This window comes from Trinickia sp., assembly GCF_057351765.1.
The window spans coordinates 1-87541 of the sequence record NZ_JBMRBK010000042.1 but is presented as its reverse complement, the minus strand read 5'-3'; the positions used below and the strand labels follow the sequence as shown (position 1 = coordinate 87541).

Here is an 87541-nt window from a genome sequence, read left to right as displayed (position 1 = left end):
TACGGCAAGAACATCGCGCCGCGCGTGGCGGCGAAGCTGGACGTGGCGCAGATCAGCGAGATCACCGCGGTGGTGTCGCCCGATACGTTCGAGCGGCCGATCTACGCGGGCAATGCGATTGCGACGGTGCAATCGAGCGATCCGATCAAGGTGCTGACGGTGCGTGCGACGGGCTTCGACGCCGTGGCGGCCGAAGGCGGCAGCGCTGCAATCGAGAAGATCGAGGCGGCGGCGGAGCGCGGCATCTCGCAGTTCGTGAACCGCGAGGTGACCAAGCTGGACCGTCCCGAGCTGACGAGCGCGCAGATCGTGGTGTCGGGTGGCCGGGGTCTGGGCAGTGGGGAGAACTATCAGAGCGTGCTCGTGCCGCTGGCCGACAAGCTCGGCGCGGCGTTGGGCGCGTCGCGCGCCGCGGTGGATGCGGGCTATGTACCCAACGATTATCAGGTGGGCCAAACGGGCAAGATCGTCGCACCGCAACTGTACGTTGCGGTCGGTATCTCGGGTGCGATTCAGCATCTGGCCGGCATGAAGGATTCGAAGGTGATCGTCGCGATCAACAAGGATCCTGAGGCGCCGATCTTCAGCGTGGCCGATTACGGACTCGTCGGCGATCTGTTCACCGCGGTTCCCGAGTTGATCGAAGCGCTCGCTTAGGTGCGGGTGATAGTGAGCGCGAAATCCGCGCGTCTACCGGAGTCACGATATGGATGCGATGCAACGCGCTCGCTTCGATGCGGCCGCAGTAGCCAATGCGGAAGACGCATCGGTCTGGCGATGGTTTTCGGTGCTCCTGGAGGAGCGTCGCATTCGTTGGCGCTATACGTTCGACAACTGGGTAATCAGCGTCGACCGGATGCGAGTGGCCACCGAGCCCACGTTCGACGGTGCGATCCGAGCCGCAAAAGACGAGGCCGAGCTGCGCAGAGTCGGCCAGCCCGGCGAATGGTCGGCGCCGAAACGGCGTCGCGCCGAATCATCCGAATATCTAAGGCAGCAACCATGAACTACGAAACGATAGGCATCGTCGGCGCAGGCCAGATGGGCACGGGGATCGCGCAAGTCTGCGCGGCAGCGGGGCTGACGGTCGTGCTCAGCGACGTCGATGAAAGCGCGCTCGAGCGCGGGCGCGAGCGGCTGTCGGCGGGCTACGACAGCCTGGTCTCGAAGCAGAAGATGACGGCCGGTGACGTTGCCGAAGCAATGGCGCGGGTGAAGACGACGTCTCATTCCGCCGCGCTCGGCACATGCGATGTCGTCATCGAAGCGGCTACGGAAAACGTCGGGATCAAGCACCAGATATTGCGCGAGTTGGACAGAATCGCGAAGCCCGGCGCCATCATCGCAACGAATACGTCGTCCGTGTCGATCACGCGATTGGCGGCTACGCTCGCCGACCCGTCGCGTTTCGTCGGCATGCATTTCTTCAACCCCGTTCCGGCGATGGCGCTCGTGGAAGTCATTCGCGGCATGCAAACGAGCGACGCCACGTTCGAGACGACCGTTGCGCTTGCCGAGCGCCTCGGCAAATCCGCGATACAGGTGAAGAATGCCCCTGGCTTCGTGGTCAACCGCATTCTCGTGCCGATGATCAACGAAGCCGTATTCGCGCTGCAGGAAGGATTGGCGAGCGCGGACGAAATCGACGCGGGCATGAGGCTGGGCGCGCGTCATCCCATGGGGCCGTTGGCGCTCGCGGATCTGATCGGCCTCGACACCGTGCTCGCGATCATGGAGGTGATTCAGCGCGAGATGGGCGACACGAAATACCGGCCCGCGTCGTTGCTCAAAGAGATGGTAGACGCGGGCTATCTCGGTCGTAAGACTAAGCGGGGCTTTTACTCCTACTGACCGTGGCCGTGGCGCGCTCTCGCGCCGCCGCAGCGGGCGCGCGCGTGCTGCCCCGCTGGATCAACGTGGCCGTGGCGATCGAAGCGTAGGGCGCGCGCGCGGCGGCGTTTTGGCGGATCTGGTGCACGAACCAGAGGCCGCACGCCGTGGCCAGATCGTGAACGGGAAGGCCGATGGTCGTGAGACCCGGCCCCCACCAACTGAATCCCATCTCGTCGCCGAAGCCCACCACCGAAAGTTGCTCGGGAACGGCGATACGTTGAGCCATGAGCTCTTCGACGATGCCCTGCGTGATGCGCACCGCACCGGCCACGACGGCCGTCGGCGCTGCGGCCTGCGCCAGCAGGTCTCGCATGGCTTCGCGCCCGAAGTCGATCGAACCCGGCGGGCCGAGCCGGACGAACTCGGCGCTCGGGCGCGCATTGCGCGGCATGGCTTCGATGGCTCTTCGATAACCCAGCAGTCGCGCTTCGCCGGTGGGCAGCTCGTCGGTGCCGCCGATGTAGGCGATGCGTCGGTGGCCGAGCGCAATCAAATGGTTCGTCGCATCGAACAGCGCCTGCGTATCGTCGATGCCGAAGTACTGGTCGCCGATGACGGCTTGCCGGCGAATCAATTGGACGTGCGGCAACAACTTGAGCAGGCGCGTGGCTTCCCGATGCGGCTTCGCCGTGGGAACGATGATGATCCCGGCCACGTTCGCGCTCGTCAGCTCGCGAATGTGATGCAGCTCGACCATCCGGTCGTCTTCGGTTTCCGACAACATCAATTGAAAGCCCGCGCCCTGCACGCACTTCGACAGCGCGTGTGCAATCGTCGAATAGAAGCTGTTGCGAATGTCGGGCAGCACGAGGCCGATGAGATTGCTGGACACGCCGCGCATCATGCGGGCCGCGAGATTGGCCACGTAGCCCATTTCGTTGGCGACTTCCGTGACCTTCTTTTTCGTGGCGGCGCTGATTCTCGGATCGTCGGCGAGCGCGCGGCCAACCGTCGAGGGAGAAACCTCGAGGCGGGCGGCGATGTCTTTGATGGTGATCATGGCGTTCCAATGAGGGCGGATTCGGACAAACGATAGCACACTCACTCGCTGCAAGGCAGTTCCCCCGATCGACCGCCTGGTACGACGGCGAACGAGCAATTCCCCCGTCGGATCATGAGTTTGCACGTGCCTAGTGCATACGTAAGCACGAAATAAGTAGATGTACGCATTTGACAGCGAAAGAGCGGGCATCTAATCTACGCTAACGTTAGCATTGATCGTGTGAAGCGGTAATCGAAAGAACGCCGTCATGGCGTATCGCACGAAGACAACTTAATGGAGACAATTGATGACCGCTTCTCACCATGACATCGGGTACGAGCGCAAAACGCTCGTCCTGCTGGGCCTCGGGTTCGGACTGGTCGGTTTCGACCGGTGGCTGATGGCGCCGATGTTTCCGTACATGATGAAAGACCTTGGCCTCGACTATTCGCAACTGGGTAGCTTGATCGGCGCACTCGGCGTGGCGTGGGGCATCTGGTCGATCGTCATGGGGCCGGTTTCGGATCGCATCGGCCGCAAGAAGATTCTCGTCGCGACGATGATCGTCTTCTCCGTGCTGTCGAGTTTGTCGGGGTTCGCCACGGGCTTCGGCAGTCTCTTGTTGTTGCGTGCCGCGATGGGCGTTGCCGAAGGTGCATTCACGCCCGCAAGCCTCGCGGCAAATAGCGAGGCGTCGCGTCCCGCCCGACGCGGCCTGAACCAGGGCTTGCAGCTGAGCATGATCCCGCTCGTCGGGCTCGGTTTCGCCCCCATCGCCGCCACGCAGCTGCTTCGCGTCGTACCGTCATGGCACTGGGTATTCATGATCTCGGCCGTGCCGGGCTTGATCGTCTCCGCGCTGATCTGGCGCCTGCTGCGCGAGCGCACGCGCAGCAGCGATGTCCCGCTCGGCGTCGAGGGCGCCGCCAAGATGGAATGGACGCAGTTGCTGCGCACGCGCAACGTGCTCGTCGCGACTGCTGCCATTCTGTGCGCGATGGGCGGCATTTTCGTGATCGGTGCGATGGTTCCGATCTACCTCGTCGCCGTCCTTCATCTGGACACGCGGAGCATGGGCTTCGTCGCTTCGGCGATCGGATTCGGCGGGTTTGCGGGCTCGTTCGCGCTGCCCGGTATCTCCGATCGCGTCGGCCGACGCCCGACCGCGCTGTTCGGCTTCGTCGCCGCGACGCTTCTGCTCTATTGCTTCGCGCGCACGGGCCCCCATCCTCAAATGCTCTTCGCGTTGCTCTTCGGCGTATCCCTCTTTTCGATCGGCTTGCTGTCGTTGCTCAGTGGGCCGGTTGCCACCGAGGCGGCTCCGCCCGGTCTCGTCGCGTCGGCCATCGGCTTCGTGTCGGGCGTGGGCGAGACGTTCGGGGGCGGCGTTGCTCCTGTGATCGCCGGCTTCATCGCGCAGCATTTCGGCCTGGCCCGGACCCTCGATTTCGCGTTCTACAGTCTCGTCGCCGGAGCGGGCATTGCCGTGCTGCTCGTCGAAACCGCGCCGCGCCGGCGCACCCTTGCACGCCCGGACGGCGATGCGGTCGAAGTTCATTTCGTCAACGATCTTTGAGCCGGACATGTCTCCTGTACTCGTGAACGTGTCGACAGCCGCCTGCACGCCGTTTCCGGCGCTGCTGTTCGAAGGCCGCGTGATGGCTTTGGCGCAGTGGCGCGCCAGCGGGCTGCGCGGCACATCGTCGGTCGCCGAATTCCTGAATGAGTGGGAGTGCAACGCCGATCGATTGAAGCAGGTCGTTCGATCGGAAGGGACGCAGACGCTCATCGCGGAACAAGGCGTCGAGCTCGCTGCCCTCCGAATCCACGAGCCGATCGCCCCGCGGCAGGTCTACTGCACGATCGGCAATTACAGTGAGCAGGTGGTGCAGGCAGCCCTCGATGCACATGGCGCCGCCGATGCGCCTGTCCGCCGGGAAGCGGTGCTCGCATCGATCGAAACTCGGCGGCGCGTGGGCACGCCCTATATATGCGTGAAGGGAACAGCCGCGGTTTCGGCCCCGTTCGACCCATTGCCGGTCGAAGCCGGCATGTCGACGCTCGATTGGGAGGTGGAGATCGGGGTCGTGATCGGACGGCGCGCTTGCAACGTCGACGTCGCACGCGCGCTCGACTATGTCGCGGGCTATTGCGTCGTCAACGACATCACGTTGCGCGATCGCGTAGTGAGGACCGACGTGCCGGTGCTCGGCACGGATTGGCTTCAGTCGAAATCGAGAGCCGGATGGCTGCCGGCCGGTCCCTGGCTGGTTCCGGCATGGGACATCGAGGCGCCGTCGGCGCTGCGGCCGTGGTTGCGGCTGAACGGCACATTGATGCAGGACGGGCAGGCCGGCGACATGATTTTCAGCATTGCCGAGCAGATCGCCTACCTGTCGGCGCATACGTCGTTGCAGCCGGGCGACTTGATCTGCACGGGTACGCCTGCAGGCATCGGCAGTCACCACGGGCGATATCTGCGTGCCGGCGATGTGCTCGAGGCCGGTGTATCGGCGCTCGGCACGCAACGGATCGTTTGCGTGGATGCGGTCGGAGGCCGTTCGGATGTGGGAGCGGGACGAGGAGAGGAACGATGAGTCAGACGAACAGCGCGGGCAGCCCCACCGAAGAGCGCTTCGAAAGAAGCGCGGGCGAGCACGTGCCTCCGACCGTTCGTGGCCGGGACGCATATACGGCCGCTGCGATCGGGTTGCACTGGATCGTCGCGGCGTTGATCGTCGGCGGGTTTGCGTTGGGCTGGACGATGACGCGCATGCCGGGCATCACGCCCGATAAGCTGCGCTTCTATTCCTGGCACAAGTGGATCGGCGTGACGGTGCTCGCGTTGGCCGTGTTGCGCATCGTCTGGCGGTTGACGCATCGGGCACCGCCGCTGCCCGATTGCATGAGCGCCTGGCAACGCTGCGCGGCGCATGCCGTTCACGTGGCGCTGTACGCGCTCATGATCGCGATTCCCGTTTCGGGCTACCTCTATACCGCGGCGGCGAATGTGCCCGTCGTCTATTTGGGCCTCATACCGATGCCGCAGCTCATCGCACCGGACCCAGTACTCAAGGTGTGGTTCAAGTCCATTCACATTGCGCTCGATTACGGACTGCTCGCGCTCGTTGCAGGGCACGTCGCCGCGGCCGTCAAGCATCAGTGGATCGATCGGGACGGACTGCTCGGGCGGATGCTGCCTTTCCTCAAATGACGAAGGATCTTCGATGAAGTCATCGTTTTACCACTGCATGGCGCCGGTGCTCGTGGCAGCCGTCTTGACTGCGCCCGGCGCGGCGCGCGCCGAAGTCGACCTCGCGAAAAGCTCGATCACCGCGGTATCGAAACAGATGAATGTGCCCATCGAGGGCGTCTTCAAGAAGTTCAATGCGCGCGTGAGCTTCGATCCGGCCAAACCGTCGGCAGGCAGCGCGCTGATCACGGTCGATGTCGGCAGCTATGACCTGGGCGATTCCAGTTACAACAGCCAGGTGGCCGGAAAGGAATGGTTCGACGCGAGGACTTATCCGACGGCAACGTTTGCTTCGAGCGAGATTGCTGCGGCCGGTGGCAATCGGTACCGCGTGACGGGACAGCTGACGATCAAGGGCAAATCCGCGATCGTCACTGTACCCGTCACGCTAACGGAGCGTGACCACGCTCAGACGCTGGACGGCAGCATGTCGATCAAGCGCTCGCAGTTCGATATCGGGACCGGCGAGTGGAAGGATACGTCGATCGTCGCGGACGACGTCACCATCAAATTCCATCTCGTTGCAGCGAAGTTTTAAAGAGAACCCAATTCAACGCATTTGGAGGAGACAATGAACAAAGCAAACCAGCTCGTCACGGCGGGCCTCATCGCCATCGCGGGAGCATCGTGTTCGGCCGCCGCTTCTGCGGCCAGCTATCAACTCGATCCGACGCATACCTATCCCAGCTTTGCCGTCGACCATTTCGGCGGTGTGTCGATCTGGCGAGGCAAGTTTACGAAGTCGAGCGGCACCGTGACGCTCGATCTCGCGAAGAAGACCGGGACCATCGATGTGTCGATCGATCCGTCGTCGATCGATACGGGCAACGCGCAACTCGATCAAAACCTGCGCGGGACGCAAGGGTTCGATACGAAGCAATTCCCGAGCGCGATTTATAAGGGTACCCAAATCCGATTCGATGGCGATCGGCCCAAAGAGGTCATCGGCGCGCTGACGCTGCATGGCGTCACGCGGCCGGTCAATCTGCGGATCGAATCGTTCAAATGCTTCATGAATCCCTACTTCAAGCGCGAGGTGTGCGGTGTGGAGGCAAGCGCACAGTTCAATCGCGCCGACTTCGGCATCGATATCGGGCAGCGGCTTGGGTTCAACATGCTGACGAAGCTTCAGATTCAGGCGGAAGGCATCAAGCAGGAATAGGGCCGCGCCGCAACCGCTAGCCGGCGATCTTCTAAAAGTCCTGTTCTATTGCACAAATGTGCCTTCTCTATTCACGATGAACGTCGAAAAATACAAGCAAACGACGAGACATCTTGAAAGGGGGCACCGTCATGAAAACCCGAGTCGCGATCATCGGCGCCGGACCGTCGGGCCTGCTGCTAGGCCAATTGCTGCAACGAGCAGGCATCGACAACGTGGTGCTCGAGCGGCAGACGGGCGGCTACGTGCTCGGGCGAATCCGGGCGGGCGTGCTCGAGCACGGCACGGCGGATCTCATGCGCGAGGCTGGGGTCGGCGCGCGTATGGATGCGGAAGGACTCGTGCATGAAGGCATCGAACTCGCCTTCGGCGGCCGGCGCGACCGCATCGATCTGAAGGCATTGACGGGCGGCGCCACGGTGCTCGTCTACGGCCAGACCGAGCTCACGCGCGATTTGATGGCGGCGCGCGAGGCCAGTGGCGGTACGACCGTCTATGAAGCCCGCAACGTTCAATTGCACGGGATCGAGGGCAACACGCCCCGTGTCACGTTCGAGAAGGACGGCGAGACGATGACGCTCGAATGCGAATTCATCGCTGGCTGCGACGGCTTTCACGGTGTATCGCGCAAGGCGATACCCGCGGATCGCCTCACCCAGTACGAGCGCATTTTTCCGTTCGGATGGCTTGGACTGCTATCGGATACGCCGCCCGTCAGCCATGAACTGATCTATGCCCACCATGCGCGCGGCTTTGCACTGTGCAGCCAGCGCTCGATGACGCGCAGCCGCTATTACCTGCAAGTGTCGCTGACCGAGAAAGCCGAGGATTGGACGGACGAGCGCTTCTGGGCCGAGCTCCGCGCGCGCTTGCCGCGGGATCTGGCCGAGACGCTCGTGACAGGCGATTCGCTCGAAAAGAGCGTGGCGCCGCTACGCAGTTATGTGGTCGAGCCGATGCAATATGGCCGGCTCTTTCTCGTCGGGGATGCCGCGCACATCGTCCCACCGACGGGTGCGAAGGGGCTCAATCTTGCCGCGAGCGATGTCGGCACGCTGTACCGGATTCTTCGTGGCGTCTATGAGGGCGGGCGCACTGACTGGCTCGAGAAATACTCGTCGATCGCACTACGCCGTGTTTGGAAAGCCGTGCGCTTTTCCTGGTTCATGACGAACCTGCTCCACGAGTTTCCGGACCGCGATGGTTTCGACAAGCAGATGCAGCGCATCGACTACGAGTACTACACCCGTTCCGATGCGGGATTGAGGACGATCGCCGAGAACTACGTAGGGCTGCCTCATGAAGCGATCGAATAGGGTGACCGAACGTTGGAAGCGGCAGGAACTTGGCCGGCAGGGATGACCGTTCAGTGGTGGCCTTTCGGCGCCCCCTGCCTCGCCGTACCGGTCAGCTGTCGGGCGGTGCACCGGTGTACTCGTACGCCACCGTTCCCGGGGGATGCGTGTACCAGCCCGGATCGCGGTAGTCGTTGGGCCCGAGCCCCTGCCTGACCTTGACGACCGTGAACATGCCGCCCATTTCGAGCGCGCCGAAAGGCCCGGTGCCCGTCATCATCGGCAGCGTGTTTTCGGGCAAGGGCATCTCCATTCCGCCCATTGCGCCACCGGTGCTGCCCATCGCCATATAGTCCGGCACCACGTTGCCGATGCGTTCGGCCAGGTCGTCCTGCCGTACCCCGATCATGGTCGGCACGCGGTGCCCCATCGCGTTCATCGTATGGTGCGACTTGTGGCAATGAAACGCCCAGTCGCCCGGCCGGTCCGCGGTGAACTCGATCGCGCGCATCTGGCCGACTGCAACATCGGCGGTCACCTCGGGCCAACGGGCCGCCGGTGGGATCCATCCGCCGTCCGTGCCGGTGACCTCGAAGCGATAGCCGTGCAGATGGATCGGGTGATTCGTCATCGTCAGATTGCCGAACCGGATGCGTACGCGATCCCCGGCGCGCACCGGCAACGGATCGATGCCGGGGAACACGCGCGAGTTGAAGGTCCACATGTTGAAGTCCGTCATTTCGTTGACGCGCGGCGTAAAGCTGCCCGGATCGATGTCGTAGGCGGCCAGCAAAAATACGAAATCGCGGTCGACCGGCATGACGCTACGGTCCTTCGGGTGGACGATGAACATGCCCATCATCCCCATCGCCATTTGCACCATCTCGTCGGAGTGAGGGTGATACATGAACGTGCCGTGCGTCTCGAGCTGGAACTCGTAGACGAATGTCTTGCCGGGCGGAATGTGGGGTTGCGTCAACCCACCGACACCGTCCATGCCGTTCGGCAGCCGCATTCCGTGCCAGTGGATCGTGGTGTGCTCGGGCAGTCTGTTGGTGACGAAGATACGGACCTTGTCGCCTTCGACAGCCTCGATCGTCGGGCCCGGCGACTGACCGTTGTAGCCCCACAGGTTGGCCTTCATACCGGGCGCCATTTCGCGCACCACGGGTTCGGCCGTCAGGTGAAACTCCTTCCAGCCGTTTTTCATCCGCCAGGGCAACGTCCATCCGTTCAGCGTCGCGACCGGTGTATAGGGGCGGCCGTTGGGCGGCATGAGAGGCGGCTGCGTCGCCGCGGCCGCCATGGTCGGCGCTTCCGGCAATGAAGCCGGGCCGGCCTTGCTGACCATTGCGGCACCGAGCAGGGCGGCTCCCGAGCCGCTCAGGAATTGTCGACGGGACACCATGTCACTGCCCTCCCGAATGGCTGGCGGATGCCGGCGGCGGCAAACGTCCGCCCAACGCTTGCCGGATGTCCGTTTCCGCGAGCCAGTAGTCCTCGAGCGAATCGACGTAGCCGCTCATCGCGGCGGCCTGCTCGCGCGCGTCGGCCAACAGCTCGAAAACGCCGGCGAGCATGCCGTTGTAGCGGAGCAGCAGTTCGTCCGAGATCGTTTTGCGAAGCGGCACGATTTCGTCGCGATAGCGCTTTGCTACGTCGTAGCTCGTCATGTACGCCGAGTAGGATTCGCGAACCTCCGATCGAATCTCGAGATGGTTGCGCGAGGCGAATGCGTCGAGGTCGTTCAGTGCGGGACGCGTTTTCGGCAGATCCGGCAACTGATCCGGAAGGGTGTACTGCGTGTGCCCGCCCCGCAGCCCCAGCGTTCGCGTCAATTTCTCCCGCGCCGACAGCGCTTGCTGGCGAGCCTTCGCTGCCTGTACTTGCGCGCTGGCACGGAAGGCTTGCTCGCGCGCCTCATCGAGCTTGCTCAGGTTCCCGGCCTGGCGCATGCGCGAGGCCAATTGTGCGCCGGCGTCCGCGGAGTCCTCGACGTGCCCGGCGTATCGGGCGGCCTGCTCGGCCGCCACCGCTCGGATATAGGCACGGCGCGCATCGGCGGCCACCTTCGACATCGCGTCGGCGGTGCCGGGGTTGTCGTTCTGCAAGGCGAGCCGTGCCGCGTCGTCCATCGAAAGCGGCTTGGAAGCGTATTCCCGGGTGCGCGTGGCCATTGCATCGCGTGCGGTGTTGGTTCTTGCAACGAGCGCTTCATCGTCGAGGGCAGACGATGAAGCGCTCGCGGGAGCCGGGGCGGCCGCGTCCGCGGGGGCGGGAAAGGTGGGGGTGGCGTGCGCGAGCATCGGCAATGAAGCCGCCGCGCCAAGCAGCGCCGCAGAAATTAGTCGCATGGATTTTCTCGTCTTCAATCATCCGGCGAGTCCAAGAGACCGCCGGCACGAATGGAACATCGCGGGCTTTAACCGCGGTGGAAAATTAGACGAGCGTGGAGCGAGGAGGGCGCTCGATGCCGCCGGTCAAAAAAGACGCGGCACCGGCCGAAGGCGGAATAGATGCGACGACGCGCGTAGCGTCCGCGATGACGGCAACGATGGGAACGGCCGGCAAGGCGGTCCCCAGGCAGCACGATGCGCACATCGAACACGAATGCACGTGAAGACTGCCGCGCAGGTCATGATGGTCGCCATCGCCGGCGAGAACCATCCCGTGCATTTCTCGATGGTGCGCGGACATCTCGTGCCCGGCGTGCCGGACGGACGCATCGCCGGCGCGAGCATGGGTGGGCACGCATTTCATCGAGACGGCCGCAAACGACTGAACCGGCAGGCTCAGTGCCAAGAGCACGACGATGAACAATTTGCGCCAATAGGACATGGGTGGGGAGTCTAGCACGCGTGTACTTCGCGGGGTAAGCCACGCGCGCCATGGCGGGCGTGCACCGCCGCTAGAAGTTCCGCGCGAGGCCGACCATGAACATGTCCTGGTCCTTGTCATTGCCAGTCGCGACGCGGTTAAAGCGCAGGCTCGCGGCCCAATTGTTCGTGACCTGGTAGCTCACTTGCGCGCTGAGCAAGGCGTTGATCCGCATGCGATTCGAAGGCTCGTCGCGGTCGCGCGCGAGGTACGGCCCTACACCGGCCGATAAGGCCCATTTGCTCAGGATCGGCGCGACGTACCAGAGTTGTGCCGCCACGCCACGCCGGCCGGCCGTGCCGTTATTGCCTTCGTAGACGAAGCTCGCGGAATACGCCCAAGCATTGCCGAGCGGGCGCTTGAGCTCGACCATGTAACCTTTTTCCATCGGCACTTGAGGATGGTTTGTCTGCGACGTGCCGGCCCAGATGCTCACCTGTGTCTTGCCGTCGGAAAGCGCCGGTGCGGGGTTGCCGCGAAGATCGGAGCCGATGCCGAAGAGCACCGCGTCGGAGTTGAATCCGTTGACCATCTGGATATGGTTGTATTGCAGCTTCAGAAAAAAGCGGTTGGGCACGACATAGAACCGCACTGCGGCCGAGGCGCGCAGGCCCAGTCGCTTTTCGTTACGCGGTTCATTCTCGACATGCGTGGTATCCATGCTGAAATAAGGCCCCGCGGACAACTCGAACGCCACGCGATCGCTGACGGGCCAGCGAAACGAACCCAGCGCCGCAAAGCCATCGCGATGATGATTCGTCGGATGCCCCTCGTTCAGATAGGCGACGTAGACGGAGAGGTAATCGTTGAGGATGTCGCCGAAGCCGATTTCATAGGCGCGCCAATGCATGTTGCCGCCTTCGGTCGCGCGGCCGTTGCCGAACACGGCGTAGCCGTCGATCGTGCGCTGCGGCAATTGCTGCGCGGCCGGCGCGTTCGGTGTGCCGTCTTCGGCATGCGCCAGGCTTGTGCACTGCAGAGCGGCCAAAGCCGCGAGCGTGCCTGCGCACACAATGCGCCAATCGATGCGGTGCGACTTCAAAGGCGTCAAGGCAGGTGACCGGTTAGGTAGAAAAGGCGAACGCACTTCGCCGCTTCGCAACAGCCTACTTATCGTTGACCGATCCCTATGTAGGGCACCGAACGCACAAACGCGGAAAATTGCCTGCGCTCATCCGGTCGGTCCTTCGCGCGCCCGCGCTTGTAACGGACCGAGCGATGGGAAGATGACGGCATTTGCCACTTCTCGCCACTCACCTCATGACAGTGCCGCCGCTTGGGAGATCCGGCTCGATGGGTCCCGAACCCGATCCGTCGACCGAACAGCCGAAGCCCACCGTCGGCTCGGGCCGGGGCCGGCATCGGGCTCACTCGGTGCTCGATGGCCTGCGCGGTCTCGTCTCCGCTGCGCGGGGTAAGGAGACATCGCCCACACCTGCTTCACCGGAGACCGGACAGACACGGCACGACGCGGCAGCCGCGCTAGAGCCTCGCACAGCCCGATATCTATCGGGTCTACTCGACGAGATCGATCGGATCAGCTCGCGCCAGTATGGTGGCGGCATCGAGATGCTGATCGACGAGCACCCGTCACCGGAGCGCGAGCAATTCCTTGCTGCCTTGGCGCGAGGCTGCGAGGTCACGATTGGTCTCGGCGGCGATGACACCGGTGCCCCGGATGCGCTGCTTCAGAAGATCATCGATCTCGTTCGCGTGATGGAGCGCGAGACCAAGGCCAAATCGGTGCTCGACGTCGCGGGGCGGCGCGACCGCGCGCGCCTTGAGGAGCTATGGGCGCAAGCGGGAGGTCTTCGTTATCCCACGCCGCCGTTCCGCGATGAAACGACGAGAGAGGCCGACCGCCCGCCCGGTGACGCTTCGGGGCATTAGCCCCTTGAATGCTACGCGGTGCGCCAGCGAGCGAGCACGGCCGGCAGTTCGGCCATATCGTGAAAGATCGCCGCGACGCCCGTGGATCGCATCGCCTCGGCATGGCTGTGCCCCGCAGCGTCGGGGCAGTAGCCGAACACGGTTGCCCCGGCGGCCAGTCCCGCGGTCGCACCCGTGACCGTATCTTCGACGATCGCGCAGCGCGCGGGATTGACCTCGAGGCCGCCTGCCGCGGCGAGGTAGACATCGGGATGTGGCTTGTTCCGGGGCATTTCATGACCGCTGAAGATGCGTCCTTCGAAATACTCGAAGATACCGACCTTCGCGAGCTGCATTTCGACCTTGTGCCGATCGGCACCGGATGCGACGGCGATGACGCCGCCAAGCGCTTCGTGCAGCGTTTTGACTGCCAGTGGTGCGCCTGTCACGCCGAGGAGCTCGGCTTCGAGCGCCGCATTGCGCCGGGCGCGGAACTGCTCGAGCCACTGCGCCGTGAGGCGAAAGCCGGTGTGCGATTCGATGAGGGCGGCTTCGTCCCTCACCGTTTTGCCGACGAAGTGCCGCATCGTCTCCCGAGTGCTGATGTTCCAGCCGAGCTCGCCGAGCATTTCGGCAAGCACGCGGTTCGTAATGGGCTCGGAATCGACGAGGACGCCGTCGCAATCGAAGATCACGGCGTCGAAGGGGAGGGCGGACATCGTGCGCGAATCATCCAGATAGTGTTCAAACGCGGCCCTTACGTCGATGCGCTTCGGGCCGCAAACCGGATGGCATTGTATCGCGCGCGGGGACGTCCTCGCCGCTCCCTCCCCGGATGCGGCAAAGACCATCCGCCTCAGTCCTCGATGCCGAGTCCCGGCAGTGCGTGCGTCCCTTCTTCCGCTACCGAGTGCAGCCACTCGGGCTTCAGGTCGAGTGCGCGCAGGATCGTCGGCGCCACTTGCGTGGTCAGGACGGGCTTGGCGATCGTGCGGGCGTGACGAATGCCAGGGAACGACACGAGCAGACCGAGGTGGCTGTCGTCAGGCGCATTGCCGCCATGTTCCTCGTCCTTTTTCTTGCTCGACGTATAGATCACGCCTGGATTCGGCTGCACGACGATATCGGGCGTGCGGCCTTGCGCCGGATCGCCAAAGCGCGCGGCGAGTTGCGGGCCGTAGAGGAGATAGGCTCCCGGACCATCGGCGCAGATGCCGGGCGCATTGCAGCCGAGATTGGCCTTGAGCGTCGCGATCACGGCGTCGCGCTGGCTTTGATCGCGCAGCCAAATGAGCCCGACATCGTCCGTTTGCACCATGCCCGTCCCCGCAAGTCCGGTGCCGTCGTTGAGGTTGCCCGATTGCGTCGCGTTCTGGCCGAAGTTGCCGTTCGGATCCAGGTAGTTGTTCGCTTCGAGCAGTTGCGTAAGTGTGTCGCCGTTTTTCACGAGCTTCGTGTGATCGGCCGGCGATTGGCCATGTTTGGCCGTCACGATGATGACGGTCGTGGAGTACAGGTTGCGCTGCTTCAGCTCGGCGACGATGCGGCCGATCGCGTCATCTGCATAGGCGATCGCATTGCCCACGTTCGGGCCCGGGGTGAAGCTCGCGTCGAGGTAGCCGCCGCCGTTGGCGACCGGCGATTTTTGCGCCACGCTCAAGGTCTGGAAGTTCGTGCCGAACAGCGTCGGTACCGGCGCGTTCTTCGTCCCCGTGGAGTCCTTGCCATCGATCTGATTGAGGATTGCTTGCACGTGGTAGTTGTCGAATTTCTCCGTGTGGGTGTAGACGTCCGTATAGTCGGTCTGCGTCGCCGGATCGATCGAGTTGATTTCGGTGCGGGCGAGATCGTCCACGCCATGGCCCGACGGTCCGTTGAGCCAGTCGTAGCCCCACGCGTGCTTATCGGCCCAGGCCGTACGCGCATCGCGCATGTGCTCCTTGATGACTTCGAATATCGTATTCGTCTTGATGTAGTTGTGCGGATAGACGGGGCTGCACACGCCGTTGACCAGCGCGTGCGGGATCGCTTGCGGATTGAACGCGCCACCGCCGTCGAGATGGATCAGCGCGCCGCCGTTTTGCGCATCGATGCCGGTCGTTTCGTCGAACACGACATTCCAGCCGCGCTTGCCTGAGCATGTGTCGTCGGTGGGTGCGAACAGCGTGCGGTCATAGGAGACGTCGTAAAAGAGGCCGGCGGATTTCGGCGAGCCGCCCGTGACGAGCGCGGCGAGACCGGGGAATGAATCGGACAGGCCAGGCGTGCGCGCCTCGGTATAGGTGACGCCGGAGTGCGCCAGCACGGCGAGGTTCGGGCAGGTGTTGGCGCCAGTGCAGCGAGCGAGGTCTTGTTCGTGCAGCCCGTCGATGCTGATGAGTAGCACGCGCTTTGCATCGTGGATTTCATGGGCGGCAGCGTCCGTTGCCGTGCCTGCGAGTGCCATCAGCCCGATGGCGAGCGCCGTGCCCGCGTGGCGCATTGCCTTGCGTCGATTCATGTCTACCTCGGTGTAAGGCGCGGAGAGTTTCCACGCTAAAGGAGCTAATCTGAGGGTCGAATGCGACTGGGCGATGAAGCGGACCTTTCAGTCTGCTATCGATCGGCGCTTGGCGTGCAGGTCACGGTCGATGGCGCCTGAACCGGGTGCGGGGTCGGCGCCGCGCCCGCTTGGCAGCCGATGTGCCAAGAGGCTGTTAATATTGCCGTCTGATTTTCGGGTAGGCGGTTACAGGACGAATATGGGTTTCGAGCAGCTGGCAGAACTGAGAAAGCAACTGGCGAAAGAAGCGCGCGCCGCAAAGGAGCAGGCCCAGGCCGCCGATGCGGGCAAATCGCCTCGACAGGCTCGGCCTGGTCAGCGCGACGCAAAGGGCGAGGCAAAGGGCGACGCCAACGGTCATCGCGATGCGAAGGGGCCGCGCGACGCGAAGGCCCACCACGAGACAAAGGGTCAGCGCGACGCGAAGGGACAGCGCGACGCGAAGGGACAGCGCGGCGATGCCCGAGCCCAGCGCGGGGAGGCGAGAAGCCATCACGCGCCGAAGGCTGAGCCGGTCGATCCCGTGGTACGGGTCATCGGCAAACTGCAAAAGCGCTTTCCGGCCGCATTCCCGAAGAACCCCGCGCCGAAGGTGCCGCTGAAGATCGGCATTCTGGCCGATCTCGTCTCGCACGCCGAGGAGCTCGCGCTGAACGAGGCGCAGATCCGCGATGCGGTCAGCACATGGTGCCGCGGCAGCCGTTACTGGGCCTGTCTCGTCGACGGTGCGCCGCGAGTCGATCTCGACGGCGCGCCGGCCGGCAGCGTCACCGCGCGCGACGCGGCCTTCGCGCGCAGGCAGGCCAAGGGCGGCGGCGCAGCGCGCCGCAAGGGCGATGGCGCACAGCCGGCTGCGAAGGCTGCCGCCGAACGGCCGGCCCAGCCGGGCGCGTCGGAAGGTTCGCCGGCCGCCGAGGCGGCGCAGCCAGCTGGGACTGTTCAGTCGGCTGACGCGGCTCAGGCGCCCGAGCCAAGCTCGACGTCCGATGCGGGGCATGCGTCCGACACCGCGTCTACGCCCGCCGTCGAGCATTCGCCGGATACGGCTCAGTCGCCTGACTGAGCCAAGGCTCGGGCGCGTCCCTGCGCGCCCGAGGGTTAGACTAACGTTCGCTGCGTTGCGCCGCGAGCTGCCTTCCTCCTATCGCGCTTTTTTTCGACGCATGTCGAAATCATGGCAAGCCGTTCGACATTGTCGAGGTAACACGCTGCGTGTTGCCGCAACTCTTCAGGAGCGACAAATGGAATATCTGCTGATGATTTATGGCAATGAAGCCCGGGCTGCGGAAATGACGCCGAGCCAGGCCGCGGAGATGACGGCTGCGTTCGGCGCCTATACGGAGGCGCTCAAGGAAGCCGGCGTCTGGCGTGCCGGTGCCCGACTGCGGCCGGTCGACACGGCCACCACGGTTCGAGCGAAGAACGGCAAAACGGAGGTGCTCAACGGACCGTATGCGGAAACGCGCGAGCAACTGGGCGGCTATTACCTGATCGACGTACCCGATCTGGATCAGGCGCTCGCATGGGCTGCGCGTTGTCCCGCTGCGGACTACGCCGGGCTCGAAGTGCGCCCTATCTGGCCGATGCACGAGTACGCCCCGAATGCCCGATAGCGGGGACACGGCCGCCGCGCGTGCCGCGGAGGCGGCGGCGCGGCTCAGTTACGGCAAGCTCATCGCCTTTCTCGCCGCGCGCAGCCGCGACGTGGCGGGTGCCGAAGACGCGCTCGCGGATGCATTCGCGGCGGCGCTCGCGGATTGGCCGCGCAACGGCGTCCCGCGCACGCCGGATGCGTGGCTGCTCGCGGTGGCCAAGCGCCGTATCGTCGATGCGCTCAGACGTCGTTATCGTGATGCCGATGCAGCCCAGTATCTGGAATGGCTGAGCCAGCTGGCGCCCGAGACGGATGATGCCGCCGCGTCGATTCCCGACGAGCGCCTGCAATTGATGTTCGCCTGCGCGCATCCCGCGCTCGAGCGCAGCGCGCGTGCGCCGCTCGTGTTGCAAGCGGTGCTCGGTTTCGATGCGGCGACGATCGCCTCCGCGTTCCTCGTCGCGCCATCGGCGATGAGCCAGCGGCTCGTGCGGGCCAAGAACAAGATTCGCGAAGCCGGCATTGCACTCGAGATGCCCGAGCCCGGCGAGCTGCCCGCGCGGCTCGAATGTGTGCTCGATTCGATCTACGCGGTCTATGCCGAAGGATGGTCGGATCCCGAGGGAGGGGATCCCCACCGCCGCAATCTCGCCGATGAGGGCATCTGGCTGGGCCGCCTCGTCGTCTCGCTCATGCCGGACGAGCCGGAGGCGCTCGGATTGCTGGCCATGATGCTGCACACGCACGCCCGCCGCGACGCTCGCCGCGCGGCCGACGGGGCCTACATCGCGCTGAGCGAGCAGGATGTGAGGCGATGGGACGGCGGCATGATCGAAGAAGCGGAAGCGTTGCTGGCCCGCGCGAGCCGGGCCGGCCGGATCGGCCGCTATCAGTTGGAAGCCGCGGTGCAATCGGCACACGCGATGCGCAGGTTCGGTCATCGTCCCGACTGGCAGGCGATCGTGCAGCTCTATGACGCGCTGTGCGCGTTGAGCGGCTCGCCGGTTGCCGCGCTCAACCGGGCGGTCGCATTGGCCGAGCGCGATGGCGCAGCGGCCGGCCTCGCCGCGCTCGACGAGGTGGCGGGCGATGCACGGCTTTTGGCTTATCAGCCATTCTGGGCGGCGCGGGCCGAACTGTCGGCGCGCGTCGGCGCGTGGCAAACCTGCCTCGACGCATATCAACGTGCCATCGGCCTTGAATCGGACCCGGCGGTGCGGCGGTTTTTGCTCCAGCGCGCGCAAGCCGCGCGCGCCCGAAGCGGGCAGAGCGCGTCGCCGGCCGAATGATCGCGCTGCCGCTCGTTCCGTCATCCAATACCGCATTCCTTTATTCGAATTCGTGGGGCCTACAAGTTTTTGGAGGTCTTGGTCCACGCCTATCCATTTATTACATGAAAATATGCAAGGTGCGTTGTGGGATCGAATAAAAATTACCGGTCACTACGAAATTTGCATATAGCATACCGTTTGCCAAAACGATTAGAAAAGTAATACAGTGAAAGCGAGTTGACATTGAAAGGAAGTGGAACGTACTCTGCGCTGTCGCTGGTTTTTATGAAAGACATTCGCGCCGCCCCGTTCCTATGGAGTCGACGATGTCAACGATGATTTTTAGTAGTCCATACGTTTAGTACTCCTATTTATTGCAGGTTGGAATCACGGTCTGGGTTTCAGTGAATGCTGGGCCGGGGCGCAGCACGCCCCTTTTCGTCGCGAGCTACGGATTTGCTTGCGTGGCGTCGTATTGCCTGCCGGCGAATGAGAGAGAAGAACAACGAGACGAAACCTGGCATCGGTTAAACACTTTCTCATTCAGGATTTCGTATGCGATTTAATTTTGGATTGAATTGGCATTACGCTTCGATTGCCGCGCTCGCGCTATTGAGCGCATGCGGCGGCGGTGACGGTGGACAGGCGTCGGCGAGCCGTGCGGGCGCAGCCGTTTCGAGTCCCAGCACTCCGGCGCTTATCGCGCCTGCTCCCGCCGTCGCGGCGACTCCGGGCGTGGACAAGACGGTATCGCCGGTGGAAATGCCCGATACGGTCATACCGGTCAATTACCGGCTTTGGTTCCGCCCCAACCCCGAGCTGAATGCGTTCGACGGCCGAGCGGACGTCGAGATCAAGGTGCTCAAGCCGGTCACCGCCATCACCGTGGCCGCGCACCGGCTGCAGTTCGTAAACGGCACCATCGCCTTGCAGCCCGGCAATGTGCAGCTGGTCGCGACGCCCCAGGACCAGGGCGATTACTATCAATTGCGTCCTGCGAGCGGGCAGATTGCAGCGGGCACCTATTCGCTGCACATGGAATGGCGCGGCATCATCAACTTCAAAAGCTATGACGACCCGGTCACGAAGACGGGCGGCAGTTGCGGCAACGATCCTTATCCGGGATGTTCCGCTGCGGAAGGCGTGTTCCGCGTCGATCTGAAGGCGACCGACGGTACGACGAGCGGCGCCATCCTGACACAAGGCGAATCGGATCTCGCGCGGCAATGGTTCCCCGGGTGGGACGAGCCGGCGTTCCGCCCGACCTACGAGGTCAGCGCCGACGTGCCGCAGAACTGGCGAGTCGTCTCGAACGCGGCGGAGAAACCGCCGGTCAACGTGGACAGCGGTTATAAGCGCGTTTCGTTCGAGAAGACGCCGCCGATGCCGTCGTACCTGCTCTTTTTCGGCGGCGGGCAGTTCGATGTGCTCGAAGACGACTTTTCGAGCCCGCTGCCGGACGGCAAGGGTCTGCATTTGCGCATCTTCACGCCGCCGGGCATGCGCGATTGGGCATTGCCGGCCATGCAGCAGACGAAGCAGGCGCTCGATTACTACTATCGCTACACAGGCATTCCGCTGCCCTTGACGAAGTTCGATACAGTCGCGGCGAACGACGCGTTCAAGGCGCAGAAAGATCTGAACTTCGGCGGGATGGAGAACTGGGGGGCCATTCTCGAGTTTGCCGACGACATCTTGCCGCAACCGGGCACCCCGATGTCGAACTATGGCGTGACCGTGCTGACACATGAGGCAGCCCACCAGTGGTTTGGCGATCTCGTCACGCTGGACTGGTGGGACGACGTCTGGCTCAACGAATCGTTCGCAACGTTCTTCGAGAACAAGACGAAGATCGCCTTCTTTCCCGATCGCTTCAACTGGGAAGGCGAGGTCCGCAACAAGTATCGCGTCATCGCGGACGATCTGACGTCCGCATCCTTCCCGGTGCAGCCGAATTTCAACGCATGGGCTTCGAACGACTTCGTCATCAACGCCGGGCGTTTTGTCTATGACAAGGGCGGTCAGGTTCTGAAGATGATCGAGGGCTACCTCGGCGAGGACGTGATGCGCCGTGGGCTGCAGTCGTATCTGGCGGATTACGCGCTCGGCAACGTCACGCCCAAGCGGCTGTGGGACGAGCTCGCGCGAGCAAGCGGGGAGCCGATGACGCAGATCGGCGACAGCTTCGTGCGGCAAACGGGTGTACCGCTCGTCTCGCTGAACACGACGTGCGATCTGACGACGAACCAATCGGTCGTGACGTTGAAGCAGCAGCCGTTCCCGAACCAGAATCCGTATCCCGGAACGCTGTGGACGATTCCGCTGACGTTGGCCTATGGCGACGGTCTGACGAGCCGTAAGACCGTCTCGATGAAGGGCTCGGACATGCAGGTGCGTCTCGAAGGCTGCGGCGCGGTGCTGGCCGATCCGACGGGGCAGGACTATTACGTCGTCAATTATGGCGACAACGCGTGGACGCAGTTGCTCGCGCAATCGAGTGCACTGCTGGAGCCGGCCAGGCTGACGAATCTGAAGCTCGGCACGCACTTGCTGGTCGACCACGGCCTTGCGCCGCAATCGCGCGCGACGGCGATCGATTCGCTCGCCGCGTCACCGGGCGTGGCAGCCCGGCTGATGCGCCAGGAACTGATGCCGGAGCAGCCAGTCGAGCGCCGCATCCCGCACTATCAGGGCCGTTTGAAAGCGAGGCCGCAGGCGCCGAGCAAGCAACAGTAGTTGAGCGATTGATCGGTTAACGGCGCGCGGTTCGCTTCAAAGAAGCGGATCGCGCGTTTCGCACCCGTCTCATTTGCCGAATTCGGAACGCACCCTTAAAAAACTTTCGAAGAATCGAATGCGCTTCACTACAGGTTTGGGGCGGCGAAGTCGTTATCGCAGTCAATATTCATCGAACGGTTATCTGGCTCGTTATGAACAGGAATTTGCTGCAGCTGGTTTTCTGCGTGGTTTTCACGTTTTTCTTGAATGCATGCAGTGGTGGGGCAGTGGCGCCGCAAAGCGGCGGCGTCTATATGGCCAACGTCTCTCAGGCGTCCGTCGCAGTCTATGAAATTGCGGCAGACGGCGCCGTTTCCCCGCTGCCTGCTGCAATGGCGCGTACGGCCGATGACGGCAGTTTCTCGCTAGCGCGGCCTGCGCATTACCCCGTGCTCGTGCGGGCGAGCGGCGGGAGCTATCTCGAGGAAGCGACGGGCGAGCGGGCGTCGCTTTCGGCCGAACTCGATGCCGTCTATCTTTCGGCGCCAACAACCATCGTGGTCTCCCCGTACTCGAATGCGATCGTCATCGATGCCATCGCGGCCGGAGGCTTGAGCGCCGAGAACATCGCCGCGGCGTCCGCACGCGTCAACGCATTCGTCGGCGGCATCGATGTTCAGCAGACGGTGCCGGTCTATCCACCGGCTTCCGATGGCGCAGCCGTGTCCGATAGCGCGAAGATGGCGTTCGCGCTCGGTGCCGAGTCGCAAAGCCGTAGCGATAACGGTCTCGCGATTGCGGCGAGCTCGCAAGCGATCGTCGACCAGGCGGCGAACGGCGATACGCTCGCCCGTTGTCACACGGGTGCGGGCGACGTCTTGAGCGACGGCTCCGTCGCGGCGGCCGATGCCGACCATTGCCTCGTTACCTCGGGCGCCGCCGCGTTTGCCCACAATGCACACAATCGCACCGGCATCACGTCGCTTGCGATGCTCGAGCCTGCGCAGCAAACGGCACCGCAGCTTGCTGCCGCGTCCGCATGCGGGGATCGGGTCGCGCTGCTGACTGACAATCTTGCGCTGTTCGAAGGCCGCAAGAACTCGGTGCAGGCGCTGCTCGCAGGTGGCATGACCGACCAGAATTGGTCGACGTTCCAAACACCTAGCCGCTGGGGGCCGTTCGCGAGAGGATATGGGGCCATCGAGCCGCCGGCGAACTGCACGGACATGGATACGTTCAAGCGCGAACTGGTCATGGCCGCGGAAAATTTCTGGGTCGACCAGAACATCAACTACTGCCACCACCATGTCCCCGGATGGCTGCCGCCCGACGATTCGAATCGCGCCAACCCGAAGTACCGCAATTCCACGCCGGAGAGCACGTCGGGGGAGTCGGCGGGCGGCAATCCGCAGCAGATGACATGCACTGGGCAGCGCAATGCGAACGGCGCCCAAAGCGTGCAGGTGGCGGCAAGCGATACGCCTGCGTCGTTTCCCGCGGCGGCGATCAACTGGAAGGGCGTGGACTGCTCGGACTACACCGCATGGATCTACAACTTCGCCGGCATGACCTCCAACGATCTATCGACGGGCATCGGTACTCAAGCCTGCTCGACGGCCGATCGGGGCGGCTCTGACGCGAATCCGTCGCCGGGCGTATTGCTCGACATCAATCAGGGAAATTTCGACGCGATGCAGAGCTATCTGCGCCCAGGCGATCTGCTCTACATCACACAAGAAAATGCGCTCACCGACAGCGGCGAGTTCACGGGCGACTACAAACTCGCGCATGTGGTGACCTGGACAGGAAAGCATTGGAACGATTTGCAAGCCGGGACCGACGCGGCCCGGTATGACATCGGCCGGATCGGGCAGCCCGACTCGCGGCTCGGCGGCGATTTCAAAGCGCATCTCGATTTCGACGTCAGTCAACTGGGTAAGACGGCGAGGACCGACCCGTGGATGATCATCGACAGCCATTATGCGGGGCCCGCCTACCGGCCGTTCTTGGGCTGGTATCGCACGCATCTCTCGCATGTGAGGCGGATCATCGGTGCCGACGCGGCACGCACCGACCCGGTGCTCGCCGCCTACGTCATCGCGCCGATTTCGCAAAACGCGCAGCATACGCAGGTCGTGCTGGGATCCGCCCACGCGGGCAGCGGCGCCGCGAGCGGCTATCGGATGATCTATGACGACGTTCAGGGCAAGCAGGCGTGTTACCGCGCGGGCACCGCGCAGTAGCGGTCCGGGGAGCAGGGGGGCGTAGCGGCCGGCAACGGCGCCTCGGGCTGCGCCGATTCTTCGCGGGCCGAGCTTTCGACGAAGCGAATGAAACAGTTCAGCCGAAGCCGCTCTTCGCTGCGCAGGTCGCGCTCGGCAATCGCCTCCGATAAATAGCGTTCGCGGCAGGCTTCCAGAACGTATCTGTTTTGCGCCATCAACGTTTTCCATCCCCCCGATGAGGCGAACGCGTCGTTTGCCCAATCGATGAAATCCAACGCGCAGGCGAGATGCCAGCTTCGCGCGCGCCATGGCTGCCGCGCCGCGACGAGATGCTGCTCGAACTTCGAAATCGTCGTCATCGTAAAACTTGCTCCGGTCTGAAACCGCCTCATTCAGGGCTGAGCCGGGGCGCCCGGCGTCGATAGTTCAGAGCTTAGCGATACCGTGCTGCGCTCGAACCGCACTGTGCGAAATGGCGATACGCCGTGCGAAGAAGGGGCTGCCTTCGGGCCGGTGGGGCAATGCCGTGTCGGAGCGCTGCATGCCCCCAGGCCGTCTCACCCGATGTAAGGGATATTTGGTGGGCAAGGCGGCGTGAACTAAGATGCAATCGACCGGTCGTCGATAAGTCGCATCGCGGCCACCCCCCACCACGTTCAGCGAGTCAGACATGGTAAAGGCTTTTGCATCGCAGGCAGATCTGCAGGAAAAGCGCGTCTCGTTCGAGCAGTTGTCCGAAAACGCCTATGCCTACACGACGGAAGGCGATCCGAATTCCGGCGTAGTGATCGGCGACGACAGCGTGCTCATCGTCGATACGACTGCGACGCCCGCCATGGCGCGCGATCTGATCGCCAGGATCCGCAGTGTCACCGACAAACCGATCAAGCACGTCGTGCTGTCGCACTACCATGCCGTGCGCGTGCTCGGCGCGTCGGCCTATGCGAGCGAAGGAGCCCAGGAAATCATCGCGAGCCGCGGCACCTACGAGATGATCGTCGAGCGGGGCGAAGCGGACATGCACTCCGAAATCGAACGCTTTCCGCGGCTCTTCGCAGGCGTGGAGACGGTGCCGGGCCTCACTTGGCCGACGCTCGTCTTCGAGCGGGAGCTCACGCTGTTTCTCGGCAAGCTGGAAGTCAAAATCATGCATCTCGGGGCGGGCCATACGAAAGGCGATACGGTCGTCTGGCTCCCCGGGCAAAAGGTACTGTTCTCGGGCGATCTCGTGGAATACGAGGCGGCCTGCTATTGCGGCGACGCACAACTCGCGCAATGGCCGGCCACCCTCGATGCATTGCGCGCGCTCGGGGCCGAGAAGCTCGTGCCGGGACGCGGCCCCGCACTGACGAATCGCGCGGCCGTGAACGCCGGCATCGACTACACGCTGGATTTCGTCACGACGCTGCTTGCGCAAGCGCGCACGGCCGTCGAGCGCAAGCTCGATCTCAAGGCCGCGATGGCCCTCGCGCGCGAGGCGATGGACCCCAAGTTCGGTAGCGTCTTCATCTACGAGCATTGTCTGCCGTTCGACGTTTCGCGTGCTTACGACGAGGCGAGCGGCATCGTTCATCCTCGCATCTGGACGGCGCAGCGCGACAAAGAAATGTGGGGCGCCCTGCAGGCCTGAGCGCCCGAGGCAACGTATGGAAACGCCGGCCGACTATCGGAACGCGCACTTCGCCTATCGACGCGCGGCGGAAGCTGCGTCCGATCCGCAGGCGGTGGTCCATCCGGTCGTCGTCGTGGGTGCGGGCCCGACGGGACTCGCGACGGCAATCGATCTCGCGCAGCGCGGCATCGAGGTGGTGCTCGTCGATGACGATGACCGCCTCTCTGTCGGATCGCGCGCGATCTGTTTTTCGAAGCGATCGCTCGAGGTATTCGACCGTCTCGGTTGCGGTGAGGTCATGGCGGCGAAGGGCGTGCGCTGGCACGTCGGGAAGGTGTTCGTCCGCGACGAGCTCGTCTATGCGTTCGACCTGCTCGGAGAAAGCGGTTACCGCCGCCCGGCGTTCGTCAATCTGCAACAGTACTACGTCGAAGGATATCTGCTCGAGCGGGCGATGCAGCTCGACAATCTCGACGTGCGCTGGAAAAACAAAGTGGTCGCAATCGAAGCGCCGCGGATGGGCGATGCGGGTACGCGCGGCAACGGCTGCGAGCCGATCGCGTTGACGATCGAGACCCCCGAGGGGCAATACGCGTTGCGCGCGCGTTTCGTCGTGGCCGCCGATGGCGCGCGCAGTCCGCTGCGCAAGCTGCTCGGCTGCGACAGCGCGGGACGCACGTTCAAGGACCGCTTCCTGATCGCCGACGTGAAGATGGAGGCCGATTTTCCGCCTGAACGATGGTTCTGGTTCGATCCGCCATTTCATCCGAATCAGTCGGTGCTGCTGCATCGACAGCCCGACAATGTATGGCGAATCGATTTCCAGCTCGGCTGGGATGCCGATCCGGAGCTCGAGAAGGCGCCCGAGCGTGTGCTTGCGCGCGTGCGTGCACTGTTGGGCCACGATGCGCAATTTTCCCTCGAGTGGGTCAGCGTCTATACGTTTTCATGCGTGCGCATGAAGAGCTTTCGGTGCGGCAATGTCCTTTTCGCGGGCGACAGTGCGCATTGCATGTCGCCGTTCGGTGCTCGCGGCGCGAATAGCGGCTTGCAGGATGCGGATAATCTCGCCTGGAAGCTGGCGCTCGTGCTGCGAGGACTGGCACCGGACGCGCTGCTCGATTCCTATGCGCGGGAACGCGAATATGCAGCCGATGAGAACATCCGCCACTCCACGCGCTCGACCGATTTCATCACGCCAAAGACAGCGACGAGCCGGGTCTTTCGCGACGCGGTGCTCATGCTCGCGCGACATCATGCGTTCGCTCGCCAGCTCGTCAACAGCGGCAGGCTGTCGGTTCCGTCGGTGCTTGCCGACTCCGCGCTCAACACCGCGGATCGCGACACCTTCTCGGGCAGCACGGTGCCCGGTTCCGTCGGCGCCGACGCGCCAGTCAATCGCGACGGTGATGACGACTGGCTGCTCTCGCATCTCGGCGATACTTTCTCGCTGCTCATTTTCGGCGGTACGAATGGACTCGACGCGAATGCGCGGGGATTGCTGGCGGCCTCGACGAGTTGCCGGGTTCCAGTCCGAAACGTCGTCGTATTGCCGGCGGGTGCGCAAGTGAGCGGCACCGATGATGCCGCTGCCGCGACCCTTTTATTCGATCGGGAAGGGCTGGCTGCCGCACGCTACGACGCGAAACCCGGCACCGCATACCTGATCCGGCCGGACCAGCATGTCTGCGCGCGCTGGCGTGCGGCAACTGCCGCCGATCTGGAAGCAGCGCTCGCGCGTGCGCTATGCGCCAACGTGGATTGACGCCGCCAAGCGCGGCGATGCGATCGAGGTGACGATATGCCGTTGAAGACCGAACCGAATCTGACCCGGCCAGACGATTTTTATGAAGCGTTGCTCGAGATGCATCGGGACCTCGACGATGCGCAAAGCCAGTCTGCCAATGCGCAACTGATTCTGTTGCTCGCCAATCATATCGGCGAGCAGGCCGTGCTTGTCGAAGCCATGCGGCTCGCGCGCGAAGGCGTGACGGAGCGTTCGACGCCTCGCGCGAGCGTTACGCGTTGAGCAGCCCGCGGCGCGCGAGGTTGCGGTAAAGCGCGCGCACGCCGAACGTCCACGGTGCAATTTCATTCGACCGTTGCACCGTATTCACGAGCGCGCCGAGCGAAGGCGTCGAAATCGTCACCACATCGCCGAGGTGATGGGTGAATCCGGCGCCGGGCGCATCGCGATCCTTGATCGGCGAAAACATCGTGCCGAGAAACAGCACGAAGCCGTCGGGGTACTGATGATGTGGGCCGAAAGTCTGCGAGACGAGGTCGGCCGGATCGCGGCTGATCTCGCTCATGTGGCTGACGCCCTCGAGCACGAAGCCGTCATCGCCCTCGATGCGCAGCGCGAGACTCGCGAGACGCACCGTATCGAGCGTGAAATGTTCGTCGAAAAGGCGCACGAACGGGCCGATCGCGCACGAGCCGTTGTTGTCCTTCGCCTTGCCGAGCAGCAGCGCCGAGCGGCCTTCGATGTCGCGCAGGTTCACGTCGTTGCCGAGCGTCGCGCCGACGATGCCGCCCGCGCTGTTCACGGCCAGCACGATCTCGGGTTCGGGATTGTTCCATTGCGAGCTCGGGTAAAGACCGACGGCCGCGCCGAGTCCGACCGCCGACATCGGCTGGGACTTGGAGAACACTTCGGCGTCCGGGCCGATGCCGACTTCCATGTATTGCGACCAGGCATTGCGACGCTCGAGCTCGGCCTTCAGCTTCATGGCCGCTTCCGAGCCGGGTTTGATCTTCGCGAGATCCGTGCCGATCAGCTCGACGATGAGCTGCCGCACCTGCTCGGCCTTGCTCGCATCGCCGCCGGCTTGCTCTTCGATCACACGTTCGAGCAGGCTGACGGCGAACGTCACGCCGCAGGCCTTGATGGCTTGCACATCGCACGGCGCCAAGAGCCGCGCGCCGCTTGCGCCGCCACCGTCGAAGCTCGCCTCGATCCAACGCGCGACGGGACCGAGCGACTCGCCGGGTGCGTGCCGGGCGACGTCGACGGCATCGGGGCGATCGAAGAGATCGGCTGTCGTGGGTGCCGAGGCCGTGATATCGAAGACCTCGCCGTTGCGCACGGCGACGACGGACGGCCCATCGACGGGCGCTTCGCGCCAGACGCGCCCGACGAGGAGCGCTCGGTCGAGGTCGGTCGGCAAAACGGAAAGCGATGCTGGCTGCATGAGCGTATTCGGTACGAAAGTTGACGGTTCGACGATCGTAGCCACTGCGCGTCACAGTGTCCACGGTTTCGATGCGTAGCCGGTCGCGCGCGTGGGCGGGCGACCGGCTAAGACCCCACGCAGGGTGGGGGAGGGAGAGTCAATCGTAGAGCTGCGATGCGATCTTCGGATCGTCGATGTTGGACTTGTCGTACCAGTAAAAGCCCGTGTCGATCACCTTCGGAATCTGCTTCGCCTTGCCGTTGATGGCCTCGACGGCCGCCTTGACCGTTTCGTAGCCGATACCGCCCGGGTTCTGCGTGATTGCGCCGGCCTCGATGCCGGAGCGGATCGCTTCTTTTTGCTCCTTGCCCGAGTCGTAGCCGATGATGACGACCTTGCCGGTCATCTTCATTTCCTTGGTGCCGTGGATGACACCGATCACCGAGCCTTCGTTCGCGCCGAAGATGCCCTTGATCTTGGGATGCGCGGCGAGCAGCGCCTTCGTGATCTCGGTCGATTTCAACTGATCGCCGGCGCCGTATTGAATATCGACGATCTTGACCTTCGGATGCTTGGCCTTCATTTCGTCGACGAAACCGTCGCGCCGATCGATACCCGTGCGGCTCGTCTGGTCGTGCACGACGAGCGCGACTTCGCCTTCATCGCCGATGAGCTGGGCCATCTTGTCGGCGGCGAGCGCGGCTGCCTTCTTGTTGTCGGTCGCCGCGGTGGCGAGCGGGATGTTGCTGTCGACGCCCGAGTCGAACGCGATGACGGGGATCTTCTCCTGCTGTGCCTTCTTCAGGAGGGGGATCGCCGCCTTGCTGTCGAGCGCGGCAAAACCGATCGCGGCGGGCCGTTTCGCCAGCGCGGCCGAGAGCATGTCGATCTGCTTGTCGACCATCGCTTCGGTTTCGGGCCCTTCGAACGTGACTCTGACGTGATAGTCCTCGCCAGCCTTTTCAGCGCCTTTTTTCACGGCTTGCCAGAACTGATGCTGAAAGCCCTTGGAGATCAGCGCGACATACGGCTCGTCCGCCGCTTGTGCCCCCGCACCGAATCCCAATGCCAGGGCAAGCCCGACAGCCGCGCCGATCAATCTCGGTTTCATCATTTGCACGTCTCCTCTCTGGTTGAACTCATGGCGCGGGCGAAGCGCGCGCCTGCTGTAAAACAAAGCAAACGTTACCGCTGTTTTCTTCGACGCAGCATGTCCATATAGACGGCCGCGATGATGATTCCGCCCGTCACGACGATCTGCCATTCCTGCGCGACCGACATCACGCGCAGCCCGTTCACGAGCACGCTCATGATGAATGCGCCGATCATCGTACCCGTGATCGTGCCGATGCCGCCCGATAGCGACGTGCCGCCGATGACGACGGCCGCGATCGCATCGAGCTCGTAGCCCTGGCCGAGCGCCGGTTGCGCGGAATTCAGCCGCGAAGCGATCAGCAGACCGGCGATGCCGCAAATGGCGCCGCCGACCGTATAGACGGCGATCTTCCACCGATCGACGGCAACGCCGGACAGGCGCACGGCTTCCTCGTTGCTGCCGAGTGCGAACGTATAGCGGCCGAACAGCGTCTTGTTGAGCGCCACCGCGGCAACGACCGCGAGCAGGAAGAGGATCAGCACCGAGTTCGGAATCGGCAGCGCGGGAATCAAAGTGCCGATCACCGAATCCTGCGAAATGCTCGTGAAGCCCGGCGTGTCGTTGAAATAGATGGGCCGCGTGCCCGAGATCACGAGCGAGAGTCCCTTGAGCAGCATCATCATGCCGAGCGTGGCGATGAACGGCGGAATGCGCAGCTTCGCGATCAGAAAGCCGGAGATCCAGCCGCACAGCGCGCCGAAGAAGATCGCGGCGAGAATGCCCACGAAAAGCGGCATTCCCCAGTTCGTCAGCACCATGCCCGTCATGACGGCGCAAAAGGTCATCAACGTGCCGACGGACAAGTCGATGCCGCCGGTGATGATGACGAACGTGGAAGCGACCGCGAGCACACCGTTCACCGCCGTGGCCTGCAAGATGCTGACCAGGTTGTCGACCTGCAGGAACTGCGGCGACGCAATGCCGAAAAATGCGATGAGCACGATGAGACTGGCGAACGCGAGCAGCTTCTGGCGTGCGCCGGAGTGAAAAATCTTGCCGAGGAGTGCGGCGACGCTGCGCTCGCGCTCCATCGACAGGGCGGGTTCTGCCGGAGGCAGCGGGTTCGGTGTCTGGCTCATGTTCGATTCCGTCGATTCATTCGGTGACGACTGACTCGCGTTGCGTCGCGAGCTGCATGATGTTTTCCTGCGTGGCGGTGCCGGCCGGCAGTTCGCCGGTCACGCACCCCTCGCACATGACGAGCACACGATGGCTCATGCGCAGGATTTCGGGGAGCTCCGACGAGATCATGACGATGGCCTTGCCTTCGGCCGCCAGCGCGTCGATGAGCTTGTAGATTTCCGTCTTCGCGCCGATATCGATGCCGCGCGTCGGTTCGTCGAAAAAGAGGATGTCGCAATCGCGCAGCAGCCACTTGGCGATCACGATTTTCTGCTGATTGCCGCCGGAGAGCAGACGCACCTGCTGATCGACCGAAGGTGTCTTGATGCGCAGCTGCTTCACGTATTTGTCGGCCGCGCGATGAATCGCGCGCTGGTCGAGAAACATGCCGAACGAGGTGAAGCTGTGCATGCTCGGCAGCGCCACGTTGGCTTTCACGTCCATCCCGGTGGCGAGGCCGAAATGCTTGCGGTCTTCGGACAGATAGCCGATGCCGTGGCGCACCGCATCCTTCGGCGATTTGATCGATACGCGCTTGCCGTGCACATGGATCTCGCCGCGCTCGAGCGGATCGGCGCCGAAGATCGCGCGCGCCACTTCCGTGCGGCCCGCGCCCATGAGGCCGGCGAAACCGAGCACCTCGCCGCGACGCAACGTGAAGCTCACGTCGCGGATCGCGGTGCCGCGCGTCAGGCCTTTGACTTCGAGCGCGATCTCGTTATCGGCGGTGTGGCTCGGGTGCCGCGGCGCGCTGTCGAGCTGGCGTCCGACCATCATGCCGATGATGGTCTCGACCGGTGTTGTCGCGGTGGGAACCGTGGCCACGTACTGTCCGTCCCGCATGACCGTCACGCGGCTCGCGATCTGCCGCAGTTCGTCCATTTTGTGGGAGATATAGACGATGCCGACGCCATGCGTCTGCAGTTGCCGAATGATACGAAAGAGGTCCTCGATCTCGACGTTGTTCAACGCCGCGGTGGGCTCGTCCATGATGAGCACGCGCGAATCGAACGAGAGCGCCTTCGCAATCTCGACCATCTGCTGCTTGGCCACCGTGAGCTCGCCGACCGGCGTGCGCGGATCGAGCTTCAGATGCATACGCTTGAAGATCGCCGTGGCCCGGCGATTGAGCTCGCGCTCGTCGATGAAAAGCCCGAGGCGCCCCTTCGGCTCGCGCCCGATGAAGATGTTCTGCGCGGCGCTCAGATGATTCATCAGGTTCAATTCCTGATGCACGATGCCGATGCCGAGTGCCTGGGCGGCGCGCGGGTCGGGAATGTCGACAGGTTGGCCATCGACGAGGATTTCCCCCTCGTCCTTTTGGTAGACACCCGATAGCACCTTCATCAGCGTCGACTTGCCGGCGCCGTTTTCGCCCATCAGGGCATGGACCTCGCCCGGCAGCAACTCGAACTGACAATTGTCGAGCGCACGCACGCCGGGAAACGACTTGCACAAGTTGCGGATGGACACCAGGGGGCGCGGCGCTTGCCCGGCTGGCGGTTGATCTGTCTCACTCATCTGTCTCGTCCTGGACGGGGCCCCGAAGGGAGCCCCGGCGGTTCGCTTGCCGAAACGTTTCGCTAAACGTTTCGGCGTGAGACTAGATGGCGCTAAGGCCGATGTCAACAGGTGAGACGGCACTATCGGGTTAACCATGTTGCCGCGTCCATCGAAACGTTTCGCTAAACGTTTTGCCACAGTTTGGGAATGCGGATATGATCGGGGCTCGTCTTGCCGGCGAGACCATGAGGAGCGGCTCGGCAAAGGCATCGATGGGACCATTCAGAGCGGGAAACAACGTGGCAGCAACGATGAAGGATGTGGCGCGGCTGGCCGAGGTCAGCCTGGCCACTGTCTCGGCAGTACTCTCGGGTTCGACGTACGTGAGCCCCGAGCTGACGAGCCGCGTGCAAAAGGCGGTGGCGGCGCTCGGCTATGCGCCGAATACCGTGGCGCGCAGCCTCAAGAAAGGTGCGACCAAGCTGATCGGTCTCGTGGTGCCCGATATCACGAATCCATTTTTCACGGAGCTCGTCCACGAAGTCCAAAAGCGTGCGCGCACGCTGGGCTATGCCGTGCTGCTTTGCGATAGCGAGCGCGATCTCGAGCAGGAACGCTGGTACTTGCGCATGCTGCGCGCGCATCTGGCGGTCGGCGCGATTCTGTGCGCGACGGGCCCCGACGAAACCTACAAAGACCTCGCCAACGACGTCGGCATCATGCCGATCGTGGCCGTCGATCACATCATCCGGGCGTCGGATTACGACTCTGTCGTGTTGGACAACGTGGCCGCTTCGCGCATCGTCATGCAGCACATCCTCTCGCTCGGCCATACGCGCGTTGCGATCCTTGCGGGTCAGCAACATCTCGTGCCGGGCCGGGATCGCCTGGCCGGATTCGTCGACGGGTTGCGCGCGGCAGGGCTCGATGTGATACCGGAACTCGTGCGGCAGGGCGCTTTCGGCGAGCCCGAGGCATTCAAGGCCGCGCAGGCGCTGATGAAGCTGCCCGAGCCGCCGTCCGCCATCTTCGCGACGAACAACCAGATGTTGATCGGCGCGATGCGCGCGCTGGCCGAATCGGGCATCCGGTGTCCCGATGACATCTCGGTGGTCGGCATCGACGACTTCGCGTGGGCGGCCGCATTCTCACCGGCGCTGACTACGGTGCGGCAACCCGTCGACGAGATGGCCGCCGCCGCGCTCGACATGCTCGTCGAGCGGGTGAACGGACTCGATGTCGCGCCCCGCCATATCGTCTTCGCCCCAGAGCTGGTCGTGCGTCAATCGTGCGTCGCGCCAGCCACCAAGCGCGCCTCGGCCCGTCGGGGCAAGGCGGCGAAATCCGAACGCGCGGCCAAGGCGCCGCAGTTATCCCACGCCTGATACGGGCGCTTCGTTTATGGAGATACGACCGTGACCCACGATCGCTCAGATCGCCACGACCGTGACGAGCGCGGCGCGATCGCCCCCGGCCCAATGGGCTTCGGGGCGGCGCCGCTCGGCAATCTTTTTGCGCGCGTCAGCGACGAGGTGGCGCTGGAGACGGTGTCGGCCGCCTGGGACGCCGGCATTCGCTACTTCGACACGGCGCCGTTTTATGGCGCGGGTCTCTCGGAAACGCGGCTGGGCCGCGCGCTTGCGCGCTATCCGCGCGACGCATTCGCCGTATCGACGAAAGTGGGGCGTCTGCTGGTTCCGGACGCTTCCGTGCCCGAGGTTCATAACGGCTTTGTGGGCGGCCTGCCGTTTCGCGTGGAATACGATTATTCGGGCGACGGTGCGCGCCGCTCGCTCGAGGCGAGTTTGAAACGGCTCGGCACCGATCGCATCGATATCGTCTATATCCACGATGTCGCACAGGACACGCATGGCGACGACTGGCTGCGGCACTACCGGACCGCGGTGGACGGCGCGATGAAGGTGCTGTCTCAATGGCGCGACGAGGGCGTCATCGGCGCGTGGGGGCTTGGCGTGAATCGCGTCGAGCCTTGCCTGAAAACGCTCGACGATGCGGATCCCGACATTTTTCTGCTCGCGGGGCGCTATACGCTGCTCGATACCGGCGCGCTCGATGCGCTGATCCCTGCTTGCGAGGCGCGCGGCGTGCAGTTCGTGATCGGCGGTCCTTACAACTCGGGGCTCCTCGCGGGCGGCAATACGTTCGAGTATGCCGAAGCCCCCGCTTCGATGCTCGACAGACGGGCGCGGCTTCTTGCCTTATGCGAGCGCTTCGGCGTCGATCTGAAGGCCGCCGCGCTGCAGTTTTGCAAGGCGCCGCGACCGGTGGCCTGCGTCATCGCCGGTGCGCGCACGCCCGAGGAAGTCCGGCAGAACTGCGCCGCGATGGCGGCGCCCATTCCGCGCGCGTTCTGGGTGGCGCTCAAAAGCGAGGGGCTCATTCCCGCGAACGCGAGCGAGCCCGGCTGAGGGCTGCCCGGCGCACGATGCCGCCGCCCGCGATGCGGCGGATCGCCAGAAAGACATTTCCTTTGCTTGTTCAGGATTCCTGACGATGGTCATCGACGGACATTTTCATATCTGGTCCTTGGCGCGGGGCGATTACGGGTGGCTCACGCCCGAGTTCGGCGTGCTTTACCGCGATTACGGGCTGGCGCACTGGCGCGACGAATTCGCGCCCCTCGGCGTAAGCGCCGGCATTCTCGTGCAAGCTGCGCCGACCGAGGACGAAACGACGTTTTTGCTCGAGCACGCGTTGGCGCATCCCGGCGAAGTCGCTGGCGTGGTCGGATGGACGGACTTCGAGCGCGACGATGCGCACGCGCGTATCGCGGCGCTGGCGACGCATCCGCATCTCGTCGGCTTGCGGCCGATGCTGCAGGACCTGCCCGATCCGGGGTGGATCGGGCGCCCGTTCGCGCGTCGTGCGCTCGATGCGATGGCCGAATCGCAGCTGACTTTCGACGCGCTCGTTCGCCCCGTGCATCTGCCCTGGATTCTCGAGCTCGTCGAGCGGCATCCGTCGTTGACGGTGGTGATCGACCATGCGGCGAAGCCCGACATCGCCTCCGGAGAGGGGCGCGAGGCCTGGAGCGAGCGGCTCGCCGCGCTCGCCGCCCATCCGTCGGTCTACTGCAAACTGTCAGGTCTATGGACCGAGGCGGCGCCGGGCTCGCCCGTCGAGACGGTCGAGCCGTGGGCTCGGCGTGTGCTGGAGCTGTTCGGCACCGAGCGGACGATTTGGGGCAGCGATTTTCCCGTCGTGCGCTGTGCAGGAGAAGGGCGGGCGTGGCTCGCTCATGCGCTCGAACTGGTCGGCACGTACGGTCCCGACGCGGTGCCGCGCGTCTTCGGTGCCAATGCCCGGCGCGCCTATCGGCTCGGCGATCCCGCCGTGGCGAGCAGCGGCGCGTCCTGACGCGATGACTGCACGCTAACCGTCGGTTTGCGCGACCTTGCCCCGCGCGCCCCGAAGCCGGGCGTCGCGACGCTTTTGCAACCGTTTTTGCAGCGCCAGATAAAGCAGCGCGCAGGCGCTCATCACGAGCGGCCACAGCAGGAACCATCCGGTCGCCACGCATAGCGCCGCGACCGCGATCAATGCGATGCCGGCGCATCGGTGGGCGGCGCTGCCGCGCGGCAGCAGCTTCAGTGCGGCGGCCGTGCCGAGCGCGTAGACCGTGACGAACGAACCCGTCGTCACCAGCACGAGCGGTTTGGGCCCGAGCTGCGCCCATGCAACGACCGCGGTGGCGAGCGCGGCCAGCGCCGCGACCACGCCCAGGCTGCGACGCGGGACGTCGCCCGCGAGCGAGCCTGCTGCCAGCCAGCGCGGCAGGGCCCCGTCGCGACCGAGCGCGGCACCGAGCTTGGCTGCGCCCGCAAAGTAAGCGTTCATCGTGCCAAGCGTGAGCAGGACGGCGGCGAACGCGGCGACGATCCGGACTTTGCCGCCGATACCGATCACCAGCAACTGGGCGAGCGGCGCGTCGGCCTGGCCTGCCGCGGGGCCCAGCACGAGCACGCTGGCCGCGGCGACGGCGAGGTAGAGCACGCCCACGACGACGACCGCGATGCCCGAGGCGAGCGGCAGGTCGCGCGCCGGATGCCGGAATTCGCCTGCCAGGTGGGTGATGGCTTCCCAGCCCGCAAAGCTCCAGACGAGCAACGCTGCCGCGGGTGCGATGGCCGACCAGCCGTGCGGTGCAAACGGGTGCAGATAGGCGAGCCGCGCATGCGGCGCCGAAACGGCGACGGCCGCGAGCAGCAACGCCACGAGCAGCGCCGAGAGCACGACTTGCAAGCGCCCCGAGATCGTGACGCCGAGCGCGTTGGCGGCCGTGACGACAATCACGAGTGCGACGCTCGTCAGCAACACGGTCTGGCTGCCGCCGCCGACGGCCGCAGCCACGTAGGCGCCCGCGAACATGGCCGCGGCCGGCGCGCCGGCGGGCACGGCAAAGTAGAAACACCAGCCGACGATGGCCGAGGCGCGCTCGCCGAACGCGTTGCGCACGTAGGTTGCGACGCCGCCCGCGTCGGGGTAGCGCGCACCGAGCGCGGCGAACGTGGCCGCGAGCGGCGCGGACAGCAGAACGAGTGCGAGCCAGGCCAGCAGCGAAGCCGGCCCGGCAATGTTGGCCGCCAGCGCGGGCAACGCGATGACACCCGTGCCGAGCACGGCGCCGACATAAAGCGCCGCGCCTTGCAACACGGTGAGGCTGCCGTGGGACGGGGCCGGTGGGACGGGCGGCGTGGGCGCCGGCGAGCCGTGCATCGTTGGGTCTCCTGATTATTTGTGGTCATGCCTCGCTATGGCTGCCTACTATAGCGGACCCGTCGGATCGCCGCAGCGAAGTCCACCGTGTGCCTACCGAGCTTGTTTATTATGGAAATCCCGTATACCTACCTTGCATCGGCGAAAGGATCGAGAAGGATTGCGTCCAATAGAATTTCGCCATCAACGCGACAACAGACCGCATCCCGCGGCGCGCGATAACAAAGGAGACGTCACGATGTACCCGACCCTGCGCAACTTGAAGGTCCTCGCTCTCGCTTCGGCACTTTCATTTGGTATCGTCTCGCAGCACGCATCAGCCGCTGATGACGGAAAGGTCACGATCATGGTGGGGGGCATCACCAAGATCATTTATTTGCCTGCGAAGCTCACCGAGCAGCTCGGCTACTTCAAGGACGAAGGTCTCGACGTCGAGCTGCTCTCGCAGCCGGCCGGCGTCGATGCGGAAAACGAGCTCCTCGCTGGCGCCGTGCAAGGCGTGGTCGGCTTTTACGATCACACGATCGACTTGCAGACGAAGGGCAAGGAAACCGAGGCGATCGCCGTGTTCTGTCAGGTGCCGGGCGAAGTCGAGATGGTGTCGACGAAGGCGGCCGATACGCTCAAGTCGTTCGCCGACGTGAAGGGCAAGACGCTCGGCGTGACCGGCCTCGGTTCGTCGACGAGCTTTCTCACGCAGTACCTCGCTGCCCAGCACGGCATCGCGTCCAACCAGTACACGATGCTGCCTGTCGGCGCGGATGCGAGCTTCATTGCCGCGATCAAGCAAAGCCGTATCGATGCGGGGATGACGACGGAGCCGACCGTCTCCAAGCTGCTGAAGACGGGCGACGCGAAGGTGCTCGTCGACATGCGTAACGTCGACGGTACGAAGGCCGCGCTCGGCGGCGTGTATCCGGCGGCGAGCTTTTATGTGCAGCGTGCCTGGGCAGAATCGCACAAGCAGGAGGCCCAAAAGCTCGCGCACGCGTTCGCGAAGACGATGCAGTTCATCAGTACGCACAGCGCCGATGAAATCGCCGCGAAGATGCCGGCCGACTATCAGAAGGACAAGGAACTCTACCTGATGGCGCTGAAGGCTTCGCTGCCGATGTTCACCAAGGACGCGAAGATGCCGAAGGATGGCCCGGAAACGGTGCTCAAGGTATTGGCGGGCTTCAACCCGTCGGTCAAGGGCAAGCACGTCGATCTGTCGAAGACCTACACCAACGCGTTCGTGGAGTCGAAATAATCGGGCACCGTGCGTTCCGGCCGTAGCCGGAGCCCGTGCCTTCACCGGCGCCGCGAGGGGCGGCGCCGGCCACTTCCCTGGATTTGCGATGAACAAAGCTGTCTCCAAAGAATCACCTGTCATCGAGTTCAACTCGGTATCGTGCCGCTTCATTTCGCCCGACGGCAAGGCGACGATCGCATTGCGCGATTTCAGCATGTCGGTCGCCAAGGGCGAGTTCATTGCGATCGTCGGCCCGACGGGCTGCGGCAAATCGACGACGCTCAGCATGATCACCGGCCTGCTCAAGCCGACGACGGGTGAAGTCCGTGTGATGGGCGCGCCCGTGACGGGCATCGATCCACGCATCGGCTTCGTCTTTCAGGCGGACGCTGTGTTTCCGTGGCGCACCGTGCTCGACAACGTCGCGGCCGGCCCCATGTTTCGCGGACGTTCGAAGGCCGTCGCACATGAAGAGGCGCGCGATTGGCTGCGCCGCGTCGGTCTCGAAAAGTTCGAGAATCACTATCCGCACCAGCTCTCGGGCGGTATGCGCAAGCGCGTCTCGCTCGCCCAGACGTTCATCAACAAGCCCGAGATCCTGCTCATGGACGAGCCGTTTTCGGCCCTCGACATGCAAACGCGCACGCTGATGCAAGACGAGCTGCTGCAATTGTGGTCGGCCAATGCGGGCTCCGTCGTTTTCGTCACGCACGATCTCGAGGAAGCGATTGCGCTGGCTGACCGCGTGTTCGTGCTCACGGCGCGTCCGGCCACGCTGAAAAAGGTCTACGAGATCGATTTGCCGCGGCCGCGCATCACCTCGGAAATTCGCTACGAACCGCGCTTCATCGAAATCTCGCGCGACATCTGGCGCGACCTGCGCGAAGAAGTGCAGATCGCTTGATGTCTACCCTCGCGCAAGAACCGAAAGAACGCGGCAAGAACTGGAAGGAAGGTCGGAAAATGTCAACAGTTGAACATGCTCAACGCGCCTTTGGCGAACAATCGCTCGCCGAGGTCGAAAAAGTCGCGCAACGCCGGATCCGGCAGCGCCGTGCGCTCGTCATCGGCTTGCGTATTCTCGTGCTCGTCGTCGTGCTCGGCGGCTGGGAGCTCGGCGGACGATTCAAATGGTTCGATCCGTTCTTTTTCTCGATGCCGTCGCTGATCTTCGATCAGATCGTCGACTGGTTCGTGAACGGAACCTCGCAAGGCCCGCTGCTCGTGCAGGTCTGGGTGACGCTCGAAGAAACGATGCTCGGCTTTCTGATCGGCGCGGTGGGCGGCATCATCTGCGGCGTCATCCTCGGCCGCAACAAGCTGCTGTCCGACGTCTTCAGCCTCTACATCAAGATCGCGAACTCGATTCCGCGTGTGGTGCTCGGCTCCGTATTCGTCATTGCGCTGGGCCTCGGCATGGCATCGAAGGTGGCGCTCGCGGTGGTCATGGTGTTCTTCGTCGTCTTCGGCAATGCGTTCCAAGGCGTGCTCGAAGCGGACCGCTATATGATCGCGAACGCGCAGATCCTCGGCGCGTCGAAGCGTCAGCTGACCACCGCGGTCGTGATTCCGTCGGCGCTCTCCTGGATTCTTGCCAGCTTGCATACGAGCTTCGGTTTCGCGCTCGTCGGTGCGGTCGTCGGCGAATTCCTCGGCTCGAAGCAGGGTATCGGCCTGTTGATCTCGACGGCGCAGGGCGCGTTCAACGCAAGCGGCGTGTTTGCTGCGATGATCGTGCTGGCTGTGGTCGCGTTGACGACAGACTACCTGCTGACGGCACTGGAAAGGCGTTTGCTGAAGTGGAGACCGTCCGCCTTCTGAGGAAGTAGGCGCCGCGGCCGCAACGGAAAAGCGGTAAAAGCGGTAAAAGCGGTTCTTCGCGGGCACGCATCGGAAGATGCGTGCCCGCGCCCCGTTGAGCGTCGGATGAATAGGGGGAGTTCGTGATGCTGCATAGCCTGCGTGCGCGGCTGCTGTTGTGGGTTTTTCTGCCGCTCGGCACGTTCGTCTTCGTCACGGGCTTGATGGCGCACGACGCGTCGCGGCAGACGGCCGATCTCGTGCAGGACAGTGTGCTGCTTGCGTCAGCGCGCACCATAGGCGAAAACATCGAGTGGCGCGATGGGGCGCTGATCGCGAATATCCCGCCCGCGGCGCTCGAAATGTTCGAATCGCCTTACCGCGACCAGGTCTTCTACAAGGTCGTCGCGGGCGAGGACAAGCTGCTCGGCGGGTCGATCGATCTCGCGTTGCCCGGGCACCTGGCAACCTTTCCCGTGTTTTACGACACGGTGCTCGACGGACAAAACCTGCGCGCCGTCGCATTCCAGCGGCAAGTCTACGACTCGGGCTCCGTCACGCCAGTCACCGTGATCGTGGCCAAGACGCAAGCTTCGCGCGAGGCGATGCTCTCGCAGCTTTGGCACCCGCAGGTCCTGCGGCAGGGTTTGATGCTCGCGCTGGCCGCGGTACTTGTCGTGATCGGCCTCACGAGCGAGTTGCGGCCGCTCATGAAGCTCAGCGAAAACGTTGCCGATCGCGACGCCATGGAGCTGGAACCGATCCGCTTCCATCATTTGCCGTCTGAACTGCGTCCCATCGTCGACGCGATCAATCAATGTATCGCGCGTCTGAAACTGCATACGACCACGCAGCGGCAATTCATCGCCGATGCCGCACATCAATTGCGCACGCCGCTGACGCTGCTCGACACGCAGGTCCAATACGCCTGCCAGCACAACGCCGGCGATCCCGTGCTCGTCGATGTGCTGCATGGCGTGAGGCGCACGAGCCTCAAGATGATCGAAATCACGAATCAGCTGTTGCTGCTGGCGCAAGCCGAGTCGACGCGAGCCGCCGCCACGCTTGTGCGCGTCGATATGGCACGTGTGGTTTTCTCCGTGCTCGAGGAGCTCATCATGGCGGCACAGCGGCGTAATATCGACCTGGGGGCCGACCTCGCCGATGACATCGCCGTGATGGGTATCGAGCAATTGCTCGCCGCGCTCGTTGCGAACCTCGTCGACAATGCGATTCGTTATACACAGGAAGGGGGGCACGTGACGGTGATTTGCAGGCGCGAGGGGGACGAGGTGCTGCTGGAAGTGGTGGACAACGGGCCGGGCATTCCCGCGGAGATACGCGCACACGTGTTCGAGCGTTTTTATCGCGGCGCGACCGATGTCGACGGGACCGGTCTCGGACTCGCGATCGTGCAGGGCATCGCGCGCTCGCATGGCGGCGCGGCGTCCGTCGCACCGGGCCCTGGGCGCGTCGGCCTCACGGCCACCGTTCGTCTGCCGGCTGCAAGCCGTGAAGGAATGACGCAATGAAACTGCTTCTGGTCGAGGACAACGCCGAACTGGCGCACTGGATCGTCAATCTGCTGCGAGCCGAGAATTTCGCCGTCGATTGCGCGAGCGACGGCGAATCGGCCGATGCCGTGCTCAGTACGCAAAGCTACGATGTCGTGCTGCTCGACATGCGTTTGCCGCGCATGAGCGGCAAGGAAGTGCTCGCACGATTGCGCAGACGCGGCGATAACGCGCCGGTCTTGATGCTGACGGCCCATGGTTCGATCGACGACAAGGTCGATTGCTTCAGCATCGGTGCGGACGATTACGTCGTCAAGCCGTTCGACGCGCGCGAGCTCGTTGCGCGCATCAAGGCGCTGATCCGCCGTCAGACGAGCGGTAAATCGGGCTCGCTCGTGTGCGGCGACCTGCAGTACAACACGGATACGCGCGAGTTCTCGCACAACGACGCGCCGCTCGCCTTGCGGCGCCGAGAACATGCGATTCTTGAAACGTTGATGCTCAAGCAGGGCAAGACCGTCACGAAGGCCGCGCTGATGGATAGCGTGTTCAGCCTGGAGGATGAGGCGAGCGCCGATGCTATCGACATCTACATTCATCGATTACGTAAGCATCTTTCCGCATCCACGGCGCAAATCATGACGTTGCGCGGGCTTGGCTATATCCTCAAGGAGAAAGAAGCACAATGATGAACTAGTCATCATTGCGTAACTAGTGAAAGCACTTAGTACTACTAAGCGATCACGAAAGCAGCGCGAAGGATTCGGACCACTACGATTGTCTCCATTCCGTTTTGGCGGAAAGCTCGGTGCTCAGATGGGAGTGGCACCGTTCAAACAAGCAGAAGTTCAACGCAGTGAATGAGGAGACGATCTTGAGAAGGACCTATCGGACCTTGGCAATTGCCGCCGGCGCATTGGCCGCGGCGAGCGGCGCGCACGCGCAGTCGAGCGTGCAGCTGTACGGGCTCATGGATTTGAGCTTCCCCACTTACATCACGCATGCCGATGCGAAGGGCAATCACGTGATCGGCATGGGTAACGATGGCGAGCCGTGGTTCAGCGGCAGCCGCTGGGGCTTGAGGGGCGCGGAAGATCTCGGCGGCGGCACCAAGCTGATCTTCACTCTCGAAAGCGAATTCGTGGTTGCCAACGGGAACATGGAAGATCCGGGCCAGATCTTCGATCGCGATGCGTGGGTTGGCATCGAGAACGATACGTACGGTAAATTCACTGCCGGCTTCCAGAACACGATCGCGCGTGACGCCTCGGCGATCTACGGCGATCCGTACGGCAGTGCCAAGCTGCGCTATGAAGAGGGCGGCTGGACGAACTCGAACAACTTCAAGCAGATGATTTTCTATGCTGCCGGCGCAACGGGTACCCGTTACAACAACGGTCTCGCGTGGAAGAAGTTGTTCAGCAACGGCATCTTCGCAAGCGCAGGTTATGCGTTCAGCAACTCGACGTCGTTCGCATCGGGCAGCACCTATCAGGCAGCGCTCGGTTACAACGGCGGCCCGTTCAACGTGTCGGCTTTCTACAACCACGTGAACAACACGGGCTTCGTCGATCAAACGTGGTCGGTGGGCGGTAACTACACGTTCGGTATCGCGCGTATCAACGCGGGCTACTTCCGTTATCTCGGCAATCAAGGCTCGCTGGGCCAGCGCCAGGACAACGCGTGGACGGTGTCGCTCAAGCTTGCGCCGAAGGGACCGTTCGACTATGAGCTCGGTTATCAGCAGATGCGCGTTCACAACGCCGCGTACAACGCCGACGGCGATATTCCGAACGCCAACACGGCCCACGTGTTCGATGCGACGGCCGGCTTGCACAACGGCTTCAAGGAAACGCTCTACGCATCGACGTTCTATCACCTGTCCAAGCGTACCGAGCTGTACCTTGCGGGCGACTACATGCGGCTTCACGGCGGCTACACGGTTGGCAGCACGTTCGGGGCGAAGAACCAGCTCGAGCTGACCACGGGTGTGCGTACCCGCTTCTGATTGTCCTACCTCCTCCAAGACGGTGCTGCCTGATGAGGGCAGCCATTTAAAGGCGGCGGCGAGCCTCATTGCTTGCCGCCTTTTTTTTGGGAAGACAGCATGGTTAGGGTCACTAACGTTCGTGCCGCGCTGAGCGCGACGGTCGCCGGCTACACGGGCGCGTTGATACTCGTGATCGTGGCATCGGTCATCGGACTCAGATCCGCCAATGTGGCGCTAGAGAAGATGCATAGTGCCGAGACCGCGGCGCTGACGCATCTTGCGGAGACCTCCGCGAACCTCTTGCAAGCGCGTGTCGATCTGGGCAGCTACGAGACACTCGTTGCACAAGGCAAGCCGACAGAATCGACGCTGGCGAACATTCATGCGGCGCTGGCCGCCAGCGATCGCGCGCTCGAGGCTTACAGCGCGCTGCCCGTATCGGGCGATGCGGAAGCCTCGCTCGCGAACGCGTTGCGCACCGCTCGCGCCACTCTGATCAAGCAGGTCATCGCGCCGGAAATCGCGGCGCTCGACCAGGACGATTTCGCCTCCTTCCGCACCATCGAGCGGCATGCACCGGAAGCAGTTTTCTCGGACTACAAAGAGGCGGCGCAGCGGCTCATGGATTTTCAGGTGCGCGCGCAAAAGATGCATTTCGATGCTGCGCAGGACCGCTTTCACCGCTTGCTGGCGCTTTTTGCCTGCGTCGGGGCCGCGTCTGTCGTTCTCGCAGTGCTCGCTCGGCGAGTCCTGAGCGCGTCGATCGTCAAGCCGATCGGCACCGTGATCGATCACTTCGAGCGAATCGCTTCAGGCGACCTGACCTCGACGATCGATACGTCGCGCGGTGCGGAGATGGGCCGGCTGCTGGATGCGCTCGCGCGCATGCAGGCAAGCCTGGCGGCGACCGTCACACGTGTGCGCGACGGCACCGGCGAAATTCGTCACGGTGTGCACGATATCGCGAGCGGCAATGCCGATTTGTCCGCGCGCACCGAACAACAAGCAGCAGCGCTCCAAGAGACAGCGGCGAGCTTGAAAGAGCTCACCACAACCGTCGCGCAAAACGCGCAGCACGCCCGGCAGGCGAGTGTGCAGGCGCAAACGGCCTCAGCGACCGCGGTGCGCGGCGGCGAGGTGGTAGGGGAGATCGTTCATGCAATCGCGGACATGTCGGCCGACTCGGATCATATCGTCAACATCATCGGAGCAATCGAAGGCATTGCTTTCCAGACGAACATACTGGCGCTCAATGCGGCGGTCGAAGCCGCGCGGGCTGGCGAAGAGGGACGCGGATTCGCTGTCGTGGCCGGCGAGGTTCGCGCGCTTGCTGGCCGGTCCGCCGCCGCGGCCAAGGAAATCCGTGCACTGATGACGGCGTCGGTCGCCAAGGTGCAAGGCGGGACCGAATTGGCCGAGCGCGCTCGCGCGACGATGGGCGACATCGTCAAGGCGGCGCACGAGGTCAATGCGATCGTCGCGGAGATTAGTACGGCGTCGGACTTCCAGTCCCAGGGAATCGAAGAGATCGAGCGCGCCGTATCGCACATGGACCGCTCGACGCAACAAAACGCCGCGCTCGTCGAACAGGCAGCGTCGGCTGCGGCATCGCTGGAGGAGCAGGCGCGCCTGCTCGACGAAACGGTGGCCGTCTTCCGGCTTCGCGCCGACGCGCTCGCAAGCACGACGCGCGAGCGCCCCGCACCGGTTGGCATGCTGCCGGCCCATTCACTCGCTCACGAATGACCCACCACGTTCATCCTTCGCGCCGTCATCGCACCCATCTGATCGTGGGTCTCACACACGGCGGGAAAACGTTTCGGCCCGGCGACTGGGCCGAGCGTCTTGCCGGTGTCATCGCGCTGTTCGTCAAAGAGAAGCGGCCGGGCAGGAATTCGGCATCGACATGGCTTGCGGTGCCGTTTGTCGATGAGGGCATCAAGTGTCTCACCGTGTCGGGCGAGCTGGCCGAAATCTGCCCGGAGGCGTTCGAGTTCGTGATGCGATTCGCCGCGGACAACGAGTTGCCGGTCGAAGAGGGCCTGCGCATCCTGCGTGCAGGTTGAACATCAACGTATGGCCCGGCACTTGATGTCGGGCGCGGTGTACGGCGTGGGGTAATCGGACCAGGGGCCCGTCTCGAGGAAGAGACGATGCATGGCCAGGACCTCAGCCTGGCGCTCCTCGCTGGTACTGAGCGGTGCGGCCGGCCCACTCCGGCCGGCAAGCGGCTCGTTGACCGCGCATTCGACGGTCTTGCCGTCGGGAATCGCCACGGTCGTCGTATAGGCGTAGTCGGGCCGGCCCTGTTCGGCACAGCCGGCGCCGCAGGAGACGATGGCGCCCATCAAAACCGAGGCTGCTACGGATCGCATCTTCATGGCGGCTCACTCCGGCGAGGCGCGCTCGGCGCCCGGGTTCAGGGCGGCTGATGATTATCAGTATGGGCTTCGGAACCGGCATTGGGGCGAAGACCCTACGGTTCGCGCGTGTCGCGTCCTTGTTCGCATTTGCGCTTTTTGTTCAGGCGAATAACGAGGCGACCGGGCGGCTGATAGAGTGGCGTTTTCACCCTCTGACCAAGCGAGGCATCAATGCAACTGATTGGCATGCTGGATTCGCCGTTCGTACGCCGTGTGGCCGTTTCGATGGCCGTGCTCGATATCGGCTTCGAGCACCGTCCGCTCTCCGTGTTTCGTCATTTCGATGCATTTTCCGCGGTCAACCCCGTCGTCAAGGCGCCGACGCTGATCGACGACGACGGCACGCTGTTCATCGATTCCAGCCTGATTCTCGACTATCTCGATCAGAAGGTGCCGCCGGAGCGCCGGCTGATGCCTCAGGAGCTGGCGCAACGCCGGCGCGCGCTTCATCTGATCGGTTTTGCGCTTGCCGCCAGCGAAAAGACAGTGCAGATCATCTATGAGCGTAACCTCCGGCCGGCGGAGAAGCAGCACGAACCTTGGGTCGACCGCGTGTCGGGCCAACTGTCCTCCGCCTACGCGCTGCTCGAGCGCGAAGTCGGTTCGGCCGGCGGCGCGGGCTGGCTCACCGGTGAGCGTCTGATGCAAGCCGATATCACCGTGGCGGTGGCTTGGCGCTTCACGCAACACATCCTGCCCGGTGCGGTCGATCCCGCGCTTCACCCGGCGCTGGCCGCCTTCTCCGAGTGTGCTGAAGCGCTGGCCGAGTTCGCGGCTGCGCCGCTCGATTGATCGGCTCGTTGTTCCTATTGTTCGGGAAGGCCGACAAGTGACTTTTCGTTTTGCGGATTTATCGCGCCTCGCGGTCTGCCTAGAATGGCTTCATGTCGAAGTCGTCATAGCAGGTCGCGGGTCGAGCCGCACCGAGCAAGGGGAAAGCCACCATGAAAGCCCTCATCGAACGTCAGCTTTACAGCCCGTCGGTTGTCTTGCCGATGGTCGCTTTCATGGAACTGCTCGTATCGCACGATTTCAATCTCGGGCAGGTCGGAGCGGTCGTGGCCACCCGTGGGGCGCGCGCCGCGCTGACCCGTTCGCGCGGGCTGCTTTTCCCGCCGCGCAGCCATGCCGGCCTGGCTGCCTGAAACCCGTGGTTCCGATCGTGGCCTGACAGGCATGGCAAACGCGGTACGGATCGGCCTCATTTCCGATACGCACAATCTTGTGCGCCCGGAAGCGCTCGCGTGGTTGTCCGGCGTGCAGGCCATCGTGCATGCCGGAGATATCTGCAAGCCTGAAGTGCTCGACACTTTGTCTGCGATCGCTCCGGTCACTGCCGTTCGGGGCAACAACGACAAAGGCGCGTGGGCCGAGCGGCTGCCGTTGTCGACGACGCTCGTGATCGAAGGGGTGGCGATTCACGTCGTGCACGACATCGCCGATTTGCGGTTGAGCGAGGCCGGCTCACGTATCGATGTCGTCGTGACGGGGCATTCGCATCAGCCCGCGCTCGCGCTTCGCGAGGGCGTGCTGTTCGTGAACCCGGGGAGCGCCGGGCCGCGCCGCTTCAAGCTGCCCGTATCGGCGGGCGTCCTCTTGATCGAAGGCGGGCGCGCACGCGCTGAACTCCATACGCTCGTCTGACCCACGATAAAAAAGCCGGCGCGCTGATGCGGCCGGCCTCGTCGTTCGCGGGCAAGCAGTATGCGCTCGCCGCTCAGCCTTCGGTCGGCGGAACGTATCCGGTTGCCTGATCGGCACCGTCGCCGAAGAAGAACTTCTCCGTCTGCTTCATCAGATACTGACGCGCACGCGGATCGGCCATATTGAGCCGGTTTTCGTTGATCAGCATCGTCTGATGCTTGAGCCAGGCCTGCCACGCCTCCTTCGAGACGCTTTCATAGATGCGCTTGCCCAATTCGCCGGGCAGCGGGGGGAAATCGAGGCCCTCGGCTTCCTTGCCGAGCTTCGCGCATTGAACCATGCGTGTCATTGTGGGTTTCTCCAGAAAATCGAATAAGGACGCGCCGCGCCAGCGCGATGTACCGTGCGCGTCGCGCTCAAAGATGCTTCATCAGCACGAGCGACTTGCGCTGCCAGTTGTAGAGGCGCCTGCGGTCTTCGGGTAGGTCGTCGACACTGACTTTCACGAAGCCGCGCTTGAGGAACCAGTGTTCGGTGCGGGTCGTCAGCACGAAGATGCGCGTCAAGCCGCGCGCCCTCGCGCGTTGCTCGACGCGTTTCAAGAGGCGCTCGCCGTCACCGGAGCCCTGGGCGTCCGGGGCGACGGTGAGGCACGCCATTTCGCCGATGCGCTCCTGCGGGTACGGATAGAGCGCCGCGCAGCCGAACAGCACCCCATCGTGCTCGATGACCGAGAAGTGGTCGATGTCGCGTTCGATCTGGTGCCGGCCGCGTTTGACGAGCGTGCCGTCCGATTCGAGCGGCTCGATCAGCGTCAGGATGCCGCCCACGTCGTCGGGCGTGGCTTCGCGCAGGCTTTCGAGGTTCTCGTACGAGATCATCGTGCCCACGCCGTCGTGCAGGAATAGTTCGAGCAGCAGGCTGCCGTCGAGCGAGTAAGGGATGATATGCGCGCGCGGGACGCCGCCGCGGCAGGCGCGCACCGCATGCTTCAGGTAAAAGCCCGCGTCGCCTTTCACTTCGCCGCTTTCGTGCAGACGGTAGGCGTCGTCGAGCGAAAGCTCGCGCACGAGATCGCCGGCTTCGTTCATGATGCCGGGCGTTTCGGTCAGAAAGATGATCTTGTCGGCACGCAGCGCGATGGCCGCGGCGGAGGCGACGTCTTCCATCGAGAGGTTGAACGCCTCGCCGGTCGGCGAGAAACCGAGCGGCGACAGCAGCACGAGCTTGCGGCTTGCGAGCGAATGACGGATCGATTCGGCATCGATCTTGCGCACGACGCCCGTGTGAGCGAAATCGACGCCATCGAGAATGCCGACGGGCCGGGCCGTCACGAAATTGCCTGACACCACGCTGATGTGCGCATGTGCCATGGGCGTGTTGGGCAGGCCCTGGCTGATCGCGGCTTCGATATCGAGCCGCACTTCGCCCGCCGCTTCCTTGGCCGATTCGAGCGCGCGCGCATCGGTGATGCGCATACCGTGCGAGAACTCCGATTGCACGCCGTGCAGGTTCATCTGTTCCTCGACCTGCGGGCGGGACCCATGCACGAGCACGATCTGGATACCCATCGCCTGCAAGAGCGCGATGTCGGACACGAGCGCGTTCAGGAGTCCTTGATGAACGACCTCGCCGCCGAAGCCCACGACGAACGTCTTGTTTCGAAACGCGTGGATGTACGGTGCGACCGATCGCATCCAGTCGACGAACTGGGCGTGTTGGGAAACGGGGTCGGCCGCGACGGGGCGAGTCGCGACGGGTTCCGGGATGGGGACGAGGTCGGATTGTGCGTTCATGCCGGGATTATAATGCGCCCCCATGTCGAACGTACCCAATAGTCCGGCCGCCGATGAGAGCGGACCGCCGCGCCAGGGTCGCGCCCACGGCTCGCGCCACGCGCGCGTGCCGCCGAACCCGATTCCGCCCTTCGAATTTCCCGCCGCGCTGCCGGTCAGCGGTCGCCGCGAGGAGATCGCGCGTGCCATCCGCGACAATCAGGTCGTGATCGTCTCGGGCGAAACGGGCTCGGGCAAGACCACGCAACTGCCGAAGATCTGCCTCTCGCTCGGGCGCGGGCGCGGCGCGGGCGGCAGCGGGCTCATCGGTCATACGCAGCCGCGCCGGATCGCTGCGTCGGCCACGGGGCGGCGCATCGCCGAGGAACTCGGCACGCCGTTCGGCGAGGTGGTCGGATACAAGGTGCGTTTCACCGACAATCTGGCGCCGGGCGCATCGGTCAAGCTCATGACCGATGGCATTCTGCTCGCCGAGACGCAGACCGATCCGCTGTTGCGCGCCTACGACACGCTCATCATCGACGAGGCGCACGAACGCAGCCTGAACATCGATTTTCTGCTCGGCTATCTGAAGGAGATCCTGCCGAAGCGGCCCGATCTGAAGCTGATCGTCACGTCGGCCACGATCGATGCCGAGCGCTTCGCGCGTCATTTCGGTACTGAGTCGAAGCCCGCACCCGTCATCGAAGTGAGCGGGCGGCTTTACCCCGTCGAGATCCGCTACCAGCCCGTCGAGGACCCGCGCGAGCGCAGCGCGGCGATCAAGGCGGCGCAGGGTACGGCGGCCACACCGTCCCCGCGCGAACGCGCGAAAGGTGCGCGCGAAGCCGAGCGCGATCTCATCGACGCGATCGTCGATGCCGTCGACGACCTGTGCCGCGAAGGCCCGGGCGACGTGCTCGTCTTTCTGCCGGGCGAACGCGAGATTCGCGACACCGCCGAGGCGCTGCGCAAACACCACCCGCCGCACACCGAAATTCTGCCGCTCTTCGCGCGGCTCTCCGCGGCCGAGCAGGCGCGCGTGTTCAAATCGTCGAATGCCCGGCGGATCGTGCTCGCAACGAACGTCGCCGAAACCTCGCTGACGGTGCCGGGCATTCGCTATGTCGTCGATACGGGGCTCGCACGCGTGAAGCGTTACTCGTACCGCAACAAGGTGGAGCAGTTGCAGGTCGAGCCGGTGTCGCAGGCCGCGGCCAATCAACGGGCCGGGCGTTGCGGCCGGGTGGCGGACGGCATCTGCATCCGGCTTTACGACGAAGCCGATTTTCAGGCGCGCGCGCGGTTCACCGAGCCGGAAATCCTGCGTTCGTCGCTGGCGGCCGTGATTTTGCGGATGAAGGCGCTGCACCTCACCGCCATCGAGACGTTTCCGTTCATCGAGCCGCCGCCGGGCCGCGCCATTGCCGACGGCTACCAATTGCTGGCCGAGCTGGGCGCCGTCGACGACGACAATGAACTGACGCCGCTCGGGCGCGAGCTGGCGAAGCTGCCGCTCGATCCCCGCGTGGGGCGCATGATCCTCGCCGCGCGCGATCAGGATGCGCTCGCCGAGGTGCTCGTCATTGCGAGCGCGCTCTCGGTTCAGGACCCGCGCGAGCGGCCCGCCGAGGCGCAGGAGCAGGCCGATCAGGCGCACCGTGCCTTCGCCGACGAGCGATCGGAATTCCTGCAATGGCTCAAGATCTGGCGTTGGTTCGGCGAAGCAGTGGCGCACAAGAAATCGAACCGGCAACTGGTCGATGCGTGCCGCGAGCGCTTTCTTTCGCATCTGCGGCTGCGCGAATGGCGCGATGTTCATTCTCAACTGCTCACCGTGGTGCGTGAGCACGGCTGGCGGATCAACGAAAGCGAAGCGACCTTCGAGCAGATTCATCTGGCCCTGATGACCGGCCTCATCGGCAATCTAGGCCTCAAGGCCGACGACGAGCCGTACTATCTCGGCGCTCGCGGAATCAAGTTCTTTCTCTGGCCCGGCTCGACGCTGGCCAAGAAGGCGGGGCGCTGGGTGATGGCGGCCGAGCTGGTCGAGACGAGCCGCCTCTATGCGCGCTGTCTCGCGAAAATCGAGCCGGAATGGATCGAGAAGGTCGCGTCGCACCTGCTCAGGAAATCGCTCTCGGAGCCGCATTGGGAAAAGCGTGCGGCCCAGGTGGCGGCATTCGAGCGCGCCGTGCTCTTCGGGCTGCCCGTCTACCATCGGCGGCGCGTCGCGTTCGGCTCGCAGGATCCGGCGCGCGCGAGAGAGCTTTTCATTCGCGGTGCGCTCGTCGAGGGCGAGTTCGATACCAAGCTCGGGTTTTTCGCCCACAACCGCAAGCTGCTTGCCGACATCGAGCAACTCGAGCACAAGTCGCGCCGGCAGGACGTGCTGGTCGACGACGAACTGATCTTCGCGTTTTACGATCAGGCGCTGCCCAAAGGCATCTACACGGGGGCCGCATTCGAGCGCTGGTACCGCAATGAAGTGAAACGCAGCGGCCAGCCGGAGGACAAGCTCCGCTTGCTCTATCTGTCGCGCGACGACCTCATGCGTCACGAGGCGGCGGGCATTACGACCGATCTGTTTCCGAAGCGTGTCGCGATGGCGGGCGTCGACATGGCGCTCGCCTATCATTTCGAGCCGGGCTCGCCGCGCGACGGCGTGACGCTCGCCGTGCCGCTTTTTGCGCTCAATCAGGTCGACGCGCTGCGCGCGGAATGGCTCGTGCCGGGCATGCTGAAGGAAAAGGTCCAGTTGCTGCTCAAATCGCTGCCGCAGAAGCTGCGCCGGCATTGCGTGCCGCTGCCGGAGTACGCAGCGGGATTCGTCGAACGTCACGCCGGACGCTTTGGCGTGCCCCCATTGCACTCCTCGAAGGGGGCTGCCGTCGGGGCGGGCGAGCCGCCTCGCGGCGCAGCCGGTCTGGTCGAGGCGCTGATCGCCGACGTGCGCGAGACGACGCAGGTCTCGATGAAACCGACCGACTTCAAGCTCGAAACGCTGCCGGCCCACCTCTTCATGAACTTCAAGGTCGTCGACGAGCACGGGCGGCAGCTCGCGATGGGCCGCAATCTGGCTCAGTTGCGCGCCGAACTCGGCGGCGAGGCGCAGCGGCAGTTCCAGAAGCTGGCCGTCGGTGCGTCGCTCGACGGCGCTGCCGGCATCGGGCACGCGCGCCCGGATGCCGAGGCCGGCGCGCGCGGACCTGCCGGGGCGCGACAGGCGCCGCGTGAAACGGCGGCGGCCGAGTCCTCCCGCAATGCGTCGGCCGGCGCGGGCGGCGAGGCGACGGCGCTGTACGAGAACCTGACGACCTGGAACTTCGGCAAATTGCCGGAACTGCTGGAGATCCGCCGCGGCGGCCAGACGTTGTTCGGCTATCCGGCGCTCGTCGATCGCACGACCCATTGCGACGTCGAAGTCTTCGATTCGCCCGACGAGGCGGCGCGGGCGCACCGCGCCGGTCTGCGGCGGCTTTTCGCGTTGCAATTGCGCGAGCCGATCAAATATCTGGAGAAAAACCTCCCCGGCCTTCGCGAAATGGCGCTGCAGTTCATGCCGCTCGGTACGCAAGAGGAGCTGCGCGATCAGCTGATCGACACGGCGCTCGACCGCGCGTGCCTGCAAGATCCGCTACCCGACGACGACGCGACGTTTCACGCGCACCGCGACGAGGGCAAGAGCCGGCTTTCGTTGCTCGCGCAGGAAATCGCGCGACTCGTCGGACAAATCCTCGCCGAATACGCGGCCGTGACGAAAAAGCTCGTGCAGGCCAAGCCGCACGCGGCCGCTTACGCGGATATGCAGCAGCAACTGCAGATGCTGATCGGCAAGCGGTTCATCGTAGACACGCCGTATGCCCAGCTTGCTCATTTCCCTCGCTACTTGAAGGGCATTGCGCTGCGCATCGACAAGCTCAAGGCCGATCCGGCCCGCGACGCACGGCAATTCGCGGAGCTGCAGCCGCTCGCGCAGCAATACCAGCGCGCGCGGCAGGCCCGCGGCGGCGTACCGGACGCGCGGCTCGCCGAGTTTCGCTGGTTGCTCGAGGAGCTGCGCATTTCGCTCTTCGCGCAGGAGCTGCGCACGCCGATGCCCGTTTCGACGAAGCGGCTCCATAAGGTGTGGGAATCGCTGCAAAGATGATCGAGAAAACTTCGACGGTGCCGATAACCCGATTAGGGCGCGCAAACGGAAAAAGCAGTATTTATTCCGAGGCCGTCAACCTCGGCCCGCGCCAAGCCGTTTAAAAGGGCGTTGGCCATTCGAACGAGTTCTCATGCCCAAGATTATTTCCTTCCGCGCGCGGGGCCTGATCGGCACCGCCGCGCTCGCGCTGCTGGCGGCAAGCGCCGCCGCCGTCTCGTTGCCTGCCAATGCCAACAACGTCATCGTTCTGAATTCGGCCGAGGCGACGCTTTCGCTGATCGACGAGGCGACGCATCAGGTCGTCGGTACGGTGCCGACGGGCAAGGAACCTCATCACCTGATGGCGACGCCCGACAATAAAACGTTGATCGTCGCGAATTCGGTCTCGAACGATCTGATCTTCGTCGATCCGAAGACGGGCAAGCCCCAAGGGCGCGTGCCCGGCATCGAGGACCCGTATCAGCTCGGTTTTTCGCCCGATCGCAAGTGGTTCGTCACGACGGGGCTGCGTCTGGACCGGCTCGACATCTACAGTTACGACGCGCCTACGAACGGCCTGAAGCTCGTGCGGCGCCTGCCGCTTGCGACGATGCCGAGCCATATGGCGTTTTCCAACGACAGCCGGACCGTGTTCGTGACGCTGCAGGTGTCGGGCGAACTCGCGGCGATCGATCTGCCGACGCAGACAGTGCTCTGGAAAATGCCCGTCGGTAAGACCCCGGCGGGGCTCTGGATGACGCCGGGCGACAAATATCTGCTCGTCGGCATGACGGGCGAGGACGACGTGGCAGTCGTCGACTGGCGCACGCGGTCCGTAGTCAAGCGGATCAGGACGGGTAACGGCGCGCACAACTTCCGCTCGCTCGACGACGGCCGCCATGTGCTCGTCAGCAACCGCGTTGCGAATACGATCAGCATCCTCGACGAACAGACGCTGACGAACGTCGGCGAAATCACGGGCCTGCTGCCTGGCCCCGACGACATGGAACTCACCGCGGACAAACGCTACCTCTGGGTGACGTTCCGCTTTGCGAAACACGTCGGCATCATCGACATGACCACGAAAAAGCTCGTGCAGACGATTGCCGTCGGCCGCTCGCCGCATGGGATCTATTTCTACGATCGCGCCCCGGTAACGGCCGCGAACGGCGCGTAAGCCAGGGGCCGCGCGCGCCGCTATGCTGCATTCGGTCATCGCTTCGCTCGACGGCGTCGTCTCGGCGCTGCAGACCTGGGCCTATGTCCACGTGGTCCAGCCGCTCCTGTTCCGGTTCGGCTGGATGGACTACGACGAAGATTCCTACGATGCGCTCTATCCGGTGATCGTCGGCTTGCTGACGATCGGTGCAACCTATCTGCTGCTGCGCCCCCTCGAGGCGCTGCGTCCCGTCGAGCGATGGGAAAACCGCCGGGCCGTGCGCGTCGACGTCCTCTATACGGCCATCTCCAAGCTTGGCGTCTTCAATCTGCTGTTCTTCCTCGGTTTCCAGCCGTTCTTTGCCGACTTGCAGGTCTGGCTGCGCTATCGCGGCATCGCCAACATGGACCTCGATCACCTGTGGCCCGGCGTCACGTCGCAGCCGATCGTGGCATTCCTCATCTACCTCGTCGTACTGGATTTCGCCGGCTACTGGTATCACCGCTGGCAGCATCGCTTCGGCATCTGGTGGGAGCTGCATGCGGTTCACCATAGTCAGCGCCAGTTGTCGCTCTGGTCGGACGATCGCAACCATTTGCTCGACGGAATCGCTCAGGCTTCGTTCTTCGCTGCCATCGCGCTGGCGATCGGGGTGGCGCCGACGCAGTTCGTGGTGCTCACGGCCGTGACGAACTTTCTGCAAAGCGTGCAACACACCAACGCGCGGTTCGGCTTCGGGCGTCTGTTCGAACGGGTACTCGTCAGCCCGGCGTTCCATCGTCGCCATCACGCGGTCGGCTACGGACACGAGGGCACCGCCTACGGCTGCAATTTCGGCGTGCTCTTCCCCTGGTGGGATATGCTCTTCGGCACTGCCTCGTGGGTTCGGTCCGTCGAGCCGACGGGGATCCGTCAGGAAATCGAGGGCGAATCGTATGGCGATGGCTTTTTCTCGCAGCACTGGCTCGCGTTCGCGCGTATCGCGCGGCGGCTCGGGTTCGGCCGCGGCGCGGGCCGAGGCAGTGCGCCGGCTGCCTGAAGGCGCATGCCGATGAACGAGCTCATGCGTGCATTCGGCCGGGCGCTCGCGGGCGTGCTGCACCCGCGCGTGCTGTGGCTCACGTTCTTGCCGTTCGTGATCGCCTCGGCGGGATGGGGGCTTTTCTTCTGGTTCACCTGGCAGGACCTCGTCGGCACCGCGCGCGGCTGGCTTGCCGGCTCGACGTTGGGGATGGCGCTTTACCGCGCGTTCGACTGGGTGGGCTTGACCAACCTGCATGCGGTGATTGCGCCGCTCATCGTCGTCGCGTTCTCGATTCCGGTCATCGTTTCCACCGTATTGCTGCTGATCGCCACGCTGTCGATGCCGATGGTGGTGCGGCACCTGTCGGCCCGCCGGTTCCCGACACTGGAGGCGCGGCACGGCGGAACCTGGTACGGCAGCCTCGCGTACGGCATTGCGACGACACTCGTTTGCCTGCTGCTCATTCTCCTCACGCTGCCGCTTTTCGTTCTGCTTGCGCCGCTGCTGCTGATTCCGCCGCTTTTTGCCCTGATTTCGCCGCTCTTCGCGCTGATTCCGACGCTGTTATGGGGCTGGCTCACCTATCGCGTGATGACATACGACGCGCTGGCGCTGCACGCGAGCCGCGCCGAGCGGATCGCGTTGATGCGGCGCCACCGTGTGCCGCTGCTCGCGATCGGCATTGCGAGCGGCCTCATGGGGACGTTGCCGACGTTACTCTGGGCCTGGTCGCTCTGGCTCGTCGTGCTCTTTCCCGTCATTGCAGCCGTCACGATCTGGATGTACGCGTTCATCCTCGTGTTCTCCGCGCTCTGGTTCGGTCACTATTGCCTGGAGGCATTGCAGGCGATGCGCGAAGAAGAGGGCTTGCAGCCGTCACGATCATGAACGACGATGAGCGATCTCTCATCTTCGTGAGGCGGTCATGGCATTTGGCGTCATCATCATCGGCGATGAAATCCTGTCGGGTCGGCGTACCGACAAGCATCTGCCGAAGGTCATCGAGCTATTGAACGCGCGGGGCCTGGCGCTCGCCTGGGCCGAGTACGTCGGCGACGACCCCGCACGGATCACGGCCACGCTCGAGCGCAGTTTCGCCTCGGGCGACATCGTCTTTTCGACGGGAGGCATTGGCGCGACGCCGGACGACCATACCCGGCTTTGCGCGGCCAACGCGCTCGGTGTTCCGCTCGAGTTGCACCCGGAGGCGGCCGAACTGATTCGCCAGCGAATCCGCGACATGCACCCGGCCGGCGCGCCCCCGCTCGATCTCGATTCCCCCGAAAACCGTCATCGCCTCAATATGGGCGTCTTTCCGCGCGGCGCCTCGATCATTCCGAACGGCTACAACAAGATTCCGGGGTTCTCGATCGGCGATCACCATTTCGTTCCCGGTTTCCCCGTGATGGCCTGGCCGATGATCGAATGGGTACTCGATACGAAGTACGCGCAGATGCACCATCAAGTCGCGCATGCCGAGCGATCGCTGCTCGTGTTCGAACTCATGGAGTCGACGCTGACGCCATTGATGGAGAAAATCGAAGCCGATTTTCCGGGCGTTCGCGTATTCAGCCTGCCGAGCGTGGGCGACGCGGAGCGTGGCGGCGTCTATGCCCGGCGGCACATCGATCTCGGTGTGAAGGGCGAACCCGAAGCCGTCGCCGCAGCCTTCGTCAAGTTGCGCGAAGGGGTGCACCTGCTCGGCGGCGATGTCGTCGAACCCGAAGCCGGGCAGACGCGATAGGCTCACCCCGAGCGAGCCACGTCCTGGACGAGCGTTCGCGCGGGCGCAAGCTCAGGCGCCGAGCCAGGGCAACCCGCTGTGGCACCAGCCGTCGACGGTCTTGCGATGACCGTTGCCGTCCTTCGCGCCTTCGAAACCCTCCAGCAGATCGAACGCTTTGCCGAAGCCCGCCTTTTCGGCTGCGACGGCGGCCAGCTTCGAGCGCGCGGCGCTGCGGCACAAAAAGATGAGGTGCGTATCGGCCGAGACTGCGCTGCGCAGCTGTTCGATGAACTCCGCGTTCGGCACGCCGCCGGGGTAGCGCGTCCATTCGATGTGGATATACTGGCCGTCGCCGACGACCGGGCGGCCGACCCAATCGAGTTCGGCGCGCGTGCGGACATCGACGAGCCGGGCCTCGGGCTTGAGCTGGAGAAACTCGAAAGCCTCGGCCGGCGTGAAAGCGCCGGCGTAGGGCAGTTGATGTTCGGCGCGGCGTTTGTTCGCTTGCGCCAGGATCTGTTCGAGCGTACTCATGAAGCCGGTCTCCTCGTGGCAAAAAAGCATTCTAGCGCGGCGAGCTTGCGTGCGAGAACGAACAGGTTGGGGCGTGAGGACAAGGGAATGCCCCAGAGAGGTGCATAATCACACCGAATGCACCGGATTCGAGCGCTCCGGCGCGCTGCGTTCGCATCGCGCACCGAAAAGGTGCCTTTCTGCCGACCCGCACGGCGACAAGGCACGTCACGGTGCAGCGCAGCGTTCCAACGCGGGGCGCGGCACTTGGCGTCGGCACGAGGGACCAACTAAGTCGTGCGGGAAAACGAGCATGCCTGGCACGAAAGATGCTCTAACGGGCGGCGACCGCTTGCGCGGTGGCATCCGGCGTACGCAAGTCGTTCGCCGGGGCTTTCGCGCAGTGAAGAACCGCCGAACCTATCAAATGGAGAAGAGGATATGAGTAAAACCGTGGCCGACGTCATGCAGCTCGTCAAGGACGAGGACGTCAAGTTCGTCGACTTTCGCTTCACCGACACGCGCGGCAAGGAGCAGCACGTCTCCGTTCCGCTGTCGGCGTTCGACGGCGACAAGTTCGAAAGCGGCCATGCGTTCGATGGTTCCTCGATCGCGGGCTGGAAGGGCATCGAAGCATCGGACATGTTGCTCGTGCCGGACCCCAACACCGCTTTCATCGACCCGTTCTACGAAGAGCCGACGCTCGTGTTGACGTGCGATGTGGTCGAGCCCGCGGACGGCAAGGGTTACGAGCGCGATCCGCGCTCGCTCGCCAAGCGCGCCGAAGCCTACCTGAAGAGCACCGGCCTGGGCGACACCGCCTTCTTCGGACCGGAACCCGAGTTCTTCATTTTCGATTCGGTGCAGTGGAACACGGATATGTCGGGCTGCTTCGTGAAGATCGGCTCGGAAGAAGCGCCGTGGTCGTCGGGCAGGGAATTCGAAGGCGGCAACACCGGTCACCGTCCGGGCACGAAGGGCGGCTATTTCCCGGTCGCACCGGTGGATTCGTTCCAGGACATGCGCTCGGAAATGTGTCTGCTGCTCGAGCAGATCGGCATTCCCGTCGAAGTGCACCACCACGAAGTGGCCGGCCAGGGCCAAAACGAGATCGGCACCAAGTTCGCGACGCTCGTGCAGCGCGCCGACTGGACGCAGCAGCTCAAGTACATCGTCCACAACGTCGCGCATACGTACGGCAAGACGGCGACGTTCATGCCGAAGCCGGTCGTCGGCGACAACGGTTCGGGCATGCACGTTCACCAGTCGATCTGGAAGGATGGTCAGAACCTGTTCGCCGGTAACGGTTATGCGGGCCTCTCGGAGTTCGCGCTGTTCTACATCGGCGGCATCATCAAGCATGCTCGCGCGCTGAACGCGATCACGAACCCGACGACGAACTCGTACAAGCGCCTCGTGCCGCACTTCGAAGCACCGGTGAAGCTGGCCTACTCGGCGCGCAACCGCTCGGCCTCGATCCGTATTCCGCACGTGTCGAATCCGAAGGGCCGCCGTATCGAGACGCGCTTCCCGGACCCGATGGCCAATCCGTACTTCGCGTTCTCGGCGCTGATGATGGCGGGCCTCGACGGCGTGCAGAACAAGATCCATCCGGGCGAAGCCGCGGACAAGAATCTCTACGATCTGCCGCCGGAAGAAGACGCGAAGATCCCGACCGTCTGTGCCGGTCTCGATCAGGCGCTCGAGGCGCTCGACAAGGATCGCGAGTTCCTCACGCGCGGTGGCGTGTTCACGGACGGGATGCTCGACGCGTATCTGGAGCTCAAGGAAGGCGAACTGCAACGCTACCGCATGACGACGCATCCGATCGAGTTCGAAATGTACTACTCGCTCTAAGCATTGCGATGCGCAGCGCCCACCTCCGTGGCCGTTGCGCAGAACATGCTTGCGATCGGTCTCGAGGGACGGCGCCGCCGTCCCTTTTTTGTGTGTCGGCCTCAGTGAGCGCTTCGGCGCTTGCTGCGGCTTCCTGCCGGGTCGGCCCAGGGTGACCGTGCTTTCACGATGGCGCTAAAAAATCTGATCAAGACCAGCAAAGGGCAGAGCGAGCCTTTGACAGACGATGCCGCGCTTGGCGCATCCGGTCTGTTGCCGGGTCTCGAGGCGTTGCCGACGGTCGTGCTCGTGCTCGAAAAGCGCACGCTGCGCGTCGCATTCGCGAACCCGTCCGCCGAGTCGCTGCTCGATTTATCGCGGCGTCAATTGATGCAGATGTCGTGGCCCGACATCTTTGCGAACGGTGATGTGCTCGTCGAGACGATCGCGGCGATCGCGGAACAACGGTTCCATGCGACGCATCTCGACGCGGAATTCGAGCGTCCGGGCCGTGAAACGCTGCAAGTGCACATGGTGGTGGGTTTTCTCGAAAGCGCGCCGGACTACGTGTTGCTCGAGCTGTTCCAGAACGAGCGGCACTTGCGTACCGATCGCGAGGAACGCATTCACGATCTGGCGACCGCCAACAAGCAGTTGATCCGTAACCTCGCGCATGAAATCAAGAACCCGCTTGGCGGTATTCGCGGCGCGGCGCAATTGCTCGAATTGGAACTCGACGCGCGGGAGCGGCACGAGCTGCGCGAGTACACGCAGGTGATCGTCAAGGAATCCGATCGATTGCAAACGCTCGTCGACCGCCTGCTCGAGCCGCATCGGCATCCGCATATCGTGGGCGACGTGAATATCCATGAAGTCTGCGAACGCGTGCGAGCGGTCATCCTGGCGGAGTTTCCGCGCGGCCTCACGATCGAGCGCGATTACGACGTGAGCGTGCCCGAGCTGCGCGGCGACAAGGAGCAACTGATTCAGGCGCTGCTCAACATCGTGCGCAATGCGGCCCAGGCACTGCGCGAACGTATCAGCGAGGGCGATGCGCGCATCGCGCTGCGCACCCGCGTGGCGCGCAATGTCACGATCGCCAAGCGCCTTCACAAACTGGCATTGGACTTGCGTGTCATCGACAACGGCCCGGGCATCCCGCACGACATCCGCGAGCGCATTTTCTATCCGCTCGTCTCCGGCCGCGAGGGGGGCAGTGGGCTCGGCCTCACGCTCGCGCAGACCTTCGTGCAACAGCACGACGGGATGATCGAAGTGGAAAGCCGGCCGGGCCACACCGAGTTTCAGATTCTATTGCCGCTAGATAATTGACCAACGACCTTCCATGAAGCCGATCTGGATAGTAGACGACGACCAATCGATTCGCTGGGTGCTCGAAAAGGCGCTCGCGCGCGAGAACCTGGCCACGCGCAGCTTCCCCAACGTGCGCGAAGCGCTGGCCGCGCTCGAGCACGAGACACCGCAAGTGCTCGTCTCGGACATCCGGATGCCCGGTTCGTCGGGCCTCGATCTCTTGCAGTCGATCCGCCAGCGGCTACCCGAGCTGCCCGTCATCATCATGACGGCGTACTCGGACCTCGACAGCGCCGTGGCCGCGTTTCAGGGCGGCGCATTCGAATACCTCGCGAAGCCGTTCGATATCGATCGCGCCGTCGAGCTCATTCACCGTGCCGTCGACGAGAGCTTGCGCGGTGCCCATGCGGCCGATCCGTCGCTCGCCGACGCGCCCGAGATGCTCGGTCAGGCACCGGCGATGCAGGACATGTTCCGTGCGATCGGGCGCCTTTCGCATTCGTCCGCGACGGTGCTCATCACGGGCGAATCGGGCACCGGCAAGGAGCTCGTCGCGCGCGCATTGCACCGGCATAGCCCGCGTGCGGGCGGCCCGTTCATCGCGCTGAACACCGCCGCGATTCCGAAAGATCTTCTGGAGTCCGAACTGTTCGGCCACGAGCGCGGTGCGTTCACGGGCGCGCAGGCGATGCGGCAAGGTCGTTTCGAGCAGGCAGAGAATGGCACGCTCTTTCTCGACGAAATCGGCGATATGCCGTTCGATCTCCAAACGCGGCTGCTGCGCGTGCTGTCGGATGGGCAGTTCTATCGCGTCGGCGGCCACAGCCCGCTGCGCGCGAATGTGCGCGTGATCGCGGCGACGCACCAGAACCTCGATGCGCGCGTGCGCCAAGGCCTCTTTCGCGAAGATCTCTATCACCGGCTCAACGTCATTCGCTTGCGTTTGCCGCCGCTACGCGAACGCAAGGAGGATATCCCGCTGCTCACACGGCACTTCCTGCAAAAGAGCGCGCGCGATCTCGGGGTCGAGCCGAAGCGCGTATCCGAGGCCACCGTTGCCTATCTTGCCTCGTTGCCGTTCCCGGGCAACGTTCGTCAGCTCGAGAACCTCGCGAACTGGCTCACGGTGATGGCGCCCGCGCAGACCATCGAGATCAAGGACTTGCCGCCCGACCTCGTGCCGCTGCAACAGCCTGCGCATGCCGCCAGCGAGATCGTCGCGGGCACGGCGATAGCCGGCGCCTCGGCTGTTGCGGGCAACATGCCGCTCGAGGCAGAGGCCAACGGCGCGTCGATGACGGCGCCGACACCCGCCGTGCTGGGCACCGTGCCGACCAGCTCGCCGGTGGGCGTATGGGAAAGCGGTCTGCGTACCGAAGTGGCGCGCATGCTGCGGGAAAATGCGCCCGACGTGATGGACGAACTGGCTCGCCGTTTCGAAGCCGCGGTGATACGCGAAGCGCTCGACTTCACCCGGGGACGCAAGGTGGAGGCGGCCGAACGGCTCGGTATCGGGCGCAACACCATTACACGCAAGATCCAGGAGCTGCGTCTCGAATCGTGAGGTGCGAAGGGTGTACACGGGACCGCGCGAGGCACTATGAAGTGCCTCGCGGTGCGTGGCCCCGTGCTACGCTGCCTGAGCGCGGGCGCTCTCAGCGATTGCCATAACGCGGATTGGCTTCGAGAAACACGCCAACGTTGGAAGCATACTCATCGTATTTGAACTGCACATCCGCAAGACCGGCCAATGATTTCAAATAGTGCGGTTTTGTGCCGTAATACGCATCTACGCACGGTTGCTCGAGTACACGGTTGTTTTTGTCGTAACAAGCGGTAAGCGTTCGGGCGACAGGAATCTTCGTGCCGTATCCGGAGCGATTGGCGTCATATTCGGGGGCCTTCGTCCCCAGGTCTCCCTCGGCGAATTTGACTGCCTCGAATTCCGCGGTGTACTGATCGCCGCTATCGGCGTGCACGGCCGTACATTGGACCTTGTATTGGCCGCCTGGGCCCGCAAGCAGGCTTTGCAAAGTGACGACTGAAGCGCCGCTTTGCTCCTGTCCTTGCGCCGTGATGCTTTGTCCGCCGCTATGCGTGGCGATGCATTGAACGGATCGATAGGTCCTCGCGGCGCCCTCCTGGTTGACGAAATCGATCGAGGGCGCCGCGCAAGCGACCGTGGCGAGGCAAAGAGGCAGCAATCCAAAGACGGCGGTTGTTCCAAACTTCATATAGCGGCTTTTCCTATGGGTTGATGTGAGAAGCGCGCTCAGAATAACGTCGGTTCAGCCGATATTTGCGATCACCGGCGCATGATCGGACGGTTGATCCCATTTGCGCGGCGTTTTATCGACTTCACAGTGGGTGCAGCGTTCGGCGAGCGGCGGCGATAACAGAATGTGATCGATCCGCAGGCCGGCATTCCGCCTGAACGCGAGCATGCGGTAATCCCACCAGGTGAACATTTTCTCCGGCTGTTCGAATCGGCGAAAAACGTCGACCAGTCCGAGACCGGTCAGTTTGACGAATGCCGCGCGTTCTTCCGGCGAGACCAGATTTTGTCCCTCCCAAGCTTTCGGGTCATGCACGTCGCGGTCTTCGGGCGCGATGTTGTAGTCGCCCAGCAGCGCGAGCGACGGGTAGCGTGTCATTTCGCCGCGGAGCCATTCGGCAAGCGCTTCGAGCCAGCGTAGCTTGTAGGCGAATTTTTCGGTGGCCGGGGCCTGGCCATTCGGAAAGTATGCCGAGACGATGCGCAGGCCATTCACCGTGGCGGCGATCAGGCGCTGCTGTTCGTCGGCAAAGCCCGGGATGTTGCGCACGATGTCGGTCTCGTCGACTTCGATGCCATCCCGCACGAGGATACCGACGCCGTTATAGGTCTTTTGCCCCGCGCACCAGCTCCGGTAGCCCTTTGCGGCAAGCTCGGCATGCGGGAACTTTTCGTCGGGCATTTTCAGTTCCTGCAGGCACAGCACATCGGCTTGACTGAGCTCGAGCCAATCGATGACATGCTGCTGGCGCACCTTGAGGGAATTCACGTTCCACGTGGCGAGTTTCATGTTTTTCCGCATCCTTGCTAAGACGTTTTTATCCGGTCGGGTAGGGGCTCGTCGTTTCGTTCGCTGCGCGTCATTTTCGGCGATGGGAACGTTCGAGTCCGGTTCGATTCGCTAGCCTGCGACAGCGTGCGTTTTCCGGATCGTATCGCGCTTCGGCATACCCTGTCTTGGTCGGCGGCTCTCATGAAAATCAATCTAAAACAACTCGATATCGCTGCGATCGAGCCGGCGGATCCGGAAGCGCTCGCGTCCGAGGTGTCGCCGCGGCGGCAGCGATCGCCGTCGTCGAACGCGGCTTTGGCTCAGCTCAGGACGCGCTCGGCCGACGAGGGCGCATCGTCGCCGCGATCGAATCGAAGCGATCTCAAGCGGCCGCTCGAGAAAGACGATGACCTGCCGGAGCCGGCGGCGGTGAAACGGCAGCGGCGCCCCGACCTGCCCAGTCCGAGTTCCTCGAGCACCGGGTTGTCTCCAGCGGCTGCTTCGGCGGCGCGGCCCGCGCCGCCGTCGTACAGAAAATGGGCGTCGTTCATGGACGCGGCCCGGCGTCCTGTCAAGCCGCGTATGCCGGGAGACTCGTCGCGAACCGCCACGCCCGATCAACTTCTCAGAGCGGCACGCAAGTACGCGCGCCAGGGCAGCAGCGATCAAATGCTGTGCGATACGCTGAGTCCGAGCCTGGTGGCACGGCTCAATGAACTGCCGATCAAATCGACCTTGGCCTCGGCCATTGCCGCGATGAAGTCGGGCGTCGCGCAAACCAGCTCGGGATTCCGCGAGGTGAGGCTGGCTGGGTCCCCGCGAACGCGGGCTGCGCAGCCTCTCAAAGAGCAGCTCGGCAGGGGCAGGTTTGGCAAGGCCTACGCGGTGACGCTTGCGGAAAATCTGATGAGGGACGGTAAAAATCTTGGCCGAGAGTTCGTTTTCAAGGCGCTCCTTCGCCCCGATCTCGAGAACCCCGTGCCGGTCGATCTGTATGCGGCGTTACGTGGCGACGAGCTGAACGACCCGGCGGCAAGGGAAGCGGTGATCGAGAGGAAAAAGCAGCAGATAATCGATGAATTTCAGATCACGGCGGCGCTGACGAAGACCACTCACGTCATGCAGGTCTACGATCTGGTCCGCATCGACGATGAATTCGGAATCCTGTGCGAAAAGATAAACGGCGAAAGTCTCCGAGGCGTCGTCAAAAAATCGCGAGCGGCGCTCGAAGCGGTCGTGATCGACGAACGAGACTATCTGGACCTCGTGAAGCAGGCTATCGCCGATATCCTCATCGCGATTGCACTGTGCGAGCAGCAAGGGGTGGCCCATTCGGACATTTCTCCCAACAACGTCATGTATGACGCGGACGAGAAGATGTTCAAGCTGATCGATATGGGCAATAGTCGTGAGGTGGGACAAAGGCGTCCGCCGGGCACCCCTGGGTATATCGATATCTGGTCGTCGGTCGCCAATCACAAGAGCGACATCTACGCAGTGGGACAGTTGCTCGCCTATTTCGTCAAACGCGCCACAACGTCAACCGCGATAAGCGGCTTCGCCCCCGAGAGCTTGACCGTCGACGATTTCCCGTTTTTCGATGATCTGCAGTATCTGCCATCGACGGACAGGGACGAAATCCTCGATGTCACTCGCCGCATGATTCAACAGTCGCCTGAAAGCAGGCCTTCGTCGATCGAATTGCTGCGGCATCGATTTTTTGCGGCGCTGGCTCCTCGGGATCAGACACACCTGTCTTACGAAAAGTCGGAGCGATGGGATCGCAGCCAGTCGATATCGTCGAGATTTACGGCATGTTATCCCCACATCGAAGACATGCAGGCCAGGGGCGCTATCTACGACCTCGTATTGGGGTTGAACGAAATGTGGCAAGACGATCAACAGGGGAACCGTCAGGCAGACATCGAGGAGCGCTTGAAAAAACTGAGCGAGCCGTCGGTTCGCCAACTGTTGGATCGCGCCGAGCAACTGCAATGGGGTGGCGCGGGGCTTGCGTCGACTGAATCCGAGCCGGCCGACGCCGACGCATGATGCGTTTCGCCCGCGCAGTGACGGACGACCTTGACTGCGACAGGGTTTTGGCGGCGGGTCTACAATGATTCCAGTCGGTTTCAGCGCGCGTCTGGAACGTGCGCCAGTGCAAACGCGCGCCCACTGATACCGTCATCGTCCTGGGTTGGGATCGCGGGGCCTGAATCAGTACTGTTCTGGTCCTGATTAGGAGAACGATGCGATGCTGCGTATGAGCAAGCTGGCCGATTACGGCACGGTCATCCTCGTCGCGATGGCCCGGGAGCCGGAGGCTGTGCAAAGCGCCGGCAACCTCGCCAGCGTCACCGGCATTCCCGTGCCTACGGTCTCCAAGGTCATGAAAATGCTCGTGCGCGGTGGGCTGACGGCCTCGCTGCGCGGCGTCAGCGGCGGCTACCGGTTGAAACGCTCCGCGGCGCTCGTCTCGCTCGCGGACATCATCGCCGCCGTCGACGGGCCGTTCGGCATGACCGAATGCAGCCTGGCGCCGGGCGTGTGCCAGCAGGAATCGATCTGTAGCGCGCGGGCGAATTGGCAAAAGGTCAATCGTGTCGTCTTCGAAGCACTGAGGCAGGTCTCGCTGGCCGATTTGGCCGGGCCCGTGCTCAGCGATGTCGACATCAGCGCGATTCGCGCACGCGAAGCCGTACCGCTCGTACGCGCCGCCGCGCGCCGCAGCTGACCGGGAGAAACGCATATGAGTTCCACGCCATCCAGCCTCGATCGTCTGATCAATCGCGAATACCGTCACGGATTCGTGAGCGACGTGCTGGCCGATACGCTGCCGCGCGGCCTGTCCGAGGACGTGATCCGGCTCATCTCGGCGAAGAAGGACGAACCGGCATTCATGCTCGAATGGCGGCTCGCCGCCTACCGCCATTGGCTGACGATGACGGAACCCGCCTGGGCCACGGTTCGTCACCCGCCGATCGATTATCAGGACATTGCCTACTATTCGGCGCCGCTCGCACAAAAGGATGGCCCGAAGAGCCTCGACGAAGTCGATCCCGAGTTGCTGCGCACTTACGAAAAGCTCGGTGTTCCGCTTAAGGAGCGCGAATTGCTGGCCGGTGTCGCGGTGGACGCCGTGTTCGACAGCGTCTCCGTGGCAACGACGTTTCGCGAGCAACTCGGCAAGCTCGGCATCGTCTTTTGTTCGTTCTCCGAAGCGGTTCGGGAGCACCCCGATCTGGTGCGCCAGTATCTGGGCTCGGTCGTGCCGCATACCGACAACTTCTATGCCGCGCTGAACTCCGCGGTGTTCAGCGATGGATCGTTCTGCTATATCCCGCCGGGCGTGCGCTGCCCGATGGAGCTCTCAACCTACTTTCGCATCAATGCGCGCAACACGGGGCAATTCGAGCGCACGCTCATCATCGCGGACAAAGGGGCATACGTGAGCTACCTCGAAGGTTGCACGGCGCCGATGCGCGACGAGAACCAGCTGCACGCGGCGGTGGTCGAGCTCGTGGCGCTGGAAGGCGCGCAAATTCGCTATTCGACGGTGCAAAACTGGTATCCGGGCGATGCTCAGGGGCGCGGGGGCATCTACAACTTCGTCACGAAGCGCGGGGATTGCCGCGAAGCCGGCGCGAAAATCTCGTGGACGCAGGTGGAGACGGGCTCGGCCATCACCTGGAAATACCCGAGCGTGATCTTGCGCGGCGACGATTCCGTCGGCGAATTCTATTCGGTCGCACTGACCAATCATCGTCAGCAAGCCGATACGGGCACGAAGATGATCCACCTGGGCCGCAACACGCGCAGCACGATCGTGTCGAAGGGCATTTCGGCCGGGCATGGCAAGAACGCCTACCGCGGTCTCGTGAAAGTCGGTCGCGACGCGCACGGGGCGCGCAATTACACGCAATGCGATTCATTGCTGCTCGGCGATCGTTGCAGCGCGCACACGTTCCCGTATATCGAGGTGAAGAATCCGAGCGCGCACGTCGAGCATGAAGCCTCGACCTCCCGTATCGGCGAGGACCAGCTCTTCTATTGCCGGCAGCGCGGCCTGTCCGAAGAAGACGCGGTTTCGATGATCGTCAACGGATTTTGCAAGGAAGTATTCAAGGAGCTGCCGATGGAGTTCGCGGTCGAGGCGCAGAAGCTGCTCGGCGTGAGCCTCGAAGGCAGCGTCGGTTGAAGCGGCGCAACAGGAACCAGAACCATGCTCCATATCGATGACCTCCATGTCGAAGTGAACGGCAAGCCCATTTTGCGCGGTATCGATCTGCATGTCGGGGCGGGCGAGGTGCACGCCATCATGGGCCCGAACGGCTCGGGCAAGAGCACGCTCGCACACGTGCTCGCCGGCCGCGACGGCTATACGGTGACGGGCGGATCGGTCCGCTACGCGGAGCGCGACCTGCTGGCGCAGGCACCCGAAGAGCGTGCGCGCGAAGGGATATTTCTGGCGTTCCAGTACCCGGTGGAGATTCCCGGCGTCAGCAACGTCTATCTGATGAAAGCGGCTTTGAACGCGCAGCGCAGGCACCGCGGCGAGCCCGAACTCGACGCGATCGATTTCCTGCAACTCGTCAAAGCAAAAATGGCGCTGATGCGGATGGACGAGGGCCTGCTTTACCGGGCTGTCAACGAGGGTTTCTCGGGTGGCGAGAAAAAGCGTAACGAGATTCTGCAGATGGCCGTGCTCGAGCCGCGCCTCGCGATTCTCGACGAGACCGATTCCGGTCTCGATATCGATGCACTGCAGATCGTGGCGGGCGGCGTGAATGCGCTGCGAAGCGCCGAACGCGCATTTGTGCTCGTCACGCACTATCAACGGCTGCTCGATTATGTCGCGCCGGACTACGTGCATGTCCTGGCTCATGGGCGCATCGTCAAGTCGGGCGGGCGGGAATTGGCGCTCGAGCTCGAGCGCAAGGGGTATGGTTGGCTTGCCGACGAAGCAGGCAGTCGAGGCGAGGAGGGCCAGCTATGAGCGATTTAACGGTCGATCGTTATCATCACGCGTTTCGCACGCTCGCGAGGACGCTGCCGGGTGCGGAGCTGCCCTGGCTGCGCGGCGCACGACGCAGCGCGTTCGAACGGTTCGACAAGCTGCGGTTTCCGACTACGCGGCAGGAAGACTGGAAATATACGAACGTGGCGTCGATCGGTGCGCGCGAATGGCATTTTGCGTCGCCGCGCGGCGATGTCGACGTATCGGCAATCGTCGACGATCTCATACTGGACAAGTCGGTGCATCGGCTCGTGTTCGTCAACGGTCGGCATGCGCCAAGGCTCTCGCGAACGAGCGGTCTGCCAGAGGGCATATTCATCGGCAGCCTGACGCGCGCGCTGCGGGAGATTCCCGAGCAGCTCGAGGCGCTCCTTGCCCATCACACACCGCACGACGGTTTCGAGGCGTTGAACACCGCTTTCCTCAGCGATGGTTATGTGCTCGTATTGCCGCCCGATTGCCGGCTCGACGCGCCGATTCAGATGCTGTTCGTCGCCGAGGAAGCCGGCCTCGCCATTCATCCGTTCAATGTCGTGATAGCGGGCCGCGGCGCACGCTGTACCGTCATCGAGCAGTTCGTCGGCGTGGCCGACGACAGCTATCTGACGAACACGGTGACGCGCATCGTCGTCAAGGAGGGGGCCGACGTCGAGCATTGCCGGATTCAGCAGGACGCGCGCCGCGCCTACCATATCGGCCGCCTCGCGCTGGACCAGGAGCGTGCAAGCCATGTTGCATCGCATTCGTTCGCACTCGGTGCCGCCCTGTCGAGGGTTGAGATCGATACACGTCTGATGGGCACCGACGCCGATTGCACGCTCAACGGGCTCTATTTCGCGCTCGCTCGGCAACACGTCGATCATCACACCTGCATCGACCACGAGTCCGCGCGTTGCACGAGCCGCGAGTTCTACCGCGGTGTGCTCGACGGCGCGGCGCACGGCGTGTTCAACGGCCGCGTCATCGTGCATCAGGATGCGCAGAAGACGGACGCGCACCAGTCCAACCGCAATCTGCTGCTGTCACGCGACGCCGAGATCGACACCAAGCCGCAGCTCGAAATCTATGCGGACGATGTCAAGTGTACGCACGGTGCCACCGTCGGCAAGCTCGACGAGGCGCAACTCTTTTATCTGCGCGCGCGCGGCATCGACGAGCCGCAAGCGCGCGCGACGCTGATCTGGGCATTCGCGCGCGATATCGTCGATCGCGTCAGTGACGAAAACGTGCGGGGCCGGCTCGCGAAGATGCTGCTGGCACGCATGCCCGACGGCGAACGGATACAGCGGGAGCTCGCATGAAGCCCATCGAACCGCTCGCTTTTTTCGACGACTCGGCCCATGCGCGGTGGCGCAGCGATTTCCCGATTCTCGACGAACGCGTGCATGGCAAGCCGCTCGTCTACCTCGATAACGGGGCGACGACGCAAAAACCGGCTTCGGTCATCGAGGCGCAACGGGCTTACTACCTGCACTCGAACGCGAACGTTCATCGTGGTGTGCACGAACTCTCGCAGCGCGCGACCGATGCGTACGAGGGCGCACGTGCGCGGATCGCGCGCTTCGTCAACGCGGCGCGCACCGAGGAGATCGTCTTCGTGCGCGGCACGACCGAGGCGATCAACCTCGTTGCGCAAAGCGGCGTGCGTCCTCGCCTGCAGCCCGGCGACGAGATCCTCGTGAGCGCGATGGAGCATCACTCGAACATCGTGCCGTGGCAACTCGTGTGCGCGCAAACGGGGGCCCAGCTCAAAGTGGTGCCGATCGACGACAGCGGTACGCTCGATATGGCCGCCTGCGAACGCATGCTCGGCGAGCGTACGCGGCTCGCAGCGTTCGCGCATGTTTCGAACGCGCTCGGGACGATCAATCCGGTGAAGCAACTCATCGAGCTTGCGCACCGGCGCGGGGTGCCGGTGCTGATCGACGGCGCGCAGGCCATCGCACATCTGCGCGTCGATGTGCAGGCGCTCGATTGCGATTTTTACGCGTTCTCCGGACATAAGGTCTACGGTCCGACCGGTATCGGCGTGCTCTATGCGAAGGCGCGTCATCTCGAGGCGATGCCGCCGTGGCAGGGCGGGGGCGACATGATTCGCTCGGTCACGTTCGAGCACACCGAATACAACGCGATTCCATGGAAGTTCGAAGCGGGCACGCCGGACATTGCCGGGGCGATCGGGCTCGCGGCAGCGCTCGATTATGTCGATGCGATCGGTATCGAGGCCATCGGGGCGCACGAAGCGGCGCTGCTCGCGTATGCGACGCAGGCCGTCGGGGCGCTCCCGCATATACGCCTGATCGGTACCGCGCGCGAGAAGGCCGGCGTGCTCTCGTTCGTTCAGGACGACGTCCATGCGCACGATGTCGGCACGATTCTCGATCACGAGGGTGTTGCCGTGCGAGCCGGACACCATTGCGCAATGCCCGTCATGCAGCGCTTCGGGGTGCCGGCGACGGTGAGGGCATCGTTCGGGCTGTACAACACGCGTGCCGACGTCGACGCGTTGCTGCGCGGGCTGTCGAAGGTACAGGAGGTATTCGGCCGATGAGCGATCTGCGTGAGCTCTACCAGGAGGTGATTTTCGATCACTACCGGCACCCGCGCAACCGCGGGGCGCTGGCGGATGCCAATCACAAGGCCGTCGGCTATAACCCGCTGTGCGGCGATCGGATTTCGCTCTATCTGCTCGTCGAGGACGGCATCGTGAAGTCCGTGCGCTTCGAAGGCTCGGGATGTGCGATTGCGACCGCATCGGCATCGATGATGACGGAGGCGCTCGTCGGCAAAAGCGAGACGCAAGTGCAGGCGCTGTTCGAACGGTTTCACGCGATGGTGACCGAGCAACGCGAGCCATCGGCCGACGAGCGCGAAGCGCTGGGCAAGCTGGCGACGCTGGCTGGCGTGCGTGAATTCCCTGCGCGCATCAAATGCGCGACGCTGGCGTGGCACACGTTGCGTGCTGCATTGAACGATGCGGGCGAGACGGTATCGACGGAATGAGGACGATGCGATGACTGCGATGGATTGGCTCAAACGAAGCGACCGGATCGACCAGTCGAGCGAGGGTGAACTCGAGGAGCGCGTCGTCGAGGCGTTGCGGACCGTCTACGATCCCGAGATTCCCGTCAACATCTACGATCTCGGTCTCATCTATGCGCTCGATGTCGACGAGGCCGCGGGGCGGATCGCGATCCGCATGACGTTGACCGCGCCCGGTTGCCCGGTGGCGCAGACGTTTCCCTCGATCGTAGAGGATGCGGTGCTTTCGGTTGCCGGCGTCAACGACGCGACGGTCGAGCTCGTGTGGGATCCGCCGTGGGACCGGGATCGGATGTCGGAGGCCGCACGGCTGCAATTGGGGATGCTCTGATGTCCGGCTGGATCGATGTTGCACCCGTCGAAGGTTTGCCGCCCGGTTCGTCGAAAACGACCGATGTGGATGGCGTGCCGATCGCGGTCTTCAATGTGGATGGCACCTGCTATGCGATCGAGGACAGGTGCACCCATGATGGAGGCGTGCTGACGGGAGGCGAGGTACAGGGCGATGTCGTCGTATGCCCTCGTCATGGAGCGCGCTTTTGCATCCGGACGGGCAAAGCGATGAGTCCGCCGGCTTATGAAGACGTGCCGACGTTCGACGTGCGCATCGATTCGGGCATCGTACAGGTGCGCGATTCGCGCTGGGACGACGAGGCGGACTAGGGAACGATGCGTTTCAGTCCGCTCGAGCCGCCGCAGCCGGCTACTGGACGGATCGTTCGCATTGCAGGATGATGCGGGAAAGCTACGGAGCCGGAGGCACGCCCATGAGCACTTACGATACGACGCTGAAAGTACGCGATATCGTGGCGATGGACACGATGCTGTTTGGGTTTGAACGCCCAGACGGGTTCCAGTTCAAGGCCGGCCAGGCGATGGATCTGGTGCTCGTCGAGAGCGAAATCGAGGCGGCGCGCGGTGCGCGGCACACGTTTTCGATCGTGACCGCGCCATCCGAGGACGGGCTGGCGATCGCCACACGCATGCGCGACAGCCCGTTCAAGCAGGCATTGAAGCGGTTGCCGCTGGGCGCCAAGGTCCGGCTCGACGGGCCGTTCGGTTCGCTCGTGCAAAAGGATGCAAAGCGCTCGGCCGTTCTCATCGCGGGCGGCATTGGCATCACGCCGTTCATGAGCATGCTCCGCCAGGCGGCTCACGATCAAGCTCCGCAGCTTCTCATGCTCGTCTATTGCAACCGCCGCCCCGAGGATGCCCCCTTCATTTCCGAGCTGACACAGCTCGAGCGCGCGAATTCGAACTTCCGGCTCGTGGCGACGATGACCCAGCCCGGAAAATCGAATATCCATTGGAACGGCCATATCGGCCGAATCGACGAGGCGTTGCTGCGGCAGGTGATGGGCCATGTCAACGAGCCCCTTTATTACTTGGCGGGGCCGCCGGCCATGGTAAGCGACGTCTACCAGACATTGAGCGACATCGGCATTGCCGACGACGCGATCCACAGCGAAGAGTTCTACGGATACTGATGGATCGCGTCGAGCGCGCAGGCCGGCTTCAAGCGTTCGCGGCCACGCCGAGCCGGTACTTCGTCACCTGACGATACGGCTTGTCGGGCCGCACGATCAAATGATCGCGTTCGAGCCGGTTGATCTCGTTCGGAAAGGCGCCGGCCTCGAGGCAAAACCCGGCGTGCCGCGCGTACCGGCTGCCGTTGCGCCCCGGCTCGTCATCGAGGAAATTGCCCGTATAGAACTGCAAGCCGCGCTGATCGGTCGAGACCGTCAGCTCGCGGCCGCTCGAGGGGTCGTACACGCGCGCGACCTCACGCACGGGCCGCCCTTCCAGCGCCGTGCCGGGCAGTACGTAGCAGTGATCGAAGCCGCCCGCGAGCGTCAGCTGCTCGTGGGGCCAGTCGAGCCGCGCACCGATCGGCGCGCTTTGTCGAAAATCGAATGCGTTGCCGGCAACGAGCGACTCGCTGCATGGGATCAGCGCCCCATCGACCTCGAAAAAGCGGTCCGATTCGATCGATACGACATGGCCGCGAATATCGGTGCCCGGTTCGCCCGTCAGATTGAAGTACGCATGGTTCGTCAGGTTGATCGGCGTCGGTGCGTCGCTGCGGGCCCCGTATTCGATGCTGAGCTCGCCTTCGTCGTCGAGCGAGTAGCGCACCGTGACATCCACGTTCCCCGGAAAGCCCGCTTCGCCTTCCTCCGAGTGAAGTCGCATGACGAGCCCGCCGTCGTCTTCCTCGGCGTCCCACAGCGCGCGATGAAAGCCGGCATTGCCACCGTGCAGCAGATTTGGTCCTTCGTTGCGATCGAGCGTGTACTCGACGCCGTCCAGCACGAACCGCGCGCCGGCGATGCGGTTCGCCCATCGCCCGACGGTCGCACCCATGTAAGCCGTGGAGGCAAGGTATTCGGCGGGCGTGTCGTGGCCGAGCACGACATCGCCCAGGCGTCCCGCGCGATCGGGGGCGAGCCACGACACGAGCGTCGCGCCGAGGTCGCTGATGGCGACTTTCATGCCCTGGGCGTTGCGCAGCGTGAACAGACGCACAGGTTGCGAGCCGGGCAGCATGCCCCACGGTTCGGAACACGGTATTGCGGTGTTGATCATGACGTATCGTGAAGTGAAGAGACGGTAAAGAGAGGAAAAGAGAAAAGGGGCCGGCGCCGATTCACCCCGTCGCCGGTGCGCTCGCGCGCTCCTGGAATTCGCGCGGCGTGCAGCCGAGCTCGCGACGAAAGACGGCGTGCATGTACTGTAGCGAAGTAAACCCGCAGCGAATGGCGACCTCCGCCGTCGCCATGTCGCGCCGCGCCAGCAGCGCTTTCGCGGCATCGAGTTTCTGCCGCAGGATTTCCTGGTGGATCGTGCAGCTCAGCTCGCGGCGAAAATGCTCTTCGAGTGACGAGCGCGAGACGCCCACGTAGTCCGCGACCTGTTCCGTGCGGATGCCCTGGCAGGCGTATTGCCGGATGAAATGACGGGCACGCGCGACATACGGGCTGGCGATGGGGCGATGCTTCGTCGATTCGAGCACATTGATGCCGACGGGCGGCACGAGGATGCGGCGCGCCCCGAAGCGCGCCCCATGCAGCATTTGATGCAGCAGATGGGCGGCCGTACGCCCCATTTCTTCGGTGCCTTGAATGACCGACGACAGCGGAATGCGCGTGAGCGTGCGCGCGAGCGGATCGTTGTCGATGCCGATGATGGCGACGTCCTCGGGTACGGGAATACCCGACATCAGGCACGCCTGGAGCAGGTGCCGCGCTCGTGCGTCGGTCACGGCGATGATGCCCACGGGCTTCGGCAGCGCGTGCAGCCAGCCCGTGAGCTGCTCGATCGCCTGGTCCCACGTGGGCGCGCTCGTGCTGAGACCGCGATAGATTTCGCCTTCGATATCCTCGGGCGTTCGGCCATCGGCGCGGCGCAGGCGCGCGAACGCGAGCTCACGCTGATGGGCCCAGCGGTGATTCGGCGTGGGCGGCAGGCTGTACAGCGCGAAATGCTGCAAGCCCGCGCCGATCAGATGCGTATAGGCGAGCGAGACCAGCTTGACGTTGTCCGTCGCAATATATGGGACATCGGACGGATAGTCCGACGGGTCCTCGTAGGACGAACCCACCGCCACGACGGGCAGCGGCGAGCCTTCGAGCGCTTCGCTGACGGCCGGATCGTCGAAATCCGCAATGATGCCGTCGCCGTCGAAGCGCTCGATGCCCGTCAGCCTGCAGCGGAAATCCTCTTCGAGAAAGACGTCCCACCCGATGCGCGTGGACAGCAAATAATTGCCGACGCCGGTAATGATCTCGCGATCGTAGACCTTGTTGGCATTGAAGAGCAGGGCGATGCGGTGCGCCTTGGGCGGCACGGACGGCTTCGTCATCGCGGCGTTCGCGCGCGGGGGCGCGGTGTCTCGTGCATGCTCGTCTCCGGTATCGATTCTTGTCTCGCTGCTCCGCGATTTTAGGCGCGAAAGCCGTTACGCGTAAGACGTGTGCCCGGCACCCGCAAGAAACGTTATGGCGGATGCGCAATTTCGTAATTGTCGCGGCCCGGGCCGCGCGGCAGTATGGCGTCACTTCGAGGGCGGCATGCTGTGCACGCCGGCGCGTCGAAGCCCGCCCGACAGACGAGGTTGCCGCCACCCGAGCGCTTTTCGTCTGCCGCGGCGTCAAGCCCAATATAAAAAGGAGTGAGACATGCAATCCGCAAAGCGTCGTTCGTTCTTGAGTTCGCTGATATGCACGGCCATCGTCGCCGGTTTGTCGGCGGCCGCCCCGCTCGCGCATGCGAGCAAGGATCACCCCGAAATCGGTTTTTGCATCGACGATCTGCGCGTCGAGCGCTGGTCGCGCGATCGCGACTATTTCGTCGAAGCCGCGAAGAAGCTCGGCGCGACGGTCTCCGTGCAGTCGGCCGATGCGAGCGAGGCCCGCCAGAATGCCCAGATCGAAAACCTCATCTCGCGCGGCGTCGATGTGATCGTCATCGTGCCGTTCAATTCGAAGACGCTCGGCAACGTCGTCGCCGAAGCGAAGAAGGCTGGCATCAAGGTGATCTCGTACGACCGGCTGATTCTCGATGCCGATGTCGACGCCTATATCTCCTTCGACAACGAAAAGGTCGGCGAACTGCAGGCGCAGGGTGTCTTCGACGCTCAGCCGAAGGGCAACTACTTCCTGCTCGGCGGCGCGCCGACGGACAACAACGCAAAGATGCTGCGTGAAGGGCAATTGAAAGTGCTCAAGCCGGCGATCGATCGAGGCGATATCAAGGTCGTCGGTCAACAGTGGGTGCCCGAATGGAGCGCATCGAATGCGCTGCGCATCGTCGAAGACGCGTTGACGGCCAACAGCAACAAGATCGACGCGATCGTCGCCTCGAACGACGGTACGGCGGGCGGCGCGATCCAGGCGCTGGCGGCGCAGCACTTGGCGGGCAAGGTTCCGGTCTCGGGCCAGGATGCCGATCTGGCGGCGGTCAAGCGCGTGATGGCCGGCACGCAGACGATGACGGTCTACAAGCCGATCCGGCAAATCGCAAGCGAGGCGGCGAAGCTCGCCGTGCAATTGGCCAAGGGCCAGAAACCCGCCTTCAACGCTCAGTACGACAACGGCAAGAAGAAGGTCGACACGATACTGTTGCAGCCGATCCTGCTCACCAAGAAAAACGTCGACGTCGTCGTCAAGGACGGCTTCTATACGCAGACGCAGCTTTCGAGCAATTGACGCGAAGGCATTCGCGCGGCACTGCTGCCCGGCCCCGGCCGGCGGCGGTGCGCGCGCATCGACGTGGATGAATCGAATGACGCAAGCTTTGCTGACGATGAAAGGCATCGTCAAGACGTTCTCGGGCGTGAAGGCGTTGGACGGCATCGACCTGCGCGTTTCGCCCGGCGAGTGTCTCGGTCTGTGCGGCGAGAACGGCGCAGGCAAATCGACGTTGATGAAAGTGTTGTCGGGTGTCTATCCCCATGGCACCTGGGAGGGATCGATCGTCTGGGATGGCGCCGAGCTCAAGGCGGCGAGCGTGCGCGACACCGAGCGCGCCGGCATCGTCATCATTCATCAGGAACTGATGCTCGTGCCCGAGCTGTCGGTGGCCGAGAACATCTTCCTCGGCAACGAGCTCACGCTGCCGGGTGCTCGCATGAACTACGCGGCGATGTACCAGCGCGCGGACGAATTGCTGCGCGGACTCGGCATCGCCGGCATCAACGTCGCCCAGCCCGTCATGAACTATGGCGGCGGGCATCAGCAACTGATCGAGATCGCCAAGGCGCTGAACAAAAAGGCGCGGCTCCTGATTCTCGACGAGCCGTCCTCATCGCTCACCGCGACGGAAACGCGGATCCTGCTCGATATCGTGCGCGATCTGAAGCGGCGCGGCGTGGCGTGCGTCTACATTTCGCACAAGCTCGACGAGGTCGAGGCGGTGTGCGACACGGTCACCGTGATCCGCGACGGACGCCATATCGCGACGCAGCCCATGCGCGGCCTGACGACCGAGCAAATCATCGCGATGATGGTCGGCCGCGAGATCACGAATCTTTTTCCGCGCGAGCCCCACGAGATCGGCGAGACGGTTTTCGAAGCGCGTAACGTCACCTGTCTCGATGTCACGAACCCGCGGCGCAAGCGAGTCGACGACGTGTCGTTCAACGTGCGGCGCGGCGAGATTCTAGGCGTCGCGGGCCTCGTCGGTTCGGGCCGCACGGAACTGATGCAGGCCGTTTTTGGCGCCTATGCCGGAACGAGCACCGCACACGTGCTGCTGAACGGGCAGCCGTTGTCGATTCGAAGCCCAGCCGACGCGATTCGCGCGGGCATTGCGATGGTGCCCGAAGATCGTAAGCGGCACGGCATCGTGCCGCTCCTGGGCGTCGGCCACAACATCACGCTGTCGGTATTGCAGCGCTTCACCCGGCACGGCGCGCTCGACGCCGCGGCCGAACTCGATACGATCCGCACGGAGATGAAGCGTCTTTCGGTGCGCGCCGCGCATCCGATGCTGCCGATTGCGAACCTCTCGGGCGGCAATCAGCAAAAGGCGGTCCTCACCCGCATGCTGCTGACGCATCCCAAGGTGCTGATTCTCGACGAACCGACGCGTGGGGTCGACGTCGGCGCGAAGTACGAAATCTACAAACTCATCTTCGAGCTCGCGAAAACGGGTATGGCGATCATCGTCGTCTCGTCGGAGCTGCCCGAAGTACTTGGTTTGAGCGACCGCGTTCTCGTGATCGGCGAAGGCGAAGTGCGCGGCGATTTTGTCAACGACGGGCTCACGCAAGAGCAGATCCTGACGGCCGCGATTCAGCCTGCCGGCCGCCAGGCGCAACAGAACGAGGCCAATGCCGCATGACTCCCGAAACGATTTCCCCAAGCCGTGCCGGAACGACAGACGAACGCTCGCTGCCGGGCACCGAGCGCATCAGGCAACTGTTCGCGCGCTACAAGATTCTTGCGCTGCTCCTTGCGGTGGCGGTGATTTGGGTCTTCTTCGCGGTACTGACGCACGGCGCGTTCGCCACACCGCGCAACCTTTCCAATCTGCTGCGACAGATGGCCGTGAGCGGCATGCTGGCGTGCGGCATGGTGTTCATCATCATTGCCGGTGAAATCGATCTGTCGGTGGGTTCGCTGCTCGGTTTGCTGGGCGGCGTCGCGGCGATCCTCGATGCCAACCGGCACTGGCCCATCGGGCTGACCGTGCCGGCCGTGATGGTGCTGGGCATCCTGGCCGGACTCTTCAACGGATGGCTTTCGACGTACCGGCGCATACCATCGTTCATCGTCGGATTGGGCGGCATGCTCGCCTATCGCGGCGTGTTGCTCGGTATCACGGGCGGTTCGACCATCGCGCCGGTCTCCGACCCATTCGTCTTCATCGGCCAGGGTTATTTGCCGCGGGCGGCGGGGATTGCACTGGCGGTGGTTCTGTTCGCGCTCCTCACGCTGTTGACGGTGCGCCAGCGTGCCAACCGCCGCCGCTACGATCTGGCTCTCCTGCCGCTTTGGCAGGATGTGGCCAAGGTCGTGGGTGCCGGCGCCATTCTCGGGGTGTTCGTTGCCGTGCTGGACAGCTACGGCGGCATCCCGCTGCCCGTGCTGCTCGTGTTGGTGCTGCTGGGCGTATTCAGCTGGATCGCGACGCAGACCGTCTTCGGACGCCGGATTTACTCGGTCGGCTCGAACCTGGAAGCGACGCGCCTATCCGGCGTAGACACGAACCGCGTGAAGCTCGCCGTGTTCGCGCTGATGGGGCTCATGTGCGCATTCGCCGGCATCGTGAATACCGCCCGGCTCGCGGCCGGCTCGCCGTCTGCCGGCACGATGGGCGAACTCGACGCGATCGCGGCCTGTTTCATCGGCGGCACGTCGATGCGCGGCGGTTCGGGCACCGTTTACGGGGCGCTGATCGGCGCGCTCGTCATGGCGAGTCTCGATAACGGCATGTCGATGCTCGATGTCGATGCCTATTGGCAGATGATCGTGAAAGGCGGCATTCTTGTTCTGGCGGTCTGGATCGACGTGGTGTCCGGATCGAACCGGCGTTGAAACCGGGGCGGCCAGACGCGCCCCAGATTCGCAACTCTTGGAATTCGCATGTCGTACGCAATTTATCCGAGTCTTACCGGCAAGTCCGTCGTCGTGACGGGGGGCGGCAGCGGCATCGGTGCCGCGATCGTGGAAGCGTTCGCGCGGCAGGGCGCGCGCGTATCGTTCATCGACGTGGCCGAGGACGATTCGCGCGCACTCGTGACGCGTCTGGCCGACTGCGCGCACATACCGCGCTTTTATCGTTGCGATCTGCGCAATCTCGACTCGCTGGCGGCAGTGTTCGCCGATATCGAAGCGGCGTCGCAGACGATCGACGTGCTCATCAATAACGCAGCGAACGACGACCGCCACGCTCTAGACGAAGTCACGCCTTCCTACTGGGACGAGCGCATCGCCGTCAACCTGCGCCACCAGTTTTTCTGTGCTCAGCATGCGGCGGCCGCAATGAAGCGCGCGGGGCACGGTGTTATTCTCAATTTCGGCTCGATCTCGTGGCATCTGGCTTTGCCCGAACTGTCGATCTACATGACCGCGAAGGCGGGCGTGGAAGGAATGACACGCGGCCTCGCCCGCGATCTGGGCCGCTTCGGCATTCGCGTGAACGCGATCGTGCCGGGTGCCGTCCGAACGCCGCGTCAGATGAAACTGTGGCAATCGGCCGATAGCGAAGCGAAGCTCGTCGCCGGTCAGTGCCTGCCGCAACGCATCGAGCCCGAGCATGTCGCGCGCATGGCGCTGTTCCTCGCCTCGGACGACGGGGAGCGATGCTCGGGGCGCGAGTATTTCGTCGACGCCGGATGGTACGGCACTTGAACGCGAACTTTCTCTCTCGATGACGAAGACGACAACCGACATGGCTTCCTCCCCTATGCGCAAACTGCGCAGCCAGAAGTGGTTCGACGATCCCGCCAATGCCGACATGACGGCGCTCTACGTCGAACGTTTCATGAACTACGGTCTGACGCGCGAGGAGTTGCAGTCGGGCCGCCCGATCATCGGCATCGCGCAGACGGGCAGCGATCTGGCACCGTGCAACCGGCACCACATCGAGCTCGCGCAGCGGACGAAGGCAGGCATTCGCGACGCGGGTGGCATTCCGATGGAATTTCCCGTTCATCCGCTCGCGGAGCAGTCGCGCCGGCCGACTGCCGCGCTCGACCGCAATCTGGCCTATCTCGGGCTGGTGGAGATCCTGCACGGTTTTCCGCTCGACGGCGTCGTGCTGACGACGGGGTGCGACAAGACCACCCCGGCTTGTCTCATGGCCGCGGCCACCGTCGACATGCCTGCCATCGTGCTCTCCGGCGGCCCCATGCTCGACGGCTGGTTCAATGGCCGGCGCGTCGGATCCGGAACCGTCATCTGGCACGCGCGCAATCTGCTGGCCGCCGGCGAGATCGACTACGAGGGGTTCATGGAGCTCACCGTCGCCGCTTCGCCGTCGATCGGACATTGCAATACGATGGGCACCGCGCTGTCGATGAACGCGCTTGCCGAAGCGCTCGGCATGTCGCTGCCGGGATGCGCGTCGATCCCGGCCGCCTATCGCGAGCGTGCTCAGATGGCATATGTGACCGGCAAGCGCATCGTCGATCTCGTGCGCGAAGATGTGCGGCCCTCTGCCATCATGACGCGCGAGGCGTTCGAAAACGCGATCGTCGTCGCCTCGGCGCTGGGCGCGTCGACCAATTGTCCGCCGCATCTGATCGCCATTGCGCGGCACATGGGTATCGAGCTGGATCTGACCGACTGGCAGCGGTTCGGCGAGGACGTACCGCTCATCGTCAACTGCATGCCGGCCGGCGAGTATCTTGGCGAGGGCTTTCATCGTGCGGGCGGCGTGCCAGCCGTGCTCCGGCAACTGCATGCCGCGGGGCGGCTCAACGGAGCGTGCGCCACCGTATCGGGCCGCACGATCGCCGAGATCGCGCAAGCCGCACCTGACGCGGACGGCGACGTCATTCGGCGTTGCGATGCGCCGCTCAAGCATCGCGCCGGGTTCATCGTGCTCGGCGGCAATTTCTTCGACAGCGCGATCATGAAGATGTCGGTCGTCGGCGAGGCGTTTCGCCGAACGTACCTGAGCGAGGCGGGCGCCGAAAATCGTTTCGAAGCCCGCGCGATCGTCTTTGACGGTCCCGAGGACTATCACGCACGCATCAACGATCCATCGCTCGACATTGACGAGCACTGCATTCTCGTCATTCGCGGTTGCGGCACGGTGGGTTATCCGGGCAGCGCCGAAGTCGTGAACATGGCACCGCCCGCGGCGCTCATCAAGCAGGGCATCGATTCGCTGCCCTGCTTGGGCGATGGCCGACAAAGCGGCACATCGGCGAGTCCGTCGATTCTCAACATGTCGCCGGAGTCGGCGGTAGGCGGAGGGCTTGCGCTGTTGCGCACCGGCGATCGGATTCGCGTCGATCTGAACGCGCGCAGGGTCGATGTGCTCGTCGATGAAACGGAGCTCGCGCGACGCCGTGGCGAGACCGCCGCGAACGTGCCGCCGTCGCAAACGCCGTGGCAGGAAATCTATCGGCAATTCGTCGGACAGCTTTCGACAGGCGGCTGCCTGGAGCCCGCGACGCTTTACCTGAAGGTCATCGAAACGCGGGGCGATCCGCGGCATTCGCACTGACGCATTTTGGGCGTACGGACGCTTTTGGCGTGCGCAATTGGCGCACGCCGACGCGGGTTTTGTAGCATGATTCTCGCGATCGACGTCAGGAGCCTATCGTGGAAAAACCGCCTTTGCCGCAGCCCGGCGATTCCACTGTCGCGGGCCGCACCCCGGCGTTCATCGCGCGCGTCGCGGTGCCGCTCGTCGTGCTGGTTTCCTTCGCAGTCCTGATCTTCATGCGCGCCGCTTCGGCGTGGTCGCTCGGCGGTGGCTCGGTGCTCGGGTATCACCGGTCGGCCGATCGCGCCGGTCAGTACGTGATACGTGATCTGACGTGGGAGAACGCGGGACAGCTTCGCCGCGACAGCGGCTTCGATGGCACGATCGAAGGGCATGTCTACGCGCAACCGCTGTACTGGCATCCGCCTGGAGCGAGCGTCGGGCTCGTGATCGTCGCGACGGAATCGAACATCGTTTATGCGCTCGACGCGACGACGGGCCGTGTCGTCTGGAAGCGTGCGCTTGGCCAGCCGGCCCGGCGCGGCGATTTGCCGTGCGGCGATATCGATCCGCTCGGCGTGACGGGCACGCCTGTCATCGATCCCACGAAAGGCGCCCTTTACCTGGATGCGATGGTGAAGGACGGAAAGGGGCTCAAGCATCTCATCTTCGGACTCGCGCTGCGCGACGGATCGGTGCTGAAAGGATGGCCTGTCGACGTCGCGGCCGGCGTGAAGGCGCTCGGTACCGCATTCGATGCAACGGTGCAAAACCAGCGCGGCGCGCTCGTGCTCGCGGGCGGGCGGCTCTTCGTTCCGTACGGCGGACATACGGGAGATTGCGGCGCGTACCGCGGGCGCGTGGTCGCCCTTGCGCTCGACGCGCCGGCCGTATCGGGCGAGTGGCATACGCGCGGCACGCGGGGCGGGATCTGGGCGCCGGCCGGCATCGTCGCGGCTGAGGATCATCTGTTCGTGACAACGGGCAACACGTCGGGCGCGAAGTCATGGGCCGACGGTGAGGCGGTCATTCGGCTCAGCCCCGAACTCACGCGCTCGTCGGATCGAAGCGATTTTTTTGCCCCTTCCGACTGGCAGCAACTCGATAGCGACGACAGCGACCTTGGTGCTACGAGTGCGGTGCCGATCACCGTGCATGGGCGTCGGTTGATGCTGGCGCTTGGCAAGGATGGCAAGGCGTATTTGCTCGATCGCGACAAGCTTGGCGGAATCGGCGGTGCGCTCGAGGCCAGCGCGGTATCGGGCGCGCCTATTCTCACGGCACCGGCAACCTGGGCCGATGGCGATGCCGCCTTCGTTGCCTTCCGAAGTGCGGCTCAACTCGAATCGTGTCCGGGCGGCGGACGAGGGGCGGGGGTGACCGTGCTGCGCATCGACGGCGTGGGCAAGGGCGGCATCAAGTCCGCATGGTGCCGCCCAATGGAGGGCGGCGGCAACCCGATCACGACGACGAGCGATGGCCACTCGAACCGCATCGTCTGGATCGCGGGCGCGGAACGCGACGACCGCCTCCACGGCTTTCGTGCCGACAATGGGGAGCCCGTTTTCTCCGGTGGTGGAGACGAGGACCGCATGCCGGGGCTGCGCCGTTTTTCGACGATCGTTGCCGCGAACGGCCGGCTTTATCTGGCCGGCGATGGCAAGGTGTATGCGTTTGCGTTGCCGCGTTGAGCGCGGTGACCAGGCGCAATGTTTGACGCGTCTTGAGAAAGCGGATATACTTCTTTTCTCTGACGCGGGGTGGAGCAGTCTGGCAGCTCGTCGGGCTCATAACCCGAAGGTCGTAGGTTCAAATCCTACCCCCGCAACCAAACAGCATTCGAAGGTCTGATTTCATCGCGAAATCAGACCTTTTTGCTTTGTGCGCCCAGGATGGGCGCACGCCTGCGGGTGTAAGTCCCGCCATAAGCTGGTCACAGCGAATGAAGTGAAGCGCAACTGCACGAGGGCGACTGAGTGTGGGGAGGAAGCGTGGAGCGTAAATCGCGAGCCGATGAACACGAACCGTATAGAAGGCGCCGCCGAGCAGGGCGAGCGGGCAAAGAACCGCGAAGCTCTTGTGACCAAAGCGGAGCGGCGTAGATGCGGCGGTTGTGCGATGAAGGAGTGCGTTCTTACCTGGGAGTCCTCGCCTCATGCCTGAAAGGGCAACGGTGTCCCCCAAGGGGATTTCCTTTGGGCATCGAACCGGAGCGAGGCGTCATACGAGCAAGCTCGACGTGAGCTGTTCGCCTTCATCGAGGGTTGGTACAACCTCGGCCGCCGACACAGCGCGATCGGCTACCACCACGGAAACGGGTCACCCCACTTTCGCCTTCACAGGCGCAGCACATCGACGGTATCACGGGCTTAAAGCACCGGTCGGTCATGACACTCATGGCGAGAAAGCCGCAGCCGGCCATGGTGCGCGGGATCGAGATCACGCTGGAAATCGACGAGCAACGCTGTGTCGCGCATAGCGTGGCCGTGTCCGCGCGCGTGATGGAGCGCTTCTTTGCGCCGTACGCGCCATCCAACAGTTTCGTTCAATTGATTAGCGGTTCCAGCAGTGGTTCCGGTCGTCATAGCGGCACTGTTTTATGGCGAGGTGAGCCGGTGATGGGCGGGGCTGCGCTATTGTGAAAAGCAGAGTTGTCGATTTGGAAATAACTGCCGCAAACCATAAATGTGTCGGCAACATTTGCCTCTCGAGCTTACGGTCAATCCCAACAATGCTTTGGGATATTGGGCTTGAAGAAAATCTATGTAAAATCGCGCGACTCTGAATGCCGGCTTATTCGTCAGGCTTGCCAATGAATACAAACTTGTCTGTCCAAGATCTTCGAAAGATCGCCGCAGGGATGCAGCATGGTCGGCTGTTGACGCTGTCATTCCCGGAAGGCAATGCCCCGTCCGAGATCCTGTTGGTGAATCGCCTCGAAGGCGAGGAATCGCTCTCGCGCGATTTCCGATTTGTGATCGAGATCCTGTCGGATAACGCCAAGCTTGATCCGAATGACTTCGTCGGTAAGCTCATTACAGTGAAACTGCTGCGCAACGACGGCAGCTACCGGCATTTCAACGGCCATATCTTCTCGTTTCGGCTCGTGCGGAGCGACGGGGGCATCGTTTTTTACGAAGCCGAAATGGGCCCCTGGACCCGGTACCTGACGCTACGCAAGAACAACCGGCTGTTCCTGGATCAGGATATCCGAGGCCAAACTGCCACCATCTTCTCGGATTACGGCACGCTGGCGGTCTGGCAGTGGAAGGTCTATCAGAAGGACCCTTCGATGACGATGGCGTGCCAGTTTGGCGAGCACGACCATAACTACGTGCACCGCCGCTGGGAGCACTTGGGGCTGTGCTACTGGTACGAGCACACGGCGACGGAGCACAAGCTGATCATCTCCGATCCGGGGCGTCAGGAGCCGGTCATCGACGGTGAAAGCCCCAAGGTTCCTTACCAGAGCCAAGCCGGCTCACAGGAAGCGGACGGGATCGCATCGTGGTCGTTCATTCAACAAGTCACGTCCACGCACATTGGTGAGTCGACTACCGACTTCAAGGCCATGCCCCATTTGAACGCGCGTAGCGGCGGTTTCGTCGATGCGCGCACCGACGCATGGGCGAGCGATCGCGGGCAGAAGCTGGAGTGGTACGACTATGCGGGCCAGTATGCACACCGTGACCTGGAAGATGGGGAGTGGCAAACCAGTCGCCGTATCGAAGCCATCGAGGCGATTGCACGTGAGTGGGAGGCCACCGGCAACAACCGCTTCGTGATGCCGGGGCGATGGTTTCAGTTGACCGACCACTTCGGATATTCGATCAGCGCCAGCCATTTCGATGATGAATATCTGATTACCTTTGCGCATCACGTTGCGACGAACAACTACCTTCAGGGAGTCGGCGCGCAGGCGACGTACAGCAACCGATTCACGTGCGTGAAGAAAACCACGCCGTGGCGTCCGATGCGCGGATTGAACAGCGTCGATACACGGATCTTGGCGCCGCAGACGGCGATCGTGGTCGGCCCCGAGGGCGAGAGCTTATATACCGACGAGTACGGGCGTGTGCTGCTGCAATTCCATTGGGATCGAGAGGGCAAGTACACGACGTGGGTGCGCGTATCGAGCGGCTGGGCGGGCGGCAGTCAAGGCATGAGCGCACTGCCTCGGATTGGCTCCGAGGTGGTCGTGCAATGGATTGACGGGAACCCCGACCATCCCCTAGTGACCGGGCGCGTGGGGAGCGCGATGAACCTGCCGGCATGGCGGTTGCCGCATCAACGAGCACTGACGGGGATTCGTAGTCGTGAACTCGTGGGCAATACCGGCAACCGGGGTGGCGGGCGCAGCAATCACTTGGTTTTCGATGACACGGCCAACGCCATTCAGACGCAGCTACGCAGCGACCATGCGGCCAGTCAGTTGTCGTTGGGGAGCATTACGCGGATCGAGGATTGGCAGGGGCGGCAGGATGCGCGGGGCGAGGGGTTCGAGCTGCGCACTGATGCAGTCGGGGCGATTCGCTCGGGCAGGGGGATGTTGCTTAGTACTGAAGCTCGGCGATCGGGGCAGTCGCACATTTCGGATGTGAGCGAACCGGCGTCGCGTCTGGCGCAAGCGCAGCGGCAGCACGATGAACTCGGCAAATTGGCCCAGCAGCACCAGGCGCAGGATAGCGCAGGCGATCAAAGC

General features: G+C 63.6%; 81 protein-coding genes and 1 tRNA gene. 61 read left to right on the top strand and 21 right to left on the bottom strand.

The genetic code is table 11. The annotated features are described in order from the left end of the window. The 3 genes from ACO1XS_RS12240 to ACO1XS_RS12230 form a co-directional block, all read left to right on the top strand. A partial coding sequence (locus ACO1XS_RS12240) for an electron transfer flavoprotein subunit alpha/FixB family protein (RefSeq protein WP_486390792.1) occupies positions 1–657 on the top strand: 657 nt, incomplete at its 5' end. 49 nt (positions 658–706) lie between these two features. Next, the gene (locus ACO1XS_RS12235) at positions 707–1006 is read left to right on the top strand and encodes a hypothetical protein (protein WP_331573738.1); all 300 of its coding nucleotides are present in this window, start codon (positions 707–709) and stop codon (positions 1004–1006) included. Beyond that, complete coding sequence (locus ACO1XS_RS12230; RefSeq protein WP_486390791.1) at positions 1003–1851, top strand: 3-hydroxybutyryl-CoA dehydrogenase; 849 nt, start codon at positions 1003–1005, stop codon at positions 1849–1851. Before ACO1XS_RS12235 ends, ACO1XS_RS12230 begins: the two co-directional genes overlap by 4 nt. Here ACO1XS_RS12230 and ACO1XS_RS12225 read toward each other — a convergent pair. Then, positions 1826–2893 (bottom strand): LacI family DNA-binding transcriptional regulator, encoded by a 1068-nt coding sequence (locus tag ACO1XS_RS12225; protein WP_331573742.1) that lies wholly within the window; start codon positions 2891–2893, stop codon positions 1826–1828. The genes ACO1XS_RS12230 and ACO1XS_RS12225 overlap by 26 nt on opposite strands. 289 nt (positions 2894–3182) lie before the next feature. Here ACO1XS_RS12225 and ACO1XS_RS12220 point away from each other — a divergent pair, with 289 nt between their 5' ends. The 6 genes from ACO1XS_RS12220 (at position 3183) to pobA (ending at position 8606) form a co-directional block, all read left to right on the top strand. After that, a complete protein-coding gene (locus tag ACO1XS_RS12220) occupies positions 3183–4451 on the top strand; it encodes an MFS transporter (RefSeq protein WP_486390790.1) in 1269 nt (422 codons plus the stop codon). Between the two features lie 7 nt (positions 4452–4458). Continuing rightward, positions 4459–5472 carry a fumarylacetoacetate hydrolase family protein gene (locus ACO1XS_RS12215; protein ID WP_331573746.1) on the top strand — a complete coding sequence of 338 codons (1014 nt, stop codon included), beginning with the start codon at positions 4459–4461 and terminating at the stop codon, positions 5470–5472. Then, positions 5469–6089, top strand: coding sequence for a cytochrome b (locus ACO1XS_RS12210; RefSeq protein WP_331573747.1), 621 nt, complete (start codon positions 5469–5471; stop codon positions 6087–6089). The genes ACO1XS_RS12215 and ACO1XS_RS12210 overlap by 4 nt, the downstream gene beginning before the upstream one ends. Positions 6090–6102: 13 nt before the next feature. Continuing rightward, positions 6103–6666: a YceI family protein gene (locus ACO1XS_RS12205; protein WP_331573749.1), complete on the top strand. Its 564-nt coding sequence runs from the start codon at positions 6103–6105 to the stop codon at positions 6664–6666. A 33-nt stretch (positions 6667–6699) separates the two neighbouring features. Next, on the top strand, positions 6700–7290 hold the full coding sequence (locus ACO1XS_RS12200) for a YceI family protein (RefSeq protein ID WP_331573751.1): 591 nt from the start codon (positions 6700–6702) through the stop codon (positions 7288–7290). Between the two features lie 131 nt (positions 7291–7421). Further along, positions 7422–8606, top strand: coding sequence for a 4-hydroxybenzoate 3-monooxygenase (pobA, locus tag ACO1XS_RS12195; RefSeq protein ID WP_331573753.1), 1185 nt, complete (start codon positions 7422–7424; stop codon positions 8604–8606). 91 nt (positions 8607–8697) lie between these two features. Here the strand turns inward: pobA and ACO1XS_RS12190 are convergent, their stop codons facing one another. Next, a complete protein-coding gene (locus ACO1XS_RS12190; protein WP_331573755.1) occupies positions 8698–9993 on the bottom strand; it encodes a multicopper oxidase family protein in 1296 nt (431 codons plus the stop codon). Between the two features lies 1 nt (position 9994). Continuing rightward, positions 9995–10939 carry a TolC family protein gene (locus ACO1XS_RS12185; RefSeq protein WP_331573757.1) on the bottom strand — a complete coding sequence of 315 codons (945 nt, stop codon included), beginning with the start codon at positions 10937–10939 and terminating at the stop codon, positions 9995–9997. Between the two features lie 116 nt (positions 10940–11055). Between ACO1XS_RS12185 and ACO1XS_RS12180 the strand changes: the two genes are divergently transcribed. Together ACO1XS_RS12180 and ACO1XS_RS12175 are read left to right on the top strand one after the other, a co-directional pair. Continuing rightward, a complete protein-coding gene (locus ACO1XS_RS12180; RefSeq protein ID WP_331573759.1) occupies positions 11056–11205 on the top strand; it encodes a hypothetical protein in 150 nt (49 codons plus the stop codon). Beyond that, complete coding sequence (locus tag ACO1XS_RS12175; RefSeq protein WP_331573761.1) at positions 11196–11438, top strand: hypothetical protein; 243 nt, start codon at positions 11196–11198, stop codon at positions 11436–11438. The genes ACO1XS_RS12180 and ACO1XS_RS12175 overlap by 10 nt, the downstream gene beginning before the upstream one ends. Before the next feature lie 55 nt (positions 11439–11493). Here the strand turns inward: ACO1XS_RS12175 and ACO1XS_RS12170 are convergent, their stop codons facing one another. Then, the gene (locus ACO1XS_RS12170; protein ID WP_331573773.1) at positions 11494–12477 is read right to left on the bottom strand and encodes a hypothetical protein; all 984 of its coding nucleotides are present in this window, start codon (positions 12475–12477) and stop codon (positions 11494–11496) included. A 278-nt stretch (positions 12478–12755) separates the two neighbouring features. Between ACO1XS_RS12170 and ACO1XS_RS12165 the strand changes: the two genes are divergently transcribed. Then, complete coding sequence (locus ACO1XS_RS12165) at positions 12756–13352, top strand: hypothetical protein (protein ID WP_331573763.1); 597 nt, start codon at positions 12756–12758, stop codon at positions 13350–13352. Between the two features lie 11 nt (positions 13353–13363). Here the strand turns inward: ACO1XS_RS12165 and ACO1XS_RS12160 are convergent, their stop codons facing one another. The 3 genes from ACO1XS_RS12160 to ACO1XS_RS12150 all read right to left on the bottom strand — a co-directional run bounded on the left by ACO1XS_RS12160 (position 13364) and on the right by ACO1XS_RS12150 (position 16423). Beyond that, positions 13364–14050 carry an HAD family hydrolase gene (locus tag ACO1XS_RS12160; protein ID WP_331573765.1) on the bottom strand — a complete coding sequence of 229 codons (687 nt, stop codon included), beginning with the start codon at positions 14048–14050 and terminating at the stop codon, positions 13364–13366. 137 nt (positions 14051–14187) lie between these two features. Next, the gene (locus tag ACO1XS_RS12155) at positions 14188–15831 is read right to left on the bottom strand and encodes an alkaline phosphatase family protein (protein ID WP_414720331.1); all 1644 of its coding nucleotides are present in this window, start codon (positions 15829–15831) and stop codon (positions 14188–14190) included. A gap of 196 nt (positions 15832–16027) precedes the next feature. Continuing rightward, positions 16028–16423 (bottom strand): hypothetical protein, encoded by a 396-nt coding sequence (locus ACO1XS_RS12150; RefSeq protein ID WP_331573767.1) that lies wholly within the window; start codon positions 16421–16423, stop codon positions 16028–16030. Here ACO1XS_RS12150 and ACO1XS_RS12145 point away from each other — a divergent pair. The 5 genes from ACO1XS_RS12145 to ACO1XS_RS12125 all read left to right on the top strand — a co-directional run bounded on the left by ACO1XS_RS12145 (position 16397) and on the right by ACO1XS_RS12125 (position 23699). Continuing rightward, positions 16397–16936: a ProQ/FinO family protein gene (locus ACO1XS_RS12145; protein ID WP_331573769.1), complete on the top strand. Its 540-nt coding sequence runs from the start codon at positions 16397–16399 to the stop codon at positions 16934–16936. The two genes, ACO1XS_RS12150 and ACO1XS_RS12145, sit on opposite strands and share 27 nt — an antisense overlap. Positions 16937–17114: 178 nt before the next feature. Then, positions 17115–17486 (top strand): YciI family protein, encoded by a 372-nt coding sequence (locus tag ACO1XS_RS12140; RefSeq protein WP_331572692.1) that lies wholly within the window; start codon positions 17115–17117, stop codon positions 17484–17486. Further along, the gene (locus ACO1XS_RS12135) at positions 17476–18756 is read left to right on the top strand and encodes an RNA polymerase sigma factor (RefSeq protein WP_331572690.1); all 1281 of its coding nucleotides are present in this window, start codon (positions 17476–17478) and stop codon (positions 18754–18756) included. Before ACO1XS_RS12140 ends, ACO1XS_RS12135 begins: the two co-directional genes overlap by 11 nt. A 537-nt stretch (positions 18757–19293) precedes the next feature. After that, complete coding sequence (locus tag ACO1XS_RS12130; protein WP_486390789.1) at positions 19294–21474, top strand: M1 family metallopeptidase; 2181 nt, start codon at positions 19294–19296, stop codon at positions 21472–21474. 194 nt (positions 21475–21668) lie between these two features. Further along, complete coding sequence (locus ACO1XS_RS12125) at positions 21669–23699, top strand: hypothetical protein (protein ID WP_486390788.1); 2031 nt, start codon at positions 21669–21671, stop codon at positions 23697–23699. On the opposite strand, the gene ACO1XS_RS12120 is transcribed toward ACO1XS_RS12125, so the two are convergent. After that, positions 23675–24040 carry a hypothetical protein gene (locus ACO1XS_RS12120; protein WP_486390787.1) on the bottom strand — a complete coding sequence of 122 codons (366 nt, stop codon included), beginning with the start codon at positions 24038–24040 and terminating at the stop codon, positions 23675–23677. The two genes, ACO1XS_RS12125 and ACO1XS_RS12120, sit on opposite strands and share 25 nt — an antisense overlap. Positions 24041–24351: 311 nt before the next feature. Between ACO1XS_RS12120 and ACO1XS_RS12115 the strand changes: the two genes are divergently transcribed. The 3 genes from ACO1XS_RS12115 to ACO1XS_RS12105 are packed head-to-tail and all read left to right on the top strand — an operon-like array spanning position 24352 to position 27322. Next, positions 24352–25311, top strand: a complete 960-nt coding sequence (locus tag ACO1XS_RS12115) for an MBL fold metallo-hydrolase (protein ID WP_486390786.1) — start codon at positions 24352–24354, stop codon at positions 25309–25311. Between the two features lie 16 nt (positions 25312–25327). Further along, positions 25328–27058 (top strand): FAD-dependent oxidoreductase, encoded by a 1731-nt coding sequence (locus ACO1XS_RS12110; RefSeq protein WP_486390785.1) that lies wholly within the window; start codon positions 25328–25330, stop codon positions 27056–27058. Positions 27059–27094: 36 nt separating this feature from the next. After that, positions 27095–27322 (top strand): DUF2783 domain-containing protein, encoded by a 228-nt coding sequence (locus ACO1XS_RS12105; RefSeq protein ID WP_331566790.1) that lies wholly within the window; start codon positions 27095–27097, stop codon positions 27320–27322. On the opposite strand, the gene ACO1XS_RS12100 is transcribed toward ACO1XS_RS12105, so the two are convergent. The 4 genes from ACO1XS_RS12100 to ACO1XS_RS12085 all read right to left on the bottom strand — a co-directional run bounded on the left by ACO1XS_RS12100 (position 27312) and on the right by ACO1XS_RS12085 (position 32268). Then, positions 27312–28487: a fumarylacetoacetate hydrolase family protein gene (locus ACO1XS_RS12100; RefSeq protein ID WP_331566792.1), complete on the bottom strand. Its 1176-nt coding sequence runs from the start codon at positions 28485–28487 to the stop codon at positions 27312–27314. The two genes, ACO1XS_RS12105 and ACO1XS_RS12100, sit on opposite strands and share 11 nt — an antisense overlap. Positions 28488–28626: 139 nt before the next feature. Next, the gene (locus ACO1XS_RS12095; RefSeq protein WP_331566794.1) at positions 28627–29583 is read right to left on the bottom strand and encodes an ABC transporter substrate-binding protein; all 957 of its coding nucleotides are present in this window, start codon (positions 29581–29583) and stop codon (positions 28627–28629) included. Positions 29584–29654: 71 nt separating this feature from the next. After that, positions 29655–30656 (bottom strand): ABC transporter permease, encoded by a 1002-nt coding sequence (locus ACO1XS_RS12090; protein WP_486390794.1) that lies wholly within the window; start codon positions 30654–30656, stop codon positions 29655–29657. Between the two features lie 64 nt (positions 30657–30720). Further along, on the bottom strand, positions 30721–32268 hold the full coding sequence (locus tag ACO1XS_RS12085) for a sugar ABC transporter ATP-binding protein (protein ID WP_331566796.1): 1548 nt from the start codon (positions 32266–32268) through the stop codon (positions 30721–30723). A gap of 281 nt (positions 32269–32549) precedes the next feature. Between ACO1XS_RS12085 and ACO1XS_RS12080 the strand changes: the two genes are divergently transcribed. From ACO1XS_RS12080 to ACO1XS_RS12070, 3 genes are all read left to right on the top strand, one after another. Continuing rightward, positions 32550–33635, top strand: a complete 1086-nt coding sequence (locus tag ACO1XS_RS12080; RefSeq protein ID WP_331566798.1) for a LacI family DNA-binding transcriptional regulator — start codon at positions 32550–32552, stop codon at positions 33633–33635. Positions 33636–33728: 93 nt separating this feature from the next. After that, positions 33729–34679: an aldo/keto reductase gene (locus ACO1XS_RS12075; protein WP_486390793.1), complete on the top strand. Its 951-nt coding sequence runs from the start codon at positions 33729–33731 to the stop codon at positions 34677–34679. An 85-nt stretch (positions 34680–34764) separates the two neighbouring features. Further along, positions 34765–35628 (top strand): amidohydrolase family protein, encoded by an 864-nt coding sequence (locus ACO1XS_RS12070; protein ID WP_486390784.1) that lies wholly within the window; start codon positions 34765–34767, stop codon positions 35626–35628. Positions 35629–35643: 15 nt separating this feature from the next. Here the strand turns inward: ACO1XS_RS12070 and ACO1XS_RS12065 are convergent, their stop codons facing one another. Then, a complete protein-coding gene (locus tag ACO1XS_RS12065; protein WP_331566803.1) occupies positions 35644–36987 on the bottom strand; it encodes an APC family permease in 1344 nt (447 codons plus the stop codon). A gap of 238 nt (positions 36988–37225) precedes the next feature. Here ACO1XS_RS12065 and ACO1XS_RS12060 point away from each other — a divergent pair, with 238 nt between their 5' ends. The 8 genes from ACO1XS_RS12060 (at position 37226) to ACO1XS_RS12025 (ending at position 45591) form a co-directional block, all read left to right on the top strand. Further along, positions 37226–38239 (top strand): ABC transporter substrate-binding protein, encoded by a 1014-nt coding sequence (locus ACO1XS_RS12060; protein ID WP_331566805.1) that lies wholly within the window; start codon positions 37226–37228, stop codon positions 38237–38239. 88 nt (positions 38240–38327) lie between these two features. Then, complete coding sequence (locus ACO1XS_RS12055; protein ID WP_331566807.1) at positions 38328–39125, top strand: ABC transporter ATP-binding protein; 798 nt, start codon at positions 38328–38330, stop codon at positions 39123–39125. Between the two features lie 59 nt (positions 39126–39184). Then, the gene (locus ACO1XS_RS12050) at positions 39185–40042 is read left to right on the top strand and encodes an ABC transporter permease (RefSeq protein WP_331566809.1); all 858 of its coding nucleotides are present in this window, start codon (positions 39185–39187) and stop codon (positions 40040–40042) included. Positions 40043–40167: 125 nt separating this feature from the next. Next, positions 40168–41553 carry a sensor histidine kinase gene (locus ACO1XS_RS12045; RefSeq protein ID WP_481580838.1) on the top strand — a complete coding sequence of 462 codons (1386 nt, stop codon included), beginning with the start codon at positions 40168–40170 and terminating at the stop codon, positions 41551–41553. Continuing rightward, positions 41550–42224 (top strand): response regulator, encoded by a 675-nt coding sequence (locus ACO1XS_RS12040; RefSeq protein WP_331566812.1) that lies wholly within the window; start codon positions 41550–41552, stop codon positions 42222–42224. The genes ACO1XS_RS12045 and ACO1XS_RS12040 overlap by 4 nt, the downstream gene beginning before the upstream one ends. A 185-nt stretch (positions 42225–42409) precedes the next feature. Beyond that, positions 42410–43543, top strand: a complete 1134-nt coding sequence (locus ACO1XS_RS12035; protein WP_486390781.1) for a porin — start codon at positions 42410–42412, stop codon at positions 43541–43543. Positions 43544–43642: 99 nt separating this feature from the next. Further along, the gene (locus ACO1XS_RS12030) at positions 43643–45271 is read left to right on the top strand and encodes a methyl-accepting chemotaxis protein (protein WP_331566816.1); all 1629 of its coding nucleotides are present in this window, start codon (positions 43643–43645) and stop codon (positions 45269–45271) included. After that, on the top strand, positions 45268–45591 hold the full coding sequence (locus ACO1XS_RS12025) for a DUF3579 domain-containing protein (protein WP_331566818.1): 324 nt from the start codon (positions 45268–45270) through the stop codon (positions 45589–45591). Before ACO1XS_RS12030 ends, ACO1XS_RS12025 begins: the two co-directional genes overlap by 4 nt. Positions 45592–45594: 3 nt before the next feature. Here the strand turns inward: ACO1XS_RS12025 and ACO1XS_RS12020 are convergent, their stop codons facing one another. Beyond that, positions 45595–45906, bottom strand: a complete 312-nt coding sequence (locus ACO1XS_RS12020; RefSeq protein WP_331566820.1) for a hypothetical protein — start codon at positions 45904–45906, stop codon at positions 45595–45597. A 213-nt stretch (positions 45907–46119) separates the two neighbouring features. Between ACO1XS_RS12020 and ACO1XS_RS12015 the strand changes: the two genes are divergently transcribed. From ACO1XS_RS12015 to ACO1XS_RS12005, 3 genes are all read left to right on the top strand, one after another. Continuing rightward, positions 46120–46740 (top strand): glutathione S-transferase, encoded by a 621-nt coding sequence (locus ACO1XS_RS12015; protein WP_486390780.1) that lies wholly within the window; start codon positions 46120–46122, stop codon positions 46738–46740. A 152-nt stretch (positions 46741–46892) separates the two neighbouring features. Then, positions 46893–47093: a hypothetical protein gene (locus ACO1XS_RS12010; RefSeq protein WP_331566824.1), complete on the top strand. Its 201-nt coding sequence runs from the start codon at positions 46893–46895 to the stop codon at positions 47091–47093. A 31-nt stretch (positions 47094–47124) separates the two neighbouring features. Further along, complete coding sequence (locus ACO1XS_RS12005; RefSeq protein WP_331566826.1) at positions 47125–47592, top strand: metallophosphoesterase family protein; 468 nt, start codon at positions 47125–47127, stop codon at positions 47590–47592. 73 nt (positions 47593–47665) lie between these two features. On the opposite strand, the gene ACO1XS_RS12000 is transcribed toward ACO1XS_RS12005, so the two are convergent. Next, positions 47666–47941: an oxidative damage protection protein gene (locus ACO1XS_RS12000; protein ID WP_486390779.1), complete on the bottom strand. Its 276-nt coding sequence runs from the start codon at positions 47939–47941 to the stop codon at positions 47666–47668. Positions 47942–48008: 67 nt separating this feature from the next. Continuing rightward, entirely contained in the window at positions 48009–49388 is a 1380-nt protein-coding gene (gene argA / locus ACO1XS_RS11995; RefSeq protein WP_331566830.1) for an amino-acid N-acetyltransferase, read from the bottom strand. A 22-nt stretch (positions 49389–49410) separates the two neighbouring features. Between argA and hrpA the strand changes: the two genes are divergently transcribed. The 5 genes from hrpA (at position 49411) to ACO1XS_RS11970 (ending at position 57426) form a co-directional block, all read left to right on the top strand. Beyond that, the gene (hrpA, locus tag ACO1XS_RS11990; protein WP_486390778.1) at positions 49411–53517 is read left to right on the top strand and encodes an ATP-dependent RNA helicase HrpA; all 4107 of its coding nucleotides are present in this window, start codon (positions 49411–49413) and stop codon (positions 53515–53517) included. Positions 53518–53650: 133 nt separating this feature from the next. Further along, positions 53651–54676 (top strand): YVTN family beta-propeller repeat protein, encoded by a 1026-nt coding sequence (locus ACO1XS_RS11985; protein ID WP_331566834.1) that lies wholly within the window; start codon positions 53651–53653, stop codon positions 54674–54676. Positions 54677–54698: 22 nt separating this feature from the next. Then, positions 54699–55697 carry a sterol desaturase family protein gene (locus ACO1XS_RS11980; protein WP_331566836.1) on the top strand — a complete coding sequence of 333 codons (999 nt, stop codon included), beginning with the start codon at positions 54699–54701 and terminating at the stop codon, positions 55695–55697. Positions 55698–55709: 12 nt separating this feature from the next. Then, a complete protein-coding gene (locus ACO1XS_RS11975; RefSeq protein ID WP_331566838.1) occupies positions 55710–56570 on the top strand; it encodes an EI24 domain-containing protein in 861 nt (286 codons plus the stop codon). A gap of 37 nt (positions 56571–56607) precedes the next feature. Continuing rightward, positions 56608–57426 carry a competence/damage-inducible protein A gene (locus tag ACO1XS_RS11970; protein ID WP_331566841.1) on the top strand — a complete coding sequence of 273 codons (819 nt, stop codon included), beginning with the start codon at positions 56608–56610 and terminating at the stop codon, positions 57424–57426. Between the two features lie 51 nt (positions 57427–57477). Here ACO1XS_RS11970 and ACO1XS_RS11965 read toward each other — a convergent pair whose 3' ends face one another. Further along, positions 57478–57942 carry a rhodanese-like domain-containing protein gene (locus tag ACO1XS_RS11965; protein ID WP_331566843.1) on the bottom strand — a complete coding sequence of 155 codons (465 nt, stop codon included), beginning with the start codon at positions 57940–57942 and terminating at the stop codon, positions 57478–57480. Positions 57943–58362: 420 nt separating this feature from the next. On the opposite strand from ACO1XS_RS11965, the gene glnA reads away from it, so the two are divergent. The 3 genes from glnA to ntrC all read left to right on the top strand — a co-directional run bounded on the left by glnA (position 58363) and on the right by ntrC (position 62635). Further along, positions 58363–59778, top strand: a complete 1416-nt coding sequence (gene glnA, locus ACO1XS_RS11960) for a type I glutamate--ammonia ligase (protein WP_331566845.1) — start codon at positions 58363–58365, stop codon at positions 59776–59778. A gap of 168 nt (positions 59779–59946) precedes the next feature. Then, positions 59947–61089, top strand: a complete 1143-nt coding sequence (glnL, locus tag ACO1XS_RS11955; protein WP_331566847.1) for a nitrogen regulation protein NR(II) — start codon at positions 59947–59949, stop codon at positions 61087–61089. A gap of 13 nt (positions 61090–61102) precedes the next feature. Next, positions 61103–62635: a nitrogen regulation protein NR(I) gene (ntrC, locus tag ACO1XS_RS11950; protein WP_331566849.1), complete on the top strand. Its 1533-nt coding sequence runs from the start codon at positions 61103–61105 to the stop codon at positions 62633–62635. Positions 62636–62726: 91 nt separating this feature from the next. Here the strand turns inward: ntrC and ACO1XS_RS11945 are convergent, their stop codons facing one another. Together ACO1XS_RS11945 and xth are read right to left on the bottom strand one after the other, a co-directional pair. After that, positions 62727–63305, bottom strand: coding sequence for a hypothetical protein (locus ACO1XS_RS11945; protein ID WP_331566851.1), 579 nt, complete (start codon positions 63303–63305; stop codon positions 62727–62729). A 54-nt stretch (positions 63306–63359) separates the two neighbouring features. Further along, entirely contained in the window at positions 63360–64136 is a 777-nt protein-coding gene (gene xth / locus ACO1XS_RS11940) for an exodeoxyribonuclease III (protein ID WP_331566853.1), read from the bottom strand. A gap of 183 nt (positions 64137–64319) precedes the next feature. Between xth and ACO1XS_RS11935 the strand changes: the two genes are divergently transcribed. From ACO1XS_RS11935 to ACO1XS_RS11890, 10 genes are all read left to right on the top strand, one after another. Next, entirely contained in the window at positions 64320–66170 is a 1851-nt protein-coding gene (locus ACO1XS_RS11935; protein WP_331566855.1) for a serine/threonine-protein kinase, read from the top strand. A 202-nt stretch (positions 66171–66372) separates the two neighbouring features. Next, positions 66373–66852 (top strand): SUF system Fe-S cluster assembly regulator, encoded by a 480-nt coding sequence (locus ACO1XS_RS11930; protein ID WP_331566857.1) that lies wholly within the window; start codon positions 66373–66375, stop codon positions 66850–66852. A gap of 15 nt (positions 66853–66867) precedes the next feature. Then, a complete protein-coding gene (gene sufB, locus ACO1XS_RS11925) occupies positions 66868–68316 on the top strand; it encodes a Fe-S cluster assembly protein SufB (protein ID WP_173255393.1) in 1449 nt (482 codons plus the stop codon). A 24-nt stretch (positions 68317–68340) separates the two neighbouring features. Continuing rightward, positions 68341–69114, top strand: a complete 774-nt coding sequence (sufC, locus tag ACO1XS_RS11920; RefSeq protein ID WP_331566859.1) for a Fe-S cluster assembly ATPase SufC — start codon at positions 68341–68343, stop codon at positions 69112–69114. Continuing rightward, positions 69111–70436 carry a Fe-S cluster assembly protein SufD gene (sufD, locus tag ACO1XS_RS11915; protein WP_331566861.1) on the top strand — a complete coding sequence of 442 codons (1326 nt, stop codon included), beginning with the start codon at positions 69111–69113 and terminating at the stop codon, positions 70434–70436. The genes sufC and sufD overlap by 4 nt, the downstream gene beginning before the upstream one ends. Next, positions 70433–71686: a SufS family cysteine desulfurase gene (locus ACO1XS_RS11910; protein ID WP_486390776.1), complete on the top strand. Its 1254-nt coding sequence runs from the start codon at positions 70433–70435 to the stop codon at positions 71684–71686. Before sufD ends, ACO1XS_RS11910 begins: the two co-directional genes overlap by 4 nt. Continuing rightward, entirely contained in the window at positions 71683–72138 is a 456-nt protein-coding gene (gene sufU, locus ACO1XS_RS11905) for a Fe-S cluster assembly sulfur transfer protein SufU (protein WP_331566865.1), read from the top strand. The genes ACO1XS_RS11910 and sufU overlap by 4 nt, the downstream gene beginning before the upstream one ends. Positions 72139–72148: 10 nt before the next feature. Continuing rightward, positions 72149–72508 carry an SUF system Fe-S cluster assembly protein gene (locus ACO1XS_RS11900; RefSeq protein ID WP_331566867.1) on the top strand — a complete coding sequence of 120 codons (360 nt, stop codon included), beginning with the start codon at positions 72149–72151 and terminating at the stop codon, positions 72506–72508. Next, positions 72508–72840 carry a non-heme iron oxygenase ferredoxin subunit gene (locus ACO1XS_RS11895; protein ID WP_331566869.1) on the top strand — a complete coding sequence of 111 codons (333 nt, stop codon included), beginning with the start codon at positions 72508–72510 and terminating at the stop codon, positions 72838–72840. The genes ACO1XS_RS11900 and ACO1XS_RS11895 overlap by 1 nt, the downstream gene beginning before the upstream one ends. Positions 72841–72944: 104 nt before the next feature. Beyond that, positions 72945–73664: a ferredoxin--NADP reductase gene (locus ACO1XS_RS11890; RefSeq protein ID WP_331566871.1), complete on the top strand. Its 720-nt coding sequence runs from the start codon at positions 72945–72947 to the stop codon at positions 73662–73664. 28 nt (positions 73665–73692) lie between these two features. Here the strand turns inward: ACO1XS_RS11890 and ACO1XS_RS11885 are convergent, their stop codons facing one another. After that, positions 73693–74763, bottom strand: a complete 1071-nt coding sequence (locus ACO1XS_RS11885) for an aldose epimerase family protein (RefSeq protein WP_331566873.1) — start codon at positions 74761–74763, stop codon at positions 73693–73695. Positions 74764–74824: 61 nt separating this feature from the next. Then, the gene (locus tag ACO1XS_RS11880; RefSeq protein ID WP_331566875.1) at positions 74825–76039 is read right to left on the bottom strand and encodes a XylR family transcriptional regulator; all 1215 of its coding nucleotides are present in this window, start codon (positions 76037–76039) and stop codon (positions 74825–74827) included. Between the two features lie 316 nt (positions 76040–76355). On the opposite strand from ACO1XS_RS11880, the gene xylF reads away from it, so the two are divergent. From xylF to ACO1XS_RS11835, 9 genes are all read left to right on the top strand, one after another. Further along, a complete protein-coding gene (gene xylF / locus ACO1XS_RS11875) occupies positions 76356–77384 on the top strand; it encodes a D-xylose ABC transporter substrate-binding protein (protein ID WP_331566877.1) in 1029 nt (342 codons plus the stop codon). A 76-nt stretch (positions 77385–77460) separates the two neighbouring features. Then, positions 77461–79020 (top strand): D-xylose ABC transporter ATP-binding protein, encoded by a 1560-nt coding sequence (xylG, locus tag ACO1XS_RS11870; protein ID WP_331566879.1) that lies wholly within the window; start codon positions 77461–77463, stop codon positions 79018–79020. Next, on the top strand, positions 79017–80216 hold the full coding sequence (locus ACO1XS_RS11865; protein WP_331566881.1) for a sugar ABC transporter permease: 1200 nt from the start codon (positions 79017–79019) through the stop codon (positions 80214–80216). Before xylG ends, ACO1XS_RS11865 begins: the two co-directional genes overlap by 4 nt. Positions 80217–80264: 48 nt before the next feature. After that, positions 80265–81032, top strand: a complete 768-nt coding sequence (gene xylB, locus ACO1XS_RS11860) for a D-xylose 1-dehydrogenase (protein ID WP_440564116.1) — start codon at positions 80265–80267, stop codon at positions 81030–81032. A 40-nt stretch (positions 81033–81072) separates the two neighbouring features. Continuing rightward, the gene (locus ACO1XS_RS11855) at positions 81073–82857 is read left to right on the top strand and encodes an IlvD/Edd family dehydratase (RefSeq protein WP_486390775.1); all 1785 of its coding nucleotides are present in this window, start codon (positions 81073–81075) and stop codon (positions 82855–82857) included. Positions 82858–82955: 98 nt separating this feature from the next. Next, entirely contained in the window at positions 82956–84530 is a 1575-nt protein-coding gene (locus ACO1XS_RS11850; protein WP_486390774.1) for a PQQ-binding-like beta-propeller repeat protein, read from the top strand. A 63-nt stretch (positions 84531–84593) separates the two neighbouring features. Next, positions 84594–84670, top strand: a tRNA-Met gene (locus tag ACO1XS_RS11845). Positions 84671–85103: 433 nt separating this feature from the next. After that, on the top strand, positions 85104–85481 hold the full coding sequence (locus tag ACO1XS_RS11840) for a type VI secretion system baseplate subunit TssF (protein WP_486390773.1): 378 nt from the start codon (positions 85104–85106) through the stop codon (positions 85479–85481). A 170-nt stretch (positions 85482–85651) separates the two neighbouring features. Beyond that, positions 85652–87541, top strand: a 1890-nt coding sequence (locus ACO1XS_RS11835; RefSeq protein ID WP_486390772.1) for a type VI secretion system Vgr family protein, incomplete at its 3' end; no start/stop codon positions are given.

Coding starts and splice junctions, on each gene's coding strand:
- ACO1XS_RS12235 (WP_331573738.1), top strand. CDS start 707: ATGGATGCGATGCAACGCGCTCGCTTCGATGCGGCCGCAGTAGCCAAT.
- ACO1XS_RS12230 (WP_486390791.1), top strand. CDS start 1,003: ATGAACTACGAAACGATAGGCATCGTCGGCGCAGGCCAGATGGGCACG.
- ACO1XS_RS12225 (WP_331573742.1), bottom strand. CDS start 2,893: ATGATCACCATCAAAGACATCGCCGCCCGCCTCGAGGTTTCTCCCTCG.
- ACO1XS_RS12220 (WP_486390790.1), top strand. CDS start 3,183: ATGACCGCTTCTCACCATGACATCGGGTACGAGCGCAAAACGCTCGTC.
- ACO1XS_RS12215 (WP_331573746.1), top strand. CDS start 4,459: ATGTCTCCTGTACTCGTGAACGTGTCGACAGCCGCCTGCACGCCGTTT.
- ACO1XS_RS12210 (WP_331573747.1), top strand. CDS start 5,469: ATGAGTCAGACGAACAGCGCGGGCAGCCCCACCGAAGAGCGCTTCGAA.
- ACO1XS_RS12205 (WP_331573749.1), top strand. CDS start 6,103: ATGAAGTCATCGTTTTACCACTGCATGGCGCCGGTGCTCGTGGCAGCC.
- ACO1XS_RS12200 (WP_331573751.1), top strand. CDS start 6,700: ATGAACAAAGCAAACCAGCTCGTCACGGCGGGCCTCATCGCCATCGCG.
- pobA (WP_331573753.1), top strand. CDS start 7,422: ATGAAAACCCGAGTCGCGATCATCGGCGCCGGACCGTCGGGCCTGCTG.
- ACO1XS_RS12190 (WP_331573755.1), bottom strand. CDS start 9,993: ATGGTGTCCCGTCGACAATTCCTGAGCGGCTCGGGAGCCGCCCTGCTC.
- ACO1XS_RS12185 (WP_331573757.1), bottom strand. CDS start 10,939: ATGCGACTAATTTCTGCGGCGCTGCTTGGCGCGGCGGCTTCATTGCCG.
- ACO1XS_RS12180 (WP_331573759.1), top strand. CDS start 11,056: ATGCCGCCGGTCAAAAAAGACGCGGCACCGGCCGAAGGCGGAATAGAT.
- ACO1XS_RS12175 (WP_331573761.1), top strand. CDS start 11,196: ATGCACGTGAAGACTGCCGCGCAGGTCATGATGGTCGCCATCGCCGGC.
- ACO1XS_RS12165 (WP_331573763.1), top strand. CDS start 12,756: ATGGGTCCCGAACCCGATCCGTCGACCGAACAGCCGAAGCCCACCGTC.
- ACO1XS_RS12160 (WP_331573765.1), bottom strand. CDS start 14,050: ATGTCCGCCCTCCCCTTCGACGCCGTGATCTTCGATTGCGACGGCGTC.
- ACO1XS_RS12155 (WP_414720331.1), bottom strand. CDS start 15,831: ATGAATCGACGCAAGGCAATGCGCCACGCGGGCACGGCGCTCGCCATC.
- ACO1XS_RS12140 (WP_331572692.1), top strand. CDS start 17,115: ATGGAATATCTGCTGATGATTTATGGCAATGAAGCCCGGGCTGCGGAA.
- ACO1XS_RS12135 (WP_331572690.1), top strand. CDS start 17,476: ATGCCCGATAGCGGGGACACGGCCGCCGCGCGTGCCGCGGAGGCGGCG.
- ACO1XS_RS12130 (WP_486390789.1), top strand. CDS start 19,294: ATGCGATTTAATTTTGGATTGAATTGGCATTACGCTTCGATTGCCGCG.
- ACO1XS_RS12125 (WP_486390788.1), top strand. CDS start 21,669: ATGAACAGGAATTTGCTGCAGCTGGTTTTCTGCGTGGTTTTCACGTTT.
- ACO1XS_RS12120 (WP_486390787.1), bottom strand. CDS start 24,040: ATGACGACGATTTCGAAGTTCGAGCAGCATCTCGTCGCGGCGCGGCAG.
- ACO1XS_RS12115 (WP_486390786.1), top strand. CDS start 24,352: ATGGTAAAGGCTTTTGCATCGCAGGCAGATCTGCAGGAAAAGCGCGTC.
- ACO1XS_RS12110 (WP_486390785.1), top strand. CDS start 25,328: ATGGAAACGCCGGCCGACTATCGGAACGCGCACTTCGCCTATCGACGC.
- ACO1XS_RS12105 (WP_331566790.1), top strand. CDS start 27,095: ATGCCGTTGAAGACCGAACCGAATCTGACCCGGCCAGACGATTTTTAT.
- ACO1XS_RS12100 (WP_331566792.1), bottom strand. CDS start 28,487: ATGCAGCCAGCATCGCTTTCCGTTTTGCCGACCGACCTCGACCGAGCG.
- ACO1XS_RS12095 (WP_331566794.1), bottom strand. CDS start 29,583: ATGATGAAACCGAGATTGATCGGCGCGGCTGTCGGGCTTGCCCTGGCA.
- ACO1XS_RS12090 (WP_486390794.1), bottom strand. CDS start 30,656: ATGGAGCGCGAGCGCAGCGTCGCCGCACTCCTCGGCAAGATTTTTCAC.
- ACO1XS_RS12085 (WP_331566796.1), bottom strand. CDS start 32,268: ATGAGTGAGACAGATCAACCGCCAGCCGGGCAAGCGCCGCGCCCCCTG.
- ACO1XS_RS12075 (WP_486390793.1), top strand. CDS start 33,729: ATGGGCTTCGGGGCGGCGCCGCTCGGCAATCTTTTTGCGCGCGTCAGC.
- ACO1XS_RS12070 (WP_486390784.1), top strand. CDS start 34,765: ATGGTCATCGACGGACATTTTCATATCTGGTCCTTGGCGCGGGGCGAT.
- ACO1XS_RS12065 (WP_331566803.1), bottom strand. CDS start 36,987: ATGCACGGCTCGCCGGCGCCCACGCCGCCCGTCCCACCGGCCCCGTCC.
- ACO1XS_RS12060 (WP_331566805.1), top strand. CDS start 37,226: ATGTACCCGACCCTGCGCAACTTGAAGGTCCTCGCTCTCGCTTCGGCA.
- ACO1XS_RS12055 (WP_331566807.1), top strand. CDS start 38,328: ATGAACAAAGCTGTCTCCAAAGAATCACCTGTCATCGAGTTCAACTCG.
- ACO1XS_RS12050 (WP_331566809.1), top strand. CDS start 39,185: ATGTCAACAGTTGAACATGCTCAACGCGCCTTTGGCGAACAATCGCTC.
- ACO1XS_RS12045 (WP_481580838.1), top strand. CDS start 40,168: ATGCTGCATAGCCTGCGTGCGCGGCTGCTGTTGTGGGTTTTTCTGCCG.
- ACO1XS_RS12040 (WP_331566812.1), top strand. CDS start 41,550: ATGAAACTGCTTCTGGTCGAGGACAACGCCGAACTGGCGCACTGGATC.
- ACO1XS_RS12030 (WP_331566816.1), top strand. CDS start 43,643: ATGGTTAGGGTCACTAACGTTCGTGCCGCGCTGAGCGCGACGGTCGCC.
- ACO1XS_RS12025 (WP_331566818.1), top strand. CDS start 45,268: ATGACCCACCACGTTCATCCTTCGCGCCGTCATCGCACCCATCTGATC.
- ACO1XS_RS12020 (WP_331566820.1), bottom strand. CDS start 45,906: ATGAAGATGCGATCCGTAGCAGCCTCGGTTTTGATGGGCGCCATCGTC.
- ACO1XS_RS12015 (WP_486390780.1), top strand. CDS start 46,120: ATGCAACTGATTGGCATGCTGGATTCGCCGTTCGTACGCCGTGTGGCC.
- ACO1XS_RS12010 (WP_331566824.1), top strand. CDS start 46,893: ATGAAAGCCCTCATCGAACGTCAGCTTTACAGCCCGTCGGTTGTCTTG.
- ACO1XS_RS12005 (WP_331566826.1), top strand. CDS start 47,125: ATGGCAAACGCGGTACGGATCGGCCTCATTTCCGATACGCACAATCTT.
- ACO1XS_RS12000 (WP_486390779.1), bottom strand. CDS start 47,941: ATGACACGCATGGTTCAATGCGCGAAGCTCGGCAAGGAAGCCGAGGGC.
- argA (WP_331566830.1), bottom strand. CDS start 49,388: ATGAACGCACAATCCGACCTCGTCCCCATCCCGGAACCCGTCGCGACT.
- hrpA (WP_486390778.1), top strand. CDS start 49,411: ATGTCGAACGTACCCAATAGTCCGGCCGCCGATGAGAGCGGACCGCCG.
- ACO1XS_RS11985 (WP_331566834.1), top strand. CDS start 53,651: ATGCCCAAGATTATTTCCTTCCGCGCGCGGGGCCTGATCGGCACCGCC.
- ACO1XS_RS11980 (WP_331566836.1), top strand. CDS start 54,699: ATGCTGCATTCGGTCATCGCTTCGCTCGACGGCGTCGTCTCGGCGCTG.
- ACO1XS_RS11975 (WP_331566838.1), top strand. CDS start 55,710: ATGAACGAGCTCATGCGTGCATTCGGCCGGGCGCTCGCGGGCGTGCTG.
- ACO1XS_RS11970 (WP_331566841.1), top strand. CDS start 56,608: ATGGCATTTGGCGTCATCATCATCGGCGATGAAATCCTGTCGGGTCGG.
- ACO1XS_RS11965 (WP_331566843.1), bottom strand. CDS start 57,942: ATGAGTACGCTCGAACAGATCCTGGCGCAAGCGAACAAACGCCGCGCC.
- glnA (WP_331566845.1), top strand. CDS start 58,363: ATGAGTAAAACCGTGGCCGACGTCATGCAGCTCGTCAAGGACGAGGAC.
- glnL (WP_331566847.1), top strand. CDS start 59,947: ATGGCGCTAAAAAATCTGATCAAGACCAGCAAAGGGCAGAGCGAGCCT.
- ntrC (WP_331566849.1), top strand. CDS start 61,103: ATGAAGCCGATCTGGATAGTAGACGACGACCAATCGATTCGCTGGGTG.
- ACO1XS_RS11945 (WP_331566851.1), bottom strand. CDS start 63,305: ATGAAGTTTGGAACAACCGCCGTCTTTGGATTGCTGCCTCTTTGCCTC.
- xth (WP_331566853.1), bottom strand. CDS start 64,136: ATGAAACTCGCCACGTGGAACGTGAATTCCCTCAAGGTGCGCCAGCAG.
- ACO1XS_RS11935 (WP_331566855.1), top strand. CDS start 64,320: ATGAAAATCAATCTAAAACAACTCGATATCGCTGCGATCGAGCCGGCG.
- ACO1XS_RS11930 (WP_331566857.1), top strand. CDS start 66,373: ATGCTGCGTATGAGCAAGCTGGCCGATTACGGCACGGTCATCCTCGTC.
- sufB (WP_173255393.1), top strand. CDS start 66,868: ATGAGTTCCACGCCATCCAGCCTCGATCGTCTGATCAATCGCGAATAC.
- sufC (WP_331566859.1), top strand. CDS start 68,341: ATGCTCCATATCGATGACCTCCATGTCGAAGTGAACGGCAAGCCCATT.
- sufD (WP_331566861.1), top strand. CDS start 69,111: ATGAGCGATTTAACGGTCGATCGTTATCATCACGCGTTTCGCACGCTC.
- ACO1XS_RS11910 (WP_486390776.1), top strand. CDS start 70,433: ATGAAGCCCATCGAACCGCTCGCTTTTTTCGACGACTCGGCCCATGCG.
- sufU (WP_331566865.1), top strand. CDS start 71,683: ATGAGCGATCTGCGTGAGCTCTACCAGGAGGTGATTTTCGATCACTAC.
- ACO1XS_RS11900 (WP_331566867.1), top strand. CDS start 72,149: ATGACTGCGATGGATTGGCTCAAACGAAGCGACCGGATCGACCAGTCG.
- ACO1XS_RS11895 (WP_331566869.1), top strand. CDS start 72,508: ATGTCCGGCTGGATCGATGTTGCACCCGTCGAAGGTTTGCCGCCCGGT.
- ACO1XS_RS11890 (WP_331566871.1), top strand. CDS start 72,945: ATGAGCACTTACGATACGACGCTGAAAGTACGCGATATCGTGGCGATG.
- ACO1XS_RS11885 (WP_331566873.1), bottom strand. CDS start 74,763: ATGATCAACACCGCAATACCGTGTTCCGAACCGTGGGGCATGCTGCCC.
- ACO1XS_RS11880 (WP_331566875.1), bottom strand. CDS start 76,039: ATGACGAAGCCGTCCGTGCCGCCCAAGGCGCACCGCATCGCCCTGCTC.
- xylF (WP_331566877.1), top strand. CDS start 76,356: ATGCAATCCGCAAAGCGTCGTTCGTTCTTGAGTTCGCTGATATGCACG.
- xylG (WP_331566879.1), top strand. CDS start 77,461: ATGACGCAAGCTTTGCTGACGATGAAAGGCATCGTCAAGACGTTCTCG.
- ACO1XS_RS11865 (WP_331566881.1), top strand. CDS start 79,017: ATGACTCCCGAAACGATTTCCCCAAGCCGTGCCGGAACGACAGACGAA.
- xylB (WP_440564116.1), top strand. CDS start 80,265: ATGTCGTACGCAATTTATCCGAGTCTTACCGGCAAGTCCGTCGTCGTG.
- ACO1XS_RS11855 (WP_486390775.1), top strand. CDS start 81,073: ATGGCTTCCTCCCCTATGCGCAAACTGCGCAGCCAGAAGTGGTTCGAC.